General features: G+C 71.6%; 100 protein-coding genes and 4 pseudogenes (1 of these 104 cut by a window edge). 53 read left to right on the forward strand and 51 right to left on the reverse strand.

The window, feature by feature from the left end; all coding sequences use genetic code 11:
- The 5 genes from Sri02f_RS18585 to Sri02f_RS18605 all read right to left on the reverse strand — a co-directional run.
- Positions 1 to 388 (reverse strand): (R)-mandelonitrile lyase (locus tag Sri02f_RS18585; RefSeq protein WP_109002439.1); only part of this gene is annotated, 388 nt, incomplete at its 3' end.
- 41 nt (positions 389 to 429) lie between these two features.
- A complete protein-coding gene (locus Sri02f_RS18590) occupies positions 430 to 1,407 on the reverse strand; it encodes an aldo/keto reductase (RefSeq protein WP_109002440.1) in 978 nt (325 codons plus the stop codon).
- A gap of 69 nt (positions 1,408 to 1,476) precedes the next feature.
- Positions 1,477 to 2,316, reverse strand: a complete 840-nt coding sequence (locus Sri02f_RS18595; protein ID WP_109002441.1) for an SDR family oxidoreductase — start codon at positions 2,314 to 2,316, stop codon at positions 1,477 to 1,479.
- The gene (locus tag Sri02f_RS18600) at positions 2,313 to 3,110 is read right to left on the reverse strand and encodes a carboxymuconolactone decarboxylase family protein (protein WP_109002442.1); all 798 of its coding nucleotides are present in this window, start codon (positions 3,108 to 3,110) and stop codon (positions 2,313 to 2,315) included. Before Sri02f_RS18600 ends, Sri02f_RS18595 begins: the two co-directional genes overlap by 4 nt.
- 182 nt (positions 3,111 to 3,292) lie before the next feature.
- The gene (locus Sri02f_RS18605) at positions 3,293 to 3,664 is read right to left on the reverse strand and encodes a DUF2255 family protein (protein WP_109002443.1); all 372 of its coding nucleotides are present in this window, start codon (positions 3,662 to 3,664) and stop codon (positions 3,293 to 3,295) included.
- Between the two features lie 286 nt (positions 3,665 to 3,950).
- On the opposite strand from Sri02f_RS18605, the gene Sri02f_RS18610 reads away from it, so the two are divergent.
- Positions 3,951 to 4,838 (forward strand): helix-turn-helix transcriptional regulator, encoded by an 888-nt coding sequence (locus tag Sri02f_RS18610; RefSeq protein ID WP_109002444.1) that lies wholly within the window; start codon positions 3,951 to 3,953, stop codon positions 4,836 to 4,838.
- A 141-nt stretch (positions 4,839 to 4,979) separates the two neighbouring features.
- Here Sri02f_RS18610 and Sri02f_RS18615 read toward each other — a convergent pair whose 3' ends face one another.
- Positions 4,980 to 5,507: a hypothetical protein gene (locus Sri02f_RS18615; protein ID WP_159106736.1), complete on the reverse strand. Its 528-nt coding sequence runs from the start codon at positions 5,505 to 5,507 to the stop codon at positions 4,980 to 4,982.
- Between the two features lie 251 nt (positions 5,508 to 5,758).
- On the opposite strand from Sri02f_RS18615, the pseudogene Sri02f_RS44345 reads away from it, so the two are divergent.
- Positions 5,759 to 5,965 (forward strand): annotated as a pseudogene (locus Sri02f_RS44345) (IS701 family transposase); the annotation flags it as partial.
- A 1,132-nt stretch (positions 5,966 to 7,097) separates the two neighbouring features.
- Here the strand turns inward: Sri02f_RS44345 and Sri02f_RS18625 are convergent.
- On the reverse strand, positions 7,098 to 7,778 hold the full coding sequence (locus tag Sri02f_RS18625) for a hypothetical protein (RefSeq protein WP_245970679.1): 681 nt from the start codon (positions 7,776 to 7,778) through the stop codon (positions 7,098 to 7,100).
- Between the two features lie 505 nt (positions 7,779 to 8,283).
- On the opposite strand from Sri02f_RS18625, the gene Sri02f_RS18630 reads away from it, so the two are divergent.
- From Sri02f_RS18630 to Sri02f_RS18670, 10 genes are all read left to right on the forward strand, one after another.
- Entirely contained in the window at positions 8,284 to 8,547 is a 264-nt protein-coding gene (locus tag Sri02f_RS18630; RefSeq protein WP_109002446.1) for a helix-turn-helix transcriptional regulator, read from the forward strand.
- A 158-nt stretch (positions 8,548 to 8,705) separates the two neighbouring features.
- Positions 8,706 to 9,590 carry a DUF6083 domain-containing protein gene (locus tag Sri02f_RS42910; RefSeq protein ID WP_245970680.1) on the forward strand — a complete coding sequence of 295 codons (885 nt, stop codon included), beginning with the start codon at positions 8,706 to 8,708 and terminating at the stop codon, positions 9,588 to 9,590.
- Positions 9,587 to 10,078, forward strand: a complete 492-nt coding sequence (locus Sri02f_RS18640; RefSeq protein ID WP_109002447.1) for a hypothetical protein — start codon at positions 9,587 to 9,589, stop codon at positions 10,076 to 10,078. The genes Sri02f_RS42910 and Sri02f_RS18640 overlap by 4 nt, the downstream gene beginning before the upstream one ends.
- A gap of 9 nt (positions 10,079 to 10,087) precedes the next feature.
- On the forward strand, positions 10,088 to 11,548 hold the full coding sequence (locus tag Sri02f_RS18645) for a UvrD-helicase domain-containing protein (protein WP_109002448.1): 1,461 nt from the start codon (positions 10,088 to 10,090) through the stop codon (positions 11,546 to 11,548).
- A gap of 215 nt (positions 11,549 to 11,763) precedes the next feature.
- Positions 11,764 to 11,925, forward strand: coding sequence for a transposase (locus Sri02f_RS41250; RefSeq protein ID WP_159106737.1), 162 nt, complete (start codon positions 11,764 to 11,766; stop codon positions 11,923 to 11,925).
- A 169-nt stretch (positions 11,926 to 12,094) separates the two neighbouring features.
- Complete coding sequence (locus Sri02f_RS18650; RefSeq protein WP_245970681.1) at positions 12,095 to 12,982, forward strand: TnsA-like heteromeric transposase endonuclease subunit; 888 nt, start codon at positions 12,095 to 12,097, stop codon at positions 12,980 to 12,982.
- Complete coding sequence (locus Sri02f_RS18655; RefSeq protein WP_245970682.1) at positions 12,982 to 15,324, forward strand: transposase; 2,343 nt, start codon at positions 12,982 to 12,984, stop codon at positions 15,322 to 15,324. Before Sri02f_RS18650 ends, Sri02f_RS18655 begins: the two co-directional genes overlap by 1 nt.
- Positions 15,325 to 15,434: 110 nt before the next feature.
- On the forward strand, positions 15,435 to 16,574 hold the full coding sequence (locus tag Sri02f_RS18660; RefSeq protein WP_245970683.1) for an AAA family ATPase: 1,140 nt from the start codon (positions 15,435 to 15,437) through the stop codon (positions 16,572 to 16,574).
- A 355-nt stretch (positions 16,575 to 16,929) separates the two neighbouring features.
- Complete coding sequence (locus tag Sri02f_RS18665; RefSeq protein ID WP_159106738.1) at positions 16,930 to 18,930, forward strand: TniQ family protein; 2,001 nt, start codon at positions 16,930 to 16,932, stop codon at positions 18,928 to 18,930.
- Complete coding sequence (locus Sri02f_RS18670) at positions 18,927 to 20,822, forward strand: TniQ family protein (RefSeq protein ID WP_159106739.1); 1,896 nt, start codon at positions 18,927 to 18,929, stop codon at positions 20,820 to 20,822. Before Sri02f_RS18665 ends, Sri02f_RS18670 begins: the two co-directional genes overlap by 4 nt.
- A gap of 317 nt (positions 20,823 to 21,139) precedes the next feature.
- Here Sri02f_RS18670 and Sri02f_RS18675 read toward each other — a convergent pair whose 3' ends face one another.
- Both Sri02f_RS18675 and Sri02f_RS18680 read right to left on the reverse strand, forming a co-directional pair.
- Positions 21,140 to 22,318: an acyl-CoA dehydrogenase family protein gene (locus Sri02f_RS18675; RefSeq protein WP_109002452.1), complete on the reverse strand. Its 1,179-nt coding sequence runs from the start codon at positions 22,316 to 22,318 to the stop codon at positions 21,140 to 21,142.
- 172 nt (positions 22,319 to 22,490) lie between these two features.
- Positions 22,491 to 22,865, reverse strand: coding sequence for a four-helix bundle copper-binding protein (locus Sri02f_RS18680; protein ID WP_109002453.1), 375 nt, complete (start codon positions 22,863 to 22,865; stop codon positions 22,491 to 22,493).
- A 114-nt stretch (positions 22,866 to 22,979) separates the two neighbouring features.
- Between Sri02f_RS18680 and Sri02f_RS18685 the strand changes: the two genes are divergently transcribed.
- Entirely contained in the window at positions 22,980 to 23,345 is a 366-nt protein-coding gene (locus Sri02f_RS18685) for a DUF6479 family protein (protein WP_109002454.1), read from the forward strand.
- Between the two features lie 123 nt (positions 23,346 to 23,468).
- On the opposite strand, the gene Sri02f_RS18690 is transcribed toward Sri02f_RS18685, so the two are convergent.
- Complete coding sequence (locus Sri02f_RS18690) at positions 23,469 to 25,856, reverse strand: ATP-binding cassette domain-containing protein (RefSeq protein WP_109002455.1); 2,388 nt, start codon at positions 25,854 to 25,856, stop codon at positions 23,469 to 23,471.
- 225 nt (positions 25,857 to 26,081) lie between these two features.
- On the opposite strand from Sri02f_RS18690, the gene Sri02f_RS18695 reads away from it, so the two are divergent.
- Positions 26,082 to 28,163, forward strand: coding sequence for a PAS domain S-box protein (locus Sri02f_RS18695; RefSeq protein WP_245970684.1), 2,082 nt, complete (start codon positions 26,082 to 26,084; stop codon positions 28,161 to 28,163).
- On the opposite strand, the gene Sri02f_RS18700 is transcribed toward Sri02f_RS18695, so the two are convergent.
- Positions 28,147 to 29,124: an ATP-grasp domain-containing protein gene (locus Sri02f_RS18700; protein ID WP_109002456.1), complete on the reverse strand. Its 978-nt coding sequence runs from the start codon at positions 29,122 to 29,124 to the stop codon at positions 28,147 to 28,149. The genes Sri02f_RS18695 and Sri02f_RS18700 overlap by 17 nt on opposite strands.
- Before the next feature lie 615 nt (positions 29,125 to 29,739).
- Positions 29,740 to 30,201 (reverse strand): RpiB/LacA/LacB family sugar-phosphate isomerase, encoded by a 462-nt coding sequence (locus tag Sri02f_RS18705; protein WP_109002457.1) that lies wholly within the window; start codon positions 30,199 to 30,201, stop codon positions 29,740 to 29,742.
- On the opposite strand from Sri02f_RS18705, the gene Sri02f_RS41255 reads away from it, so the two are divergent.
- Positions 30,200 to 30,442: a hypothetical protein gene (locus Sri02f_RS41255; protein WP_159106740.1), complete on the forward strand. Its 243-nt coding sequence runs from the start codon at positions 30,200 to 30,202 to the stop codon at positions 30,440 to 30,442. The two genes, Sri02f_RS18705 and Sri02f_RS41255, sit on opposite strands and share 2 nt — an antisense overlap.
- Before the next feature lie 119 nt (positions 30,443 to 30,561).
- Here the strand turns inward: Sri02f_RS41255 and Sri02f_RS18710 are convergent, their stop codons facing one another.
- On the reverse strand, positions 30,562 to 31,341 hold the full coding sequence (locus tag Sri02f_RS18710) for a YqjF family protein (protein WP_109002458.1): 780 nt from the start codon (positions 31,339 to 31,341) through the stop codon (positions 30,562 to 30,564).
- Positions 31,342 to 31,530: 189 nt separating this feature from the next.
- On the opposite strand from Sri02f_RS18710, the gene Sri02f_RS18715 reads away from it, so the two are divergent.
- Positions 31,531 to 32,058, forward strand: a complete 528-nt coding sequence (locus tag Sri02f_RS18715) for a hypothetical protein (RefSeq protein WP_109002459.1) — start codon at positions 31,531 to 31,533, stop codon at positions 32,056 to 32,058.
- Positions 32,059 to 32,089: 31 nt separating this feature from the next.
- On the opposite strand, the gene Sri02f_RS18720 is transcribed toward Sri02f_RS18715, so the two are convergent.
- The 3 genes from Sri02f_RS18720 to Sri02f_RS18730 are packed head-to-tail and all read right to left on the reverse strand — an operon-like array spanning position 32,090 to position 35,291.
- Positions 32,090 to 33,112: a TolB-like translocation protein gene (locus tag Sri02f_RS18720; protein ID WP_109002460.1), complete on the reverse strand. Its 1,023-nt coding sequence runs from the start codon at positions 33,110 to 33,112 to the stop codon at positions 32,090 to 32,092.
- Positions 33,109 to 34,395 (reverse strand): MFS transporter, encoded by a 1,287-nt coding sequence (locus Sri02f_RS18725; RefSeq protein ID WP_109002461.1) that lies wholly within the window; start codon positions 34,393 to 34,395, stop codon positions 33,109 to 33,111. The genes Sri02f_RS18720 and Sri02f_RS18725 overlap by 4 nt, the downstream gene beginning before the upstream one ends.
- A 5-nt stretch (positions 34,396 to 34,400) precedes the next feature.
- Positions 34,401 to 35,291, reverse strand: coding sequence for an alkaline phosphatase family protein (locus Sri02f_RS18730; protein WP_109002462.1), 891 nt, complete (start codon positions 35,289 to 35,291; stop codon positions 34,401 to 34,403).
- Between the two features lie 380 nt (positions 35,292 to 35,671).
- Between Sri02f_RS18730 and dhaK the strand changes: the two genes are divergently transcribed.
- From dhaK to Sri02f_RS18745, 3 genes are read left to right on the forward strand one after another with little or no spacing between them, the layout of a single operon-like run.
- Positions 35,672 to 36,664 (forward strand): dihydroxyacetone kinase subunit DhaK, encoded by a 993-nt coding sequence (gene dhaK, locus Sri02f_RS18735; protein WP_109002463.1) that lies wholly within the window; start codon positions 35,672 to 35,674, stop codon positions 36,662 to 36,664.
- Positions 36,665 to 36,710: 46 nt separating this feature from the next.
- Entirely contained in the window at positions 36,711 to 37,310 is a 600-nt protein-coding gene (gene dhaL, locus Sri02f_RS18740) for a dihydroxyacetone kinase subunit DhaL (RefSeq protein ID WP_109002464.1), read from the forward strand.
- Between the two features lie 7 nt (positions 37,311 to 37,317).
- Positions 37,318 to 37,728 (forward strand): PTS-dependent dihydroxyacetone kinase phosphotransferase subunit DhaM, encoded by a 411-nt coding sequence (locus Sri02f_RS18745; RefSeq protein ID WP_109002465.1) that lies wholly within the window; start codon positions 37,318 to 37,320, stop codon positions 37,726 to 37,728.
- A 406-nt stretch (positions 37,729 to 38,134) separates the two neighbouring features.
- Here Sri02f_RS18745 and Sri02f_RS18750 read toward each other — a convergent pair.
- Positions 38,135 to 38,836 (reverse strand): annotated as a pseudogene (locus Sri02f_RS18750) (glycoside hydrolase family 75 protein); the annotation flags it as partial.
- A 198-nt stretch (positions 38,837 to 39,034) separates the two neighbouring features.
- On the opposite strand from Sri02f_RS18750, the pseudogene Sri02f_RS18755 reads away from it, so the two are divergent.
- From Sri02f_RS18755 to Sri02f_RS18765, 3 genes and pseudogenes are all read left to right on the forward strand, one after another.
- Positions 39,035 to 39,400, forward strand: a pseudogene (locus tag Sri02f_RS18755) (cupin domain-containing protein); the annotation flags it as partial.
- 318 nt (positions 39,401 to 39,718) lie between these two features.
- A complete protein-coding gene (locus Sri02f_RS18760) occupies positions 39,719 to 40,669 on the forward strand; it encodes a fibronectin type III domain-containing protein (RefSeq protein ID WP_109002466.1) in 951 nt (316 codons plus the stop codon).
- A gap of 184 nt (positions 40,670 to 40,853) precedes the next feature.
- On the forward strand, positions 40,854 to 41,393 hold the full coding sequence (locus Sri02f_RS18765) for a hypothetical protein (protein WP_109002467.1): 540 nt from the start codon (positions 40,854 to 40,856) through the stop codon (positions 41,391 to 41,393).
- Positions 41,394 to 41,437: 44 nt separating this feature from the next.
- Here the strand turns inward: Sri02f_RS18765 and Sri02f_RS18770 are convergent, their stop codons facing one another.
- The 4 genes from Sri02f_RS18770 to Sri02f_RS18785 all read right to left on the reverse strand — a co-directional run bounded on the left by Sri02f_RS18770 (position 41,438) and on the right by Sri02f_RS18785 (position 45,592).
- A complete protein-coding gene (locus Sri02f_RS18770) occupies positions 41,438 to 41,992 on the reverse strand; it encodes a PadR family transcriptional regulator (RefSeq protein ID WP_109002468.1) in 555 nt (184 codons plus the stop codon).
- Between the two features lie 30 nt (positions 41,993 to 42,022).
- Entirely contained in the window at positions 42,023 to 44,038 is a 2,016-nt protein-coding gene (locus Sri02f_RS18775; RefSeq protein ID WP_109002469.1) for an NADPH-dependent 2,4-dienoyl-CoA reductase, read from the reverse strand.
- A 149-nt stretch (positions 44,039 to 44,187) separates the two neighbouring features.
- A complete protein-coding gene (locus tag Sri02f_RS18780) occupies positions 44,188 to 44,556 on the reverse strand; it encodes a hypothetical protein (RefSeq protein ID WP_109002470.1) in 369 nt (122 codons plus the stop codon).
- A gap of 133 nt (positions 44,557 to 44,689) precedes the next feature.
- A complete protein-coding gene (locus tag Sri02f_RS18785; RefSeq protein ID WP_109002471.1) occupies positions 44,690 to 45,592 on the reverse strand; it encodes a hypothetical protein in 903 nt (300 codons plus the stop codon).
- Positions 45,593 to 45,832: 240 nt separating this feature from the next.
- Between Sri02f_RS18785 and Sri02f_RS18790 the strand changes: the two genes are divergently transcribed.
- Together Sri02f_RS18790 and Sri02f_RS18795 are read left to right on the forward strand one after the other, a co-directional pair.
- Positions 45,833 to 47,899, forward strand: a complete 2,067-nt coding sequence (locus Sri02f_RS18790) for a SpoIIE family protein phosphatase (protein ID WP_109002472.1) — start codon at positions 45,833 to 45,835, stop codon at positions 47,897 to 47,899.
- 128 nt (positions 47,900 to 48,027) lie between these two features.
- Positions 48,028 to 48,789: a hypothetical protein gene (locus Sri02f_RS18795; RefSeq protein ID WP_109002473.1), complete on the forward strand. Its 762-nt coding sequence runs from the start codon at positions 48,028 to 48,030 to the stop codon at positions 48,787 to 48,789.
- On the opposite strand, the gene Sri02f_RS18800 is transcribed toward Sri02f_RS18795, so the two are convergent.
- Positions 48,782 to 49,603, reverse strand: coding sequence for a putative protein N(5)-glutamine methyltransferase (locus Sri02f_RS18800; protein ID WP_109002474.1), 822 nt, complete (start codon positions 49,601 to 49,603; stop codon positions 48,782 to 48,784). The genes Sri02f_RS18795 and Sri02f_RS18800 overlap by 8 nt on opposite strands.
- 251 nt (positions 49,604 to 49,854) lie before the next feature.
- On the opposite strand from Sri02f_RS18800, the gene Sri02f_RS18805 reads away from it, so the two are divergent.
- Positions 49,855 to 50,295, forward strand: a complete 441-nt coding sequence (locus Sri02f_RS18805) for a MarR family winged helix-turn-helix transcriptional regulator (protein WP_245970685.1) — start codon at positions 49,855 to 49,857, stop codon at positions 50,293 to 50,295.
- 32 nt (positions 50,296 to 50,327) lie between these two features.
- On the opposite strand, the gene Sri02f_RS18810 is transcribed toward Sri02f_RS18805, so the two are convergent.
- Complete coding sequence (locus Sri02f_RS18810) at positions 50,328 to 51,095, reverse strand: GNAT family N-acetyltransferase (RefSeq protein WP_109002476.1); 768 nt, start codon at positions 51,093 to 51,095, stop codon at positions 50,328 to 50,330.
- Entirely contained in the window at positions 51,092 to 52,024 is a 933-nt protein-coding gene (locus Sri02f_RS18815) for an NADP-dependent oxidoreductase (RefSeq protein WP_109002477.1), read from the reverse strand. The genes Sri02f_RS18810 and Sri02f_RS18815 overlap by 4 nt, the downstream gene beginning before the upstream one ends.
- A 220-nt stretch (positions 52,025 to 52,244) precedes the next feature.
- Here Sri02f_RS18815 and Sri02f_RS18820 point away from each other — a divergent pair, with 220 nt between their 5' ends.
- From Sri02f_RS18820 to Sri02f_RS18845, 6 genes are all read left to right on the forward strand, one after another.
- Positions 52,245 to 52,850, forward strand: a complete 606-nt coding sequence (locus Sri02f_RS18820) for a sulfite oxidase-like oxidoreductase (protein WP_109002478.1) — start codon at positions 52,245 to 52,247, stop codon at positions 52,848 to 52,850.
- An 85-nt stretch (positions 52,851 to 52,935) separates the two neighbouring features.
- On the forward strand, positions 52,936 to 53,655 hold the full coding sequence (locus Sri02f_RS18825) for a ferredoxin reductase (RefSeq protein WP_174855668.1): 720 nt from the start codon (positions 52,936 to 52,938) through the stop codon (positions 53,653 to 53,655).
- 171 nt (positions 53,656 to 53,826) lie between these two features.
- A complete protein-coding gene (locus Sri02f_RS18830) occupies positions 53,827 to 54,414 on the forward strand; it encodes an Rv1733c family protein (protein ID WP_109002480.1) in 588 nt (195 codons plus the stop codon).
- An 85-nt stretch (positions 54,415 to 54,499) separates the two neighbouring features.
- Positions 54,500 to 55,468, forward strand: coding sequence for an acetylxylan esterase (locus Sri02f_RS18835; protein WP_109002481.1), 969 nt, complete (start codon positions 54,500 to 54,502; stop codon positions 55,466 to 55,468).
- A 116-nt stretch (positions 55,469 to 55,584) separates the two neighbouring features.
- The gene (locus Sri02f_RS18840) at positions 55,585 to 56,751 is read left to right on the forward strand and encodes a serine hydrolase domain-containing protein (protein ID WP_109002482.1); all 1,167 of its coding nucleotides are present in this window, start codon (positions 55,585 to 55,587) and stop codon (positions 56,749 to 56,751) included.
- Between the two features lie 156 nt (positions 56,752 to 56,907).
- Positions 56,908 to 57,663: a GntR family transcriptional regulator gene (locus Sri02f_RS18845; RefSeq protein ID WP_109002483.1), complete on the forward strand. Its 756-nt coding sequence runs from the start codon at positions 56,908 to 56,910 to the stop codon at positions 57,661 to 57,663.
- Here the strand turns inward: Sri02f_RS18845 and Sri02f_RS18850 are convergent.
- Complete coding sequence (locus Sri02f_RS18850; RefSeq protein WP_109002484.1) at positions 57,644 to 58,411, reverse strand: class I SAM-dependent methyltransferase; 768 nt, start codon at positions 58,409 to 58,411, stop codon at positions 57,644 to 57,646. The two genes, Sri02f_RS18845 and Sri02f_RS18850, sit on opposite strands and share 20 nt — an antisense overlap.
- 5 nt (positions 58,412 to 58,416) lie before the next feature.
- Positions 58,417 to 58,980: a PadR family transcriptional regulator gene (locus Sri02f_RS18855; protein ID WP_109002485.1), complete on the reverse strand. Its 564-nt coding sequence runs from the start codon at positions 58,978 to 58,980 to the stop codon at positions 58,417 to 58,419.
- Positions 58,981 to 59,058: 78 nt separating this feature from the next.
- Here Sri02f_RS18855 and Sri02f_RS18860 point away from each other — a divergent pair, with 78 nt between their 5' ends.
- Positions 59,059 to 59,466, forward strand: a complete 408-nt coding sequence (locus tag Sri02f_RS18860) for a nuclear transport factor 2 family protein (protein WP_109002486.1) — start codon at positions 59,059 to 59,061, stop codon at positions 59,464 to 59,466.
- Positions 59,467 to 59,511: 45 nt separating this feature from the next.
- Here the strand turns inward: Sri02f_RS18860 and Sri02f_RS18865 are convergent, their stop codons facing one another.
- Complete coding sequence (locus tag Sri02f_RS18865; RefSeq protein WP_174855666.1) at positions 59,512 to 60,393, reverse strand: hypothetical protein; 882 nt, start codon at positions 60,391 to 60,393, stop codon at positions 59,512 to 59,514.
- A gap of 442 nt (positions 60,394 to 60,835) precedes the next feature.
- On the opposite strand from Sri02f_RS18865, the gene rho reads away from it, so the two are divergent.
- Positions 60,836 to 61,975 (forward strand): transcription termination factor Rho, encoded by a 1,140-nt coding sequence (rho, locus tag Sri02f_RS18870; protein ID WP_109002487.1) that lies wholly within the window; start codon positions 60,836 to 60,838, stop codon positions 61,973 to 61,975.
- 48 nt (positions 61,976 to 62,023) lie between these two features.
- On the opposite strand, the gene Sri02f_RS18875 is transcribed toward rho, so the two are convergent.
- Positions 62,024 to 62,887, reverse strand: coding sequence for a nuclease (locus tag Sri02f_RS18875; protein WP_109002488.1), 864 nt, complete (start codon positions 62,885 to 62,887; stop codon positions 62,024 to 62,026).
- A 299-nt stretch (positions 62,888 to 63,186) separates the two neighbouring features.
- A complete protein-coding gene (locus Sri02f_RS41260; RefSeq protein ID WP_159106741.1) occupies positions 63,187 to 63,540 on the reverse strand; it encodes a hypothetical protein in 354 nt (117 codons plus the stop codon).
- On the opposite strand from Sri02f_RS41260, the gene Sri02f_RS18880 reads away from it, so the two are divergent.
- The 5 genes and pseudogenes from Sri02f_RS18880 to Sri02f_RS18905 form a co-directional block, all read left to right on the forward strand.
- Positions 63,493 to 66,387 carry a hypothetical protein gene (locus Sri02f_RS18880; RefSeq protein ID WP_159106742.1) on the forward strand — a complete coding sequence of 965 codons (2,895 nt, stop codon included), beginning with the start codon at positions 63,493 to 63,495 and terminating at the stop codon, positions 66,385 to 66,387. The two genes, Sri02f_RS41260 and Sri02f_RS18880, sit on opposite strands and share 48 nt — an antisense overlap.
- A gap of 17 nt (positions 66,388 to 66,404) precedes the next feature.
- Positions 66,405 to 71,198, forward strand: coding sequence for a peptidoglycan-binding protein (locus Sri02f_RS18885; protein ID WP_109002490.1), 4,794 nt, complete (start codon positions 66,405 to 66,407; stop codon positions 71,196 to 71,198).
- A 44-nt stretch (positions 71,199 to 71,242) separates the two neighbouring features.
- The gene (locus Sri02f_RS18890; protein ID WP_159106743.1) at positions 71,243 to 71,539 is read left to right on the forward strand and encodes a hypothetical protein; all 297 of its coding nucleotides are present in this window, start codon (positions 71,243 to 71,245) and stop codon (positions 71,537 to 71,539) included.
- A gap of 99 nt (positions 71,540 to 71,638) precedes the next feature.
- Complete coding sequence (locus Sri02f_RS18895) at positions 71,639 to 72,163, forward strand: peptidoglycan DD-metalloendopeptidase family protein (protein WP_109002492.1); 525 nt, start codon at positions 71,639 to 71,641, stop codon at positions 72,161 to 72,163.
- A 339-nt stretch (positions 72,164 to 72,502) separates the two neighbouring features.
- Positions 72,503 to 73,357 (forward strand): annotated as a pseudogene (locus Sri02f_RS18905) (D-alanyl-D-alanine carboxypeptidase family protein); the annotation flags it as partial.
- 83 nt (positions 73,358 to 73,440) lie between these two features.
- Here the strand turns inward: Sri02f_RS18905 and Sri02f_RS41755 are convergent.
- On the reverse strand, positions 73,441 to 75,033 hold the full coding sequence (locus Sri02f_RS41755) for a glycosyltransferase 87 family protein (RefSeq protein WP_167467576.1): 1,593 nt from the start codon (positions 75,031 to 75,033) through the stop codon (positions 73,441 to 73,443).
- A 20-nt stretch (positions 75,034 to 75,053) separates the two neighbouring features.
- Positions 75,054 to 76,460, reverse strand: coding sequence for a polyprenol phosphomannose-dependent alpha 1,6 mannosyltransferase MptB (gene mptB, locus Sri02f_RS18915; RefSeq protein WP_109002494.1), 1,407 nt, complete (start codon positions 76,458 to 76,460; stop codon positions 75,054 to 75,056).
- 206 nt (positions 76,461 to 76,666) lie between these two features.
- Between mptB and Sri02f_RS18920 the strand changes: the two genes are divergently transcribed.
- Positions 76,667 to 77,464, forward strand: coding sequence for an alpha/beta fold hydrolase (locus Sri02f_RS18920; protein WP_245970686.1), 798 nt, complete (start codon positions 76,667 to 76,669; stop codon positions 77,462 to 77,464).
- A gap of 5 nt (positions 77,465 to 77,469) precedes the next feature.
- On the opposite strand, the gene Sri02f_RS18925 is transcribed toward Sri02f_RS18920, so the two are convergent.
- From Sri02f_RS18925 to Sri02f_RS18985, 13 genes are all read right to left on the reverse strand, one after another.
- Positions 77,470 to 78,408: a glutaminase gene (locus tag Sri02f_RS18925; protein ID WP_109002495.1), complete on the reverse strand. Its 939-nt coding sequence runs from the start codon at positions 78,406 to 78,408 to the stop codon at positions 77,470 to 77,472.
- Between the two features lie 57 nt (positions 78,409 to 78,465).
- Positions 78,466 to 79,878, reverse strand: coding sequence for an aspartate ammonia-lyase (gene aspA, locus Sri02f_RS18930; RefSeq protein ID WP_109002496.1), 1,413 nt, complete (start codon positions 79,876 to 79,878; stop codon positions 78,466 to 78,468).
- Between the two features lie 246 nt (positions 79,879 to 80,124).
- Complete coding sequence (locus Sri02f_RS18935; RefSeq protein WP_109002497.1) at positions 80,125 to 81,141, reverse strand: asparaginase; 1,017 nt, start codon at positions 81,139 to 81,141, stop codon at positions 80,125 to 80,127.
- 43 nt (positions 81,142 to 81,184) lie between these two features.
- A complete protein-coding gene (locus Sri02f_RS18940; protein WP_109002498.1) occupies positions 81,185 to 82,624 on the reverse strand; it encodes an amino acid permease in 1,440 nt (479 codons plus the stop codon).
- Positions 82,621 to 83,298, reverse strand: a complete 678-nt coding sequence (locus Sri02f_RS18945) for a FadR/GntR family transcriptional regulator (RefSeq protein WP_109002499.1) — start codon at positions 83,296 to 83,298, stop codon at positions 82,621 to 82,623. The genes Sri02f_RS18940 and Sri02f_RS18945 overlap by 4 nt, the downstream gene beginning before the upstream one ends.
- A 165-nt stretch (positions 83,299 to 83,463) precedes the next feature.
- The gene (locus Sri02f_RS18950) at positions 83,464 to 84,300 is read right to left on the reverse strand and encodes an undecaprenyl-diphosphate phosphatase (protein WP_109002500.1); all 837 of its coding nucleotides are present in this window, start codon (positions 84,298 to 84,300) and stop codon (positions 83,464 to 83,466) included.
- 106 nt (positions 84,301 to 84,406) lie between these two features.
- Positions 84,407 to 84,772 carry a fluoride efflux transporter CrcB gene (gene crcB / locus Sri02f_RS18955; protein WP_109002501.1) on the reverse strand — a complete coding sequence of 122 codons (366 nt, stop codon included), beginning with the start codon at positions 84,770 to 84,772 and terminating at the stop codon, positions 84,407 to 84,409.
- Positions 84,769 to 85,149, reverse strand: a complete 381-nt coding sequence (locus Sri02f_RS18960) for a DUF190 domain-containing protein (RefSeq protein ID WP_109002502.1) — start codon at positions 85,147 to 85,149, stop codon at positions 84,769 to 84,771. The genes crcB (Sri02f_RS18955) and Sri02f_RS18960 overlap by 4 nt, the downstream gene beginning before the upstream one ends.
- A complete protein-coding gene (crcB, locus tag Sri02f_RS18965; protein WP_109002572.1) occupies positions 85,146 to 85,601 on the reverse strand; it encodes a fluoride efflux transporter CrcB in 456 nt (151 codons plus the stop codon). The genes Sri02f_RS18960 and crcB (Sri02f_RS18965) overlap by 4 nt, the downstream gene beginning before the upstream one ends.
- Positions 85,602 to 85,678: 77 nt before the next feature.
- Entirely contained in the window at positions 85,679 to 86,680 is a 1,002-nt protein-coding gene (locus Sri02f_RS18970) for an SMP-30/gluconolactonase/LRE family protein (RefSeq protein WP_109002503.1), read from the reverse strand.
- Between the two features lie 134 nt (positions 86,681 to 86,814).
- Positions 86,815 to 87,102, reverse strand: a complete 288-nt coding sequence (locus Sri02f_RS18975) for a helix-turn-helix domain-containing protein (RefSeq protein WP_109002504.1) — start codon at positions 87,100 to 87,102, stop codon at positions 86,815 to 86,817.
- Between the two features lie 210 nt (positions 87,103 to 87,312).
- Positions 87,313 to 88,881: a glycoside hydrolase family 53 protein gene (locus Sri02f_RS18980; protein ID WP_109002505.1), complete on the reverse strand. Its 1,569-nt coding sequence runs from the start codon at positions 88,879 to 88,881 to the stop codon at positions 87,313 to 87,315.
- 104 nt (positions 88,882 to 88,985) lie between these two features.
- Complete coding sequence (locus tag Sri02f_RS18985) at positions 88,986 to 91,007, reverse strand: beta-galactosidase (RefSeq protein WP_109002506.1); 2,022 nt, start codon at positions 91,005 to 91,007, stop codon at positions 88,986 to 88,988.
- Positions 91,008 to 91,234: 227 nt separating this feature from the next.
- Between Sri02f_RS18985 and Sri02f_RS18990 the strand changes: the two genes are divergently transcribed.
- The 6 genes from Sri02f_RS18990 to Sri02f_RS19015 all read left to right on the forward strand — a co-directional run bounded on the left by Sri02f_RS18990 (position 91,235) and on the right by Sri02f_RS19015 (position 96,412).
- Positions 91,235 to 92,566 carry an ABC transporter substrate-binding protein gene (locus tag Sri02f_RS18990; RefSeq protein WP_109002507.1) on the forward strand — a complete coding sequence of 444 codons (1,332 nt, stop codon included), beginning with the start codon at positions 91,235 to 91,237 and terminating at the stop codon, positions 92,564 to 92,566.
- Positions 92,563 to 93,489, forward strand: a complete 927-nt coding sequence (locus tag Sri02f_RS18995; protein ID WP_109002508.1) for a carbohydrate ABC transporter permease — start codon at positions 92,563 to 92,565, stop codon at positions 93,487 to 93,489. The genes Sri02f_RS18990 and Sri02f_RS18995 overlap by 4 nt, the downstream gene beginning before the upstream one ends.
- On the forward strand, positions 93,486 to 94,391 hold the full coding sequence (locus Sri02f_RS19000; protein WP_109002509.1) for a carbohydrate ABC transporter permease: 906 nt from the start codon (positions 93,486 to 93,488) through the stop codon (positions 94,389 to 94,391). The genes Sri02f_RS18995 and Sri02f_RS19000 overlap by 4 nt, the downstream gene beginning before the upstream one ends.
- A complete protein-coding gene (locus tag Sri02f_RS19005; protein ID WP_109002510.1) occupies positions 94,388 to 95,422 on the forward strand; it encodes a LacI family DNA-binding transcriptional regulator in 1,035 nt (344 codons plus the stop codon). Before Sri02f_RS19000 ends, Sri02f_RS19005 begins: the two co-directional genes overlap by 4 nt.
- 170 nt (positions 95,423 to 95,592) lie before the next feature.
- The gene (locus Sri02f_RS19010) at positions 95,593 to 95,943 is read left to right on the forward strand and encodes a VOC family protein (RefSeq protein WP_109002511.1); all 351 of its coding nucleotides are present in this window, start codon (positions 95,593 to 95,595) and stop codon (positions 95,941 to 95,943) included.
- 76 nt (positions 95,944 to 96,019) lie between these two features.
- The gene (locus Sri02f_RS19015; RefSeq protein WP_109002512.1) at positions 96,020 to 96,412 is read left to right on the forward strand and encodes a MarR family winged helix-turn-helix transcriptional regulator; all 393 of its coding nucleotides are present in this window, start codon (positions 96,020 to 96,022) and stop codon (positions 96,410 to 96,412) included.
- Positions 96,413 to 96,605: 193 nt separating this feature from the next.
- On the opposite strand, the gene Sri02f_RS19020 is transcribed toward Sri02f_RS19015, so the two are convergent.
- A complete protein-coding gene (locus Sri02f_RS19020) occupies positions 96,606 to 97,004 on the reverse strand; it encodes an SseB family protein (RefSeq protein ID WP_109002513.1) in 399 nt (132 codons plus the stop codon).
- A gap of 175 nt (positions 97,005 to 97,179) precedes the next feature.
- The gene (locus Sri02f_RS19025; RefSeq protein WP_109002514.1) at positions 97,180 to 97,797 is read right to left on the reverse strand and encodes a MerR family transcriptional regulator; all 618 of its coding nucleotides are present in this window, start codon (positions 97,795 to 97,797) and stop codon (positions 97,180 to 97,182) included.
- 118 nt (positions 97,798 to 97,915) lie between these two features.
- On the opposite strand from Sri02f_RS19025, the gene Sri02f_RS19030 reads away from it, so the two are divergent.
- A complete protein-coding gene (locus Sri02f_RS19030) occupies positions 97,916 to 99,358 on the forward strand; it encodes an MFS transporter (protein ID WP_109002515.1) in 1,443 nt (480 codons plus the stop codon).
- A gap of 184 nt (positions 99,359 to 99,542) precedes the next feature.
- The gene (locus Sri02f_RS19035) at positions 99,543 to 100,997 is read left to right on the forward strand and encodes a glyceraldehyde-3-phosphate dehydrogenase (RefSeq protein ID WP_109002516.1); all 1,455 of its coding nucleotides are present in this window, start codon (positions 99,543 to 99,545) and stop codon (positions 100,995 to 100,997) included.
- A 109-nt stretch (positions 100,998 to 101,106) separates the two neighbouring features.
- On the opposite strand, the gene gnd is transcribed toward Sri02f_RS19035, so the two are convergent.
- From gnd to Sri02f_RS19060, 5 genes are all read right to left on the reverse strand, one after another.
- Positions 101,107 to 102,546: an NADP-dependent phosphogluconate dehydrogenase gene (gene gnd / locus Sri02f_RS19040; protein WP_109002517.1), complete on the reverse strand. Its 1,440-nt coding sequence runs from the start codon at positions 102,544 to 102,546 to the stop codon at positions 101,107 to 101,109.
- 310 nt (positions 102,547 to 102,856) lie between these two features.
- Positions 102,857 to 103,363, reverse strand: coding sequence for a MarR family winged helix-turn-helix transcriptional regulator (locus tag Sri02f_RS19045; RefSeq protein WP_109002518.1), 507 nt, complete (start codon positions 103,361 to 103,363; stop codon positions 102,857 to 102,859).
- Between the two features lie 254 nt (positions 103,364 to 103,617).
- Positions 103,618 to 105,258: a cellulase family glycosylhydrolase gene (locus Sri02f_RS19050; RefSeq protein ID WP_435857139.1), complete on the reverse strand. Its 1,641-nt coding sequence runs from the start codon at positions 105,256 to 105,258 to the stop codon at positions 103,618 to 103,620.
- 296 nt (positions 105,259 to 105,554) lie between these two features.
- The gene (locus Sri02f_RS19055) at positions 105,555 to 106,097 is read right to left on the reverse strand and encodes a DinB family protein (RefSeq protein ID WP_109002520.1); all 543 of its coding nucleotides are present in this window, start codon (positions 106,095 to 106,097) and stop codon (positions 105,555 to 105,557) included.
- Between the two features lie 245 nt (positions 106,098 to 106,342).
- Positions 106,343 to 107,683, reverse strand: coding sequence for an enolase C-terminal domain-like protein (locus Sri02f_RS19060; protein WP_109002573.1), 1,341 nt, complete (start codon positions 107,681 to 107,683; stop codon positions 106,343 to 106,345).
- A gap of 294 nt (positions 107,684 to 107,977) precedes the next feature.
- Here Sri02f_RS19060 and Sri02f_RS19065 point away from each other — a divergent pair, with 294 nt between their 5' ends.
- The 6 genes from Sri02f_RS19065 to Sri02f_RS19090 all read left to right on the forward strand — a co-directional run.
- Positions 107,978 to 109,030, forward strand: a complete 1,053-nt coding sequence (locus tag Sri02f_RS19065; protein WP_109002521.1) for a sugar ABC transporter substrate-binding protein — start codon at positions 107,978 to 107,980, stop codon at positions 109,028 to 109,030.
- A gap of 50 nt (positions 109,031 to 109,080) precedes the next feature.
- Positions 109,081 to 110,727: a sugar ABC transporter ATP-binding protein gene (locus Sri02f_RS19070; protein WP_109002522.1), complete on the forward strand. Its 1,647-nt coding sequence runs from the start codon at positions 109,081 to 109,083 to the stop codon at positions 110,725 to 110,727.
- A 2-nt stretch (positions 110,728 to 110,729) separates the two neighbouring features.
- A complete protein-coding gene (locus Sri02f_RS19075) occupies positions 110,730 to 111,770 on the forward strand; it encodes an ABC transporter permease (RefSeq protein ID WP_109002523.1) in 1,041 nt (346 codons plus the stop codon).
- A 20-nt stretch (positions 111,771 to 111,790) separates the two neighbouring features.
- Positions 111,791 to 112,486: a FadR/GntR family transcriptional regulator gene (locus tag Sri02f_RS19080; protein WP_109002524.1), complete on the forward strand. Its 696-nt coding sequence runs from the start codon at positions 111,791 to 111,793 to the stop codon at positions 112,484 to 112,486.
- Positions 112,487 to 112,770: 284 nt separating this feature from the next.
- A complete protein-coding gene (locus Sri02f_RS19085) occupies positions 112,771 to 113,418 on the forward strand; it encodes a YceI family protein (protein WP_109002525.1) in 648 nt (215 codons plus the stop codon).
- Positions 113,419 to 113,546: 128 nt separating this feature from the next.
- A protein-coding gene (locus Sri02f_RS19090) for an Orn/Lys/Arg family decarboxylase (RefSeq protein WP_109002526.1) crosses the window boundary here: on the forward strand, positions 113,547 to 114,409 show its start. 1,555 nt of this gene lie beyond the right edge of the window; the window shows 863 of its 2,418 coding nt (coding positions 1-863); the start codon lies at positions 113,547 to 113,549; its stop codon lies off the right edge, out of view.

Raw genomic sequence — 114,409 nt, forward strand, 5'->3', positions numbered from 1 at the left:
AGTCGTCGGTGATGTGCTCGAGCCAGGTGGTCTCGGGCCGGTCGTCGTCGGGTGCGGTGCCGTCCCACAGGGCGAGGTGCTGCATGAAGCGGTCTTCGGTGGCGCCGTGCCAGTGTTCCTCTCCGGGTGGGCAGGTGACGGTCTCGCCGGGATGGGCCTCGTAGACGACGCCGTCGCGGGTGCCGATCAGGGCGGTGCCGGCGACGACGTGGAGGGTTTGGCCGACGGCGTGGTAATGCCAGGCGGTGCGGGCGCCCGGGGCGAAGCGGACCATGTTGGCGCGCAGGCGGGAGGGCTCCTGGCCGACGTGGATGACGTCGAACCAGACGTCTCCGTTGAACCAGTCCTCGGGGCCCTTCCCGGTGGGCTGCGGCTTGACGAACTCCATGGTGTGCTCGTTGCTCTCGTGCGGGCGGGGGTGGGGCGGGGTCAGCGTTCCAGCATGCGCAGGCCGGCTTCGTTGTGGGTGTCGCCGGCGGCCGGGGGGAGGCTGGAGAGCTTTGCCAGGACTTCGGAGCTGAGCCGGAGGCCGTCGGCGGCGGTGTTCTCCTCGACGCGGGTCACGCGCTTGGTGCCGGGGATGGGGGCGATGTCGTCGCCCTGGGCGAGGAGCCAGGCGATCGCGACCTGCGCGGGTGTGGCGCCGACCTGGGCCGCGATGGCTTGGACTTCGTCGGCGAGCGCGAGGTTGCGCTGGAAGTTCTCGCCGGTGAAGCGCGGGTTGCCGCGCCGGAAGTCGCCTTCTTCGAAGTCACTCTCGCTGCGGACGGTGCCGGTGAGGAAGCCGTGCCCGAGCGGGGAGAACGGCACCAGGCCGATGCCCAGCTCCCGCAGCACGGGCAGGACCCGGTCCTCGATGCCGCGGGTCCACAGCGAGTACTCGGACTGCACGGCGGTGACGGGGTGGACGGCGTGGGCGCGGCGGATCGTGTCCGGTCCGGCTTCGGACAGTCCGAAGTGGCGCACCTTGCCCTCCTGGACCAGCTCGGCGACGGCGCCGGCGGTCTCTTCGATAGGGGTGTCCCGGTCGACGCGATGCTGGTAGTACAGGTCGATATGGTCGGTGCCCAGCCGCTTCAGCGACCCCTCAACGGAAACACGGACGTTGGCGGGCTTGGAGTTGAGATTCCACGGGCCCGACCCGCCATGGTCGATCATGCCGAACTTCGTCGCCAGGACGACCTGGTCGCGTCGGCCCTTCAGTGCCCGGCCGAGGAGCTCCTCGTTGGTGTACGGGCCGTAGATCTCGGCGGTGTCGATGAGGGTGACGCCAAGTTCGATCGCCCGGTGCACGGTACGGATCGACTCCGCGTCGTCGCTTCCGGCGCCGGTCAGGCCGTGGGACATGCCCATCGCCCCGAGGCCGATCCGAGAGACCTCCAGGTCACCCAGCTTGATGTGCTTCACGGTTGCGTGTCTCCTCTGACGGATGTGGTTCGGGAAACGCCACAGCTGCGCTGTGGCCGAGTGGGGCGGTCATTCCTCTACGGGAAAGTCCGTGGAGGCCGCCAGGTCGCGCTGGGCTTCGAAGTCGTCGATCCGCCTGCGCAGCACACCGAGGGTGGAGTCCAGCGCCTGAGAGCCCAGCACTATCCGCAGTGGAGCCGGGTCGGTGTCGACGGACTCGATGATGCGAGCGGCCATGCGCTGCGGGTCTCCTGGCGCCAGTCCGTTCGCCGGGTCGAGCATGGCCTGGAATGCGTGGGCGGGGTTGCCGTCGTAGGCGTCGATCGGGTCCGCGACCTGAGCGCTGCCGTAGCGGAACTCCGTGCGGGCCCCACCGGGCTCGACGATCGTCACGCCGATACCGAACGGCGCGACCTCCTGCGCGACCGACTCGGCGAACCCCTCGATGCCCCACTTGGTGGCGTGGTACATGGAGTTGCCGGGGAAGGCGACCTGTCCGCCGTAGGTGGACATCTGCACGATGCGTCCCCCGCCTTGTGCGCGCAGGTGCGGAAGCGCGGCGCGGATCAGGGTGATGGAGCCGGTGAGGTTGGTGGCGATGATGTGGTCGACCTGGGTGTCGGTGATCTCCTCGGCGGCGCCGAACAGACCGTAGCCGGCGTTGGAGACGAGCACGTCCACTCGGCCGGCCGCGAACGCCGCGTCCACCGTCTTGCGTACGGCGGCGATGTCGGTGACGTCGAGGATCTCGGGGCGGAAGGTGTCGGGGTACTTCTCGGTCAGGTCGGCGACCTTGTCCAGGTTGCGGACGGTGCCGATGACCTTCTCGCCGCGCTCGAGGAGCTGGGTGGTCAGGGCGTGGCCGAAGCCGCTGCTGACGCCGGTGATGAGCCAGGTACGGGTGGTCATGCGTGCTCCTCTCGGGTCGGGGCGTCGTCGGCCGGGGCAAGGGCGTGAACGGCAGTCAGGGCGTTGAGGGTGCGGGGGTAGCCGATGAACGGCAGCAGCCCGGTCAGGACGGCGAGCAGGGCGGCCCGGTCGTTGCCCACGTTCAGGTTGGCCGCGATGTGTCCCTTCACCTGCGCGTCGGCGCCGCCGAGCGCGGCAAGCATCGCGAAGGTGAGCAGTTCACGTGTGGGCACGTCGATGCCGGTGCGGGTGTAGTGGTCGCCGAAGCAGTTGACGCTGAGGAACTGCTGGATGTGCTGCTCGTCGGCCGGGGCGTTCGCGTACATGGCGTCCACGGCCTTCTCGCCGACGATCCGCTTCTGCACCGCCAGGCCCTGCTCCATCCGGGTGTCCGGGCTGGTGGTGGACTGGCCCTCCAGGGGCAGTTCGACGCCGCGGTCGGTGAGGACGTCGTTGGTGGCGTGCAGGAAGTCGAAGACGCGGGCCATCCCGGCATAGGGCACGGCCTGGTAGACGATCTCCTTGGCCTCCACCGGCGTGACCCCGACGGTGAGTGCGGCGCCGAGCATCACCCGGTACTCGGTGACCGCGCCGACGGCGATCATCGCGGCGAGCTGCGTCATCAGCCGGGTGCGCTCGTCGACCTCGCCGGTGTGGCGCAGGACCTCGTCGAAGGCGAAGTTGTCGAAGTACTCGATCAGCTCCGGATCGGTGACCGCGAGCGTGGAGACGTGGCCGGGGAAGAGCCGCTCGTGCGCGGCGGTGGCAGCGGCGTTGGGCTTGCGGGCGGTCACGGGCGCACCAGCACCGTCAGCCGGCTGCGGTCGTCCATCGCCTTCTGCGGGGCGGGCACGTTCTCGACCCGGACGTCGCCGGGGCCGGACAGGAAAGTGGCACGCATAGAGGATCTTGCCCTTTCGTAACTGCTGTGGTGGCTCTGTGAACCGGAAGGGGGCGTCGGTGGGTTCTGGGCCGGTCAGCGGGGTTCGAGGCGCAGGGTGGAGGCGCGGGCCCGCTCGGTCAGGACGTGCTCGACGATGCTCGTGTAGTGCCCGTATTTCTCCCGGTAGGCGGCATCCACGCCCGGGTACTCGTCGGGTTCGGCTTGGTGGAAGGTGACGTCCTGCCGGACGCCGCCGGCTTCGATGCGTCCCTGGTGGCGGGACTGCGTTCCCCGGTACCAGGGGCCGCCGGGGCCCTTGACCGAGCGGACGTACAGCTGATCGCCGGAGCGGACCACCCACATCGTCACCGGGTCGCGCAGGGTGCCGTTGAGCCGTTCGGACGCCAGGTCCAGCTCCTGAGCCGCGGCGATCTTCTCGAGATCTGAGCCCTTCCAGTCCGTCATCGTCGTTCCCTTCCCATGTGCAGGGCCAAGAGCCGGGGCTCTGACCAGCCGTGTCGCCGTTCATCCCGTCCGCGGTTTCCCGCACGTGAGGGGCACGCCATCGAGAAGGAGCCACGTCTCGGGATACGGGACCTTGGACGCTCGGCCCCGGTGCGACGCATGGTCAACCCTGCCCTCTATTGCCCGCCGCGGGGAGGCCGAGACGTGCCGGGGAGTGGCCAGCGGGGGTGTAACAGGGCCCCCCTCGACGCGCATGTCGCGCCGGGAGCGGAGAGACACTGGCGAGATGGCACCCGAGCAGCACAGCGGCGGCAACGAGCTGGGGCGCTTCCTGCGCGCGCGCCGCACCCAGACCAGCCCTCAGGCAGCCGGCCTCACCCCCGGCCCCGGGGTGCGCCGCACCCCCGGCCTGCGCCGCGAGGAACTGGCCACGCTCGCCGGGGTCAGCATCGACTACTACATCCGCCTGGAGCGCGGCAAGGAGACCCGCCCCAGCCCGGCCGTGATCGACGCCCTCGCCCGCGCTCTGCAGCTCGACGACGCCGAGCACCAGCACCTGCACGACCTCGCCGTCCGGGCCGCCCGCTACGCGCCTCAGGCCGCCCCGGCGCCGAGCCGGACCGTGCGCCCCCACATGAAACTGCTGCTGGAGACGGTGCGACCGAGCCCGGCCTACGTCGTCAGCCGCAGCATGGACATCCTCGCCCACAACCCCGGCGGCCTCGCCCTGTACACCGGCATCGAGGACTGGCCCGCCACCCAGCGCAACCTCGGCCGATACCTCTTCCTCCACCCCGCCGCCCGCGAGATCTTCCCCGACTGGGACAACCAGATCCGCCACTGCGTCGCCCGCCTGCGTGCCCTGGCCGGCACCGACCCCGACGCCCCCGACCTCACGCAGCTCGTCGGCGAACTCCTCCTGAAGAGTCCGGCCTTCGCCGGGCTGTGGGAGCGCTACGACGTCACGGGCCGCAAGATCACCGCCAAGACCTTCCAGCACCCCCAGGTCGGCAAGATCACCCTCGCCTTCCAGGGCATGACCCTGGAAGGCACCCCCGGCCACCGCTTCGGCGTCTACACCGCCGAGCCCGGCACCCCCGACCACGACGCCATGCTCCTGCTCGACATGACCGCCACCCACACCGAGCCCACGCCGTCCCCACAGGAGCGATGAGCCCCCACGGTTCCAGCCTGGGCAAAGGCATGATCGGGGTAGCTTTGGCGGTGCGTTGGGGGTGGGCGGCGGCGACATAGCGCATGGCGGTCTGCTCGAATGCCGAACAGACGCAACCTGATAGCACCTGCATCGACCGCGTCAGAATGGTGATTCTCTGCCGTTCCTCGGCGGCCTTGCACCCGGCAGCGTTGCGCTTACGGGAAGCGGCAGGTTGGTCACGAACTGGTTCAGGATGTCGTCGCGATCCATGAACATGATCTGGCTCCGCTTCGCCGCGCCCAAGCGTTGCCCAGCCAGGCGGGCAGCCTTGGTCCGGGTACCCCTGCGGCGTAGGTACTGGCGGCATGGGCCATTGCTGTAGGCCTCGTCCGCGGCGAGACTGTTGGGCTTCTTGCGCGGCCTGCCCGCCCCGATGCGCGGGATGCGGATCTTGTCCATCGAGCAGGCTCTGCCATGACTTCCCGGCTTGGTGTTCTGCTGCTTCGCCCCCCCTTTTTGCGCCGGGACCGGCGGCGGATCGGTACGGGCGCCTGCCGCATGCTGATGGGCACGCACGATCGTGGAGTCAACCGAGATGTCCAAGTCGATCTCGCTCGCGGCGTCCGCCGCGTACTGCACCTGCTGCAGCAGGCGTGTTTCCAGGTGCCATCTGCTGACCACAGCCAATGGCGCTCATAGACCGTCTTCCACGGCCCGAACCGCTCAGGCAGATCCCGTCACTGCACCCCGGTCCGCACCCGGTGCAAAATCTCGTCGATCACCTGTCGGTGATCCCGCCACCGGCCACAACGCCCAAATGCATACCTGACAGATTAATGCAGGCCGATTGGGACGGTGGCGCGTCACACTTGCGCGGCCAGACGCACTCCGGTGTCCGGCGGCCTCGACCCGGTCTCCGGCCGCGGATGTCACATATTGACGACCGTCTCGGCAATTCGTGCCCAGTCGGCGAACGTCCAGTCCCAGCGGCGGCAGACGCACTCCTTGGGGAGGTCGCCCCTCGAGGGATGGCCACCAACCTTCCCCACCCTGGCGCGCCCCACGTCGCCGCCTGCCCGCATCCGCCAGCCGACTTGCCCGAGATCGTCCGTCTCTACGGACTGCGGCCGTGGATCGAGCAGAGCAAGGGGCCCAGTCGCACCTCACCAGCACCACCAGCCCTGCTGGCCCAGGGCCTTCCTCGGCACTCACACAGGAGAGCCGGCCCCCACCGTCACACCAAGTCCGGCCGCGCACAAGCGCCCACGTCCATTCACGGCAGCCTCCGCCGCCGCACCGGGGTTCAGTCCGGCGCGTCCAACGACACATGGCAGTTCCGGGGCGTACCGGCTGTTGCGAGAGTTCCGGCTGCCTCACGGCGGGGCAGCCGGCCACGCCGCCCGCCTACCACCCGTCTCCTGGATGGCCCTGCCACCAGGCAGGTCGGTCTTGGGCAGGAACCGCCATTCCCGGGCCGTCGCGCATCAGCCGTCCCGCCTGAAGACATGTCCGCAGGACATGATCACGAAAGGCGTGCACCACCACCAGCGAAGAATCCGCTGGTGAGCCCCCTGCGCCTGGCAGCCGGCCACAGCCACTCAGCGCCTCTTCAGCGGCTCATCGGTCCGACTGCTCGTCGCCCGCCCCCATACACGAGGCGAACCAGCACGTGACCTCACACCGCCCTGACCAGCGGCGACACGCCCAACACCCTAAAAGGGTGCGGATTCGACCCGGATTCGACCCGAGGGCCCCAGACTCCAAAACGATCAGCAGTTGACCTGCAGTGATGCTGATTCTTGCCGCTGTACCGAGCATCCATCAACAGTCTGGTATCACATTTGCAATTAAGTGGACATTTTGGGGCGATTAACGCTACGCAGTGAGTAGTCGCACTCGCCGTCGCCCTCTCCGGCCAACCCAAGCGCGAACCGGACAGCAGCACCACCCGGGCCACCTACTCCGGCGACTAGGGCTGACAGGACAGGTCTCTGACCAGCCTCTTTACAGAAGTCCTTCCGCCTGGCAGAAGCCGCCTTGCCGAGCCGACACAAGCCTCACGACCCTGATTCCAACCAAGGCACGCGGGGCGACGGCGCCCCGCCGACAGGGACGGGAACGCCATGCCTCACATGACCGCCTTCGCCAGGAACGAGTGGTTCGCGGTGTTAACGGTCAGCCAGAGCGGCTGGACGTACAGCCTCTGCCTCGAAGCGATTGGGGGAAACCACCCCGTACCGCCCCCGTCATCCAGCACCCCAGGGCAGACGAACAGCCTCAGACCAGCCCTGGCGGCAGCTCCCAGCGCAGATCTCCAGAGTCAAGAGCCACGCTCCAGGAGGCGAGGGATGTCGCCAGCCGGCCGAGCACGAGGGTCAAAGCCTCGGGAACGAACCCACACTCATGCGCAATCCGGTCCGCCTCGACACATCCATGGCCAACGGAGAAGTCCGTGTGCGCCGCAAGGCAAAGGGCAGTCAGCCGCAGAGCCGGGTCACCGGCACTCACGCCGCCGACTGTCGCCATGCGCAACGCCCAGTCAGCAGCCTTCCTGCGGTCCGGGCGTGCCGGATGCTGAGCAAACAGCCCGCCGTCGAGAATCTGGGCGATCGTCCCGCCACTCTCAGAGCCCGGGCAGGCTGGCGTTCTGCGGAGACATCGCGCCTGCTCCAACTCAGTCCACGGGAGCAGGTCGCGGCCCAGGCGGAGGCTGTGCAGGACCCCGATCGGCAACCGAACCTGCCCGTCGGCATTCATGCGCAGGGCACACTGCACGGCGAGCAGTCGGGTCGCAGCCCCGGTGTGGCCTGGCAGAGTGGCGGCCAAGTAGCTGAGCATCTCCCGCACCCGAACCTGATCGCCCGGCCCTTTGGGCTGTCGTTTGCGCCGCCGCGAGGCACCGTCCGCCGCCGCCACGGTCGTACGCAGGAAGGTTTCCGGAACCACGGCGGCCTGCATCGTGACCGACGCACAGGCCGTGCAGGCATCGGCAAGTCGCCAGAGCCGCCCACCCCGCTCACGGGCAAGGAGAAGCCGAACCGGGCCGGCGCAGCCGCGGTGCCGGGGGTGCCAGCGGCACCCCCGCTCGTGACACTGACAGGTACGCAAGTACGACGGTAGAGCGTCGCGCCGGGCATGCCCGGCCAGGTGTTCGAGTGCCGCGGAGCGTGCAGATACGGCAGCAAGCAGTACGCCCCGGTGGTCGCACTGCTGACAAACGAGCTGCGGTCCACCGGAGCCGGGCCGCAGCTCCACAGTCCAGGCACGCCGCGCTGTCGGGCATGTCGTGTGGAGCCTCATAGGGCGCGCGCTCCTCCCAGTCCTGTCTCGCGCCGTTGTTCGCTCAAGGGAGCGGCAGCACACGGTAGTGCAGACCTCTGCCCCCTTGCCCGGGCCGCCACCTGGGGAAATAGGGCAGAGGTCTGCACTGACAGGGCAGGGGTCTGCCCCGTCGGATGGTCAGGTGACGATCTTTCCGCCCGATCCGAACTTCGAGGCGCTCCGCCTGGAGCTCGCGCGCCTACGGGCGGCCCGAGGATGGAGCTATGACGAGCTCGCCGCCCGTAGCGGCCTCGCCAGACGGACTCTCATCGAAATTGAGCAGGGCCGCACGATCGGGACTCTGAAGACCTGGCACGCCCTCGCGCACGCTCTGAGCACTCCGCTCGACGAGTTCTTCTCCACGCTGTGCAACGGCCACGAACCGCCGACAAAGGCGGACGACTGACTAGCTCCAAGACGGCGTTCGCCAACCGCCCGAATTAGTGACGCGAAGCGAACACGCACTCGCACTCCCGAAAGCCAGTCTCAACAAATACGGCCGTCCAGGGGACACTGCGGGAGCGACACCGGCCGAGCGGCGTGTTGGCTGGCAGGTTCGCCCTCATGCGCTCCACACCCCCTTCCCCACACCGCCGGGACGGAAGCCCCGTCCACGTCCACGCCAGACGTTCCCTCCGCGTCAGCGCTGACAGTGCCAGCCGTCTGCTGCGGTGCGGCCAAAGCGACCGCTGCCGCGATTGCGGCAACCGCATCGAGTGGTACCACCGCATCAACGAGCAGCCGGTGCGGCTGCACCCTGACGAACTGCCTGCCGAGAAGGTGCCTTCGACCTGTCATTGGCACGTCAGCCGCGGTGTCGCTCATCCGGCGGGCGACGGCAGCGCCTGGTGCCGACTGCCGCACGCCCTGCTCTGCCCTGCCCGCGAAGCCCTCCCGGCTGCCCCCGAATTGGCAGGACTGCGCCGTGCTCTGGCGGTCAACACCCGCCGCCTGATCGACCGCGGTGCGTTCGTTCCCTCTTCAGCTCAGCCGAACGTCGAGACCTCGCCGACGACTACGTGCCGGCCAGCCCGACCTGTCGTGCAGCTCCTGTACATCCGCTATCTCGCCAACCGCCCGGTGGACGAAATCCAGTGCGTCGCTCAGACCCGCCGACGCCGCCGCTGCACCAGTCCACTGCTCACACCTCAGTCTCCGGCGGGGGTGTGGACCCTCGTATCCACCACTGCTGTCCGCGGCCAACTTCCTTTGCACGGGGAGGTCATGGCCGTCTACGCGCTCACACATCTGCACTACGCCGATCAATTGCGCTGGAGGGCCCAGCGCTGTCCCGAGCACGCCGCCACTCCCACAGCACCCGACGTGACGGTGGCCGAGTGGGAGCCCTTCGATCCGCTCCTCCACCACGAACACATCCGCAGCCGGCTCCCGACGATCACCCGACGTCCAGGGCCTGCAGACCGGAGCAGGAGGGCACCGCAGCCGTGACCGGACACCACGCGGTCGAGATCGCCCTGACCCGGCCCGCCACTGACGATGAGCTGTGCCGTGCCCGTCGTGTCGTGGCTCTGGCCAGCGACACCAGCCGCACCAGACTGCTGGCCCTGCAGCGTGCCAAGACTCCTGGCCGCGCACTGCGAGCGCTTCGCCACCGGCTCGATGCGGTGCTGCCCATCGACGTTCTCACCACCCACTACCCGGACCGGCAGGGCCGGGTCATGATGAACGTCGCCCTCAGCCCCGCCGCCCGCACCACCATCCGCCGGACCGCGGCAGCCTCGGGCCAACGGCCCCGGGACTTCCTACGCCAGGTCGTGACCGATGCCGTTGCCCGGCACAGCGAAGAGCGTGCCCGCCAGCTGGAAGAGCTTCTGGCCGAGCACACCCCCGAAGAACTGCTGCTCTGCGCAGTGAGCGCTCTCCTGCGTCACCCCCGCCGCCGGCCCAGATGCAAGAGTGCCCCCGCCCCTTCTTGAGGAGTATTTGTGTCCACCCCAACCGACGAGCAGGTTCACGCCCTCGACGCCTTCCGAGCAGGACACCACCTCGCCCTGCAAGCGGGAGCCGGTACCGGCAAGACCACCACCCTCCAGATGCTCGCGTCCAGCACCAAACGACGAGGCCGCTACGTCGCCTTCAACAAGGACATCGCCTGCCACGCCGCTACACGCTTCCCGCGCACGGTGACATGCAGGACCGCCCATGCGACCGCGTACGCCGCCCTCGGCCACCGCTATGCCGGTCGGCTCAACGGACCGCGCCAACCCGCCTGGAAAACCGGCCAAGCCCTCGGCATCACCCGACACGTCCGAATCGGCGATCACGAGATCAGCCACAGGACGCTCTCCAACACAGCGCTACGCGCCGTGAAGCACTTCTGCTACTCCGCTGACCAGACTCTCAGCCACCATCATGTACCGCGGCTTCGCCGCCTGCCGACGCCCGCCGAGCACACTCAACTCGCCGACTCGGTCTTTCCGTTCGCGGTGAAAGCGTGGGCCGACCTTCAGAACCCCGACCAGGGCGTCGTCCACTTCGAACACGACCACTATCTGAAGATGTGGGCCCTGACCCACCCGAAAATCGAAGCGGACTTCCTCTTCCTCGACGAGGCCCAGGACACCAACCCGGTCCTGGAACAGGTCTTCCATGCCCAACGCGACCATGCCCAGCTCGTCATGGTGGGCGACTCCGCACAGGCCATCTACGGCTGGCGCGGCGCCCGGGACGTGATGACCGGCTTCGACGACGCCACCGCACTCACTCTCACCCGCTCCTTCCGCTTCGGCCCCCTCCTCGCCCAACAGGCCAACCGCTGGCTCGAACTCGCCGACGCTCCCATCCGGTTGACCGGAAGCGAGACGGTGCCCACGGAAATTGGAGACATCGCAAACCCGGATGCAGTGCTGTGTCGCACCAACATCGGCGCTATGACCGAGGTCATGCGGCTCCTCGCCGAAGGCCGCCGCGTCGCCCTGGCCCGCGGCGGACACACACTCGCCGCACTGGCGTTGGCCGCACGCGGCCTCAAAGAAGGCCGCCGAACCAGCCATCCCGAACTCGTCCTCTTCGCCTCCTGGGGCGAAGTACAGGACTATGCGGCATACGACCCAGCTGGCGCCGACCTGCAGCCCTTCGTCGACCTCGTCGACGCACACGGCCCCGAGGCGATCCTCACTGCGGTCGACAAACTCACCGACGAGCACGGCGCCGAGGTGATCGTCTCCACCGCGCACAAGGCCAAGGGCCGCGAATGGCCAACGGTTCGGATCGGCGACGACTTCCCACCCCCCAAGGACACCGGCCAGCAGGACTCCGAGGGCAGTCCTATCCCTGAACCTGTCAGCGATACTGACGCCCGTCTCGCCTATGTCGCCGTCACCCGAGCGCGTCGCCATCTCGACCTTGGTGGACTGTCCTGGATCGACAGCCACCTTGGAAACTGACTGGACCACCACCCGGCCGGAGGGCCGATGCCCCCATCAGGCCCGTAGTTTTCAGCGAGTAAGAGGGTTGTTCAATTCACAGCTATTGCCGGTCCAGGGTGCCTGGTTACCCTCGATCGTTCATGAGTCTCCGTCAGCTCGCTAATGGAGTCTTTGCGTCTGTACGTGAATTCTTTTCGAGGCTGGGGCAGGGCGAGGGCCCAACGTCGCTCCTGTTGGCAGGGACACTCGACCGCGCCGCCGTCGACGCCGGCTTCACCCGCCCGTACCACAACGGCCGCACCGAGGGCGTCAACACCCGAACCAAACGGATCATGAGGCAGATGCACGGCCGGACCGGGTTCTCCCTGCTCCGCCACCGCATCCTCCTCCAGTGATCACTACACAGCGCTACCACCGATTACGGGACAGAGCCGAACGTTTTACAGTCCCGAGCCCGGCGTTCACTCGTGCGTGTGAAGGGCGCTGATGTGGTGGAGCCATGGGCGCTGCTCACCGTAGCGTCGTGGCTGATCTTGGCGTCCGTGTTCGATCTGCTGAGGAGCGGTGGACGTGCATATGAAGGATTCCGGGGCGAGTTCCGTCCTCCGAGTGCCGGAAGGATCACAGGAGGATACGTGGTCCGACTCCTGTCGCCTGGAGGACCTGGCATTCTTGCACCGGGGATTCACCGAATACGCGCACCAGCTGGACCTAGACGAACGATGGGCTCGGCGCTGGACGACGAGGTGGAAGTTCGGGCAGGACGCCGCCGCCACGTACTCGGTGCGCGACCTCAACGAGGTCGACGTCTCACGCACCATGCCGGTGCGTCGGTTCACTTGGCGGACCGACCAGTACCACCGGCCCGGGCTCGAGTACATGGTGTCCACGCGTCGGCATCACGGTTATGAGAGCTTCGAGGAGGAGTGTCTGCTCCTAGTCGCTGACTTCGCGGCCGGGCTGCGTGAGGCGCTTTCGCAGCCGTTCCTGCTGCGCTTCTACGCGGGCGGCAAGCGGGTAAATCACACGCCGGACTACCTGCTGCTGACCGATACCGGTCCATTCGTGATCGATGTACGGCCGGCCGGTCGGATTCACCCCGAGGACGAGCTGAAGTTCGCCGCGACGTTCGAGGCCGCATTGGCCGCCGGGTGGCGCTACGGCGTGGTGACCGGCTGGCGTCGGCACGTATGGGAAACGGTGGACGCGTTCTCCGCCGAACGGCGGCCGTTGTCCAATGTGCTCGACATGCACGGCCAGCTGCGCGCAGCTGCCTCCCAAGGTCCGCAGCCGCTACGTGACTTGGTCGAGCGGTGCTCCATCCCTGCAGTGGCCCGGGCCCATGCCCTGCACTTGCTGTGGCGTAGAGAGCTCGGTGCGGACCTCTCGGCACCGTACGGGGACGCGAGCCTGATCCGGCTCGCACTCGTAGAGCCTCGCGGTGTGCGGTAGTGAATACTGAAACGGCATCGACATGGGCGCTGGAGCCCGGCACCGAGCTGATCATCGATGGCAAGGCGTGGCGGGTCGAGACGTGTCTGCCGCACTTGGGCCGCGTGACACTCATCGGGGACGAGGGCGCGCCGTGGAAGGTCCAGCTGAGCGAGCTGATCCACCGCCCCGGTTGCCGACCGTCCACCCGGACCCGCAAGGATCTCCCGGCTGCCAGCCGGGGCCGCCAGCCGAAGTCGATGGCAGACCTCCTTCCGGTTCAACAAGAGCACGTGGTACGGCGGCTGGAGCACATCCGGGAGGTCGAGACCGGCTACCGCAGCGGCGATCCGGACGCCGCGCTGCCGCACGAACCACTCCAACAGTACGACCCGGAGACCACGACACTGACGCAGCGCCGAAAGGCGAAGGAGGCCGAGCTGCGCAAGGCGAAGGCCATGGATTTTACGCTGGCGAAGTCGCTGGCCCTGCACAAGGTGAGCGCGCGGACGCTGGTGCGCTGGGACACGGCACGGCGCAAGCTCGGGCCGATCGGTCTCTCGGACGACCGGTGGCTGCGAGAGGCGACCGGGCACCGGATCACCCCGGAGGTGCGCGAGGCGCTGTTCGCCGTACGTGACGAGAGCCTGCGGCGGGCGAAGCTGACCGCGCGCGACCGCGAACGCCTCATCCACCAGTACGTACGGGAGACCTTCGGCGAGAAGACCAAGGTCCCCAGCTACGACGTCTTGCGCAGGGTGTGGCGGGACTGGTTCGGCTCCAACGGCGGGCGGCAGCGCTACGCACGCTCGGCGGCCGTGGCGCAGAAGTACGCGACGGGGCGGCACGTGGTGGTGCACCGGCCTGGGCAGGTTGTGGCCCTGGACACCACTGTGCTGCCGGTGAAGGTCCTGGAGGACGTGTTCGGCGATCCGGTCTCCGTGCATCTCACGCTGGCACTCGACGTGTACACGCACTCGATCGTGGCGTTCCGGCTCAGCCTGGTCTCGGACTCCTCGATCGACGTGGCAATGGTGCTGCGGGACATGACGATGCCGCTGCCGATGCGCCCTGACTGGGGCGAGGACATGGAGTGGGCCTATCCCGGCGTCCCGGGCACGGTGGTGGCCGACTTCGCCGGGTACGAGGTGGCCGGGCTGCCGTTCTTCGCGCCAGAGACCGTCACCACCGACCACGGCTCCGTCTACCGCAACCACCACTTGGTCGAGGTTCAGCGGGTCCTCGGCGCGAACATCAAGCCGAGCCGGGTGCTGCGCCCCACTGACAAGAAGGCCGTGGAACGCGCCTTCGGGGCCATCCAGTCGCTGCTGTTCGCGATCCTGCTCGGTTACCAGGGCGTGGACACCGCCGACCGCGGCGTGGATCCGGAGGCCGACGCCTGCCTGACTGTGGCTGAGATGGAGCACATCATCGCCACCTGGATTGTGAAGATCTGGCAGAACCGCCGCTTCGACTCCTACGCCCCGAGCTGGGACCCGGGCGGTGACCACAGTCCCAACAGCCTGTTCGCTGCCTCCATAACTCAGGGCGGCTTCGCACTGCAGATTCCTTCTCCTGAGTTGTACTACCAGCTTCTCCCCACCCATCGAGTCATGATCCACGGCAAGCGAGGCGTGAAGATCAAGAACCTGTGGTACGACGGAGAGGCCCTGGACCCGTACCGCGGGGAGCTCTCCCGGCGCGGCGGCAAAGACGCGAACCGCTACGTCATCCACCGGGACCCGCGCGATCCCTGCTTCGTGTTCTTCCAGGATCCGCTCACGCACGACTGGCACACCCTGCGCTGGGTGGGCCTGCCCGAGGAAGGGCAATTCCCCGCTTTCAGCGACGCCCGTGTTCGCGAGGCCATGCGCGAACTACGCAAGCGCGGGCTGGCGCCGAAGTCGGACAAGGAACTCCTGCCGGTCCTCCTCGACGTGATCGGTGGGAAGATCCCCGTCGAGCAGTGGCCGACTCAACTGACGAAGAAGCAGCGCACCGAGCACGCCCGCGAAGTGACTCAGGCCGCGGCCGCCGCGGCCGACCGCCCCGCCGACGCCATTGCGGCCCAGTCGGCGCCCGCCGAGCCAGCGCCCGCCGCCGTGCCCGCGGCGCGCACCGGCTCAGACGACGGCAAGGTCATCCCGCTGCGCTGGCGCGAACGCGCCGAGCAGGGACAGAACGCGGTCACCAACGAACGTCGACGACGGCGTGAAGCCGCCGTCTCCGAACGCCCGACCCCGCCACCACAGGATCTGTCCGAGCGGCTGCGCGCCACCAGCCTGCTGGCCCTGCCCGACGACGACACAGACGAGCCCGGTGCGGCGACAGCGGCCGCAGCCGAGGAAGAGGTCAGCCGGTGAATCCCCCCTACAACGGTCCGTCGTTCCTCCCCGGCCCGCCGATCGACCGCACCACGTGGGAGGGCTGGCGGCGCTGGTGCGATACCCGCAGGGCGTTCATCCCCGCTCCCGTGCTGACGGCCGCCGAATTCGCCCTCAAGTCACCCCGCCAGCAACGCCTTTACAACCTGCACAGGCTCGCCACACACAGCAGCCTGCCCATCGACGTGACTCCGATGAGCGAGCGCGTCGCCCACGCTGTTCTGGCCCGCGTCGAGGACGGCGCGTTCAGCCACAAGGCCTGCACACGCGGCGGCATCATGGTCAACGGCGATGGCGCCCAGGGCAAGACCGAGACCGTGTGCGAGGCCTTGGCCGTCTTCGAAGAGACGTGGATGGCCCTGAACAACTACATGAACCCTGATGCCATGCCCGGCACCCGCGACCTGGTCGCCCCCGTCGCCTACGTACGCTGCCCGGTCAAGGCCACCCCCATCTCCACCTGCCAGCGCATCCTCGACTTCTACGGCGAGGACTACAAGGGCATGCGCCTGGAGGACCTGGTCCGTACCGTCAAGACCGCCATCGTCGAGCACGCCACCAGGGCACTCGTCATCGACGACATCACCCGCCTCAAACTCCACCGGGAAGCCGACCAGGACGTCCTCGACCTGATCCGCGAAATGATGAGCATGCCCGTCACGCTCATTCTCGTCGGCGTCGGCATCCCCACCTCCGGTCTGCTGCGCGAAGGCCGTCGCGACCCCAAGACCCTGGATTGGATCTACCAGCCGATCAAGGATCGCGGCCGCAGCCCGAACGATCACGCCGCCAGCCAGCACGAGCGGCGCTTCCAGATCGTCGACCTCGACCCGTTCCGCTACACCGCCGGACCGGAGATGGCCGCCTGGATGGATCATCTGGCCCGCATGGAAGGGCACTTGCGACTACTGAACGACACCAAAGGAATGCTGACCGGAGACGACATGCCCGAGTACCTGTTCGACCGCACCGGCGGCGTGGTCGGTGTACTGGAGAAGCTCATCCAGCACGGCTGTCGACGGGCCATCGACGAGCGGAGCGAGCGGCTGACGAAGGAGCTGTTCAACCAGTTCACCGTCACCCCCGGCGACATGCCCGACCTCGACGTGGAATCCGGCGAGCAGCCCAAGATCCCGCCGCACAAGCCCACCCCGGGGAAAAAGAAGCCGAAGGGCCGCAACGCCGTCTTCGACGATGACGGCCCCGCCGCAGCCGGCGAGACGGGCTGACGGAGGTGACACCCCGGCCGCTGCCCCGCAGCCTCGCGCCCCTACCCGAGGAGCCGCTCCCCGGCTACCTCGTCCACCTCACAGATCGCCTGAACCGCTCACCGGGCTGGATCGTGGAACCGTGCGGGAACAACAGAGGTGGACAGCAGCGCATCCCGGCCGCCACCGTGCACCGCTCCGCCAGCACGGCGCCTGCGCCGATCACCTGCGTCCCTGAACCAATCACCCGCCGCCGGAATACCTCGGATTCGGCGCTGTCCCAACGACTGGACCACTATGCGGACTTGATGGCACGAGCCTGTGATGAGGTCCGTGATGCCGATATTCCCGTCCCGTGTGAAACTCATGTCGGGTCGTGCATCACTCACCGGTTGGCCGCGGCTCGATGACCGTCCGCCCGCTGGCCCGCGCGCTCAGTCCGCTCCCTGAGGAATCACTGCCCGGCCTGCTCCTGCGGCTGGCCTACCGCATGGAGTGCTCTCCCGCCAGGGCTGCACGCCTGTGCGGACTGATCCACCGTCAAAATCGGCTCCCAGGCGAGTACCTGATCTCCCTGCCCGCCGAGCGGATCGGGCCATTCGCCGCGGCCGCCCGCTTGAACGTGGAGGAGGCCCACGCACTGACGCTGTCCTCCTTTGCTGCCGTCTACCCGCCCCTGGCATCCGTTCGGATCGACGGCAGCCGCAACACCACAGCCGCGCGGAAGTCGTGGGCTGCCAGCATTTCCAGTCGATACTGTGCCGCCTGTCTGTCCGGGGACGGAAGTCCCGTCCAGACTCTCTATGGCGGTCCCTGGAAACTGCGCTGGCATCTTCCCGTCGCGTACGCCTGCGTCAGACACCGCACCTTGCTCTCCCATACTTGCCCCAGTTGTGGGGGTACACCGAATCGGCCGACGAATACAGAGCGCCAAGGTCTGATCACGCACCGCACCACGAGCGGGTTGCACCCGGCCCAATGCCGGCGCCCTGTGCCTGATGTGCCCGGCGCTCCGGCCGTATCCTGCGCTGCCCGCCTGGACCACGACCGCCAGGCCGCGCGCGTGCCCGAAGCCGATCTGTCCGTTCTGCTTGCCCTGCAGCACCGCATTGATCAGCGTCTGATGTGCGATCAATCCACCGCTGATGCAGGCCAGTCTGCCCCAGACCGCTACTTCTTTCCCGACCTCATCGTCACTGCACATCTGATCCGGCTCAGCTGGCCAGACGGCGCGGGACACGCTTCCTCGACGTCGCTGGCTGACCTGATCGACCGCCACGTTTCCTCCGCTGCCGCTCGCCGCTACACCCCTGAGCCCGACGGACGCATGCCCATCGCCTGGGATGCCCCCGAGGACCCAGCGGAGTGCGCGGCGGTACTCGTTGCCGCCGACAGCCTCCTCGGTCACGAGCAACGCGATAACGCCCGGATGACCGATCACGTCCGGCCGCTCGCTACGTCCGCGTTCAGCCGTAATCCGGCCAACATCGGGGCCTCTTTGCGACGCATGGACGTCTCCCCTGCGATGGCACGTGCCCTGCTATGCCATACCCAGGGTTTCTACCGCGCCGGTGGCCACCGGCACGCGCGGCAGCTCCTTCCCTCACGCCAGAGCCGCTTCCGAATCGAGCACGTGCCTGCTCTCCTGCCGCAAGAGTGGCTCTCCGCCCACTTCGACGACCTGTTGTCCCACTGGGCGCACCACACAGACTGGAAGGTGCGGCACCTGCGGCGCGTTTCAGCGCTCAAGCTCGCGGAGATGAGTGGCGGTGGCACCTGGCCCGATTGCGCGAAGACTCTCCACATCCCGTGGAACACTGCGCAGCAGTCCCTCAAAGTCATCCGGCAGGAGTTGAATTCACACGACCTGTGGTCGGACTTTGAGCGGTCCGTCGAAAGTGTGGCCAGCCAATTGGACTGGGACACAGATCGTGTTCACTACGGGCGACGCCGGGAGCTTCTTTCGTACTGGCAAGTTCCGGCTGGTGACTGGGCCGAACTGTGCCGCGACTCCGAGCAGTTCGGCCAGGGGGCCACCTCCCCCACCCGTGACACCGCGACCGTGCTGATCTGGACTCATGTCACTCAGGGCGATCACCTTCACAGCCCCATGCTCTGCGCCCTGAGGGAATCGGGCTGCAGCACCCAGCGCCTGGTCGCGTCGATCAACCAGCTCCGCACCCCAGCCAACCGCAAGGGCAGCAAACGCGAGCTCCTGCGCCGCCTCGAAACGTACTCCGCCGTCCTCGCTACCGCCTGCGACCAGCGCACTGACACTGCTGCGATCACAACCACCTTTTCCACTCCCGCCGGTACCAACGAGGCGGGCCGGATGCTCGCTCCCGTCGCCCGAGCACTAACGGGAGCATCTCTGTGACCTTCCGTCCCTTGGCACGGAGCCTGGCCCCGTTGCCGGAAGAATCACTGCCTGGCTTCCTGCTACGGCTCTCCAGCCGACTCGAGATCCCTCCCCGTTGGCTCGCGGTCCGATGCGGCCTTATTGAACGCTCAGTACACAACGCCCGCATTCCAACCTTGCTCCTGCAGGATCTCCCAGGCGCTATGGCCCAGAACTTCGCCCTGGCCACGGGGCTGGACCTCGCCGAAGTCAGCGCGCTGACATTGAGACGGTTCCAGCCTCATTACTCGCCCCTACGGACCGCGTATCGCACCCCGCACCGTACGACCACCATGCTCAGCGCTCGCTGGGCCATGGAGTTCTCACCGCGCTATTGCCCCCCGTGCCTGCGCGGCAACGGGAGCGCGATCCAACAGGCATGGGGCGGACCCTGGAAACTGCAATGGCATCTACCCGTGGTCTTCGCCTGCCCCCAGCACCACCGTCTGCTGGAATCGGCCTGCCCAGGCTGCCAACGGCAGCTCAACACCTCCAGCTCGGGACGCTTCAACCTAGTCACCAGCCCCGGCACGCGACTGCACGCATTGCAATGCCGCAATCGCACCGAGGACGCGGCGCACAAGGCCCGAGGAAATCGCCGCTGCGGCACCCGGCTGGACCGCCTCGACCATGCCTCAGGCCCACCGCCTGGCCTGATCGCCTCCGACCTCGACCGGCTGCTCGCCCTCCAACACCGCATCGACCGGCGCCTCTTCGGAGACCAACAAGAGCCGGACGGCAACTCGTACTTCGAAGACCTGCTCCTTGCCGCACACCTGATCACTCTCAGCTGGCCGACCGCTGCCGATCTCATCCCCTCTCGCTCTCTGCAGGCACGTCTCGACGAGCACGCGGCACCGATCACCGAACTGATCCAGGCCAGCCAAGTCACGGGCCTACCCTCGCGGCGCTCCGGTACCCGTGCGGCCCCTGCGGACACCACGCAACGAGCAGCGCTGCTGCTGGCGGCCGACACTCTACTCGGCGAGCACGACCAGACATCCCTCCGCGAACAGGTCCGGCCGTTGGTCCAAACCGTCCGGTCCCATGCCCCGATGTTCTACGGCCAGATCGCCCGGTCGCTCAACATCTCCCCTCGTTTCGCCCAGGCCCTGGCCACCAAGAGCTACGGCACTCACGGGCACCGCAGCCTGCGGACACCGGCCCGCAAGCACCGGTTCTCGGTTGAGGAGGTCCCGGCCTACCTGCCGAAACCTTGGTTCGACACCTACTTCGATGGCTTCCTCGATCACATGCCAGAAGACCAACGCCCCAGGGTGCGCGCGCTGCGCCGCGCCGCCTCTATCCGGCTCGTGAGACTCATCACCGGCGCCTCCTGGCCCCGATGCGCCGAGGTCCTCGACCTGACTCCGAAGATGGCCGCCAAGCTCATATTCAGCCTCGCCAAGCGCTTCGATCCTATTAAGCTGTGGTCTGAGTTCGACCGACGAGTCGACCAAATCGCAGATCACCTCGATGTCACCCAGGACCGGATCAACTACGCGAACCGCCGCCAGCGCCTGGCCGAGTGGCGCATGGCGAGTGAAGAGTGGCACCTTCTGACTGCCGGCATCCCTCGCCTCCGCAGACTTCACGAGCAGGGCGACCCTGAGATTGGAGCCGCCCTCGCATGGAGCGGAGCCACTCAGGGCGAACCTGTCCACAGCCCAGTCATCCGTGAATCCGAGCGCAACGGCGGTGACGTCACCTTGCTCACCAGGGAACTCTCCGTTCTCCAGGGAGACGACTTGCGCGGTGCCCGGCTCCATCTCCGTAGACGTCTCGACGTCTACGCGGCGCATCTGGCGAACGCCTGCGACCGTGGGGCCAGCCTCCAGGTCCGCATAGACGACATCCTGATCCGGGGCTGACCTTAGCGTGAGGATCACAACAGGCCTCACCCTGGGGGACGAAGCAGCGAGCAGTTCTGCTGGCGCGGACGCCTGAGACTAGACACGACTCGGGACTCCCTGCGACCAGAATCTGCGCCTCCGTGTCTCAGTACGCACGATCATCTAGTAGGAGACACGAGCCCACAGCACGCCCGAACCTCACCAGCCCTGAGGAAGCAGCAGGTCAGCCGCCTCAGACAGTCTGCAAGCCAGGTCCGCTACCCTCCGGTCTGCACCTCGCTACGGTGCCAACTGTCCCGCTTTTGTGCCAACTAAAAAGCCTCGTCACAAGAAGGCTAGCGCCGCACCCGTGGCATTCCCAGGCCGATCCAGGAAATGATCTCCCGCTGGATCTCGTTGTTGCCGCCGCCGAAGGTGAAGATCACGGCGGAACGGTAGCCCCGTTCGAGCTCGCCGTGCAGAACGGCGCCCGCCGAGCCCTCCTGGAGTGCGCCGGGCGCTCCGACGACCTCCATGAGCCAGCCGTAGGCGTCCCGGCGGGCCTCGGAGCCGTACACCTTCACGGCCGAGGCATCCTGCGGGGTGAGGGTGCCGTTCTGGAGGGCGCCGACCATCTGCCAGTTCAGGAGCTTGAGCGCGTCGAGTTTCACATGGGTCTGCGCCAGCCTCCGGCGCACCCAGGGCAGGTCGACCACCCGGCGGCCGTCGGCGAGCTTGGTCTCGCCCGCCCAGCGCTGGACGTCGTGCAGCGCGCGGATCGCCATCGTGCCGTGCGCGGCGAGGGTCACGCGCTCGTGGTTGAGCTGGTTGGTGATCAGTCGCCAGCCCTGGTTCTCCGCGCCCACTCGCCGCGAGACGGGGACGCGGACGTTCTCGTAGTAGCTGGCGGTGGTGTCGTGCGAGGCGAGCGTGCGGATGACGGTGCAGGAGTAGCCGGGATCGCCGGTCGGCACCAGGAGCATGGTGATCCCCTTGTGCGGCGGGGCCTCGGGATCGGTGCGCACGGCGAGCCACACCCAGTCGGCGGTGTCGCCGTTGGTCGTCCAGATCTTCTGTCCGTGCACGACGTACTCGTCGCCCTCCCGCACCGCGCGCGTCTTGAGTGCGGCCAGGTCGGTCCCCGCGTCGGGCTCGCTGTAGCCGATGGCGAAGTCGATCTCGCCGGCGAGGATCTTCGGCAGGAAGTACGACTTCTGCTCGTCCGTGCCGTAGCGCATGATCGTCGGTCCGACGGTGTTCAGCGCCATGAGGGGCAGCGGCACGCCGGCCTGGGCGGCCTCGTCGAAGAAGACGAACTGCTCGATGGGCGTGAGACCGCGCCCGCCGTACTCCTTCGGCCAGCCGACGCCGAGCCAGCCGTCCTCGCCGAGGCGCCGGATGGTCCGGCGGTAGAAGCGCTTGGCGGCGGCGGGGTCGGCGTGCCGGGCGTAGGCGTTGTCGGGCACCAACTCGGCGAAGTAGGCCCGCAGTTCGGTGCGCAACCGCAGTTGCTCGGGCGTGTGGTCGAGGTGCACGGCGCCTCCTGGCTTCCCAAGGCCGGTGTCCTGACGGCGCACACCGTAGAACGTGTTCCAGAAATTGGGAATGGCGAGGGGCCGGTCGGCGCGAAAAGCGACCCGGCGGTCTTGGCGTCGCTGGGCAGTCTCAGCGTCCAGGCGTCCAGGCCTCTTGGCGTCGCCCGGAGAGTCAGTGCAGCGTGTCGATGAAATCGGTGCAGGCCTGGGCGCAGGCGCGGCACGCGGCCGCGCCCTCCTCGGCTCCCGGCTGCCGGTCGAAGACGTGCGCGCACTCCAGGCAGACGGTCCGGCACCACTCCAGCTGCGCCCGGATGCCGGCCTCGTCCGTCGCGCTCTCCTCGGACAGCACACGGCAGGTCGCGTCGCAGACCTCCGCGCACATGATGCCTTTGCGTCGCACCAGTTCCTGGTGTTCTCTTCCGTCCGGATCCACGAGGCTCGCCCGCAGCGCGCTGGCTCGCGCACACTCGGCGCACGCCTGGGCGCAGGCGAAGCGGTCCTCCAGGAACCGGAAGAGTTCCTGTTGGGATGTCGTCGTAGTCACACGGGGCGGGTAGCCGGGGAGCCCGACGCCAAACCCCCCGGAGGCGCCGCCGCCGACGAAGCCGACGGGGCCTTATGGGCGATTCGCGGCCTTTTATGTGGGTATTCACCTGATATGACTACCGCAAGCCAACAGCTGGCCGCCGCGAGCGGCCTGCTCAGTCTCGCGCTGTTCGTGGTCGGCATGGCCCTCCTCGCGGTGCTGGGCGGCGCCTTCTGGCTGGGCGCGCGCGTCAAGTCGCGCGAGTCGGCACGACCGCGCCCCGAGGATCAGCCGCACCTCCCGCCGGGCGGCGCCGTGCACGAGATCCGCGAGAACCGGGAGCCCGACGAGGTGCCCCGGATGGCGGAGGGCGGCCGTCCCCTCACCCCGTACGAGCTCACCAACATGCAGACCCGGTCGAGCACGGACAAGAAACGTCCGCGCTGGAGCCGGGGCAGCAGCGGCTCGTTCGGCGGAGGCGGTCTGGGCGCCCACTGAACCGTTCCCCGAACCGCTGCCCCGCGGCGCGGCTTCCTGGTACCTGCCCGGCCGGCACTCGTTCCGGATGCGGGGAGCCGTCGGTCCGGCGCTCCGGGCCGCCGACCACCGGTGGGCGCCCGGTCAGGTTCCGACGTAGGCCGCGAGGTGCTCGCCGGTGAGAGTGGAGCGGGCGGCGACGAGATCGGCGGGGGTGCCCTCGAAGACGATCCGGCCGCCGTCATGGCCCGCGCCCGGGCCGAGGTCGACGATCCAGTCGGCGTGCGCCATCACCGCCGGGTGGTGCTCGACGACGATGACCGACTTGCCCGAGTCGACGAGGCGGTCCAGCAGGCCGAGCAGCTGCTCGACGTCGGCGAGGTGCAGGCCGGTGGTCGGCTCGTCCAGGACGTACACGCCGCCCTTGTCCGCCATGTGGGTGGCCAGCTTGAGCCGCTGGCGCTCACCGCCGGACAGCGTGGTGAGCGGCTGTCCGAGGCTCAGGTAACCGAGCCCGACGTCGGAGAGACGGGTCAGGACGCGGTGCGCCGCCGGGGTGTTCGCCTCGCCCGCGCCGAAGAACTCCACGGCCTCGGCCACCGGCATCGCGAGCACCTCGCTGATGTCCCGCCCGCCGAGGCGGTACTCCAGGACCGACGCCTGGTACCGCTTGCCCTCGCACTCCTCGCAGGGGGTGGCGACGCCCGCCATCATCGCCAGGTCGGTGAAGACGACGCCGACGCCGTTGCAGGTGGGACAGGCGCCCTCCGAGTTGGCGCTGAACAGCGCGGGCTTCACGCCGTTGGCCTTCGCGAAGGCCTTGCGGATCGGGTCGAGCAGCCCGGTGTACGTGGCCGGGTTGCTCCGTCGCGAGCCGCGGATCGCACCCTGGTCGACCGAGACCACGCCCTCGCCGGGCGGCACCGAGCCGTGCACCAGCGAGCTCTTGCCCGAGCCGGCCACGCCGGTGACGACGACCAGCACCCCCAGCGGGATGTCGACGTCCACGTCGCGCAGGTTGTGCGCCGACGCGCCCCGGATCTCCAGCGCGCCGGTGGGCTTGCGCACCGTCTCCTTCACACGGGCCCGGTCGTCGAGATGGCGGCCCGTGATCGTGCCGCCGGCCCGCAGCCCTTCGACGGTGCCCTCGAAGCAGACGCTGCCGCCCGCCGTGCCGGCGCCGGGGCCGAGGTCCACGACGTGGTCGGCGATCGCGATCGTCTGCGGCTTGTGCTCCACGACCAGCACCGTGTTGCCCTTGTCCCGCAGCCGCAGCAGCAGGTCGTTCATCCGGCTGATGTCGTGCGGGTGCAGCCCGGTGGTGGGCTCGTCGAAGACGTAGGTGACGTCGGTGAGCGAGGAGCCGAGGTGGCGGATCATCTTGACGCGCTGGGCCTCGCCGCCCGAGAGCGTGCCCGAGGGGCGGTCGAGAGAGAGGTAGCCCAGGCCGATCTCACCGAACGAGTCGAGGGAGTGCTGCAGCGCGGTGAGAAGGGGTGCCACCGACGGATCGCCGAGTCCGCGGACCCACTCGGCAAGGTCGCTGATCTGCATCGCGCAGGCGTCGGCGATGCTGACGCCGTCGATCTTCGACGACCGGGCGCCCTCGCTCAGCCGGGTGCCCTCGCACTCCGGGCAGACGGAGAACGTCGTCGCCCGCTCGACGAAGGCGCGGACATGCGGCTGGAGGGCGTCGATGTCCTTGGAGAGCATGGACTTCTGGATCTTCGGGATCAGGCCCTCGTACGTCAGGTTGATGCCCTCGACCTTGATCTTCGTCGGCTCCTTGTGGAGCAGGTCGTGCAGTTCCCGCTTGGTGAACCTGCTGATCGGCTTGTCCGGGTCGAAGAAGCCGCAGCCGGAGAAGATACGGCCGTACCAGCCCTCCATGCTGTAGCCGGGGATCGTCAGCGCACCCTCGTTGAGGGACTTGCTCTCGTCGTAGAGCTGGGTGAGGTCGATGTCCGAGACCGAGCCGCGGCCCTCGCAGCGGGGGCACATGCCGCCGGTGCGGGTGTAGGTCGCCTTCACCGCCTTCTTGGCGCCGCGCTCCACGGTGATCGCGCCGCTCGCCCGCACGGAGGCGGTGTTGAAGGAGTAGGCGCTGGGCGGGCCGATGTGCGGCTGCGCGAGCCGGCTGAAGAGGATGCGCAGCATCGCGTTGGCGTCGGTGGCCGTCCCCACGGTGGAGCGCGGGTCGACGCCCAGTCTCTGCTGGTCGACGATGATCGCGGTCGTCAGCCCTTCGAGCACGTCGACCTCGGGACGCGCCAGGTTCGGCATGAAGCCCTGTACGAAGGCGCTGTAGGTCTCGTTGATCAGCCGTTGCGACTCCGCGGCGATCGTGTCGAACACCAGCGAGCTCTTGCCCGAACCGGAGACCCCGGTGAACACCGTCAGCCGGCGCTTCGGGATCTCGATGCTGACGTCCTTGAGATTGTTCTCGCGCGCCCCGTGCACCCGGATCAGGTCGTGCTCGTCGGCGACATGCGGCTCGGGCGCGGGCGCATACGTCCTGTCGACCTTGCTCATCGTCTCTCCATCCCTCGTGCGGGCCGCCCGGTCCGTGTCGGCGCCGCCCGGCTCTTCCCTCGGACGCCACGCTAGCCGGGGCACGGGACCCGGCGCTTCTCCCATCCTGACCGGTTCGGTGGCGTTCAGGTTCAGACAGGCCGCGGACAGTAAACGACAACGCGGTGCGAGGACGGCTCGAAGGCGCTGGGATGGCCTGATTCGTCGTGCAGGATGAGGTGGGACATGGCCGAGGTGATGCGGGCGGAACCGGCGCGGCGCACAGGAGCGGGGGCGGGGGAGGGCGCTGCGAAGCAGAACGTCGAGCAGGGCGTGAGGCAGGACCTGGGGCAGGACCCGAGGCAGGACGGCGAACAGGACGCCGAGCGGGACACGAGGACGGACGTCGAGCGGAACGCCGAGCAGAAACGGTGCGGCTGCCCGGCGCCCGCGTCGGACACCGCGCTCGGCGGGGCCGAGGAACGCTTCCGGGGACTCCTGGAGGCGGCGCCGGACGCGATGGTGATCGTCGACGACACGGGCGTCATCAAGCTCGTCAACGCCCAGACCGAGGCGCTGTTCGGGCACGGCCGCGAGGAACTGCTCGGCTGTCCGGTCGAGTTGCTGATCCCGCACCGCTTCCACGACCAGCACACCGCGCACCGGCGCGGGTACACGACCAACCGCCAGGTGCGTCCGATGGGCGCCGGCCTCGAACTGCACGGGCTGCGCAAGGACGGCACCGAGTTCCCCGTCGAGATCAGCCTGAGCCCGCTGGAGACCGCCGAGGGGCTGCTCGTGTCGGCGGCCGTGCGCGACGTGAGCGACCGCAAGGCGGCCGAGGCGCGCATCAACGAGCTGGCCGCGCTGGTGGAGTCGTCGCAGGACGCGATCCTCGCCAAGACCCTCGACGGGTACATCACCTACTGGAACGCGGCCGCGCAGCGCCTGTACGGCTACACCGCCGAGGAGGCCATCGGCCGGCACGTCTCGCTGCTGGCCCCGCCGGAGCTGCGGGGCGAGGTCCGCGAGCTGCTCAAACGGCTGCCGCACGCGGAGAAGGTGGAGCACTACGAGACGCTGCGGATGACCAAGTCCGGGGCGCTGCTGGACGTCGACGTCACGTTGTGGCCGACCCGGGACACGCACGGCAAGGTGGTCGGGGCCTGCGCGATCGTGCGCGACATCAGCGACCGCAAGCGCGCGGAGGCCGAGCTCACGGTGCTGTACGAACAGCAGCGGCACATCGCCCTGACGCTCCAGCGCAGCCTGATGGGCACGCCGCCCGCGCTGCCCGGCCTGGCCACCGCGAGCCGCTACCGGCCCGCCACCCAGGGCGCCGGGGTGGGCGGCGACTGGTTCGACCTGATTCCCCTGGGCGCCGACCGGGTGGGCGTGCTGATAGGCGATGTCATGGGCCGCGGGCTGGAAGCGGCCGCCGTGATGGGCCAGTTGAGGTCGGCCGCGCACGCGCTGGCCAAGACCGGGATGCAGCCGCGCCAGCTGATGCGGGCGCTGGACACCTGCGTCGCCGACCTCGACGTCCCCGACCAGCTCGTCACCTGCTGCTATCTGGTGATCGCACCGGACGCGGGCACGGTGACGGTCTGCTCGGCGGGGCACCTGCCGGTGCTGGTCGCCGGGGCCGGCGAAGGCATCAGCCGGCTGCCCAGTCCGGTCAACACGCCGCTGGGCGTGGGCGACGTGGTGTACGAGCAGTCCAGTTCGGAGATACCGCCGGGGGCCACGCTGGTGCTCTACACGGACGGCCTCATCGAGACGCCGGGCAGCGACATCGAAGTGCGCATCGACGAACTGACCCGTCTGCTGTGCCAGTTGTTCATCGGCACGCCGTGTCTGGAGGCCGCGGCGGACCATGTCCTCGCGGGTCTGCTGCCGGACGCCGACGGCCACAACGACGACGTCACCCTGCTGCTCGCGCAGTTGCCCGCCGCTCCGCTGGCCGCCGTCACGACGCACCTGCCGGCCGTCCCGGCCTCCGTGCCGCAGGGGCGTGCCTTTCTGCGCAAGGCGCTCATCGGGTGGAACTGCGCGGACAGCGCCGACGACGCGCTCCTGCTGCTGTCGGAGACGCTGACCAACGCCGTCCAGCACGCCGCGGGCCCGGTCGGCGTGCATCTGCGCCGCACGGCCACCGATCTCACGGTCGAGGTCAGCGACCGCAGCCCGCATCTGCCCCAGCCGCGCACGGCGGTCGAGGACGAGGAGTCGGGCCGCGGCCTGATCCTGGTCCGGGGCCTCGCCGCCGGCTGGGGGGTGCGGCCGACGGACGAGGGCAAGACGACCTGGTTCACGCTGAAGCTGTGAGCCCCCGGTGCGGACCGCCGTGGGCCGGCGCCAGGGCGTCGAGGTGCGCCTGGACGTAGGGCACGGCCACGGCGTGCAGTTCGCGCTCCCCGTCGACGAAGGCGGGCTGGACGTTGACCTCGAAGACGACCCCGCCGTTCTCCGCGGCGAGGTCGACGCCGGCGAAGGGCAGCCCCACGGACGCGGTGGCCGCGACGGCGAGTTCGGCGAGCCGGGGCGGGAGGTCCGCCGGGGCGAGGTGCACGGCGGTGGCCCCCTGGCAGGTGTTGCACGGGGTGTCGGTGGCGGGTTGCAGGTGCTCGCGGGCGTGCACGACCCGGTCGCCCAGGACGAACACGCGGAACTGGTGGCGCAGGCCGTCGGCGGTGACGTTGCCCGCGTCGCGGGACAGGAGCCAGTCGGTGCCGCGTTCCTCGTAGTAGGCGGCGGCGCGCTCCAGCCGAGCCGGGGTGTCGACATGGAAGGTGTCGTTGCCGCCGGTGCCGACGACGGGCCTGGCCCAGGTGTCGCCCCCGAGGCGCTCGAACACGTCGGCCGCCTCCCTGGGGGAGGGCCGCGACAGCACCGCGGTCTCCATCTGGGCGATGCCGTCCCGCAGGAAGCGTTCGACGGTGAGGTTCTTCTCGGTGGCGGTCCGCCAGGCGTCGGGACCGGCGGCGAGGGTCACCACACCGTGGCTCTGCAGGAGCCGCTGGAAGCCGGCGAGGGCACGCCGGTGGTGCGGCGGGATCTCGTAGAGCAGGACGACGTCCGGCACGAAGTCCAGCCGCTGCTCGGGGACCCGCAGGCGTAACCGGTTCCCGTGCCGGATGCCTCGGCCGGTTCCGCCGGTCGCGAAGTGCCGGGAGTCGACCCGGACGGGCGGTGCGCCGGTCAGCAGTTCCACGGCGTCGGCGAGGTACTCACGGCAGCCTTCGGGCGAGGTGGGGTCGGCGATCAGGGCGATGCACGGTCGGGACACAACGGCCTCCAGGGGCTCTCGACTGGCGCTCGAGCCGCGGGCGGCCCACGCGCGGCCCGAGCGGTGTCACGGATGGTGCCTGTCGCGTGGATGGTCGTCGCACCCGTCGCCCGGGGAGCCGCGCCGGTGTGCGGAGCCGCGCCGGGTCCGGACGGCGCCGGACGGGGACGGGTGACCACGAGAAGGGTGGGGCTCGCCCCGCCGATGCCGCGCGCGGGGCTGGCCGACCACTGTAGGCACCCGGCGGGACGCCGTGCCAGGGCGCACGGCGGTCCGCCTCCTGCCCCTCGTCCTGCGCCGTCCGCCCCGGTCCGTGCGCCCTGCCGGGCCGCGGGTGGACTGCGGGTGAGCAGCGGGTGGGCCGTCGCCTCAGCAGTCCCAGGCCCGGTCGGCGGCCTCGGGCGCATCGAGTGCGTCGGTGAGCCGGGCGGACGGCGCTCGCGGGTCGACGGGTACCTGGGGTTCCCTTCCCGGTCGGGTTGGCTCGCAGGCGTGTGCCGGGCCGTACCTGCCCGCCGTGCCGCGTCCGCCGGGTACCCGACAGGGCCCGGCGACCCATAGGGCGGCGCGGAGCCGTCCGTAAGGAGGGCGTCCGCCGCCCGGGGGGGGCGTCCGCTACCCGCGCGAGGCCGCCCTGCCGGCGTCGAGGCCGTCGACGTGGGCCACGTTCTGCCGGTCCTCGGCGTCCCCTCCGCCCTCAGCGGCGAACCATGCGTCCAGGATCTCCTTCAGCAGCGGCTCGGAGGTCAGGCGCAGACTGAGGGCGAGGACGTTGGCGTCGTTCCAGCGGCGGGCGCCGTCGGCGGTGTAGGCGTCGACGCACAGCGCGGCCCGGACGCCGGCCACCTTGTTCGCGGCGATCGACGCGCCGGTGCCGGTCCAGCAGCACACCACGGCCTGCTCGCAGGCGCCGTCGGCCACGTCCCGGGCCGCGGCCTCCGAGCACACCGCCCATCGCGGGTCGTCGCCGGTGCGCAGCGCGCCGTGCGGGACGACGTCGTGCCCGCGTCCGCGCAGTTCGGCGACGAGGGCCCGGGCCACTGGCTCGTCCATGTCCGAGGAGACGGAGATCCGCATGCCAGGGAGCCTACTGAGCGCGGGCCGGCGCTGTCGCCCCTGGCGGCGTAAGTCGGCCAGGCCGGCGCACGACGCACCGGCGGTCCGCAGCCGAGCAGGCGGCGACGGGATCACCGTGGACCGGATCGTCGTCGACACCGGCGGGCTGCCGGCGGCGTGTCCGGCGCCGCCGGAGAGCTGCCACCCGGCCGTCGACCCCGACCCGCGCACCGGGCCCGGTCCGGACGCGCCCGACCGGTGACATCGCGGGGCCCGCCCCGGGCTGCCGGGACGTCCCGGGGACGGCACGGCAGCGGCCGTCCGGACGGTGGGAGCGAGCCGGGCGGGACCGAGGCGGGGCGGGGCTCGCCGGAGGCCAGGTCAGGGCGTCGGGATGCCCGCCGGGCCGGTCCGGCGGGCGGGGCGGTCGAAGCGGACCGGGACGCCCGGCGAGTACAGGACGCTCACCGGGTCCCGCGTCGGCGCCGGCAGGCCCGCCGCCGCGATCAGGTCCTCCTCGCACTCCACCAGGTCGGCCCGGTGCAGCGGCCAGCGCGGATGGGCGTTGGGCAGGTACATCGGGCGGCCGAAGAAGGCGCTGTGCAGGCCCCAGCGCGCGGTCAGGAAGTGCTCCAGCGCGGTGGGTTCCGCGATCCGCGCGCCCACGCGCACGGTGATCCGGCTGCGGGCGCCGCGCGGAGCGGGCCACCGGCGGCGGCTGGTGTAGGCGACGGTGTCGCCGTCGGCGTGGATCGCCATGCGCGACCACGCGTAGGGCAGCCGGAAGCCAGCCCGCGCAACGGCCACCGGCACCAGCCGGGAGGCGTCCAGCGAGCGGAAGACCACGCCCCGGCGCCCATGCGCGTCCACCGAGTACAGACGGACGTTCGTCTCGGGGAAGGAACCGAGATAGGGCACGCCCGGCAGGCGGAACCAGCCCACGCGGTGCATCCGGAACGCCACCAGGCCCACGTAGGTGACGCCGTCGAGGGTGTCGGGGACGGTCCCGGGCGGCAGCAGCCCGGCCACGTCCGCCGGGTCGGCCGCCCAGTGCAGGAAGGTCAGGTCGAGCCAGGACTGCGTGAGCAGCGGGCGCGCTATCGCGCCAGGGGCGTCGGGCGTGACGGGGTGCGGGACCGGGGCCGGCGGTGTCTGCGGCACCGCTTCAGTATCACAGAGGGCCGGGCCGGACGGTCGGCCGCTGTGGCTGAGGACACATGTCGTTCCCCGGGGATCGCGGGCTACGGTTCTCCGCAGCCCCCACCTTCTCCGCAGCCCCTCCGCTGCCCTCCCCCGCTGATCTTCCGACCTTCGCCGCTCTTCGCTGGCGCACACCCCGGACGGCCCGCCTTGTTCGCTGACCTCTCCCCCCTCGTCGCCGCCACCACGCAGTGGCTGACCCGGGCCTACCCGCCGAGCGGCGGCGCGCTCGCCGGCGCCCTGTGCGAGGCGCAGGCCCGGCAGGCGGCGACGGTCGCGGCCCGGCTGCGCTATCCGACCGCCACGGACGCCGCCCTGGTCGGCCTGGCGGGTCCGGGCGGCTCGGGCCGCCTGGACTGGATCAGCGGCGCGGACACCGACGACGGCCTGTCCGCCGCCGACCATGCCTGGCGGACCTGGGTGGACGAGGTGGTGGCGAGCTGGGCGGCCTGTCTGCTCGGCGACGCGGTCCTGGCCGCCGAGGCGGTGGCCGCGCTCGCCGGAGGCGACCACGGAGCGGGGACTCCGCCCGGCTTCCGGCGCCTGGTCGCACCCGACGACCGCGACCTCGACGCGGCGGCGCTGCTGCGCCACCCCGATCTCCTCGCCCCCGTGGCCGGCCTCCACCGCGCGCGTCTCCTGGAGCGCCTCGGACGCGGCCGGGCGCTCGTCGCCTGAGGCCACGCCCGCCCGGGCCGGCCCGCTCGTCTCACTCCAGGTAGGCGGGGGCGACCGCGGAGGTCATCAGCGGGCGGGCCGCGCCGGTTCCGTCGGCGGGCACGCTCCACAGGTCCGAGCCGTAGTCGCCGGGGAGGGCGTAGACGAGGGTGGCGTCGTCGGCCCACAGGGCCTGGTCGTCGATGTTGCGCGCCTCGGCGGTCGCCGTCTCGCGCATCGTGCGCAGATCCAGGACGTACAGGCGCCAGGGCGCGTCCGGCGAGGCGCCCTCGACGCGTTTCTTGTAGGCGACGCGGGTGCCGTCCGGTGAGAGGGAGGGGCATTCCACGTTGCGGTGCACGGTGGTCAGGGTGCGCGCGGTGAGGTCGCCCCGGACGAGGTAGGTCCGGCCGCCGGTCGCCAGCGTGGCGTAGAAGCGGGTGTCGTCGGCGAAGGTGACGCCCCAGACGTTCATGTCGGCGGCCTCGTAGGAGCGGCCGTCCTTGACGACGCGGAAGGTCTCCAGGTTGTCGTCGATCTTCCAGGTGCGGGTGTCGACCACGGCCGTCCGGGTGGAGAAGTCCGTGCCGGCGTAGGAGTCGCCGCTGACGAAGACCGTCCAGGCCACCAGATGCCCGGAGGGCGAGACGCGGGCCCGGGTGGGGATGCCCGCCGCCGGGAAGCGGTGCCGTTCCCGCAGGTGCGCGTCGAGCACCACCGCCCGGTAGCGGTCCTGCAGCGCGCCGTGCACGGCCTGCAGGCAGATGCCCGTGCCGGCCGCCGCGTGGAAGCGCAGGCACTTGACGCCCGACGCGGTGCGCGGACCCTGCGGACGGTCGGCGGGCACCGTGGCGATCTCGTCGCGGTGCGGGCCCCAGGCCAGGTTGCGCACCAGCAGCCGGCGTCCGCCCGAAGGCAGCAGCGAGACGGTACCGGCCCGCACGGCCGGACCGTCCGCCTGCTGCTGGTCGCGCAGCCCCGACCGGTGGGCGGCGTGCAGCACGGCCCCGGCGCCGACGGTCCCCAGCAGCAGGACGGCGGCCAGCAGGATCACGAGGCGGGTCTTTTTGGTCATGCGGGCACCTCGTCGGGGCTGCGCAGGACGAACGCGGCGACGACGGCGCTGACCGCCAGCGCGGCCGCGGTCAGGGCGAGCGCCGTGTGCGGGCCCCACAGGTTCCAGGCCGCGCCGAAGGCGAGCGAGCAGGCGAAGCGGGCGAGCGCCTGTCCGGTGCCGACCAGCGCCTGTCCGGCGCCCTGGTGCCGCGCCGGGACGGCTCCGGCGGTGGCGGCCGCCAGGACGCCGTCCGTGGCCGCGTAGAAGGCCCCGTGCAGCACGAGGACGGCGATCACGGCCGGGATGCCGTGCCAGGGGCTCAGGACGAGGCCGTAGCCGGCGAGCAGCACGCCGTGACCGGCCAGGAACAGCCGTCGGCGGCTGACCCGGTCGGCGAGGACGCCGAGGGGGACGGCCAGCGTGAGGAAGACGGCGGCGGTGCCCAGCGGCAGCAGCGGGAACAGGTGGGCGGGCAGGTCCGCGTCGCGCTGCAGCAGCAGGTACAGGAAGGAGTCGCTGACGGTGGTCAGGCCGAGCAGGGTGGCGCACGCGGTGAGCCGGCGCAGTCGCGGACGGCGCAGCAGCCCGAGCGCGTCGCGCAGCGTCGGCCGCTCCGGCTCGCGCGGCCGTCCCGGCGCGGGCGGCCGTGCGGACGTCGCGGAGGTGACGTGCCGGGGCACGAAGAGCACGAGCACGAGGACGCCGAGGACGGCGACGCAGCCGCTGACGGCGAAGACCGCGTCATAACCGTCGACGGTGGCCCGGAGCACGGCGAAGGCGGCGAGCGGGCCGAGCAGCGCGCCGGTGGTGTCCATGGCGCGGTGCACCCCGAAGGCCCGCCCCCGGTGTTCGGGCGCGGTGGCCAGCGAGATCATGGCGTCCCTGGGGGCCGTGCGCAGCCCCTTGCCGGTGCGGTCGGCCGCGAGCACGGCGCTGATCACCGGGAGGCTGTGGGCGAGCAGCAGCAGGGGCTTGCACAGCGCCGACAGGCCGTAGCCGAGGCCCGCCACCGCCTTGTGACGGCGTCCTCCCCGGTCGGCGAGGTGACCGCCGGCCAGCCGCACCAGCGCGCCGACGCCGTTGTTGATGCCGTCGAGGAGCCCGAAGCCGAGCGGCGACAGACCGAGGCCCGTGATCACGTACAGCGGCAGGACGGCGGTGACCATCTCGGAGGAGACGTCGGTGATCAGGCTGACCGCCCCCAGGGCCAGCACGGTGGCGGGCACGGCGGCCCGCCGCCGTCCCGGACCGGAGTCCGGGACGACGGGGGCCGCGGCGCCGCGGGAGTCCGCGAGGTACACCGGCGTCAGTTCCAGATGCCGGTGATGTCCGACGCCGAGGCGGCGTTGCCCGCGTGCGCGCTCAGCCCGGCCAGATCCTCCAGCGTGCGCAGCACGTTGTAGTGGTTGTAGGTGGTGGAGCTGGAGCTGCCGGGCGTGACGTGCTGTCCGTAGAAGAGGGTCGGGATGCGGTTGCCGGACAGCTTGTTGTCCTCGTCGAAGGTGACGGCGAGGATGCTGTTGTGGGTCGCGGCCCAGGCGGCGTACGCGCCCAGGTTGTTCTTGATCCAGGTGTCGCCGGTGGAGACCGAGCAGTCGTGCATGTCGCTGCACAGGTTCGGCACGACGAAGGACACCTTCGGCAGGGTCGTGTAGTCGGTCGGGAACTGCGCGAACGTCTTGGCGGTGTTCGTCGGCACGTTGGAGAAGCCGAACCACGGGTTGTGCTTCTGGGCGTAGTTGCCGCTGCTGCAGGTCGTCGAACCCTGGCTGGGCAGCGACTCGTTGTAGCTCGCCCACGTGTTGCCCGCGGCGATCAGCTCGGAGGCCAGGTTCGGCTTGGATATGGAGCCGACGGAGACGCAACTGTCGTCGGTGCGGCCCTGGTTGGAGCCCGAGAACAGCATGTAGTAGTTCGGCTCACTGGGGTGGGTGAGACCGTAGGACTGGGTGAGGTCGGCTCCGCCGGCCTTGAGGGTGTTGTTGAGGTAGGGGGCGCTGGAGCTGCCGATCACCTGCGAGTAGGCGTGGTTCTCCATCACCACGACCACGACGTGGTCGGGGGTGGGGAGCGTGGCGGCCTGAGCGGTGGAGGCCGTGGCGGCCCACACCCCGATCGACGTGGCGGTGAGGGCGACGGCGCCGGCGAGAGCGGCGAGGGGGTGTCTGGTGCGCTTGGGAGCCTTGACGGCGGCCATGACTGTCCTCCGGACAGAAGCGACGGTGGTGGGGGCGGCGGCGGCCGTAACCCTACGAGTCCGAAGCCCACTCTGAGTGAAGAGCAGACGAACGGCAGACCCCGCTGGGCAAAGGTCCCGCCAGACACCAGTAACGCACAGCAAAACTCCCCCGGCATCCCGTCGGCACCGACCAACACAACGGTGTTCCCTTGCCCCGACTCGCCTCGAAGGCACGGCAGTTGGCTTCCGTCACCCGCGCAGGCCTCCGCTGCGCGCCGATTCGGCCGGGGTCCTGTCCCCGATCGCCGCGCGTCGGCGTGTCCGGCAAGTGACCCAGACCGACCTGACGCGCAGAATGGAGGTGGTGCCGCATCTACTAGTCCCACTGGGAGGTATCCATGAGGATGCTGATCAACGTTCCCGAGACCGTCGTCGCGGACGCGCTGCGCGGGATGGCCGCAGCTCATCCCGACCTGATCGTCGACGTCGAGAACCGGGTGATCGTACGGCGGGACGCTCCCGTGGCCGGAAAGGTGGCGCTGGTCTCCGGCGGCGGCTCGGGGCACGAGCCGTTGCATGGCGGTTTCGTCGGGCCCGGCATGCTCTCCGCCGCCTGCCCCGGCGAGGTGTTCACCTCTCCGGTGCCGGACCAGATGGCGCGCGCCGCCGCGGCCGTCGACAGCGGGGCCGGTGTGCTGTTCATCGTGAAGAACTACACCGGTGACGTGCTCAACTTCGACATGGCGGCCGAGCTCGCCGAGGACGAGGGCATCCAGATCGCGAAGGTCCTCGTCAACGACGACGTCGCCGTCACCGACAGTCTCTACACGGCCGGGCGGCGCGGAACGGGCGCGACGCTGTTCGTGGAGAAGATCGCGGGGGCCGCGGCCGAGGAGGGGCAGCCGCTGGAGCGGGTCCAGGCGCTCGCCCGGCAGGTCAACGAGAGCTCCCGCAGCTTCGGCGTGGCGCTCAGCGCCTGCACGACGCCGTCCAAGGGCAGCCCGACCTTCGATCTGCCGGCCGGCGAGCTGGAACTGGGCGTCGGCATCCACGGCGAGCCGGGCCGGGAGCGGCGGCCGATGATGACATCGGGCGAGATCGCCGACTTCGCCGTCCAGGCGATCCTCGACGACATCACGCCCCGCAACCCCGTCGTCGTCCTGGTCAACGGCATGGGCGCGACGCCGCTGTTGGAGCTGTACGGCTTCAACGCGGAGGTGCAGCGGGTGCTGGCGCAACGCGGAGTGGTCGTCGCGCACACGCTCGTCGGCAACTACGTGACCTCCCTCGACATGGCGGGCGCCTCGGTGACGCTCTGCGAGGTCGACGAGGAGCGGCTGCGGCTGTGGAACGCGCCGGTGAAGACCGCCGGCCTGCGCTGGGGCGTCTGAGGCAGGGACCCGAGCCCGGACCGTACCGACCATGCAAGGAGATCACGTGCTCGACGCCGACTTCTTCCGCCGTTGGATGACGGCGACCGCCGCGTCCGTGGACCGCGAGGCCGACCGCCTCACCGCCCTCGACTCGCCCATCGGGGACGCCGACCACGGCAGCAACCTCCGGCGCGGATTCACCGCGGTGACCGCGGCGCTGGAGAAGGAGTCGCCGCCGACTCCGGGCGCCGTCCTGACGCTCGCGGGACGTCAGCTGATCTCGACGGTCGGAGGGGCTTCGGGGCCGCTGTACGGCACGCTGCTGCGCAGGACCGGCAAAGCGCTGGGCGACGCGGCCGAGGTGGACGAGCAGCAGTTCGCCGAGGCGCTGCGCGCGGGCGTGGACGCCGTGATGCAGCTCGGCGGCGCCGCGCCCGGCGACAAGACCATGATCGACGCGCTGGCGCCGGCCGTCGACCGCCTCGCCGACGGCTTCGGCGCCGCACGCTCCGCCGCCGAGCAGGGCGCGGAGGCGACGACGCCGCTCCAGGCCCGCAAGGGCAGGGCCAGTTATCTCGGCGAGCGCAGCATCGGCCACCAGGACCCGGGCGCGACCTCGGCGGCGCTTCTGATCGCCGCCCTCGCCGAGACCGAGGGGAAGTGAGGCGCCCGTGAGCACGCAGAAGCCGGTCGGGGTGGTGCTGGTGTCGCACAGCGCGCAGGTGGCGGAGGCCGTGGCCGAGCTGGCCCGGGGTCTGGCGGGCGGCGACACGGCGGTTCCGGTCGCCGCGGCGGGCGGGACGGAGGGCGGTGGGCTGGGCACCAGCGCCGATCTGATCGCCGCCGCCGCCGCCTCGGTGGACCGGGGCGCGGGCGTCGCGGTCCTCGCCGATCTGGGCAGCGCCGTCCTCACGGTCAAGGCGCTGCTCGCGGAGGGCGACGAGCTGCCCGAGGCCGCGCGCCTGGTGGACGCCCCGTTCGTGGAGGGTGCGGTCGCCGCCGTGGTCACCTCGGCGGCGGGCGCCGACCTCGACGCGGTGGAGGCGGCGGCCAAGGAGGCGTACACCTACCGCAAGGTGTGACACGGACGGCCGGCCCGGGACACCACACCTGGGGCCCCGGACCGGCCGTTCCCACGCGAGCGGGAGCGGCCGGTCCGGCGCCGGGTCCGGGAGCGGCCGGCCGGGGCCACGGGCCGTCCGGTCGCCCTTCGTCCTCTCACCCGTCCCCGTCCCCGTCGCCCGGTCCGGGGCCTTCGTCCGTCTCGGCGTCCGGGTCCGCGGGCGTCCCGGCGCCGTCGGTCCGGCCCGCCCGGGTCCCGGCCGCGCCGTCCGTCGCGCCCGTGCCGTCCGGGTCTTCCAGGGGCTCCTGGGCGACCGGTCCCGCGGCGGGCGCCCAGTCGTCCTCGGCGGCCCCCTCCTGCGGCGCCGTGCCGGCGTCGGTCGCCGGCGGCACGGTGGGCGCGGGCGTCGGCGGCTCGGCGGCAGCCGTTCCCTTGACGAACGCCCGCGCCAGCTGCTCCCCCATCGCCACCGCGGACGCGTGGCTCTCGATGGGCGTCGCCCGGGCGTTCTTGAAGACGATGTACGTGACGCCGGAGGGCGTGCCGCCGCCGTGCGGGTCGGGGCGGATGCCGAGCGCCGTGGCGGTGGCGTAGGACGCCTCGCCGATGATCTCGCGCGGTCCGATGTCCCCGACGACGGCGTACTCGACCCGGTCCCCGTAGACGACCGCCGCGACCGATCCCCCGCCCACCCCGTGGGCACGGTAGTCCCACACGGCGCTGACGCCGGGCACCACGATGTAGGGCAGCGTCTCGGCGCTCAGATAGCGGCCGTCGGACTGCTGGTAGGCGGTGGCGTCGGAGAACAGCGGGTCGGTGCTGCTGTTGCATCGGGGGCTCGGGCGGCCGTCGCAGTCGATGTCCATGTCGGCCGTCCAGAAGACCGCCTCGTCGGTGCCGCAGACCGCGACCGTGGCGGGCGCGTCGTCGTCGGTGCGGTAGCGGCCGCGTGAGATCTGGGTGCAGTCGCGGACCCGGGCCAGCAGGTCGGCGGCGCGCACGGAGCCCTCCTGCCGGGACGGGGCGGCTCCGGGGGCGGCCGCGGACGGGCGCACCGCGACGGAGGGGGTGGCCGGGGCCAGCAGGGCCAGGCCGGCCGCGGCCAGCGTCAGCGACTTGACGCGCACGATGCGGGACCCTCTCGTGAGGACGTTGACGGACACTCAGAACAATCTGGTGTCGACCTCACCACGCGGCCACTTGGAGGGGGCCGTACGGTGCACGACGCGCGGTAGGCGGCCACCGGGAGGCCCAACACCGTGTCCTGCGCGGTGGGGCGGGCCGGGAGGCGGCGCCGGTACGGCCTGCTGCTACCTTGCCGAGCCATGAACGACAGTGTGTACGTGGGCAACGCGGGCCAGGACGCCGCGCTGGACCGCGGGTGGCTGCTGGGGCATTTCAAGGACGCCTCCGATCCTCGGCACAGCGAGGCCGTGGAGATCAAATGGGGCGTCCATCCACAGGGCGACGAGCGGGTCCGGTGGGTGACCGGTGAGGAGCGCACCGCCCTCCTGGTCCTCGTCAGCGGGCGCTTCCGGGTGGAACTGCCCGGACGCAGCGTGCTCCTGGCCCGGCAGGGGGACTACGTCGTGTGGGGCCACGGCGTCGACCACTCCTGGTGCGCGGAGGAGGAGTCCGTGGTGCTGACGGTTCGCTGGCCCTCCGTCGCCGGCTACCGGGTGAACGACGAGGACGATCGCGTCCAGGGGGCAGGGGGGCAGGAGGCCGGGGGCCCGGCGACCGTCTCGGCTCCGGGCCCCCGGGCGACTCCGCCGGCGCGGGATCAGCGACGACAGCGGTCCGCGCCACCGGCATGAACTTCCGAGCCCTCAGGGAGAGTTCAGCCGCGAGGAGCTTCAGCATACGTAACGTCCGGGTGCGGTCGCCAACGGCGGCCCCCGCAACCGTCCCGTCCCCTTGATGTGCTCGCGCGACCACGCCATATTGGTCCGGACCATTGCCGCGATGCCGGGCCGGGAGGCGAAGCCGTGCGACGTGTTGCGCTGGGGATGGCGGGGAGCGGGCTGGTGGCGGCCCTGTCGTGCGGCTGCGCCGCCGCAGGCGGCTCCGACGAGGGCCGGGCGCCCGGCCCGCCCACCGGCGTCAGCGCCCGGGCCGGGAGCGCGACGAGCGTGCACGTGATGTGGAACGCGGTCGCCGCCGACCCGGAGGTCAGCGGCTACGAGGTGTACCGGGACGGGAGGAAGGCCGACGACGTGCCCGCCTCCGCGCACATGCTGGACGTCGTCCGGCTCGCCCCGTCCACCGTGTACGTCTTCACCGTGCGGGCCCGCGGCGCCGACGGGCGGCTGGGCCCGCGCAGCCGGGAGGTGCGGGCCACCACGCCGGCCGCCGCCGCGGACCACTCGGCCCCCACCCCGCCGGGCGGGGTCACAGGGCGGGCCGCCGGGAGCCGAGCCGTCCAGCTGTCCTGGTCGCCGTCCACGGACGACCGCGCGGTCGTGTCGTACGACGTCTTCCAGGGCGGCGCGAAGATCCACAGCGTCGGGGGCGGCCAGACGGCGACGGTCGTCACGGGGCTGCGCCCGCACACCCGCTACGCGTTCACCGTCCGGGCCCGCGATGCGGCCGACAACGTCTCGTCCGCCGGTCCGCCCGTGCGCCTCACCACCGCGGCGGGCGCCGACGAGGGGCCGGACACCGCGCCGGGCGGCTTCCGAGCCGCCTGCCGTCTCGCCGACGGCGCCTACTACCTCGACCTCTCCTGGACGCCGCCGCAGGTGGACGGCGTCGTCACGGAGTACCAGGTCGAGCTCGACGGGCGGCCGGCCACCTCGCTGGTCTGGGGCGGCGCCCCGCCCCGGGGAAGGGCGGCGTACAGCTTCTACGCGGGGCGGGACGCGGGGGTCGGCCATCGGGTGCGGCTGCGGGCCCGGCTGCCGGACGGCACATGGGGCGCGTTCTCGGCGCAGCGGGAGGTGACGACGGGCGGGCGGTGACGACGGGCGGGCGCGGGTGAGCGCCGCATGGGCCGTCCGGAGGAATCCGTCACCTGCCCGGGGGCAGCCCGGGTGCGGGGCGGACGCACGGCGCTTTGGCTGACCCTGAGGCAGCACGGGCGTACCCGATCCTCGGCGGCGCAAGGGATGTACCGCCAACCGTGCCGCCGCCGGAGGACATCCGATGCGCACTTCCCGTCTCCTCGTCCGCTCAGGGCTGACCGTGGCAGCCGCCGCCGCACTGCCCCTCACCCTGACCTCCGGGCCGGCCGCCGCCCGGGCCTCGGGCATCTCCGTCAGCACGACCGGCTCCACGGTGTCGGTGGTGACCGGCTCCTGCACCCAGATCAACGGCAGCTGGGGCACGGCGGCGCTGCTCAGCGGCAGCCAGGCGAGCTTCTCGCAGGGTCGGCAGGTGGCCCTGTCGGGGACGACCGCCGGGCAGTCCGCGGCCTGGTCGGCCGTCTCCCCCGGCACGTACACCGTCGTCGTCATGTGCTCGCGGGGCGACACCGCGGGCACCCAGTCCGTGATCGTCTCCGCCCCGTCCAGCCCGACGATCTCCGCGACGGCCTCGCCCTCGCGGGGGGTGATGGGCGGCCTCGGCGGCGCGGCCCGCGACTACGGCACCGTCACCATGGCGGTGGGCGGCGCGCTGGTGGGCGCGGGCGCCATCGCGGCGGCCTGGTTCCTGCGCCGCCGCTCGAAGCCGTACCGGTTCTGAGGCCCGTCACCGCCCCTGAGACCGTTCACGGCTCCTGAGACCGTTCACGGCTCCTGAGGCCGGTCCTCCGCGGCGGGCAATCCCGCCAGGGCCTCGGTGAGCCACCGCGTCCAGAAGGTCTCCAGCTCGATGCCGGCGCGCAGGACCAGGTGCTGCAGCCTGGCCTGCGCGCTGTCCTCGCCGGGCGGGAAGTCGCGCTCCTCGATCTCCTCGTACTCGGCCAACTGCCGCCGGTGCAGCTCCAGATGGCGGCGCAGGTCGGCCTCCAGGCCCGCGGTGCCGACGACGGCCGCGGCGCGCAGCCGCAGCAGCATGGCGTCGCGGTGCGGCTTCGGGTCCTGGGCGGCCGCCGTCCAGCGCGCGAGTTCGGCGCGGCCCGCGGGCAGGACCTCGTAGGCCTTCTTCTGCCCGCGGGCCGGCTGCTCGGCGGGCAGGGCGCGGATGTGGCCCTCGGCCTCCAGTCGTCCCAGTTCGCGATAGATCTGCTGGTGCGTCGCCGACCAGAAGTAGCCGATCGACCTGTCGAACCGGCGGGTCAGATCCAGCCCCGACGAGGGCCGCTCGAGCAGGGCGGTGAGGATCGCGTGCGGGAGTGACATGACGTCATCCTAGGGACGGGTCCGAGGCCTCTACAGTGCCGCCGCCAGCTCCGTGCCCTGCTGGACGGCGCGCTTGGCGTCCAGTTCGGCGGCCACGTCCGCGCCGCCGATCAGGTGGACGGAGCCGCCGGCGGCGACCAGGGCCTCGTACAGGTCGCGGCGCGGGTCCTGGCCGGTGCACAGGACGATCGTGTCGACCTCCAGGACGGTGCTCTGCTCGCCGACGGTCACATGGAGCCCGGCGTCGTCGATGCGGTCGTAGCGCACGCCCGGGACCATGGTGACGCCCCGGTGCCTGAGCTCGGTGCGGTGGATCCAGCCGGTGGTCTTGCCGAGGCCCGCGCCGACCTTGCCGGGCTTGCGCTGCAGGAGGTGCACCGTGCGCGGCGGGACGGGGCGTTCGGGGGCGGCGAGACCGCCGGGGCCCCGGTAGTCCATGTCGACGCCCCACTGGCGGAAGTAGGCCGCCGGGTCCTCGCTCGTCTTGTCGCCGCCGTCGGTGAGGAACTCGGCCACGTCGAAGCCGATGCCGCCCGCGCCGAGGATCGCGACGCGGTCGCCGACGGGCGCGCCGTCGCGCAGGACGTCGAGGTAGCCGACGACGCTCGGGTGGTCGACGCCCGGGATGTCGGGGGTGCGGGGGCTGACGCCGGTGGCGACGACGACCTCGTCGTAGTCGGCGACGTCCTCGGCGGCGACGTGTGTGTCGAGCCGGACCTCCACGCCGTGCGCGGCGAGCTGGTGGCGGAAGTAGCGCAGCGTCTCGTCGAACTCCTGCTTGCCGGGCACCTTGCGGGCGACGTTGAGCTGCCCGCCGATCTCGCTCGCCGCGTCGAAGAGGGTGACGTGGTGGCCCCGTTCGGCCGCGCCGACCGCGCACGCCAGGCCCGCGGGCCCCGCGCCGACGACCGCGACCCGCTTGCGCAGCCGGGTCGGGGCGAGGATCAGCTCGGTCTCGTGACAGGCGCGCGGGTTGACCAGGCAGGAGGTGATCTTCCCGCTGAAGGTGTGGTCGAGGCAGGCCTGGTTGCAGCCGATGCAGGTGTTGATGGCCTCGGGCGTGCCGGCCGCGGCCTTGTTGACGAAGTCGGGGTCGGCGAGCATCGGGCGGGCCATGGACACCATGTCCGCACAGCCGTCGGCGAGCAACTCCTCGGCCACCTCGGGGGTGTTGATCCGGTTGGTGGTGACCAGGGGCACGGAGACCGCGCCCATGAGCTTCTTCGTCACCCAGGTGTAGGCGCCGCGCGGTACCGAGGTGGCGATGGTGGGGATCCGCGCCTCGTGCCAGCCGATGCCGGTGTTGATGATCGTCGCGCCGGCCGCCTCGACCGCCTGCGCGAGGGTGACGACCTCGTCGAGGGTCGAGCCGCCGGGCACCAGGTCCAGCATGGACAGCCGGTAGACGACGATGAAGTCCTCGCCGACCGCCTCGCGCACCCGCCGCACGATCTCGACCGGGAAGCGCATGCGGTTCTCGTACGAGCCGCCCCAGCGATCCGTGCGGTGGTTGGTCGCGGCCGCGACGAACTCGTTGACGAGGTACCCCTCGGAGCCCATGATCTCGACGCCGTCGTAGCCGGCCTGCCGGGCGAGGCGGGCGGCCCGGGCGTAGTCGTCGATGGTGCGCTCGACGTCGGCGTCGGTGAGTTCACGGGGCACGAAGGGACTGATCGGCGCCTGCAGGGGGCTCGGCGCGACCAGGTCCGGGTGGTAGGCGTACCGGCCGAAGTGCAGGATCTGCATCGCGATGCGGCCGCCCTCGCGGTGCACGGCGTCGGTGACGAGCCGGTGCTGCTCGGCCTCCGCGTCCGTGGTGAGCCTGGCGCCGCCCTCGCCGGGCCGGCCCTCGTCGTTGGGGGCGATGCCGCCGGTGACGATGAGGCCCACGCCGCCGCGTGCGCGGGCGGCGTAGAACTCGGCCATGCGCTCGAAGCCGCGCTCGGCCTCCTCCAGGCCGATGTGCATCGAGCCCATCAGGACGCGGTTGGGCAGGGTGGTGAAGCCCAGGTCGAGCGGGCTCAGCAGGTGGGGGTAGCGGCTCATGGCAGGCCTCCGTGCGCGGCGGTAGTCCCTCAGTTCTAGAGGACCGCGCACGGGTTGTGCAACTAGTTGCACAATAAGGCCCGGCTCATGTGCCGCAGGTCACCGCCTCACGGACTTCGCCGGACTTCCCCGGCTCGCCCGTCAGGCGCTCACCGGCTTTCGAGCAGCACGTGCAGCTCCCGCTCCTGGTCGCCGGAGGCGGAGGACAGGTCGCGCACCGAGAACACCGAGTCGAGCGTCGCGCGGAGCCGCTCGATCGCCCAGTAGCTGCCCTGCGCGTCGGCCTCGACGGACGACGAGAGGCGGGCCGGCTCGGCGCAGTCGCGCGTTTCGGTGACCTCGAAGGTCCCGAGCCACACCATCGGGCGCGACTCGTGGAGTTGCTGCGGCTCCTCGCCGCTGCCGCGGTCGGACTCGAAGCACGCGTTGAGCGCGTCGAACACGATCCGGGCGTCTTCCTTGCTGCATCCGCTGATCTCGACGGAGACGGACTCTTCGTGCGATCGCTCGCGATCCATCGTGATCGCTCCTCTCGTGGGGTGGCGCGGCTGTGCGGGTTCCCCGCGAACCGCTCCACATCCCAAGAAAAACATCCCTTTGCGATCGGGACCAGCGACGGGCCGGCGGCGTGAGCGGCCGCCGGCCCCGGGCTCAGCCGCGGGTGAACCGGTACGTCTTGCTGTCTGTCAGCACGCAGAATCCGGGCGAGACGACGATCACGCGCAGGGTGCCGCTGCGGCGGTCGTAGTCGACGCCCTCCGCCTCGAAGGAGCCCGAGCAGGAGCTGCGCAGCGGAAGCTGACGCAGGGCCGTGACATGGCCGGTGACGTCGGAGCCGCCGTTCGGCTGCGCGGACAGGTCGATCTGCAGAAGGGGCTTGGTGACGCCGAAGAGGGTGCCGGCCGGGTCGTCCGAGGCACACAGCAGGGTGGTCGGACCGGTGAAGTCACAGCCCTGCACGTCGCGTACGGCGTGGTCGAGGCGGACGGTCGACGCCTGCGGCAGATCCGCCGAGGGCGAGGTGCTCGCGTTCGCGCCGGGGGTGGGGAAGACGAGGAATCGGGTCATGGTGCCCCACTCGCCCGAGAGCATCCACTGGCTGTCCGGGGTGATCGCGACCCAGGAGTTGTTCAGGGCCTCGCCCGGGCCCAGCGCGTGGACGTACTCCGACCAGGCGCCGCCGGGCGCCTGCACCCGGTACATCTTCGAGCCCTTCGTGTCGCTCTGGTAGGGCTCGACGTAGTAGCCGCCGTAGGAGGCGTCCGGGTCGCCGACATGGTTCCAGCCCCGCACCGACACGGACAGGGGGATGGTGCCGATGCCGGTGTAGCGGTTGGGGCTGCCCGCCGGGAGCTCGACCGAGGCCAGCCCCTGGCTCTCGGTCAGCGGATCGGCCCGGTCGGAGCCGATCTCGGTCCAGGCGTCCGCGGCCGCGGCCTGCGGGGCCGCGGACAGGGCGGTGACGGTCGCGACGGCCAGTGCGAGGAAGGAGGCGCGGGCGGTGCGGGCGACGCCGGCCAGGGGGGCGCGGCGGCGGACGGGGCGCAGGGGCATGGGACTCCTCGTGAAGGGGGGTGAGGCGCGCTCGGCGCACAGTCTGGCCCGTGATCATGGTCATGTACAGGCCAATCAAATGGACGGTGGCGGACCCTGAGGAGAACGGCGCGCCGAGCCGTACTGGAGGACCATGGGCAGGGGTGTCCAGGCGTGGGAGAAATGGGTTGAGCGCGAGAGAACAGGGGAGTCGGCATGGGGGAAGGCGTGCCGCATCGAGGCGCGGAGGCGGTACGTGGCATGAGCGCAGGCGGATCGTCCGCGGCCGGCACCGGTGGCCCCAGCGGCCCCAGCGGCCTGCTGGACGTGCTGAACGTGGCCTCGGTGGTTCTCGACACCGAAGGCCGTATCGCGCTGTGGAGCCCCCAGGCGGAGGAGCTGTTCGGCTATTCGGCCCAGGAGGCGCTGGGCAGGTACGCGGCCCGGGTGATGGTGCACGAGCGGCACGTCGACCTGGTGGTGAAGCTGTTCGCGGACGTCATGGCCACCGGCCAGAGCTGGGCGGGGGCGTTCCCCGTACGGCGCAAGGACGGCACCACCGTGCTGGTGGAGTTCCGCAACATGCGGCTCATGGACGACCGGGGCGAGGTCTACGCCCTGGGGCTCGCCGCCGACCAGACGACGGTGCGCCGGCTGGAACGCGACGTGGCCATGGCCACCCGGATGGTCGCTCAGTCCCCCAACGGTCTCGCCGTGCTGGACACCGACCTGCGGTACGTGTCGGTCAACCCGGCGCTGGAGCGCATCAACGGCGTGCCGGCCGCGGACCACCTCGGACGCACGGTCCGCGAGGTGCTGCCGTCGCTGGACGCCGACGCCCTGGAGGACGCGGCACGCCAGGTGCTGCGGACGGGCGAACCGCTGGTCGACCGGCTCTCGGCCGGCCGCACGCCGGCCGACCCGCAGAAGGACCACGCCTGGTCGGTCTCCCTGTACCGCCTGGAGGACGCGCGCGGCACCGTGCTGGGCGTCGCCATCTCGGTCAGGGACGTCACCGACCGGCACCGGGCCGCCGTCGAGGCGGAGGCGGCGCGCCGCCGGCTGGCGCTGGTCGCCGACGCCTCGGCCCGCATCGGCACCACCCTGGACCTGGAGCGCACCGCCCGTGAACTGGCCGACGTGGCCGTGCCGGAACTGGCGGACGTGGCCGCCGTGGATCTGCTCGACGCGGTGGTGGCGGGCCGGCGCACCAGCCTCGGACCCGCCGAACCCGCCGTCATCCGCGCCCTCGCGGTGCGGGCCGCCGACGATCCGGACGTGCTGCGGGCGGCCGACCCGCCCGGAGAGGTGGCCCGCTACGCGTCCGACCGGCTCGTCACCGAGTGCGTGCGCTCGGGGCGGCCGGTCATGCTGGCACAGGTGGAGGAGGCCGACCTCGCCCGCATCGCCCGATCGCCGGAGGCGGCCGCCCTGCTGGCCCGGGCGGGCGTGCACTCCTACCTGGCGGTGCCGCTCATCGCGCGCGGCGAGGTGCTGGGCGCCCTCGACCTGAAGCGGACCCGCAACCGGCTGCCGTTCAGCCACGACGACCTGCTGCTCGCCCGCGAACTGGCGGCCCGCGCGGCCGTGCAGATCGACAACGCCCGCTGGTACCAGAACGCCCGCACCACCGCGCTCACCCTCCAGCGCAGCCTGCTGCCGAGCCATCCCCCGGTCACCGGCGGCCTGGAGGTCGCCTCCCGCTACCAGCCCGCCGGGGCCACCACGGAGGTCGGCGGCGACTGGTTCGACGTCATCCCGCTGCCGGACGGCAAGACGGCGCTCGTCGTCGGCGACGTCATGGGCAGCGGCATCGACGCCGCGGCCACCATGGGCCGGCTGCGCACGGCGACGACCACGCTGGCCTCGCTCGACCTCGACCCGGCGGTGCTTCTGGAGCACCTGGACCGCATCACCCAGGGCCTGGACCACTCCATCGCCACCTGCGTGTACGCCGTCCACGACCCTCGGCTCGGGAGGTGCCTGATCGCCAACGCCGGGCATCTGCCGCCGGTCCGGGTGCGCCCCGGCCGCCCGCCGGAGCTGTTGGAGCTGCCGACCGGCGTGCCGCTGGGCGTGGGCGGGGTGGCGTTCTCCACGACCGACGTCGACTTCGCCCCCGGCGACCAGCTGGTGCTGTACACGGACGGACTGGTCGAGACCCGCACCCATTCCCTGGACGAGCGGCTGGATGCGCTGCTGGCACTGCTGGACGATCCCGCCCGGCCGCTGGAGGAGCTGTGCGACCTGCTGCTGGAGGCGTTGCACCACCCGGACAACCAGGACGACGTCGCCCTGCTGGTGGCCCGGGCGCTGACCGCCGCATAGCCGGCGGCCCGAAGGGACGAGCGTCGGTTCACAGGTTCTCGTTACCGCTCCCTTATCCGGCTCCCCGGACAATCACAGGTAGGCGTGACAAGGGCGTCGCCGTTCGTCGCCGAGGAGAGTGAGGCGCCATGCAGGAGCCCCAGGAACCGCAGGGACCCCAGGAACCGCAGGAACCGCAAGGCCCGCAGCGGCCGCCCGAGGCCGAACTCCTCTCGGGTCCGGCCGACGGCGCCGGGGAACGTGAGGGCGGCCCGGTGCGCACGCCGTGGCGGCGGCGTTCGGCCCGCGCCCGTGCGCTGATCGCGGCCACGGCCGTCGCCGTCCTGGCACTGGGCGGCACCGTCGCGTACGCGGCCACGTCGAACGGCTCCGACGGCGGCTCGCCGTCCGCGGCGCCGTCCGCCTCCTCCTCCGAGGGACCCGGGGCACGGCACGGCCGGGGCGGGCCCTGGTTCGGCCCCGGCGGCGACGCGGCCCACGGCGAGGCGACCGTCAAGGACCCCGGCACCGGCCACTGGGTCGTCCGCGTCTGGCAGCGGGGCGCCGTCGAGAAGGCGGACCACACCCACCTGACCGTCAGGAGCGAGGACGGCGTCTCGTGGACGTGGACCCTGGGCCCGGACGCACGCGTCCTCGACGACGGTGCGTCCGGCTCCGGGGCCGCCGCGCCGACGAAGGGCGCCACCGTGTTCGTCGTCGGAACCCGTTCCGGGGACACGAACACCGCCGACCGCGTCCTGTCCGGCTCCTTCGGCGGCGACCGCGGCCGGGACGACCATGGTCATGACCACGACCATGACCACCGCGGCGGGTTCCCCGGGCACGGCCCGTGGGACCGCGGCGGCCAGCACCGCTCCCCCGCCCCCACGGGCAGCGGCGCCGCTACCTGAGCCCGGTCCCGAGGACCACGTGGGCGGACAGCTCCTCGTCCCGCGCCACCCGCACCGTGAGACCGCTGCGGGTGAACGCCTCGACGGCGGCCGGGGCCTGGCGCTCACTGGTCTCGACGAGGAGAAAGCCGCCGGGGGCGAGCCAGTGCGGAGCCCCGGCGGCGACCCGGCGCAGCACGTCCAGCCCGTCGCCGCCGCCGTCGAGGGCGGTGAGCGGCTCGTGGTCGCGGGCCTCGGCCGGCAGCAGGGGCACCTCGCCGGTCGGGACGTACGGCACGTTGGCGGCCAGGATGTCGACGCGGCCGCGCAGCCCGGCGGGCAGCGGCGCGAACAGATCGCCCGCGTAGGCGTGACCGCCGTACCCGGCGAGGTTGCGTCGCGCGCAGCCGACCGCGACCGGGTCGATGTCCGCGGCGTGCAGTTCGACCGGCCCGAGCGAGGCGGCCAGGGCGGCGCCGACCGCCCCGGAGCCGCAGCACAGGTCGACCACCACCGAGGCGTGGGGCGCCGCGGCGAGCGCCTCGTCGACGAGGAACTCGGTGCGGCGGCGGGGCACGAAGACGCCCGGCTCGACGCCGACGCGCAGACCGTGGAACTCGGCCCAGCCGACGACGTGTTCGAGGGGCAGGCCCGCCGCACGGCGCCGCGCCATGGCGGCGGCCTCGTCCGCGGTGGCGGCGGCGTCGAGGATCAGCTCGGCCTCCTCCTCGGCGAAGACGCACCCGGCGGCGCGCAGGGCGAGGACGAGGGCGTCACGGGAGGACGGAGGATGCGCGGCGGACGAGGAAGACGCGGAAGGGGTGAGGGCAGGCATGGAGCCGAGGAGCCTTTCGAGAAGCCGAAGAGCGCTCCCGCGATCGCCTAGGCGCGGCGGTGGTCCACGCCGTCACGAGAGGAGAGCACCCGACCTGACACAGCGGTAATGGGTCTCACCTCCCGGGCCTCGCGACGACCGGGAACCTCCGCGGCCGTCGGCCACCCTACCCCAGCCCCCGCCCGCTGTTCATGACATCCCGTCCGCTCCAGTTGTATTGTGCAACTGGGCGATCTGGGAGGAGAGGACCGGTGGAAGCAGCCGACGCCGTGGAGAAGATCCAGCGGGAGATGACGAGCTTCGCCCGGCGGGCCCGCGCCTCGGCGGGCCGGCTGCACCCCGAGCTGTCGCTGGTGTCGTACACGCTGCTCGGCCATCTGGAGGAGAGCGACGGCTGCCGGGCCACCGATCTCGCCGCGCACTACGCCCTGGACAAGTCCACGGTCAGCCGGCAGGTCGCCGCCCTGGAGCGCGCCGACCTGATCGGCCGGCGCCAGGACCCCGAGGACCACCGCGTCCAGGTCCTCCACCTCACCGACGCCGGACGGCGCATCCTCGCCCAGGTCACCGAGAGCCGTCGCGCCGCCTTCCACGAGCGCCTGGCCGAGTGGCCGCCCGGGGACCTGGAGCGGTTCGCGGAGTACCTGGTGCGGTACAACGCGTGGCCCGGCCCCGCCCCGGACGGCGACTGACGCCCAGCCCCGAAAGCCCCTGACGCTCGTGATCAGTACGCCTGGGACGCGGGGACCGCCGCCCGTCCCTCCGCCGGCCGCTCGGGCGTCCTGGCGGCCAGGAACGCCGTCCGCCGGCGCAGCCGGAAGCCCAGGGACTCGTAGAGGCGGACGGCGTTCGCGTTGTCGGCGGCGGTGTGCAGGAAGGGCGTGTCGCCGCGTTCGCGGATGCCGTGGGCGACGGCCAGGATCAACCGGGTCGCCAGCCCCTCGCCGCGGAAGGCCGGGTCGGTGCAGACCGCGCTGATCTCGGTCCAGCCCGGCGGTCGCAGCCGCTCGCCGGCGAGGGCGACCAGGGCGCCGTCCCGGCGGATGCCCAGGTAGTCGCCGAGCTCGATGGTGCGGGCCTCGAACGGGCCGGGCCGGGTGCGCGCCACCAGGTCGAGGATCTCGGGCACGTCGGCGGGGCCGAGCCGCACCGCCTCCGAGTCGGGGGCCGCCTCCAGCCCGTCGTCGACGAGCTGCACGCCCTCGATCCGGAAGGTGACCTCCCAGCCGGCCGGCACCTCGCCCCGGAAGCCGAGCAGCGGGACCTCCGCCCCGGGTCCGGCCAGCGCCGCGAGGTCCGCCCAGTCGTCGGCGTCCGGGTCGGCCGGCATCGCCAGCCAGGGCGACACGTCGACGGGGTAGCGCAGGACGCGTCCCCGGCGCTCGGCGAAGTGCGCGTGCGGGCCGGTGAGCGCGGCCCGCGCGGGATCGTCGAGGACGTGCCCGACTCCGCCGCCCGCTCCCCCGCCCGGCGCGGGTCCCGGGGCGCTCATGCGCCCGCCCCGATCTCCAGGACGACCTTGCCCAGGGCGTGACCGCTCTCGACCTCGCGCAGCGCCTCACCGGCCCGCTCCAGGGGGAACCTCCGGGTGACGTGCGGGTCCAGATCTCCGCGCACGACCAGGTCCGCCACCGCCCGCGGGACGGCCGCGTCGCGGGCGCGCGCCACCCGTGCGCCGCCCAGCCGCTCCACCTCCCCGGCCGGGGCCCCGGCGGTGACCAGCCTCGACCGGTCCCGCACCAGCCCGGCCGCCTCGTGCAGCACCTCGCCGCCGACGAGGTCGTAGACGCCGTCGACGCCCTCGGGGGCGGCCGTCCGCACGGCGTCCGTCCAGCCGGCGCCGGCGGGCACGTGGACGGCGCCCAGCGACTCCAGCAGCTCCTTCTTGCCCGCGCTCGCGACGCCCACGACGCGCACTCCCAGGGCCCGGGCGATCTGCACGACGGCGACGCCCACCCCGCCGCCTGCGCCCGTGACCAGCAGCGTCGCCCCGGCGGGCAGGCCGAGCCGGTGGACTCCGTCGTAGGCGGTCGCGGCGGCCACCGGGAGGGTCGCCGCGTCGGCGAACGAGAGCTCGGCGGGCTTGTGCGCGGTGACGTCCGCGGCCAGCCGGACGTACTGGGCGTAGCCGCCGGCGACGGCCGAGCCGAACACCTCGTCGCCGGGCGCGAACCCGGTGACGTCCGCGCCGGTCTGCGCCACGACGCCCGACGCCTCGTTGCCCAGAACCACGGGGAACGACAGCCCACCGCTCTCGCCGGGGCGCCGGAAACCGGTGCGCTGTTTCCGGTCGACGGGGTTCACGCCCGCCGCGCGCACCGCGACCAGCACCTGGCCCGGTCCGGGGCGGGGCCGCTCCAGATCGACGAGCGCCTCGGTCTCCGGGCCGCCGTACCGGGTGAAGACGTACGCCTTCGGCATTGCTCCCACTCTCCTTCGCCGGCATCTGCCGTCCCCGCGCCGCCGGACCCGCCGGACGTTCGGGGACGACACGTGCAAGGGCGCGCGTCCGGCCGCTATTCCCGCCCGCGGGACTGTTCACACGGCCTTGACGATCGAGGGGCGGACCCGGTGCAGAGCGCCCCTGACTTGCACGTACGGTGGACTGCGTAACCGACCGCCGACCTCACGCTGGAATCGCATGAACGTCACCCGAGGCTTCACCGGCCGCCCCCGCGTCGCCGATCCGGGACTGCCCCCCGGCCAGTACGACGCCGGCGACGACTGGCCCGTGCTGTCCGCCGAGGTCACCCCCGACCTGGCGCCCGCCGACTGGACCTTCCGCGTCGACGGGCTGGTGGCGGCGCCCCGGACCTGGGACTGGGACGAGGCGCACGCGCTCCCGGAGTCCGCCTACGAGGGCGACATCCACTGCGTCACGAGCTGGTCGAAGTTCGGGGTGCGGTTCGGGGGCGTCTCCCTGGACGCGTTCCTTGCTGCCGTGCGGCCCGAAGCGTCCGCGACCCACGCGGTGGCCTACTCCCACACCGGGTACACCACGAACCTGCCGCTGGCCGACCTGACCGGCGGGCGCGCCTGGATCGCCTGGGAGTACGACGGCGAGCCCCTCCCGGCCGAGCACGGCGGTCCGGCGCGACTGCTGGTGCCGCACCTGTATTTCTGGAAGAGCGCCAAGTGGATCGCGGGGCTGCGCCTCCTCGACCACGACGAGCCCGGCTTCTGGGAGCAGAACGGCTACCACGCGCGGGGCAACCCGTGGGAGGAACAGAGGTACTCCGGTGACTGAGACCTTCGCCGCCCCGTCCCCGGCCACCCCGTCCCCGGCCGCCGCTCCCCCGTCCGGGACCTTCACGCCCGCCACCCGGTTCGCCGTGCCCGGCCGGATCGCCGTCAGCGGCCGGGCCGCCTCCGAGTGGCAGACGGTGACGCTCACGGAGATCCGCCGCGAGACCCGGCTCGCGTCCACCTTCCGGTTCGCGGCGCCGGACTGGGCGGGTCATCTGCCCGGCCAGCACCTGATGCTCCGGCTGACGGCCGCCGACGGGTACACCGCCCAGCGCCACTACTCGATCGCGTCCCCGCCCGACGACGACGGGCACATCGAGCTGACGCTGGACCATGTGGACGGCGGCGAGGTCTCGGGCTGGTTCCACACGACGGCCGAGCCGGGCGACGCGGTCGAGGTGCGCGGCCCGCTCAGCGGCTTCTTCGCCTGGCCCGGCGACCGGCCGGCGCTGCTGATCGGCGCCGGGTCCGGGGTCGTCCCGCTGATGTCGATGCTGCGCCACCACCGGGCGCGCGGCCTCGACGTGCCGCTGCGGCTGGTGGTGTCCGCCCGCGGTCCCGAGGAACTGATCTACGCGCGCGAGCTCGGCGCGGAGACGACGCGCGTGTTCACCCGGAGCGCGCCCCGTGGCATGCCCGTGGGCCGCCTGGGGGCGGAGCACCTGGCGCCGCTGCTCGCCGAGGAGCCCGCGGGCGGCTGGGAGGCGTACGTGTGCGGCTCGAACGGGTTCGCCGAACACGCGTCACGGCTGCTGGTCGAGGCCGGACAGCCCGTGGACCGCATCAGGATCGAACGCTTCGGCTGACCCGGCCGGCCCTTCCCTCATGGCCTCGCCCGGGAAGCCGACGAGGGGTGTCGAGGGGCCGTCGTGAACCGCTGCCGAGGGGCCGTCGTGAACGATGCGTGAAACGATGTACTCCGAACGGGGTACCTCCCTGCGGTAGGCACTCGTCCGCGTGACGGCGAGGAGGTCGACATGCGAAGCGGGGTGCGTGAATGGCGTCGGCGGAACAATCCGCTGCGGCGCAGGTCGGATGTCGTCGAGGCGTGGACGGCGCTGGTCGTCGCCGTGCTGCTGCTGGTGGCCGCGCCCCTGGCCGGGGCGCTCGCGGGCCGCTGGGCCCATGACGACGCCCAGGCGGCCGCGCTCCGGCAACGGGCCGACCGGCACCAGGTGACCGCGCAGGTCGTCGGCCACCCGCCCGAGACCATGCCCGCCGTCGAGGGCGGCAGACAGCAGACGGTCGCCGTGAGCGTGCGGTGGACGCCGCCGGGCGAGCACGCGCGGACGGCCACCGCACGGGTGCCGGCGGGCACGCATCGCGGAGACGTGGTGGACGTGTGGTTCGACGACCACGGCCGCAGCGTCGCGCCGCCGCCCAACGACACGATGGTGTGGCAGCACACCCTCACCCTGGGCGTCTGCGTGGCCGGCGGCGCGGCGGCCTCGGTGCTCCTCGGGCACGCCGCCGTCCGCCGGGTGGCCATGCGTCACCGGCTGGCCGAGTGGGAACGGGAGTGGGCGCTCACCGAACCGCAGTGGACCCGGCACAGGCCCGCCTGAAGCTTGCGACGCAGTCTGGCGACGCCTCCCACCCCCACGTACGGTGTGATCATTCGTATGGGCAATTGACAAAAGGCGGTTTTCCATGGCCCTGTTCGACCTGTCCCGCGACGAGCTCCACGACTACCGCAGCGCCTCCACCGAGCCCGAGGATTTCGACGCGTTCTGGTCCAAGACGCTCCAGGAAGCCCGCGAACACGACCTGGACGCCCGCTTCGAGCCGGTCGACACGGGCCTGACCACGGTGCAGGTGTACGACGTGACGTTCGCCGGGTACGGCGGCCACCCGGTCAAGGGCTGGCTTACGCTGCCCGCCGGGGCCGACCGGCCGCTCCCCCTGGTCGTGGAGTTCGTCGGGTACGGCGGCGGGCGAGGGCTGCCGCACGAGCACCTGCTGTGGGCGTCCACGGGCCGCGCGCACTTCCTCATGGACACCCGCGGCCAGGGCAGCGCATGGGGCGGCGGGGGCGGCACCGCGGACCCGGTGGGCGGCGCGCCGTCGTACCCCGGTTTCATGACCCGGGGCATCGACGCCCCCGAGAACTACTACTACCGACGGGTGTACACGGACGCGGTCCGCGCGGTCGAGGCGGCCCGTTCGCATCCGCTGACCGACGCCTCGCGGACCGCGGCGGTCGGCGCGAGCCAGGGCGGCGGCATCACGATCGCCGTGGGCGGCCTGGTGCCCGACCTCGCGGCGGTCGCTCCCGACGTGCCGTTCCTGTGCGACTTCCCCCGAGCCGCGACGCTGACGGACCGTCACCCCTACCGTGAGATCGGCCTGTTCCTCAAGACGCACCGCGGCCGCGCCGGGGACGCGCTGCGCACCCTGTCCTACTTCGACGGCGTCCACTTCGCCTCCCGCGGCTCGGCCCCGGCCCTGTTCTCGGCGGCGCTGGAGGACCAGACCTGCCCGCCTTCGACCGTGTTCGCCGCCTTCAACGCGTGGTCGCACGAGGACAAGGCCATCGAGGTGTACGAGTTCAACGACCACGAGGGCGGCGGCCCCTACCAGGAGGCGGTCAAGCTGCGCTGGCTGCGCTCCTACACCTGAGCCGCGGCCCGGCGGTCCGTGCCGACCGCTTCCCTCCAGTCCGACCAGTCGGTACGTTCAGGAGGTCCGGGCCGCACCGTCGCGGTCCGGACGTCCCGGCGGACCACGGAGGGCCCATGTCCGAGCACGTGCCACAGGTTCACGGCCACTGCGACCCGCGGTTCGCCGCGGTGCGCACCGCCTTCGAGGAGAACTTCCGGGACCGGGGCGAGCTCGGCGCCGCCGTGAGCGTGACCGTCGACGGGGTGACCGTGGCCGACCTGTGGGGCGGCTGGGCCGACCCGGCGCGCACGCGCGCCTGGGAGCGGGACACGCTGGTCAACGTGTGGTCCACGTCGAAGGGGCCGACGGCCCTGTGCGCGCACATCCTCGCCGACCGGGGACTGCTGGACTTCGACGCCCCGGTGGCCGCCTACTGGCCGGAGTTCGCCGCCGCGGGCAAGGAGCGGGTGCTGGTGCGGCACCTGCTGTCCCACCGCGCGGGCCTGGCCGGACTGCGCGAGCCGCACTCGCTCGAACAGCTCTACGACTGGGAGCTGACCACCGCGCGCCTGGCGGCCACCGAGCCCTGGTGGGAGCCGGGCACCCGGTCGGGCTACCACGCCCTCACCTTCGGCTTCCTCGTCGGGGAGGTCGTGCGGCGGGTGTCGGGACTGCTGCCGGGGGCCTTTCTGGAGCGGGAGGCGACCGGCCCGCTGGGCCTCGACTTCACCATCGGGCTGGCGGAGAAGGAGGCCGCAAGGGCGGCGGAGCTGGTGCATCCCCCGGCCGCCTCGAGGAGCGAACAGGCCGCGGTGTTCAGCCAGTTGACGCCCGCGGCCATCGCCGCGCTGACCAACCCCCCGGCAGGCGCGGTCGAGGCCAACTCGCCCCGGTGGCGGGCCGCGGAGATCCCGGCGGCCAACGGTCACGGCACGGCGCGGGCCGTGGCCGCGCTCTACGGCGTCTTCGCCGGCCGGGGCGCGTACGGCGGCAGGCGCATCCTGTCCCCCGAGGCGGCCGAGCGGGTGCGCGAGGGACAGGGCGCCTGCCGGGACGTGGTCCTGGGGGCCGGGTTCGAGCATGAGACCGAGATCGGCCTCGGGTTGTGGCTCAGCGGACCGAACGGCTCGTACGGACCCAACCCGCGCGCTTTCGGTCACGACGGGTTCGGCGGCTCCTGCGGACTCGCCGACCCGGAGGCCGGGGTGTCGCTGGGTTACGTGATGAACCGGATGGGGCCGCGCATCGCCGACGACCCGCGCAAGATGGCGCTGATCGAGGCCCTGTACAGCGCGCTGTGAGCGCGGTCGCGGCGAGCTCGGGGGCGGGGGCGCGGGGCGGACCGGTTTCGGCCGATCCGCCGGTCCGCCCTTCCCTCATGGTTTAGACCAATGCTAGATCTGGTGGCGCACCGAGTCCGCACGAACACGGCACGTCACCCACAGGAGGCGCGCGGCATGGCCCGCAGCACCATCCCCACCACCGACCACGTCCACCCGTACTCCGAGGACCGGCCGCTGTACTGGCGGATCGCGAAGAGGTTGCTCGGCGATCTGCGTGACGGCACCCTCGCGCCCGGCGAACGACTGCCCAGCGAACGGCAGTTGGCCGCTCACTTCGGCGTCAGCCGGGAGACCGTGCGCCAGGCCCTGGAGGTCCTGCGCCGCGACGGACTCGTCGAGACCGACCGGCGGGGCAGCTACGCGGCCCTGCCGGACGGCCCGCTCGGCACGCCGTCGTTCCTCGCCTTCCCCGTCGGCGCGCGGCCCGCGGACGACCCGTCGGCGGTGGCCCGGGCCGCCGTCAGCTGGGAGGCGCCCCCGCCCGGGCACGCCGAGGCGCTGGGGCTCGCCCCCCTGCGGCCGACGCTGGTGCACCGCTACGAGTCCGCCCGCGCCGACGGGCGGGGGCTGCGCACGGCCGTCACGTCCTTCTCGGCGGTGGCGCTGACCGAGGTCGAGGAACTGGCCCGCTATCGCGACCGCGCCGACGCCGACGCCGCCCCGGAGCTGCGGCGGGCGTACGACTGGATGCGCCGGGCCGGGCTGACCCTGCACCACCGCGACCTCATCACCCCGCTCGGCGACGCCCCCTCGATGCGGGTGACCCGGCAGGTGCACGACCAGTACGCGCGCCCCCTGGAGATCACCGATCTGGTGGTGGACGCCCGGCGGGAGGCGCTGGTCTACGCGTTCACGCTCCCGGCGGCGTGACGTCCCCGCCCGCGCCGTCGCCGTCGGGCGCCCGCAGCGCCTCGACCATGCGCACCCGCGGGTTCCCGTCTCTTCTCGTGCCGAACTCGGGCAGGGCCCGAAGGGCCACGGAGAACCCGGCGCCCTCGAGGGCCCGCCGCACCTCGCCGAGCCGGAAGGCCCGGTAGTACATGACGAACGGAGGCCGCCACACGGCGTTGCGCACGCGCATCGCCGCATCGAAGCCGAGGAGCATCCAGAAGGCCGGGGAGGACGGCCGCGGCGGCGCGAGGACGGGGAACGCGAAGCGCCCCCCGGGTCGCAGCGCACCGTGCACCTGGGCGAACAGGCCCGGCAGCTCACGGGGCAGGAAGTGGCCGAACGCCCCGAAGCTCACGACGAGGTCGAACGCGGCCGTGAACGGCAGTGCGCGGGCGTCCGCCCGCACCCAGGACACCCGCGGGCCCGGCGGGGGCGTCCGCCCGCGTGCCACGTCGAGCATGCCCGCACTGAAGTCGACCCCGGTCACGCCGGTGCGGCACACCGTGGCCAGGACGTCGACCCCGGCGCCCGTGCCGCAGCACAGGTCGAGGCCGTCCTCGTAGGGGCCGGACTCCTTCAGAGCCGAGGCGACCGCATCCAGGACGGAGTCGGGGGTGCGGAAGGGAGTGCGGTCGAACTTCGGCGCCAGGAGGTCGTAGCCGTGCTCGACGGACGACAGGGCCTGGACGGCGAGTTCGCGCAGAGTGGGGCCTTCGGGGCTGAACATCGGTGTCAGCCTACGGCGGCACGCCGCCGCAGGAGCACCAGGGCTCGCTCGCACCAGCGCAGGTTGCCCTCCTCGAAGGCGATGCCGCCCATCAGGGTCAGATAGGGGCCGATCCGGTCGGCCCCGACCAGGTACTCGTCCTCGCTGCGCCCGTCGAGCAGGCGGTCGCGGAGCCGCTCGTAGCGCTCCAGCTTGCCGCGCGCCCAGGACATCCGCTCCTCGATCAGCGCACGCGTGACCTCGGGATCGCCGGCGTCCATGGCCTGGATCTTGACGAGGAGTTCGTCCCGGATCGCGGTGGGTCTGCGCGGCGGGGTCGCGGCGAAGGAGCTCAGATCCTCCCGGCCCGCCGCGGTGAGGGTGAACATCCGCTTGTTGGGACGGCGTTCCTGCTGCACCATCCGTGCTTCGATCAGGCCGTCCTGCGCGAGGCGTTCCAGTTCGCGGTAGAGCTGCTGCGGGGTGGCGGGCCAGAAGTTCGCGAGGGAGACGTCGAACACCTTCGACAGCTCATAGCCCGAGGCCTCGCCCTCCAGCAGGGCGGCCAGCACGGCGTACTTCAGGGACATGTGGACACGGTAGCAAGCGGATGATTATTCTCATCCGCACCTACTCAACAAATTTACTGTCTGCGATGGGGTGATCCGATGCGCGCGTTCCGCGAGGCGGTCGAGGCCGGCGATCTCGACGCCGTCGAGGCGCTGCTGGCCGACGACGTGGTGTTCACCAGTCCGGTCGTGTTCAAGCCCTACCCGGGCAAGGCGATCACCGCGTCCATCCTGCGCGCGGTGTCGCAGGTGTTCGAGGACTTCCGGTACGAGCGGGAGCTCGACGGGGACGACGGCCGCGACCACGCGCTGGTGTTCACGGCCCGGGTGGGCGCGCGGCAGCTGACCGGCTGCGACTTCATCCACCTCGACGAGAACGGCCTCATCGACGAACTGACCGTCATGGTGCGTCCGCTGTCGGGCGCGCAGGCCCTCGCGGCGGCGATGGGCGCGCGCTTCGACGAGATCGCGAAGGAGGCGGAGGCCCGCTCGGCCTCCGCCTCCTGACGCCGGCCCCGCAGGACTGCCCAGGACTGCTCGTGTCGCGGGACGTCACCCCCGCAGGTCGCGCAGGGTCGCCCGGGTGTCCGTCTTCAGCCAGTCCGAGACCTGGGCGAGCGTCGGCGGATGGGTGTCGGTGGCGTACGAGGTGTAGTAGGCGCTGTAGCTCATCGTGTAGGTGACCCAGCCGTCCCGGACGGCGAGCGTGGCGTAGAGCGAACCGCTCGTCGAACCGGAGGTGGTGTCGTCGCTGACGAGGTAGGCCTCGTCGCCGATGCCCGGGACGCTCTCCACGTCGTAACCCTTGTGGCTGTCGCCGTAGTTCTTCCACGCGGCGGTGAACTCGGGCCCCGGGTCCGTCTTCTTGTGCAGGTCGAGCTGGGTGTAGAGGTAGGCGTCCGAGTAGCTCGAACCCGACTTCTTCAGGCTGATGTTGCACAGGCCCTCGTCGAGGGCGTCGTCCTTGATGCCGTTGTGGCTCGGGGCGCTGTCCTCGGCCGTGTACTCCCCCTTGAACGACGAGTAGTCGGTGGAGGTGCACAGGTTCGTCGGCGCGGCGTAGCCGCGCAGGTCCGTGTCGGCGCCGGACGCGGTCAGGAAGACGCCGGCCGCCCACGCGGCCGACGCCACCACCGCGCCGACCACGGCCCACAGAACCGCCCGTCCGGCGCCGCCGCCCCCCGTGGGCGGCGGACCGACGACGGGGTACGGGGCCGGCTGGGCGTAGGGGTTGCCCGGCTGGGGCTGTACGGGGTGGCCGACCAGCGTGGGCTGCGCGTAGACGCTCTGCGGACCGGCCTGGGCCGCCGGCGGGAAGCCCATCGGGCCGCCGGGGGCCGGCGACTGCGGATTCGGATAGGGGTACGCGCTCGGCTGGGCCGGCGCCCCGGACGGCTGCTCCGGCTGCTGCGGAGGCTGAGGCGGCGTGGACATGACGTGAAGATAATGCAGATATGGCGGTCAAGTCCGCTGCCGTCATGGATCGTTACTCTCTGGGGACATCTGCGACGAACCTCGCACAGGCCCGGCCCCTCACCCCTGGTCCCGGACGCCCCCGCCGCCGTTGACACCCCCGCGCGTCCATCCCTCCTCGCGACCGAGGTCGCCGTCGCGGCCGATCCCTGTGCTACAGTGCGAGTGGCACTTGTGTACGCCCCGTGCCGGGCGCCGGTGTCCAGCTCTTCCGAATCGCCGCCTCGCCACCCGCCGTCTCCGGCCGGTGCAGCGGCTTTCCCGCACCACCGCCCACGGCGCGACGTCGCCGTACCGCGGTGCCGTTCCCGCCGCCCGAGGCGCGCCCCGCGCCCTCCCTCCGCGGCTGCTCCCCCCTCTTCGCATGTCTCATGCCTTCCGTCCGTGAAAGGACCGACCACCCATGACCACCACTCTCGAACACCCCCCGGTGCAGCAGTCCCCGGCCCGGATCGCCGCCGGCGTCCTCGACGTCGACGCGAGCGGCAAGGGACGCCTGCGCCCCGCCGACTGTCTGCCCACGCCGAACGACCCCCAGGTCCCGGCGGCGCTGATCCGCCGGCACGGTCTGCGCAAGGGCGACCTCGTCGAAGGGCTGCGCGGCGCCCAGCGCACTCTGACCGAGATCACCCTCGTCGACGGCCGTACGCCCGACGCACTGCACGGCCGCCGGAACTTCCGCGACCTCACCCCCGTGCACCCCCACGAACGGCTCCGCCTCGAACACCGCGCGTCGGGTCTCGCCGGACGGGTGGCGGATCTCCTCGCGCCCGTAGGCAAGGGGCAGCGCGGACTGATCGTCGCGCCGCCCAAGACGGGCAAGACCGTGCTGCTCCAGCAGATCGCCGCCGCCGTGGCCGGCAACCATCCCGGGGCGCGGCTGATGGTCGTCCTGCTCGACGAGCGGCCCGAGGAAGTCACCGACATGCGGCGCTCCGTGCGCGGCGAGGTGTACGCCTCGACGTTCGACCGGGCGCCGGGACAGCACGTCGCCCTGGCCGAACTCGTCGTCGAACGGGCCAAGCGGCTCGTCGAGGCGGGCGAGGACGTCGTGATCCTGCTCGACTCCCTCACCCGGCTGTGCCGGGCCCACAACAACACGGCGGCCGCCGGTGGCCGCACCCTCAGCGGCGGCGTCGACGCGACCGCGCTGATCGGCCCCAAGCGGTTCTTCGGCGCCGCGCGCGCCGCCGAGGAGGGCGGTTCCCTCACCATCCTCGCGACCGCCCTGGTCGAAACGGGCTCGCGCGCCGACGACTTCTACTTCGAGGAACTGAAGAGCACCGGCAACATGGAGCTCCGCCTCGACCGCGAACCGGCCTCCCGACGCGTCTTCCCGGCCGTCGACGTCGACGGCTCCGGCACCCGCCGGGAGGAACTCCTCTACTCCCCCGCCGAGTTGACCGCCGTACGCGGTCTGCGCCGGGCCCTGCGGACCCGGGACGGCCAGGCGAACCTGGAGACCCTCCTGGAGCGGATGCGCGAGACCCCCGACAACGCGTCCTTCCTGCGCCGCATCCAGCCCACGCTGCCCGCCGCCTAGTGCTTCGACCGGGATGGTTCGCCGGGCCGGTGCTTGTGGCGGCTGGATTCAGGACTCGTCGAAGACGAGGTCCTCGGGCGGCAGCGTCATCCGCACGGTGGCGCCGTTGGTGACCTCGACGACGTGGTGCAGGCCCACGAGGCGCTTGCCGGTGGACAGGACCGTGAAGCGGTCCTGCACTCCGGCCAGATAGGCGGGGAAGCAGGCGATGCTCGGGCTGTCGAGCTGGAAGAAGTCGACAAGACGCCGGAACAGCTTGGGAAGGATGACGACGTCGTCGGTGATCGAGGACAGCGCCGTGACCTTCGCCCCGGTCGTCGTCACGTCGCTCGGCCACAGGCCTCGGCCCGGCGCCGTCCGCGCCTGCTGGGTGGCGGAGGTCAACTCCGCGCGCAGGCTGGGGAACAGGCTGCGGTAGAAGGTGGGATAGACCAGGCCCACGGTGAGCAGGTGATGGTTGACCGTCGCCCGGAGCATGGTGACGTCGACGTCGACGTCCGTACCGCTGGCACCGCCGGAGGCGCCGCGCCCGGCCAGGGCGACACACCTGCCATGGATGTCGGCGCCACTGGTGTAGATGAAGCCGGGGACGGTGTCGGGTGTCGCGGCGGTGACGGTCTCGTTCGACCCCTGCTGCACGTCCGTGAACCCCAGCCAGCTCAGCAGTTCGTCGCGTGCGGCATGGGCGAACTGCAGGGGCTGGTGAACGCGGTTGGCACCGTAATGGGTCTCCAGCGCGTCGATCGCGTCCAGTCGCAGCGTCGCGCGTCCCAACGCGTCGCGCTTGACCGCACGGCCTCCGCTGCCCACGAGACCCCAGTCGTTCGGGTCGGCGGGGGTGAAGTGGATGGTGTCGCCATCCGGCTGGGTTCCCTTGATCTGGAACGACCCGTTGATGAGAAGCATCGTCATGGCAGCCTCCGACGACGTGAACGGACGATGGCGAGAGGCGAAGTGCTGACATCTCCACGTTATTCCCGGGCCGATCGGCGTGCAATGGCGAAAAACAGCACGTCAACATGGTTGAAGGGTCACCGAACTGATGGTGCGTCCCACGGCTGGAGGATGCTCCCGTGCACCCTGTCACCGCTTGGGACTCCAGTGGCGAGAATCCGCCGACGGAGTGAACATGAAAGGAGGTGTGAGCGGCTCCGCCGCACGTCACGACTCCCACGATCGACTCCCACGACCTCGGACGAGGCGTTCTCATGTCATTCCACACTGGTCGCCCTGAAGCCCTGAGACCCTGGGAAGAGCTGCGGAACCATCCCGGCGGCGGACACGGCGACGGTGGCGGCGGCTTCGGTGGTCACGGCGGTCACGGTGGCGGCTTCGACGGCCACGGCGGGGGCTTCGGTGGGCATCCTCCGTTCGGCGGCGGGCACCCGTTCGGCCATGACGGCCATGACGGCCCGGACCCCGGTGGCCCGCAGGACGGTCCCGGCGGGCCACCGCACGACGGTCCGGCGGGCGAGGACGTCGCCGAGGGCCCGTTCCGGGTGGTGCGACCCGCCGACATGCTCGTCGTCGACATCGCCCTGGTCAATCTGCGGTTCGACGGCCACCGTCTGGTGCGGCGGGATCCGGGTGCACCGGCGTTCGTCGTCGCCGGCCTGGCACCGCAGCACGTGCTGGAAGCGGTTCCGGATTCGCTGGGCCCCGCCTCCGGCGCGCTGAAAGCCGTCACCGCCGGCTCGACCCGGCTGGCCTTCTCGGTCCCGGGCGACATGGATGGCCTGGACCTCTCCCTGGCCGCGCTGCTCGACTGGGAGCGACTCGTTCCGCTGACCGTGCCGGTGGGCATGCGTGATCCCGACACCCCGGGGTCGACGATCTTCCAGGGCATCCCCAGAAGCGTCATCGAATTCCCGGCCCGGCTGCTGATCACCTACGATGAGCCGGTTCACTGGCTGGGTCCGCCCGCGCCCCAACAGGGCGGCGGACGGCTCGCGTTGTGGCACGCGCGGCTGCACGGCGGGCAGAACGGCGAGGTGCTGCTCCGGGCCTTCGCGACGGCCGGCGACGGGGGCGCGCCGCCCCCGGGCAGTCCGCTCGACGCCGGGAACCTTCAGGACCTCGTCACCCTCACCAGCCGGGCCGAACTCATCGTCCCGGGCAGCGGCGTGCCCATCGCCGTCCCGAGCGCGCCGTTGCACTCGGAACAGTTCATCCTCACCCCGCTGGGCGCCTCGGCCCACCTGCACGGTGCATGGGAAAGTGCCCCGGACTCCGACAGGTCCGCGTACGAGAAGGCAGGTCGGCCGTTCCCGACCCTGACGGTGTATGACCAGATCACGGGTCTGGGACGTGATCAGTACGTCCGCGCCGTGACACACGGCCGCCTGAGCACGGGTCATGAGGCCCTGCACGTGAAGGAGTTCAAGCGGATCTTCGTGGCACGCCCGAACGACGGCATCGTCGCCTACCTGCAACGGGAGGATCACGTCGTACCCAAGCAGCCGGAAGTGCAGTACGGAACGGCCGGGTTCACCTACGGAGGGCGCGAAATGCCCTTCCGTGCACTGCGGATCACCGATCGGACCACCCCGGTCGTCGAGGCGGAGGACGATTCCTCGTCCTTCTGGGTGAGGCTCAAAAGCTCCGGCGACGACCACGAGTTCACCGTCATCGGAACGGACTGTGAAGGCCGGAAAGTCAGCTTCACCATGCCTTTGGTGTTCGTGCCGGACGGCGTGGCGGATCCGCAGCTGCAAGCCCGGTACGCCGAGAAGCCGAAGAGTCCGGACCCGGCGAAGGACCGTTCGACACGCCAGATGGGCGGCCAGCAGATGGCCATGGCTCAGCCGCCCGCCGACGCTCCCGGCAGCACCTGCCACGCGGTCGGCTCCCTGACCTTCGGGTTCGGGACCATCGGCAGCAAGCCGGAAGCCGACCGCATGGCGGTCGGTCTGCCCTACGTGGGGGCCGCCACCGTTCGTGTCCCCGCTGTCGAGCAGTTCGCCCCGACCGCCGGGGATCTCGCGGTCACCTTCAACGACACCTATCTCAAGCAGGCCATGGAGAAGCATCCGGCGGGCGCCTACCTGGACCTTGTCGCGCCGATCGGCCTCGCGCTCGGGGCGGAGAAGGCCGGCGGGGTCGCAAGTCCGAAGACCGCGCTCAGACTCATCACGGCCCAGGCGGGAGTCGTCCCCGACGTCTTCAAGACCGACGCCACGGGTGCCGTCATCGACGCGATTGCGCCGTCCGACATGCTGAAGACCTTCGACGGAGCCAAGCTGCTGGGCCTCATCGACCTCGGACGGGTCCTGAAGGCCCTGGTCAAGGACGATGTCACCGCCGTCACGAACTACACCGACAACCAGATCCAGGCCGTCCTGGACGCCGCGGACGGCATCCTGCCGGTGCCGGTAATGCGTATCCGCGACCTGGCGGACGGGCAGGGCAAGGAACTGCGCTACGTGTGGAAGACCCGGCTGGCGAACCCGGACTCCCCACCGGAGAAGGGCGAACTGCCGGATGTCATCGACGCGAAGGATGCCACGCTGACCCTGGACGCGCACACCGTCCGCTCGAAGGGCGCACTTGATCAGGTCACCGTGGACGGCAGGCTGAGCAACTTCGCGCTGGAGTTCGCCGATTGCGCCCGGGTGGAAATCGCCGAGCTGAGGTTCCGGACCGGCTCGGCGAAGAAGCCCGAGGTGACGGCGAGCGGTGTGGAGCTGAAGTTCGAAGGCGCCCTGGAATTCATCAACACCCTCCGCAGCGCCCTGCCCGCCGACGTCTTCGGGGCGGGCGCGTATGTCGACGTCCAGCCCAGCGGCGTCACCGCGGGCTACAAGTTCACGGTGCCGACCATCGGCATCGGCGTCTTCACCCTGTCGAACCTCGCGCTGGCGGCCGAGCTGAAGATCCCCTTCGACGACGGGACCGGTGTCACGTTCCGTTTCTCGGTCTCCGAGCGACAGCACCCCTTCATCGTCACCGTGTCCCTGTTCGGCGGCGGTGGCTACTTCTCCCTGCTGGTCGACGCCGCCAGAGGAGTGCGGCAACTCGAGGGCGCCCTGGAGTTCGGCGGCGCGGCGGCGCTCGATCTCGGTGTCGCGAGCGGCGGGGTCTCGGTGATGGCGGGCATCCGCTTCTCGCTCTCGGACACCGGGGCCTCCCTGTCCGGCTACCTGCGGTGCAGCGGTTTTCTGTCCGTGCTGGGCATCGTCACGGTGTCCGTCGAGTTCTCTCTCCAACTGGCCTACGACAAGAGGAAGGACATCCACCAGTCGGTGATCACTGGCAGGGGCACCCTCACGGTCAGCGTACGGATCGCGTTCTTCAGCAAGTCCGTCAAGCTCAGTCTCGAGCGCAGCTTCTCCGGGGCCCCGGGCGACCCTTCCTTCGCCGACTGCGTGCTGGAACCGCACTGGCGGGAGTACTGCGAGGCGTACGCTCCTTGATCGCATGGGAGACGACCATGCCGCTCGAACAGCACATCAACTTGACCGTTCTCCCTGCCGGGCTGTCGGACGACGGCACCCAGGCCCGGGTGTCGGTGTTCTTCGCCCCCCGGTTGCAGCCCGAGCACGAGGGCGGCACGCTGTCCGGCTTCGGAGATCTCGTCAGCTGGCCGGACAAACTCAAGGACGCCACCTTCGAGTTCGCCACCGAGGAGGACGGCACCGGGGCGCCGGCTGTGGCGCACGGACCGTTCGCCGGCCCCCTCAGGCCGCAAGGTCCGCCCCCCGACGCGGACTTGTGGAGAAAGCTCTTCCACGAGAACACCCCTCTGGAGCCCTACGTCTTCGAATCGTCGAGCGAGCGGGGGCAGCGCACCTACTCGGCCGCGCAGGTCAGCGACTACACCAAACGGGTGTACGTCGGAGCGGCCATGGGCCACCCCGAGGCACCGCCCTCGACGAGGCACGCGCTGAGCGTTCAGAGCTCCGCCCACGTGAACGAACCCAAGGACATCCCGCAGCCCGGCAGCAGCCCGCACACGATCAAGACGGAGCTCAGGACCGATGTGCCGCAGGACGGTGCGGTGCCCCCGGACCTGGCGGCCCTGAACGCGTTCCACAGCGTCCCGCAGCCGAGTACCACCGTCAGCGAGGGGCTGGCCGGCGACGGACAGCAGCCCCCGCCCGACCCGCCACCACCGCCTTCGTTGCCCCCTGCCGACTTCCATACGATGCTCACCTCGCTCGGCGACCACCCGGTCCTGTTGCGGCGCCTCGGACTCGTCCTGGACTTCCTCCTGCCGGTCGAGCAGCTCCCCGCCTCCTCGGGCGAGCGGTTGCTGACGGTCGTCCCGCACTGGGCGTCCGCTCTGGAACAGGGCGCGTTCGACGTGTCCTGCCGGACCCGCTACGTCTTTTCCGCCGACCCTCTCGACCCCGCCCGCCGTGTCTTCGTTCCCGCGGCGCAGTCCCCTGCTCACGGCGACCCGCTGGCATCGCCGGCCCGCGGCCTGGTGGTGCTTTCCGAGAATTTCGCTCTGGAGCAGGCCGACATCGACGGTGCCGCGTTCAAGTTGCTGTCGGTCCCCGCGGACGCCACGGGCCTGTCCCCCGTGCGAACCCGCGGATTCTCCCTGATCAGGCACGACCGCGCGGACAGCCTGAAGAACGAGTTCCAACGGGCCGCCGTTCACGAGAACGCCTTCTCCCAGGTCGTCTCGGCACAACGAGCCGGCAACGGCGTACCGGCCGGGGAGACACCGGGGGCGGCCCCGGGCACTCCGCAGAACGCGAACGCCTCCCCACAGCCCGCCCCGGACGGTGTGAGCGCCCCCGAGCTGCTGGCCCAGGACGTGGTCCGCGGCCACCGGCTGGACGTCTGGGACGAGACACGCGGGGCGTGGTTCTCGCTGCACGAGCGCGACGTGGAGTACCGGCAGCCCGGTGCCGGACCGGTCCTGCTCACCGCGTCCGACGAAGGCTTCTGCCAGGCACACCTCGCCTCACCGCCGCACGAGAGCGTCCCGTCGGCGACGGCTCCGCCCCTGTACGTACCCGAGCAGTTGGTCTCCTGGCACGGCTGGTCGCTGTCGGCGCCCCGTCCGGGCCTGGTGCTGGACACCGACCCGGGCTCGCCCGACGATCACCTGCCGCCCAACAAGCCGATGCCGCCCAGGAACGACGCGCCGCCGGGGGTGCCGCTGGAGATCACGGTGAAGGTCCGGCCCGGTTCACTCCCCCGTCTGCGCTTCGGCCAGCAGTACCGGGTACGGCTGCGCACCGTCGACCTGGCGGGCAACGGCCTCGACGTCACGCAGGCCACGGCGCTGAAGGCCCTGCCCGGTACTGCGCTTCCCGGTCCAGGGCCGGAGCCGTTCCGGCGGTTCGAGGCGGTCCCGGCGCCGGCCGTGGTGCCCCGGCTTCCGTTCGGCGAGGGCGCCTCGGCCGTGCGGATGGTGATCCGGAGCAGCCCGGGTGCCGAGCCGCCCCCGGCCGGTCCTGCGGGCCCCGATGGGCAGACGACGGCGGTGGCCCTGGCCGATGTCCGGTCCGGCCTGACCAATGACGCCGTCCGCACCGTCCAGAAGGCTCTCATCGCCGCCGGCCACCCCCTGCTGGGCGGCGCGGACGGCGTCTTCGGCGATGAGACCAGGAAGGCCTACGCCGCGGAGCAGCTCGCGCAGGGCTTCGCGGGGGCGGACGCCGACGGTGACCCAGGCTGCGAGTCCCTGACCGCGCTGGGGCACAAGAGCGGGTTCACCGTCGACTGCGGCCACGGCTTCACGCCCGCGGACGGCAGCACCGCGGAGCAGTTCGCCGCGGAGTTCAACAAGTCGGCACTGGTCACCTCGCGAGGGCACGTGGCGTACCAGGGGATCGACGAACGTCACCTTGTGGCGCCGAAGGCGTCCCTTCAATGCGTGGAATGGCACGGACTGCTGGACGCGGCGATCGGCTCCACCGACCCCGGCGCCCAGGACACGGTCTACGCGCTGGCGACCAGGGAGAACGGCTCCCTCGGCGACACGCAGCCGGGTGTGCAGCTGAAGCCCGTCGACTCACCCGCGGCGGACCCCGGCCACCCGGCGTCGATCGCCCTGCACACCGGCGAGCAGGTCGAACTGCCCTACCTTCCCGATCCGCTGTCCATGGGAGCCGTTCTGCTGGACCTCCCGGGCATGCCCGCCGGTCAGCCCTTCACCGTCCCCTGGGAAGGCGATGTCTGGCACCGTCCCAGGTCCCTGCGGGTGAGGCTGGCCGAAGGGACGGCGCCGCCCCGGTTCGACGACGCCTCCCGGGTACTGACCGTGTCACTGCCCAAGGGCGCCGTGGCGACGGTCCGGGTGTGTTCCGGGATCGACTTCGACGCGGACCTCATGGGCTTGGCCCGGTGGTGCCGGCGGCCCCCGGACGGGACACCCACCCCCGCACCCGCACCCGCACCCGCCACGGGGACGGACGACGCGGCCGTCACGACGGCGGAGTCGCCGGACCCCGAAGCGGTCCTTGAACTGGCCGCGGCCGGCCGGCACTGGATGTTCACCCCCTGGCACGAACTGACCCTCGTGCACGCGGTCCAACGGCCGCTGCGGACACCCGTGCTGGACCTCTCCGGGTCGGGGCCCCCGCGCGCCCCCGGCGCCACGGCCGAGCACCTCGCCGGCACCATCGCGCTGGACGAGGCCAGTACGGGCCGGATCGAACTCGTCGCCGAGTGGACCGAGGTGACGGACGCCGGACCCACCGGCCGCGACGCCCGGCCGATGGCCGCCCCGGTGTTCGGACTCCTGACCGGCAGGGCGGACCCGCCCGGTACCCACGGCCCCCAGGTCGCCGTCCTCGACAACGGCGTCCTGACCTTCAGCACGCAGGCGTCCGAGGACCGGGCGAAGACTGCCGCGGACGCGGCCAAGACGGCCGACGACCAGGCCAAGGCGGCCAAGGCGGCGGCCAAGGAAGCCGCTGACACCGCCAAGGCGGCCAAGGACGCGGGCGATGTGGCCGCTGCCGCCGCCAAGAGCGACGAAGCGGCCCGGTCCAGGGCTGCCGGCGTCGAGAGCGCGGCCAAGGCCGCCGTCGCTCCGGCCGTCCTCCAGAACCACGAGTTCGGCGACACCCGACACCGCACGGTGCGCTACCGCCCCGTGGCCGGAAGCAGGTTCGCCGACTGCTTCCCCGCGCAGTTCGCCGATCCCGGCGAGAGCACGCTGACCGTGACAGGGGCGCCGCGGGAACACTCGGTGCCCAGCAGCGCGGCGCCCACGTCCCCGCGCGTGCTCTACTGCATGCCCACCCTCGCGCTGGAGCGGGACAAGGGACCCGACGGCGCCGTCGTCCAGCGCCGGCTCGGTGGCGGTATCCGGGTGTACGTGGACCGTCCCTGGTACTCCTCGGGTGACGGCGAACTGCTCGGTGTGGTCCTCGGCGAGCCGCCGGGGGGCGACCCCGCCTCGGTACGGGATTCCTGGGTCACGCTGATGGGCCGCGATCCCCTTCACCGTTCCGCCCCGGTCGTCGCCCCGACCGCGGACATGTTCACCAACGCGGTGCGGCGTTCCGGGCCGCTCTCGGTGCCCACGCCCTCCGGCCCGCTTCCCGTCACGGTGGTGGGCTTCGCCCCGCAGTTCGACGCCGACGAGAAGGGCGGCCGCTGGTACTTCGACCTGGAGATCGACACAGGGGACGCCTGTCTGCCGTTCGTCCGGCTCGCTCTGGTCCGGTACCAGCCGGAGTCGATCCCGGGTTTCGAGATCTCCCGGGTCGTCCTCGCCGACCTGGTCCGCACCCTGCCCGACCGCGAGTTGACCGTCAGGCCCGGCCCGGTGCTCTCGGTCAGCGTCACCGGCCCCTCCTGGGACCCCACGGACTCCCCGCCACCGCTGATCACCGCCGTGCTGCAACGACGACATGACGTCGTCGGCGACGACGACCTCGGCTGGGTGACCCTGGACGACACATCGACCCCCCTGACCTCGGTCGACGCGGACTCCTCCCACCGGCCCTCCTACATGGGCCAGGTCACGGTGCCACCCGTCGGGCCAGGGGTGCCACTGCGCCTGACGGTCGTCGAGACCGAGAACATCCCCGCCGTCGCTCCCCCGCCCGCCGCGCTCCCCACGCCCCCGGGGCCGGTGCTGTACTGCGACACCGTCGATCTCTTCCCGGGATCCGGCGGCCAGGACGACAACGACGACGGGCCGCAGCGTGACGACGGGCCGCACGGCTTCGGCGGGCCGCACGGCGACGGCGACCACGGTGACCACCAGGGCCATGGCGGCCACGGTGGCCATGGCGGATTCTCCCCTCACTGACCTCGCGCAGGCCCGTGAACCCACGAGTGGACGGAGACCTCACCATGTTCGACAGCGTCCGCAACTACTGGATCGGCTTCAACGATCCGCTCGAAGGCCGCGTGAACTGCATGCACTTGGACCAGAAGAGCTGGGTGAGCACGGGCATCGGCAACAAACTGGACGAGACGGCGCAGGCCGACTCGGCGCCGACGGACGCGGAACGAGAGCGTTCGCTGGCCGAGGCCCAGGAGCTTCGCTGGCTGGTCAACGACGACGGCGCGGAGGCGACCGCCGACCAGGTCGCCGCCGACCGGGACGCCCTGAGGCGCCAGTTCCAGGCGCCCTTTGACGGACGATGAGATCGATCGCGCCGTCTTCGCCGAACTCGGTTTCCACGTGCTTTCGGCGTGAGTGACAAGAACGTTCACCAACCATGTGAAGACGAAAGGACGGACGTCATGTCTTCCTTCGACATCGACTTCTCCAACCCGTTCCCGTCAGGGTTCTCCGGCGGTCTGGGCGGCCCGAACCAGGGTGGTCATCAACCACCCCAGTGGTACATCCAGTTCGGAATGGACCTGGGCGCCGACGAAGGCACAGAGATTTTCGCCGCCTTCGACGCCCACATCACCAAGTACGCGCCGCACGACCCCGCCGCCGATACCCAGAAGGTCTACGGCGCGCAGTTGTTCATGCGCGCCCCGAACGACATGATGGGCGGCTTCTACACCCATCTGACCGATGTTCCGGACGGACTGGGCGTCGGCTCGACCGTCAGCAGGGGCGACCTCCTGGGTACCGTGCTCCGGTTCGATCCGACGGCGACCCATCTCCATCTGGCACTGGTCGAGATCATCGGCGGCGCCCCGGACGGCACGTACACGGGTGTCGATCTTTACAAGCTCTTCCTGGACACGGCCAACACGGACGCCGTCACCACCGTGACCTTCATGCAGGACGGCTCTCCGCCGACCGTCAACTGAAGATCGAGCGCTTCCCACTCCATCAAGCGGTACGACCGTGACGGACGCTTGGCAGACTCAGCTCTCCCCGGCCCATCCGGAGCACGCGGCCGTGGACTTCGCGCAGGTAGGCGGCGAGTTTGCGGATGGACCAGCAGGTGAAGGGCCGGCCGACCACCGTGGGACGGCCGCCGCACGACCGCGGGGCGGCCGCCGGACCGCGACCGGAGCGGCGCCGGAAGGCAGCAGTGTGCGGCCGGAGGGCAACGGGCCGCTGAACGTGCGGCATCCGGGTGCTCGCGCGGGCCCGTCCGGCACGGGTACCGCGGGGAAGCCGCCATCGGTTCCTACGTTGATCATATGACGATCGGATTCTCTTCCCGGGCCGCATCGGCGGCCTGCGCGTTCTGCGTGGCCGGCGTCCTCGCCCTCGGGCCCGCCGCGGCCGCCGCCCCGGCCGGCACGGACCCCGGGCATCCCGGCGCACCGGGCGCAGCCGGCGGACCGGGCGGGACGCTCCCTCGGCCGTCGCTGCTGTACCGCTCCGGCACGCAGGTCAGGCCGCACCCCGGCGCCCCCGAGGTCCCGGACGTCTCCGCCCTGTCGTGGCTGGTGTCCGACGCCGGGACCGGCGAGGTGCTCGCCGCGTCGAACGCGCACCGGGCACTTCCTCCCGCCAGCACGCTGAAGACCCTCTTCGCCCTGACGGTGCTGCCCGTGCTGCCCGGCGAGCTCCGGCACCGGGTGAGCGCGGAGGAACTCATGGGCATCGGCCCCGGCAGCAGCCTCGTCGGCGTCGCCGAGGGCCACACCTACCGGATCGCCGACCTGTGGCGAGGCGTGTTCCTCAACTCCGGCAACGACGCCGTGCACGTCCTGGCCTCGCTCAGCGGGGGCTGGCACACCACCGCCACCCGGATGCAGGCCAAGGCGCGGTCCCTGGGCGCGCTGGACACCCACGTGCGGTCGCCCGACGGCTACGACACCCCCGGCCAGGTGTCCTCCGCCTACGACCTGGCGGTGTTCGGACGGGAGGGGCTGCGCAACCCCGACTTCGCGCGGTACTGCGCGACAGCGGAGGCGGAGTTCCCCGGGGACGGAGACGAGTCCTACGGCATCGCCAACACCAACCGGCTGCTCACGGGGGCGAACGGCGTCGAGCCGTACCCGGGGCTGATCGGGATCAAGAACGGCTACACCAGCAACGCCGGCAACACCCTGGTCGCCGCGGCCCGCCGGGGCGGCCGCACCCTCGTCGTGACGGTGATGAACCCTCAGGCGGGCGGCGGGTTCGCCGTCTACGAGGAGGCGCGGGAGCTGCTGGACTGGGGCTTCGCGGCAGCGGGACGGGTCGATCCGGTGGGCTCGCTGGACGCGCTGCGGGCGCCCCCGCTCCCCGATCCCCGATACGGGCCGGGGGCGGCGCCGTCCACGCCCTCCGCACCGGGGCTCCGGCCGCCCGCGCGGTCGGCGCCGTCCGCCGCCCCGTCGACGCGGTCCGCGCCGACCCCCACCGTGGCGACCGCGGCGACGGTCAGGGCCGGCGGCGGGGACGGGGCCGGCGGCTGGTCCGAGGCGGCGCTCGTCGTGGGGGCCGCCGCGCTGGGCGGGGCCGCCGTGGCGCTGGTGCTGCGGTTCGCGGGCCGCGGGTCCCGGGGAAGGTGACCGACGGGCAGCCAGACCAGCAGGCCGAGCGTGACCCAGGTGTAGGCGTTGGCGCCGAGGAAGCCGCCGACGCCGGACGCGTCGTCGAACCACAGCCACACCACGCTGGTGCACAGCACGGCGTACAGGGCGCCGGCGACGCGCGGGCGCCCCACGCGGATCAGCACGGCGAACGACGGCAGCAGCCAGACCAGGTGGTGGACCCAGGTGACGGGACTGACCAGGCAGGCGGTGAGGCCGGTGAGGGCGAACGCCCCCTGCACGTCTCCCGAGGCCGCCGCGCGCCGGGCCCGCCACGCCCACCCGCACAGCACCAGCACGACCAGCACCGCCCAGACGGCCCGGCTCTCCACCCCCAGCCGGGCCAGCACGCCCTGAAGGGACTGGTTCGAGACGTAGTCGAGCCGGCCCACACGGTTCGTGTCCCACAGGGCCTGCGTCCAGTAGAAGCGCGACGCGTCGGGGGCGACCAGCGCGGCGAACGCCGTCGCGCCGGCCGCCACGGCGGTGGCCACGGCGGCCGCCCGTCGCCGGCGGGCGATGAGCAGCAGGCCGATGAAGAGCGCGGGCGTGAGCTTGACCGCCGCCGCCAGCCCGATGCCGATTCCGGCCCACCGCGACCAACCGGACCGGCGCGGCCACCGGAACCGCTCGAGCCCTCGGACCTGACGGGCCCGGCCGTGCCGGTGGGGCGGGCCGGACGGCGGGAGCGAGCCGGACGGCGGGAGCGAGCCGGAGGGCGGGAGTGGGCCGGACGCCAGCAGCCGGGCGTCGGCCAGGACGAGGGCCAGCAGCAGCAGGTTGACCTGGCCGAAGCTGATGGTGTCGCGCAGCGGCTCGAACAGGGCGAGCGCGCAGGCCGCGAGGCCGGCGCCGTACCAGCCGTGCCGCCGCCACCCGGGCCCGGACAGCACCCGCACGACGAGGGCCAGCGCCGCCAGGTTGAGCAGCAGGGCGGTCACGATCGCGGTGCGCAGGCCGATCAGGGCCATGGGCGACATCACGACGGCCGCGAACGGGGGGTAGGTGAAGCCGTACGGCGTGCCCGGCACCCGGTAGTCGTAGACGCGGCCGTCGCCGTGGATCCAGGTGTCGACGGTGCCGTAGTAGACGCGCAGGTCGAACCAGTCCCGCAGCAGCGGCACGGTCGCGGTGAAGACCGTGACGGCGAGGGCCAGGGCGAGCACCAGCAGCAGCCGGCCGCGGTCGGTGCGGGGCGCCCGCACGGCGGGGACGTCCTTCGGGGTCATGCGGTACGCCCCAGGGCGGCCGGCGCCTGTGCCGCGAGCCGGGCCTGCCACAGGACGACCGCGGCGAGCGCGCCGCCGCACAGGGCCAGCAGCAGGCGGCCCGGGTCGGGCGGGCCGCCGTCGGGGAGCACGGCCAGCGCGAGGACGCCGGCCACGACCGCCGTCCGATGCCGTGTCGGGGTGTCGGGGGCCGCGGCGGCGATGAGGAAGAGGCCCCACAACGCGTACCAGGGACGGATCGCCGGGCCGAACGCGGCCACCGCGGCGAGGCTCAGTCCGAGCGCGTACACCGGACGCGGACGCAGCCGCCACCAGATGACCACGAGGGCGACGGCGGTGATCGCGAGCCCGAGACCGTGCCAGACGGGGACGGCCAGCGGCGCCAGGTCGCTGCCGAGGTCCTCCAGGAGGGCGCGGGTGGCCCGCCCGAGCAGGCTGGTCAGCGCCCAGTTGTGTGCGGAGACCGGAGTGTCCAGGGCCGCTATCCAGCCGTATCCGGTGCCCGCGACGGCGGTCGCCGCGACCGTGGTGACGGCCGACGCGCCCAAGGTCGTCAGCAGGACCGGTGCCGGACGCCGGCCCGCGCGCAGTTGCAGGACCACGACCGCCACGAGGCCCAGCGCGGCCGGGGCCTTGACCAGGGCGGCGAGGGTGACGAGGACGGCCCCGAGCACCGGACGGCGGCCGAGCGCGGCGACCAGGCCGACGCCGAGCAGTCCCAGCATGATCGCGTCGTTGTGGGCGCCCGCCACCAGGTGCAGCAGCACCAGCGGGTTGAGGACGCCGAGCCAGAGCGCGGCCGAGGGGTCGGCGCCGCTGTGCCGGGCGAGCCGGGGCAGGGCGGCCGTCATCAGCGCCACCCCGAACAGCGCCACGCACCGCATGCCGAGCAGCCCAGCGGAGAGCGCGCCGCGGGTCAGGGCGGACAGGGCCGCGGCCAGCGCGAGGAAGACCGGCCCGTAAGGGGCTGCGGTCTGCCGCCACAGCGGGGCGACCTCCTCGGCGAGCGGCCCGCCGAGCCGGGCCGGACCGTGCGTGTACACGTCCAGGTGCGCGTCGACCATGGCGCCCTGGGCCAGGTAGCTGTACACGTCGCGGCTGAACAGCGGCGGTGCGATCAGCAGCGGCGCGGCCCACACGGCGAGGACGAGCACGAGGGCGCGCGGCGTCGGCGGCCGCGCGCCGCGCACCAGTCGGCCCAGCAGGATCCAGGCGGCGGTCAGCAGCACCAGGCCGAAGTAGACGCCGACCAGTCCGAGGACGGCGTGCGCCGAGGACGGGGCGAGGAGCTCGCGGGCGGGCAGGGCGCCGGCCGTCTCGCCGCCGAGCGCGAGACTCGCCGTGCCGGCCAGGCCCAGCACCTGACAGCGACGGAGATCGAGGGGGGAAGCATTGGCCGACACCCCGTCATGCTGTCGACGCCGGATGGCCGCGGGGCGACCTCCCGCCTTCGGGGCGGCGGCCTGCGCGTGACCGGCTCGTGTGTTCGGGCGGCGGCGATGAGTTCCGTCGGCCCGGGCGGTCTCTCCTGTGACCGCCTCCACCGAACCACCGATCTACCGAACTACCGAGCTACCGAGCTACCGAGCTACCGAGCTACCGAACGGACGTGACGAACGTGGCGAACAGTTCCGGCTACGCCAAGGTCAATGGCCTGGAGATGTACTACGAGAGCCATGGCTGCGACGACGGGGCCGAGCGTCCGCTGGTGCTGCTGCACGGGGGCGTGCTCACCGTGGGACTGTCCTTCGGGGCCGTGCTGCCCGCGCTGGCCGTGGGCCGGCGCGTCGTGGCTCCCGAGTTCCAGGGACACGGGCACACCGCCGACATCGACCGTGCCATGACGCCGGCGAACCTGGCCTCCGACGTGGTGGCGCTGCTCGACGGACTGGGCATCGAGCAGGCCGACCTGCTCGGATTCAGCCTGGGCGGCGTGACCGCGCTGCACCTCGCGCTCGAACACCCCGAGCGGGTCGGACGGCTCGTGCTCGCCGCCACGCAGTACTCCCAGGAGGGCTACCACGAGGAGGTCGTCGCCCCCGACTACACCTCCGCGCGGCTCCCGAGCCAGGCCGACTTCCAGGAGATGACCGACGCGTACACGGCCGTCGCACCGCATCCGGAGCGCTTCCAGGACCTCATCGCCAAGTGCACCGCCGCGGCCCACGCCCCGCTCCCCTGGACGGCGGACGACCTGCGCGGACTGCGCGCGCCCACGCTGCTGGTGATCGGCGACACCGACTTCGTGCGGATCGAGCACGCGGCCGAGATGCAGCGGCTGATCCCCCGGGCGGAGCTGGCCGTCCTGCCGGCCACCACGCACATGGCGCTGATGCGGCGCACGACCCTGCTGCTCCCGCTGCTGACCGAGTTCCTGGCGGCACCGGACCGGCCCGGCCGCGACTGACTGACTCAGAACACCGACAACCCCGTCAGCGTCGTGAACCGGTCCAGGGCGGCCACTCCCGCCACCGAGTTGCCGCGTTCGTCCAGGCCCGGGCTCCACACGCACAGGGTGCAGCGGCCGGGGACGACGGCGATGACGCCGCCGCCGACGCCGCTCTTGCCGGGCAGGCCGACCCGGTAGGCGAATTCACCGGCCGCGTCGTAGGTGCCGCAGGTCAGCATCACCGCGTTGACCTGCTTGGCCTGGCTGCGGGTGAGCAACCGGCTGCCGTCGGCGCGGACGCCGTGCCGGGCGAGGAACCCGGTCGCCAGGGCGAGATCGGCGCACGAGGCGGTCAGGGAGCACTGACGGAAGTACTGGTCGAGCAGGACCGGCACGTCGTTGTCGACGTTGCCGTAGGACGCCATGAAATGGGCGAGGGCGGCGTTGCGGTCGCCGTGCGCGGCCTCGGAGGCGGCGACGTCCTCGTCGAAGCCCAGCGCGGGGTTGCCGCTCTCGGCGCGCAGGAAGCCGAGGAGTTCGCCGGCCGCGTCCCCGGTACGGGTGTGGAGCCGGTCGGTGACGACCAGCGCGCCCGCGTTGATGAAGGGGTTGCGCGGGATGCCCTGCTCGTACTCCAGCTGCACCAGGGAGTTGAACGGGTTGCCCGAGGGTTCGCGGCCCACGTGCTCCCAGAGTTCGTCGCCCTCGCGGGCCAGATCGAGGGCGAGGGTGAACACCTTGGTGATCGACTGTGTGGAGAACGGCTCCCGCCAGTCCCCCACGCCGTACACCGTGCCGTCGGGCTCCGCGACGGCCATGCCGAAACGACGCGGGTCGCAGGCGGCGAGCGCCGGAATGTAGTCGGCGGGCCGGCCGCGCCCGGGGGTGCGCTCGATCTCCTCGGCGATGCGTTCCAGGACCGGCCGGAAGGCCGGGGACGACGTCGTTGTCATGATCACCATTGTGCCTCCGTGCCGGTCCTGACGCGTTCGCCGCTGGTCAGCGGTGTGGAGGCAGGTTCACGCCAGGGGCGAGCCGCTGCCGGCGAGGACCTCGGGGCGCAGCAGGCGTGCCAGCTGCTCGGCGGGCAACAGCCCCTTCTCCAGAACGAGTTCGGCGACGCCCCGGCCCGTGGCGAGGGCCTCCTTGGCGATGTCGGTGGCCGCCGTGTACCCGATGTGCGGGTTGAGGGCGGTGACCAGGCCGATGGAGTTCTCGACGCTCGCGCGCAGTGCCTCGGTGTTGGCGGTGATGCCGTCCACACAGCGTTCGGCGAGGGTGAGGCAGGCGGCGCGCAGGTGGGTGATCGACTCCGACAGGGAGTGCAGGATGATCGGCTCGAAGGCGTTGAGCTGGAGCTGTCCGGCCTCGGCGGCCATGGTGATCGTGACGTCGTTGCCGATCACCTCGAAGGCGACCTGGTTGACGACCTCGGGGATCACCGGGTTGACCTTGCCGGGCATGATGGACGAACCGGCCTGGACCGGCGGCAGGTTGATCTCGCCGAGGCCGGCCCGCGGTCCCGACGACAGCAGCCGAAGGTCGTTGCAGCTCTTGGAGAGCTTGACGGCGACCCGCTTCAGCACGCCGGACATCTGGACGAACGCGCCGCAGTCCTGGGTGGCCTCGACCAGGTTGGCCGCGGTGACGAGCGGCAGGCCGGTGATCTCCGCGAGATGGCGGCGAGCCGACTCGGCGTATCCGGCAGGGGCGTTGAGGCCGGTGCCGATGGCCGTGGCGCCCAGGTTGATCTCGTAGATCAACTGGACCGCCTCGTCAAGACGGTTGCGGTCCTCGTCAATCATGACGGCATAGGCCGAGAATTCTTGACCGAGCGTCATGGGGACCGCATCCTGCAACTGTGTACGGCCCATCTTGAGCACATTGCGGAACTCGACGGCCTTGCGGGCGAAGGAGTCCTGCAAAACGGACATCGCCTTGAGCAGTCCACGCACCGCGAAGACCGTCGCTATCTTGACGGCGGTCGGGTAGACGTCGTTGGTGGACTGTCCGAGGTTGACGTCCTCGTTGGGGTGCAGGTGACCGTACTGCCCCTTGCGGTGTCCGAGCAGCTCCAGCGCCCGGTTGGCGACGACCTCGTTGGCGTTCATGTTGGTCGAGGTGCCGGCGCCCCCCTGGACGACGTCCACGACGAACTGGTCGTGCAGCTTCCCGGCGCGGATCTCCCGGCAGGCGGCGACGATGGCGGCGGCCTTCTCGGGGGCCAGCAGGCCGAGCTCCTCGTTGGCGAGGGCGGCGGCCTCCTTGACCGCGGCGAGCGCGTCGATGAGGTGCGGGTAGGCGGAGATCGGCATCCCGGTGATGGGGAAGTTCTCCGTGGCGCGCAGGGTGTGGACGCCCCAGTACGCGTCGGCGGGGACGTCCCGGTCTCCGAGCAGGTCGTGTTCGCTGCGGGTGACTGCGGCGGTCATGAGGGTGCGGCCTCTTTCTGAGGGGCGGGCAGACGGCGGTTTCGGCGAAGGAGGAGCGGCCGGCTCGGGCGGTACGGGATGGCGTCCGCCCGAGCCGGTCGGGCGCCGGCCCGGTGGTGACCGGGACGGCGGTTCATGGGGCCGGCCGTGAGAGCGCGGCCGGGTGAGGCTGTCCGGCACGACGCCGGTTCATCGCCTCGCCCTGGGGAGGCGGCGCGCCGCCCCCGGGCCGTGCGGCCGGACGCGTCAGGCGCAGGCCTGCACGGTGACTGGGTCCAGCGCGCGCACCGGGCGGACACAGCCGACCGGGACACCGCCGCCGAGCAGCGGCTCGCCCGCGAACCCGGTGAGGAGCGCGGGGTCGACGCCGGCCCGGGTCAGGGCGGCGGCGGTGACCGGCACCCGGGCCCGGTTCGCGCCGTCGGAGATCTTGACGGCGACGGACCGGCCGTCCGGGAGGGCGGCGACCTGCACGCCCTCGAAGCCGTCCTTGGTCAGCAGGCCCGGCACGGCCCGCATCAGGGCGGCCACGTCCCGGCCGGAGCCGGAGGCCATCTCGGCGTGGTCGCGCATGGCGTCGGCCACGCGCGCCTCCGGGGTGCCGGGCGCCGCCGCGGTGATGCGGGCGGCGGCCCGGGCGAGGCCGTGCAAGGAGACGGAGAACAGCGGGGCGCCGCACCCGTCGACGGTGACCCGGGCGATCCGCTGTCCCGTGAGGTCCTCGACGATCTCGGCGATCGCCTGCTGCAGCGGGTGCGCCGGGTCGAGATAGCCGTCGAGGGACCAGCCGTTGAGCGCGCAGGTGTACAGCATGGCCGCGTGCTTGCCGGAGCAGTTCTGGGCCAGGCGCGAGGGCCCACGTCCCTCGCGTGTCCACGCGTCGCGGACGGTCGGGTCGTACGGCATGTCCTCGACGTTGCGCAGGTCGTCCTCGCCGACGCCGGCGAGCTCCAGGATCCGCCGGGCTCCGGCGAGGTGGCGTTCCTCGCCGGAGTGGCTGGCGGCGGCGAGCGAGAGCAGCTCCCCGTCGAGCGGCAGCCCGGCGCGGACCATGGCGACCGCCTGCACGGGCTTGAGCGCCGAGCGCGGATACATGGCGGCCTCGATGTCGCCGAGCTGGAGCTCGACCTCACCGTCCGCGCCGAGGACGACGACGGAGCCGTAGTGGATGCCCTCGGTCACCCCGCCCCGGACGAGATGGGCGACGGGTGCGTGGAGGGGTTCGCGGATCGTGGGGGCCTCGGCGAGGGAACTGCTGAACATCACTGCCTGATCGCTTGTGGGTGGGCGTGGGCCGGCGCAGGGGTCACGCGTCGGCCTTGGACGAGGTGCGCGCCAGGTTGCGGCGGAGGGCGTACCAGCCCGCCACGAGCGCGGCGACGATCAGCGGCAGGCACAGCACGGTGGTGCGTCCGGCGCCGCCGTCGGCGTACATGAGGACCAGGACCGAGGCGAGGAACGCCAGCGTCACCAGTTCGGTCCAGGGGGAGCCCGGGAGTCGGTAGCCCGGGCGGGTCAGCTCGCCCTTCTGGGTCTTCCGCCAGAAGAGGAGGTGACAGATCATGATCATGCCCCAGGTGGAGAGGATGCCGATCGCCGCGAAGTTCAGGACGATCTCGAAGGCGTCCGCCGGGACGACGAAGTTCAGGGCGACGCCGAGGACGCAGATGCCGCTGGTGAGCAGGATGCCGCCGTACGGGACCTGGCTGCGGCTCATGACCGAGGTGAACTTCGGGGCGGAGCCGGACATCGCCATGGAGCGAAGGATGCGGCCGGTGGAGTACAGGCCGGAGTTGAGCGAGGACATGGCCGCGGTGAGGACGACGAGGTTCATGACGCCGCCCGCCGCCGGAATGCCGACGTTGGACAGGACCGTCACGAAGGGACTCTCGCCCGACGTGTACTTGTTCCACGGCAGCAGCATCGACAGCAGGACCACCGAGCCGACGTAGAACAGGCCCACGCGCCACATGATCGAGTTGATCGCCTTCGGCAGGATCTTCTCGGGGTTCGCGGTCTCGCCGGCGGCGACGCCGACCAGCTCGACGGAGGCGTACGCGAAGACGACGCCCTGGATGATCAGCAGCATGGGCAGCAGGCCGTTGGGGAAGACGCCGCCGTTGTCGGTGATCAGCGCCGGGCCGGGGGTGGCGCCGTCCACCGGGTGCTGGGTGACCAGCAGGAAGATCCCGATGCACATGAAGATCACCAGCGCGCTGACCTTGACGATGGCGAACCAGAACTCCAGTTCGCCGAAGATCCGCACCGAGATGAGGTTCACGGTGAGGACCACCGCCAGGGCGATCAGGGCGATCACCCACTGGGGGATGTCGGAGAACATGCCCCAGTAGTGGGTGTAGGTCGCCACCGCCGTGATGTCGGCGATGCCGGTGGTGGCCCAGTTCAGGAAGTACATCCACCCGGCCGTGTAAGCGCCCTTCTCGCCCATGAACTCGCGGGCGTAGGAGACGAAAGCGCCGGAGGACGGGCGGTACAGCACGAGTTCGCCGAGGGCGCGCACCACGAGGAAGGCGAATATTCCGCAGACCGCGTAGGCGATGAAGAGGGAGGGGCCGGCGTCGGCGAGGCGGCCGCCCGCGCCGAGGAAGAGGCCGGTGCCGATGGCGCCGCCGATGGCGATCATGTTGACGTGCCGGGACTTCAGCGACTTGCTGTAGCCCGCGTCTCCGGCGTCGACGTGACGGGTCGAGGGGCGCGTCTCGTCTTTGAGGTGCTGTTCGCTCACGCCTCGGGTCCGCCTTCCAGGGGAGAGTGCGCGCGCGGGGCGCGCACGATGTCGGTGAGGGTGGTCTCGACGCGGTCGAGGTGATGGCTCATCGCCTCCACCGCATCGGGTTCGGAACCGTCGATCAGGGCCTCGACGATCGCCCGGTGCTCGCGGTTGGACTGCTCGCGCCGGCCGCCCAGCTCGTTGAGGAAGGCCGACTGACGCGCCAGTGCGTCCCGGATCTCCTCGATGACCCGGCGGAAGACCGGGTTCTGGGCGGCTTCGGCGACAGCCAGGTGGAAAAGGGTGTCCATCGCGACCCAGGCGGTGGTGTCCGTCTCGCGCTCCATGCGGTCCAGCAGGTGGGCGAGGTGGTCCAGGTTCTCCGGGGTGCGGCGCAGGGCCGCGTACCCGGCGACCGGGATCTCGACGTGACGGCGCACTTCGAGCAGGTCGCTCGCGGCGTAGTCGCCGAAGGTGGGGTCCTCGACGGTGTTCGCGATCACGAAGGTGCCCTTGCCCGTCTTGGCGACGGTCAGCCCCATCGTCTGCAGCGCCCGCAGGGCCTCCCGCAGAACGGGCCGGGACACCTCCAGGGTGCGGCAGAGCTCCGCCTCGGAGGGGAGCTTGTCGCCGATGGGGTACTCGCCGCGCTCGATGGCGCCGCGGAGGTGGGTGAGGACCGCTTCCATGGCGCTGACGCGTCGCGGGGTCCGACCACCTGTCTGGCTGTCTGACAGGTTCACGGGAGTGATACTCCGGGTGGCCCGAGGCCCCTGTCAAGACGGCCGAAAACAAAAATTCAGGGGGCGGGGCGCCTGAATGGCGACATCCCGCCCCCTGAGGGGTTCCACCGGTCAGCTGTCGAGGACCCCGGCGGCCAGCAGACCGAACAGCGCCAGACCGACGACGAGGCGGTAGATGACGAACGCGTTGAACGAGTGCTTGGCGACGAACTTCAGCAGCCAGGCGATGGAGGCGTAGGCGACGACGAAGGACACGGCCGTGCCGACGGCCAGCGGCGCGGCGCCGGCGCCGGTGCCCAAGGCGTCCTTCAGCTCGTAGATGCCGGCGCCGGTCAGGGCGGGGATGCCGAGGAAGAACGACAGCCGGGTGGCGGCGACGCGGTCGAGGTCGAGGATGAGGGCGGTGGACATCGTGGCGCCGGAGCGGGAGAAGCCGGGGAAGAGCAGCGCGAGGATCTGCGAGCTGCCGACCAGCATCGCGTCCTTCAGCGAGGTGTCGTCCTCGCCGCGCTTGTGCCGGCCCATCTGGTCGGCCGCCCACATCACGCCGCTGCCGACGATCAGCGAGCCCGCCACCACCCACAGCGAGGCCAGCGGCCCCTCGATGAGCGGTTTGGCGGCGAGGCCCACGACGACGATCGGGATCGTCGCGTAGATCACCCACCAGGCGAACTTGTAGTCGTGGTGGTGGCGCTCCTCACGGTTGCGCAGCCCCCGGAACCAGGCCGACACGATCCGCACGATGTCCTTGCGGAAGTACACGAGCACCGCGGCGATCGCGCCGACCTGGATGACGGCGGAGAAGCCGACGACTGCGTCGTCGTCGACCGGGATGTGCATCAGGCCTTCGGTGATCTTCAGATGTCCGGTCGAGGAGACGGGGAGGAACTCGGTCACTCCCTCGACGGCTCCGAGGACGACGGCTTGGCCGACGGAGATGGCGCTCATGGAATCCAGTTCTGAGAAGACGATTCGGTCGACAGCGTTGTAGACGGTCCGGTGTCGTGCACAGTCCTACCAGGCCCGCAGCGGGCCGGAAGCAGGCCCGATTCTCCTACGGCCACGCCCACCGGCCCAGCGCCACCCCCGCGGAGGCCGCTCCCAGCCCCGCAGCCACGCTCGCGACGGCGTTGACGGCGGCGTAGAGGCCCGCACCGGTCTCGGTCAGTCGCAGTGTCTCGTAGGAGAACGTGGAGTACGTCGTCAGCGCCCCACACAGGCCCGTTCCCAGGAACAACCGCAGGTCGGGGGCGACGCCGGCGGCCCCGGTCAGTGTGCCGAGGACCAGGCAGCCGGTGACGTTGACGACGAAGGTGCCCCAGGGGAAGACCGAGTCGTGCCGGGACTGCACCGTGCGGTCGGTGAGGTACCGCAGGGGGGCGCCGATCATCCCGCCGACGACGACCACCAGCCAGTTCACAACCAGTTCTTACCCTTCATGCCCGAATCGCCCCGGTTCTCGCCGCGGCCGACGTACCTGATCACTTCGCAGGGATCGAGGGTGACCATCCCCTCGGTGACCAGTTCGTCGAGCTGCGGCAGGAAGGCCCGCACCCGCTCCTCGGTGTCCACGACGACCACCGCCACCGGCAGGTCCTCGCTGAGCGAGAGCAGCCGGGAGGTGTGGATGCGCGAGGACGCGCCGAAGCCCTCGATGCCGCGGAAGACGCTGGCGCCCGCGAGACCCGCGGCATGGGCGCGGTGCACGATCTCCGTGTACAGGGGCTTGCGGTGCCAGGTGTCGTTCTCGCCGATGAGGACGGTCAGCCGCAGGGCACTGCCGGTCAGCCTGGTCATCGCTGCCTCCACAGGAGAACGCGGCGGGTCGCCGTGGCCGCGAGCCACACCGCGAGAAGGGCCGCGAACAGGGTCGCGGCGAGGTAGGCCAGGGCCGGGCCGGGCCGGCCCGCGCCGAGCAGCGCGCGGACGTCGACGGCGTACGTCGAGAAGGTCGTGAAACCGCCGAGCACACCGGTGCCGAAGAAGGGACGCACCAGCCGGTGGGCGGTCACCGCCTCGGTGACCAGCACCAGGAACACGCCGATCACCGCGCAGCCGACGACGTTCACCCAGAACGTGGTCCAGGGGAATTCGCCCGGCCGCGCGGGCCACCACAGCGAGGCCGCGTAGCGGGCGGCGGCGCCGATGCCGCCGCCGACGGCCACGGCGGCGACCACCGGGAGCTGCCCCGTGGGGGTGGTCGCGCGTGGGGCGCCGGTACGGAGACTCCCGGCCTCCGGAGCTGTCATGTCGTACGTCTCCCGCCCGGTCCGGACCACCCCACGTCTTCGGAGTGATCACGGCCGGGCACCAGCGTAACCCCGTCTCACGTGGTCACGGGCGCCTCGCAGAGCGCGAGGCCGCGCTCGACCAGGCTGCCCAGAACCAGCAGCCCGCCGGTCTCGCAGACGCTGGTGACCATGCGGAACCCCGAGCGGCGCCGGGTGAGGGCGGGCGCACCCGCGCCGGAACGCAGCGGGGAGTACGGCACGACCGTGCGGCCGTCGTCGTCGATCGCGAGCACCCCGGTCCCGCCCCAGGGGCGGTAGGGGGCGTGGAGGGCGAGGCGGGCGACCCGGCGGCGCACGGCGGGTCCGGCGCGGTGCAGCAGGTCGAGCGGGGGCACGCGCGGGCCGGCCAGCGCCACCCAGACCGGGCCGTCGGGCGCTCCGCGCCACATGTTGTCCGGGAACCCCGGCAGCCGCTCGACCAGGGGCTCGGCCCGGCCGGCCCGGGGTCCCGTGAGGTGGAAGCGGGTGAGGCGGCGGGCACCGGTCTCGGCGACGATCAGGAAGGCGTCGTCGGCGCTGCGGGCCAGGCCGTTGGCGAACTGCAGTCCCTCCAGCACGACTTCGGCCTCGCGGGCACCGGGTTCGAGCCGCAGCAGCCGTCCGGTGCCGGTGTGCTCGACGATGTCGCCCATCCAGTCCTCCAGGGGATGGACCCGGCTGGAGACGGTGAAGTAGACCGTGCCGTCGGGCAGGGCGACGACGTTGCTGCAGAAGCGCAGCCGCTCCCCCGCCGCCGACCCGGTCAGGACCCGGACGCTGCCGGTGCCGTCGGGGTCGACGCGCAGCAGTGCGCCGTCGGCGCTGCACACCAGCAGGTCGCCGTCCGGGAGGAGTTCGAGACCGAGCGGGCGGCCGCCGATCTCTGCGACGTGCTCGACACGGGCCGTCGGCGGGTCGTCCAGACCGTCCACGCGCAGGATGCGCCCGTCCGACACTCCGGTCAGCACCCGCCCTCCGGGGTCGGCGACGACGTCCTCGGGGCCCTGACCGGGGAGGGAGAGGTACCTGAGGGGGACGAGAGCCGCCCGACGGTCCATGTGGTCCGCCCTTCCTTGGGGAGGCGGCCATCCTCGCAGGAGGGCGGAACACCGGCGGAGCACGGCCGTGGTCCTTTGCCGGGGCTTTTGGCGGGGTGGTCTGCCCGGCTTCTGCCGGCCCTTCGCGACGTCGGCTACCACCCTTTGTCGAACATGCGCGCCACTTCCGCGATGCGCATCTCGTCGCGCCGGTAGTAGGTGCGGCGCCTGATCCGCTTGGCGCGCAGCAGGCCGAGGTCCGCGAGCAGCGCGAGGTGGGTGTCGGCCACCTGCCGGCGCACGCCGAGTTTCGTCGCGATCACGTCGGCGGGGACGCCGTCCTCGACGGGGTCCCCGTGACGCTGCGTCGGGAAGTGCCGGGCCGGCTCCTTCAGCCACTCCAGGATGTCCAGTCGCCTCTCGCTCACCGGAGTCCTCAGCATCCTCGGTCCCCCTCCGCCCCCGTTTCGGGGCTCCGTCCTACCGCGCCCTCCCCACTCTCGCGCAGGCGAGGCCGCCGTGTCCGGCACTCCGGGAGCCTTGGCCGGGATCCAACACCCTTGCCACACAGGGCTGTTCGCTGTGGTGCGAGAGAGACGGGCAGGGGCACGGCCGCGCGGTGCGGACGGACCCCTGCCCGTCGGGCGGGCGTCTCAGCGGTGGCTGAACCACGCCATGGAGGACAGCGCCCTGTCGTCGTAGCCGAACAGCGCCTGGTTCTCCCAGCCGTTGCCGGAGGAGGCGTCGGCCGGGTCCCAGCCGTTGCCCGCGACGGCCGTCCAGGTCGCCTCCCAGTAGAAGACGCCCAGACCGCGGCCGTCGGGAACGGCCTCCACGATGTTCGCCACGGTGTTCATCCAGGCGAGCTGCCCCGCGGCGGTCGCCGGGTAGCCGGTGACCAGCTCGCCCGTGGTGTCGATCTGGTTGACGAGGGAGTCGTCACTGTCGAGACGGAAGGGGTAGGCCGTCTCGGCGATGAAGACCGGCTTGCCGTAGCGGGAGGCCACGTCGTCCAGGGTGGTCTGGGCGGCGGCCGCCGAGCCGTGCCAGTAGCCGTAGTACGACAGGCCGATCACGTCGTACTTGACGCCGTACGTCCTGGCGTTGTCGAACCACCAGCGCACGGTGGCGTCGTCACCGGCGTTCGCCAGGTGCAGGGCGACCCGGGTGCCGGAGGAGACCGCCTTGACGGCGCTGTAGCCGGAGTTGACGAGGCCGGCGAGCTGAGACCAGTTGTCGGTGGAGCCCTCGGACCACAGCATGCCGCCGTTGATCTCGTTGCCGACCTGGACCATGTCCGCCGTGGTGCCCTGGGACTTGAGGGCGTTGAGGACGTCGTAGGTGTGCTGGTAGACGTCCGTCTTGAGCTGACTGTACGAGTGGCCGGTCCAGGCGGCGGGCTTGGTCTGCTTGCCCGGGTCGGCCCAGGTGTCGGAGTAGTGGAAGTCGACCAGCAGCTTCATGCCGGCGGCCTTGATCCGCTTGGCCATGGCCAGCACGCGCGTCTTGTCGTTGTAGCCGTCGGCGGGGTTCACCCACACTTTGAGGCGGGCGTAGTTCATCCCGGCGTTCTTCAGGATGGCGACCGCGTCGCCCGTGGAACCGGAAGCGGTCTTGTAGACACCGCCCTTGGCCTCGCTCTTGGCGAGGGAGGAGATGTCCGCGCCCTTGACGGACAGACCGGTCGAGCCCGAGGTGAAGGTCAGGTCGTCAACATTGATCCAGTTACCCGCATTGGCATCACTGTTGATGCTGATGGTGCACTGGTTGTTGGTCACGTTGATCGACGTGACGATCCGGACCCAACTGCTGGACGACACCGGCAGGTCGGTGCGCTGCTCCGCGCTGCCGCAGTTCTTCAGGGCCAGGTACGCGGCCTTCTGGCCACCGCCGGAGCGCACCCAGGCGGTGAGCTTGTAGGCGCCGTTGGCGAGCCCGGACAGGTACTGGTACGTCTCGACCTTGTAGGCGGAGGCCGAGTAGTGCGAGAGGCGGTAACTCCCGCCGTGGCCGCCGGACTCGGTGAAGGAGGCGGAGTTCTGCCCGGCGGCCGAGTACGTCGACCAGCCGGCCGGGGTCGCGGTGCCGGTCGCGTCGCTCTCGAAGCCGCCGTTGGCGAGGGTGGTCGCGGCCTGCGCGGTCTGCGCGGGCAGGGCGGTGAGGGCGAGCCCCGCGGCGAGCGGCAGCAGCAGGGCCCTGAGGGTGCGTCTGGGATGGAACATCGTCGTCCGTCGTCCCTTCGACGTGATGGGGATGGGTTTCCCTCGTGGGCGAGGGACCCCCTCCGCCCGCGGCTCGCGGCTCCACGGGCGGAGGGGGAGTCGGCTCAGCCGTCGAGTCGCACGACCCGGACGGCTCCGGCCGGGACCGCCAGGCGGCCCGCGGCGCGTTCGCCCGTCAGCAGCTCGGCGCCGGAGGTCTCCAGCGGCACCTTGGCGTCGACGGCGGTGTGGTTGATCGCGAAGAGGTAGCGGCCCGTCTCTCCGGAGCGGCGTACGACCTCGACGTCGCGGGGCAGGCCGGCGCGCGGGGCGATCCCCGCGTCCTCGGCGGCCCGGCCGAGCAGGGCGTCCAGGCCTTCCTGCCCCAGCCGGGTGGAGACGTACCAGGCGGAGCCCTCGCCGAGGCGGTGCCGGGTGACGGCGGGGCGGCCGGCCGCGAGACCGTCGGTGTACGTCCAGACGGTCTCGGCGCCGCGCGGCACCACGAACTCCGTCCAGACGTCACCGCCGAGTTCGCAGCCGTCGGGGCCCGTCAGCCGCACGCTCTCGCCCCGGAGCAGCGGGGAGAACTCCTCGACGGTCAGGCCGAGGACGTCCCTCAGCGCCCCCGGGCAGGCCCCCTCGTGGACGGCGTCGTGCTCGTCGACGATGCCCGAGAAGTACGACACCACCAGGGTGCCGCCGTTCTCCACGTACGCCCGGAGGTTGGCCCCGGCCGCCTCGGTCATCAGGTAGAGGGCGGGCACGACGACCAGGGGGTACGCCGACAGGTCGGCCTCGGGACGGGCGAAGTCCACGGTGAGGTGGCGGTCGTAGAGGGCCTCGTAGAAGGCGTCGGCGCGCTCGCGCGGGTCGGCGTCCTCGCTGGGGCGCCAGGCGAGGTTCTGCGCCCACCAGGACTGCCAGTCCCACAGCACGGCCACGTCGGCCTCGGTGCGGGTGCCGCGCAGGGCGGCGAGGGAGTCGAGCGAGGCGCCGAGTTCGACGACCTCGCGCCACACGCGGGTGTCGGCGCCGCCGTGCGGAACCATCGCCGAGTGGAACTTCTCGGCGCCGCGCCGGGACTGCCGCCACTGGAAGAACATGGCACCCTCGGAGCCGCGGGCCACGTGCGCCAGGGAGTTGCGGGCCATCTGGCCGGGGGCCTTGGCGGGGTTGCGCGGCTGCCAGTTGACGCCCGAGGTGGAGTGCTCCAGCAGGATCCAGGGCGCGCCGGCGCCCACGGAGCGGGTGAGGTCGGCGGCCATCGCGAGATTGACGTGGGTGCGGCGGCCGTCGGTGATCAGGTAGTGGTCGTTGGTGACGATGTCGACCTCGCGGCCCCAGGCCCAGTAGTCGACGGAGTCGCACTGGCTCAGGGCGGTCATGAAGTTGGTCGTCACCGGGACGCCGGGGGCGAGGCGGTGCAGGATGTCCCGCTCCGCGCAGAAGTTCTCGCGCATGGTGGCGTCGGCGAACCGCCTGTAGTCCAGGGCCTGGCCCGGGTTGCCGACGGTCGGGGTGGCGCGCGGCGGGTTGACGTCCTCCAGGCGCGCGTAGCGCTGGCCCCAGAAGGCCGTTCCCCAGGCCTCGTTGACCGCGTCGACCGTGCCGTAGGCGGCCGCCAGCCAGCGGCGGAAGTGGGCGGCGCAGGAGTCGCAGTAGCAGGCGGAGACGGGGACGCCGTACTCGTTGTGCACGTGCCACATCGCCAGCGCCGGGTGGTCGGCGTACCTCTCGGCGAGGCGCGTGGTGATGTTCGCCGCGGCGGCGCGGTAGTCCGCGTTGCTGTGGCATATCGCGCCGCGCGAACCGAACTCGTAGCGCACGCCCTCGGGGGTGACGGGCAGCGCCTCGGGATGGTCGCGGTAGAACCACACGGGCGGGGCGACCGTGGGCGTGCCCAGGTCGACGCGGATGCCGTTCTCGTGCAGGAGGCCGAGGACGCGGTCGAGCCAGCCGAAGTCGTACTCGCCCGGCGCGGGCTCCAGGAGCGCCCAGGAGAAGATCCCGACGCTGACCATGGTGACGCCGGCCTCCCGCATCAGCCGGACGTCGTCCTGCCAGACGGTTTCCGGCCACTGCTCGGGGTTGTAGTCCCCCCCGAAGGCGAGCCTGGTGAGGCCCCTGGGGCTGGTCTCCGGCATGGATGTCTCCCGTTTAATCGATCATTTGGGAACGTGCACACACAGCGGCGGCGTTCGGAGCCCAACATAACCGCACAGCAACAACCATTGACAAGTGTCCGGGATGTTTCTCTACTGTGAACGCTCACAGACAGCATGACAGGGCCTCGCCACGGCGGGGCCCCCGGTCGTGCGATCGCATGGCAGGTTTCCGCATCGGGCGGAAACCCAGGTCAGGGGAGAGATCCATGCCCAACACGAAGCGTCGGCGGCTCCTTGTCAGAGGCGCGGCCTCCGCCCTCGCCGTCACCCTCGGCGCCACCGCACTCGCCGCCTGCGGCTCCTCCGACGACGACGGCGGCACCGCGTCCGGCCCGGTCTCGCTCACGTACTGGACGTGGACGCCCGGCATGGACAAGGTCGTGGACCTGTGGAACAAGGGCCAGGGCAAGAAGGACCGGATCACCGTCACCGTGAAGAAGCAGGCCTCCGGCGACACACTGATCACCAAGATCCTCACCGCGCACAAGGCCGGCAAGGCCCCGGACCTGGTGCAGGCCGAGTACCAGGCGTTGCCGACGCTGGTCAGCAACGACGCGCTGGCGGACATAGCGAAGAACGTCGGGGACGCGAAGGCCAAGTTCGCCGACGGGGTCTGGCAGCAGACCACGCTCGGCACCGACGCCGTCTACGCGGTGCCGCAGGACATCGGCCCCATGATGTTCTACTACCGCGCGGACCTCTTCAAGAAGTACGGCCTGACGGTCCCCGCGACGTGGGAGCAGTTCGCCGAGACCGCGCGCGCACTGAAGAAGAAGTCCCCCGGCACGGACCTCACCACCTTCTCCGCCAACGACTCCGGCCTCTTCGCGGGCCTCGCCCAGCAGGCCGGCGCCAAGTGGTGGACCACCTCCGGGGACAAGTGGAAGGTCGCCATCGACGACGCGGCCACCAAGAAGGTCGCCGACTTCTGGGGCGGCCTCGTCAAGGAGGGCGCCGTCGACAACCAGCCGATGTACACGCCGGCCTGGAACAAGGCGCTCGACACCGGCAAGCAGATCGCCTGGGTCTCCGCCGTGTGGGCCCCCGGCACCCTGACCACCGCCGCGCCCGACACCAAGGGCAAGTGGGCCATGGCCCCGCTCCCCCAGTGGTCGAACGGCGAGAACGTGACCGGCAGCTGGGGCGGGTCCTCCACGGCCGTGACGACGGACTCGAAGCACCAGGAGGCCGCCGCGAAGTTCGCCGCCTGGCTGAACACCGACGGCGACGCCCTGAGCGCGCTGGCCAAGGAGGGCGGCATCTACCCCGCCTCCACCTCCGCCCAGCTCAGCGGAGCCTTCACCACTCCGCCGGACTACTTCTCGAACCAGGCGGACTTCTACACCCTGGCCGCCAAGATCGCCAGGACGACGGCGCCCTCGGCCTGGGGCCCGAACGTGAACGTGGCCTACACGACCTTCAACGACGCCTTCGGCGCCGCCGCCAAGGACAGGTCGGACTTCTCCGCCGCCCTGGCGAAGATGCAGTCGGCCACCGTCGCCGACATGAAGAAGCAGGGCTTCGAGGTCTCCGAGTGACCACCGCACACCGCCGGAGGTCGTACGGGGTCAAGGGTGCCCCGTACGGCTTCCTCCTCCCCGCGACGATCCTGTTCGCCCTGTTCTTCGCGCTGCCCATCGGGTACGCGGTGTGGCTCAGCTTCCACAAGGTGCACGTCTCCGGGCTCGGCCTGGGCTCGGGTGCCCGGAAGGAGGTGTGGGCCGGCGTCGAGAACTACACCGACGCATTCACCGACAGCGAGCTGCTCGACGGCGCGCTGCACGTCCTCGGCTACGGCTGCATCGTCGTCCCGGTGATGCTCGGCCTGGCGCTGCTGTTCGCGTTGATGCTCGACTCCGACCGGGTGCGCCTCGCCCCGTTCACCCGGCTCGCGATCTTCCTGCCGTACGCCGTCCCGGGCGTCGTCGCGGCGCTGCTCTGGGGTTTCCTGTACCTGCCGGACGTCAGTCCCTTCTACTACGTCCTCGAGAAGCTGGGCCTGCCGCAGCCGGACCTGCTGGACGGCGGCCCGCTGTACCTCGCCCTGTCGAACATCGCGATCTGGGGCGGCACCGGCTTCAACATGATCGTCATCTACACCTCGCTGCAGGCCGTCCCGGCCGAGGTGTACGAGGCGGCGAAGCTGGACGGCGCCACCCCGCTGCAGATCGCCCTCAGGATCAAGATCCCGATGGTGGCGCCTTCGCTGGTGCTGACCTTCTTCTTCTCGATCATCGCCACGCTCCAGGTGTTCAGCGAACCGACCACCCTCAAGCCCCTCACCAACTCCGTCTCCACGACCTGGAGTCCGCTGATGAAGGTGTACCGGGACGCGTTCGGCGCCGGGGACGTCTACCAGGCGGCCGCCGAGGCCGTGATCATCGCGCTCGCCACGCTGGTGCTGTCCTTCGGCTTCCTGCGGGGCGCGAACCGTCGCAACAGGCAGGAGGCAGCGCGATGAGTTCTCTTGCCGTCCACAAGGCCCCGTCGGCGGCCGGCGCCGCGGGCACGGCCCGCAGCGGTCCGCCGCTGCGCCGCCGGATCGCGCTGGTCCCCACCCTCACGCTGCTCCTGGGGGCGCTCTACTGCCTGCTGCCGGTGGCGTGGGTGGTGATCGCGTCCACCAAGTCCGGGCGCGAGCTGTTCACCACGTTCACGTTCCTGCCGGGCACGGGCTTCACCGACAACCTGAGGGACCTCACCGCCTACCGCGACGGCGTCTACTGGCAGTGGATGGGCAACTCCGCCCTGTACGCAGGTCTCGGCGCGCTGCTGTCGACGTGCGTGTCGGCGTTCAGCGGCTACGCGCTGGCGACGTACCGCTTCCGCGGCCGCGAGACGATGTTCAACATCCTGCTGGCGGGCGTGCTGATGCCGCCGATCATCCTCGCCGTTCCACAGTACCTGCTGCTGGCCAAGACCGGCCTCACCGACTCGTACTGGTCGGTGCTGCTGCCGCAGATCCTCTCCCCCTACGGCGTCTACCTCGCGCGCATCTACGCCGCCGCGGCCGTTCCGGACGACGTGGTGGAGGCCGGCCGCATGGACGGGGCGAGCGAGTGGCGGATCTTCACCCGGATCGCGCTGCCGATGATGGTCCCGGGCCTGGTCACGGTGTTCCTGTTCCAGTTCGTCGCGGTGTGGAACAACTTCCTGCTGCCGTACATCATGCTGAGCGACGACGAGAAGTTCCCGATCACCCTCGGCCTGTTCACCCTCCTGGAACAGGGCGCCAACACTCCGGCGCTCTACACACTGGTGATCACCGGCGCGTTCCTCGCGGTGGTCCCGCTCGTGGCGCTCTTCCTGGTGGTCCAGCGGTTCTGGAGCCTGGATCTGCTCTCCGGAGCCGTAAAGTCATGACCATGAACAATGGGGCCGGGGGCCGGCGCAGACCGCCGACCATCCACGACGTGGCGCGGGAGGCGGGCGTCTCGCGCGGCACCGTCTCGCGCGTCCTCAACGGCGGGCACTACGTCAGCCCGGCCGCGGCCGAGGCGGTCAACGCCGCCATCCGCAGGACGGGTTACGTCGTGAACCGGCACGCCCGCTCGCTGATCACCGGCCGTTCCGACTCCGTGGGCTTCCTGCTGACGGAACCTCAGGAACGGTTCTTCGAGGACCCCAACTTCAATGTCCTGCTGCGCGGCTGCACCCAGGCGCTGGCCGCGCACGACGTCCCCCTGCTGCTGATGCTGGCGGGAACCGAGGACGAGCGGCGACGCATCACGCGGTACATCACCGCCGGGCACGTCGACGGGGTGCTGCTGGTCTCCAGTCACTCCGGCGACCCGATCGCGACCGAGCTGCGCGAGGCGGGCGTGCCGCTGGTCGCGTGCGGCAAGCCGATCGGGATCGGCTCCAAGGTGAGCTACGTGGCCGCCGACGACCGCGACGGCGCCCGGGACATGGTGCGCCATCTGCTCGCGCAGGGCCGTCGGCGCATCGGCGTGGTCACCGGGCCGCTGGACACCCCCGGCGGTGTGGAGCGGCTGGCGGGGTACCGGGAGGTGCTCGCCGAGGCGGGCGTCCAGTACGACGAGGGGATCGTGGTCTCCGGCGACTACAGCCGGGCCAGCGGCGAGGCGGGGGCCGAGCGGCTGCTGGACCGGGCCCCGGACCTGGACGCGGTGTTCGTCGCGTCCGACCTGATGGCGCAGGGTGTGCTCACGGCACTGCGCCGGGCGGGCCGGCGGGTGCCGCAGGACGTCGCGGTGGGCGGCTTCGACGACTCCCCAGCGGCGACCGCGGCCTCTCCCTCCCTCACCACCATCCGCCAGCCCTGGGACCGCATCAGCAGCGAGATGGTCCGCGTGCTGCTCGCCCAGATCGGGGGCGAGGAACCGGCGGCGGTGATCCTGCCGACGGAACTGGTCAAGCGCGAGTCGACCTGACGTCACCGGAGCCGGGCCGAGGGGCGGGCGGGCGGGCGGGCGGGCGGTTCGTGCGTCAGGTCGGGCCAACGGGTCAGGATCGGAGAAGCCGTCCGGCCCTTCCCCGGCCTAGCGTGAGGAGTGCGAGAACACGGACGTGTTCGCACGGACCGCACACCGAGGAGGACGCCATGGCCGCCGGCCTGCAGACCGTCATCTATCCCGTCAAGGACCTCGTCCGGGCCAAGGCCCTGTTCAGCGCGCTGCTGGAGGTCGAGCCGTATGCCGACGAGCCGTACTACGTCGGCTTCAAGGCCGCCGGCCAGGACGTCGGCCTGGACCCCAACGGGCACGCCAAGGGCATGACCGGACCGGTTCCGTACTGGCACGTCACGGACCTGCGCGAGCGGCTCGCGGCGCTGCTGGCGGCGGGCGCGGAGCTGCTGCAGGACGCCCAGGACGTCGGCGGCGGCAGGCTGATCGCCTTCGTGAAGGACGCGGACGGCAACCTCGTGGGGCTGCTCCAGGATCCGACCGCCTGAGCACGCCCCGCCGACCGCATGCACCCGCACTAGTTGCACTGTCAATGAATTGGCGGATCGGTGTTACCGTGCGGGTATGGCAGCGAAAACGGCCGGGGCGGGCCTGGAGGAGCGGTGGCGCGACATCCTGTCGGTCCACGCGCGCACGATGTGCGAGATCGATCGGGCGCTCCACCCGCACGGCCTCGGCGCCAGCGACTTCGAGGTGCTCGACATCCTCGCCTCCGAGGCGCCCCGGGAAGGCGACCAGTGCCGGGTGCAGAACCTCGTCGGACGCGTGCATCTCAGCCAGAGCGCACTGTCCCGGCTCATCGGCCGCCTGGAGAAGGAGGGCCTGGTGGAACGGTCCGTCTGCCTGGAGGACCGGCGTGGGGTGTATGTCGCCCTGACCCACCGGGGCCGTGACCTGCACACCGAGGTGCTGCCACTGCAGCGGCAGGTGCTGGAACGGATGCTGACCGGGTCCTGATCCCGGCGGCCGCCCGCCCGCGGCCGACTGTGGGCGCTGTGGGCCGGAGTCTGCCGGCGCCCGCTGCCCGCACCGCGCGGCCCCGGCGGCGACGGCCGTCGGGACGACGTGCTTGCCCGCCGAGGCGCCGGCGCCGCCTGCTCCGAGCGGGACGGGCGGGCCGGAGTCGCACAGGCCCCCGCCTTCCCGTGCCTCAGCGGACGAGCAGCGTGCGCACCCCTTCGGAGGTCAGCGTCAGCGGGTGATCGCCGGCCCCGTCGATCGAGAGCGACAGTTCTCCGCTCGGCCACTGCGCGGCGAGCGCGGCGAGCGGCACCAGCCGATAGCGGTCGATCTCCGGCAGCAGGTCGGCCATCTCCGGCTCCGAGGTGAACACCGGGACCACGTGCGCGCCCCCGGGCTGTTCGAGAACGGGCAGGGCGACCGTGGTCGGGTTGGTGACGTCCTCGTCGGTGGCGTCGTCGGGCACCGGGACGAGCACGTCGCTGTGCGCGAGCGTGTCCAGTGCGTCGGTGTTCCCGGTGTCCCGGGCCAGCGCGTCCAGCGCGCGCGCAGCGGGATTGTTCGAGCGGTCGTGCGCGGGTGTCTCCATGGAAGCTCCCTGGTAGCGGCGGTCCGGCCTCGCGTACCCGACCGTGCAGGGCTCAATCACCCCGGCGAGGGCGGTTCGCCACGTCGGCAGCGCGCCATGCGCCCCTCGGCCGCAGGAGGCGGCTCGTGGCCGCACTCCGAGCAGCTGGGCCTCGGTCACGTCCCGGCGCGGGCGGTCACGGCAGGTGACGGCGGGCCGACTCGTTCTCCTGGGCCATGCGCCTGAGCGCCATCAGTGCGGGCTCCAGGAGGACCGTCAGCAGGAGGGCGCGCTCGGCGGTCTCCAACGGGTCGTCGAGCCCGTCGAGTTGGTCGAGATCGAGGACCGCCGTGCGCTCGGCGAGCCGCGCGTACGGCAGGAGCGTGCGCCAGTCGAGCGGGACACCGAGGGCGCGCAGGGAGCTCAGGGTCTCGGCGAGGACGGCACGCGCGGGCGCCGCCGCGTGGACCCGCCAGTCCAACTCCTCGACGAGTTCGGCCACTTCGGCCGCCTCCGGAGCGTCCTGCCCGGCCTTCTCGCCCACCCGGACGGACCCCAGCGCCACTCCCAGCAGACGGTGGGTGTCGTCCGCGTGCTCCGCGAGGGCGTCGAGCACCTCCCGGACGGTGCTGACCGACAGACCTCGTACGCCGGTCAGCGCACGGATCAGCCGGAGCCGGTGCAGGTGCTGGTCGTCGTACTCGGCCTGGGTGGCGGCCGTCTGACGGCCCGGCGGGAGGAGCCCCTCGCGGAGGTAGTACTTGATCGTCGTCACGGAGACGCCGCTACGACGGCTCAGTTCGGAGATGCGCATGCGATCGGCTCCGGTTCGCTGGTCGGCCTTGCCCCGAGTGTTGGATACCTCTACTGTCTAACACGGATAGTAGAGGTATCCAATATTCTTGCGCACCGCCGGAGAGAAGGCATCAGTCATGACGCTGTCCGAGAACATCCCGATCCTCGGCCGACCGGCCGCCCCCGCCCCGCCGCCCGAGCGCCGCCGCATACCCCTGTGGCTCGCGATCGTCGCCGCGAGCGTGCCCATGTTCATGGTCGCGCTCGACAACCTCGTCGTATCGACGGCCCTGCACACCCTGGCCGTCGACCTGCGGGCGGACACCCAGGAACTGCAGTGGTTCGTCAACGCGTACGTGCTGAGCTTCGCCTGTCTGCTCATGACCGGCGCCGCGCTCGGCGACCGGTTCGGACGTCGCAGGATCTTCGTCGCCGGCATCGCCGTGTTCACCCTGGCCTCCGTCGGCTGCGGTCTCGCCGACACCAGCGCCCAGCTGATCGCCTTCCGCGCGGTCCAGGGCTTCGGGGCGGCGGCCGTGATGCCGCTGTCGCTGACCCTGCTGTCCCAGGCCGTGCCGGACCGGCTGCGCGGAATGGCGCTGGGCGTGTGGTCCGGCGTGAGCGGTCTGGCCGTGGCCATGGGCCCGGTGGTCGGCGGCGCGGTCGTCGACGGTCTGGACTGGCGGTGGATCTTCTGGATCAACGTGCCGGTGTGCGTGATCGCGATCCCGCTGGTGCTGTTCGCCCTGCGGGAGAGCTCGCTGCCCGCCGTCCGGCTCGACCTCGTCGGCATGGCGCTCGCCGCGGCCGGCCTGTGCGCGGTGGTGTGGGCGATCGTGCACGGCGAGCCGGACGGCTGGACGTCGGCGAAGGTGCTGGGCACGTTCACGGCGGGCGCGGCGCTGCTCGTCGCCTTCGTCGCCTGGGAGGCGCGGACGGAGGCGCCGATGCTGCCGCTGTCGTTCTACCGGGCGCGGTCCTTCACCCTCACCAACATCGTCTCGGCGACCATGTACTTCGGTGTCTTCGGCTCCCTGTTCCTGCTGGCCCAGTACCTCCAGATCGTGCCCGCGCGCACCCCGCTGGAGGCCGGCGTGCGCACCCTGGCCTGGACGCTGATGCCGATGTTCGTCGCCCCGGCGGCCGGTCTGCTCACCGACCGGGTGGGCGGCGGACGGTTGATGGCGCTCGGTCTCTTCCTCCAGGGGGTCGGGCTGGGCTGGATCAATCTGGTCGCGGACGTCGACACGGCGTACCCGTCGCTGGTGGGGCCGATGATCGTGGCCGGTGTCGGCATGGGCTTCGTGTTCGCGCCGACGGCGGCGGTCGTGCTCGGCTCGGTCGCCAAGCACCACGCGGGCAAGGCGTCCGGCGCCAACGCGACCGTGCGCGAGATCGGCGGCGCCCTCGGCATCGCCGTACTGAGCACCGTCTTCACGGCGCACGGCAGCACCCGCGGGCAGCGCGAGTTCGTGGACGGACTGCACCCCGCGGTGTGGGTCGGCGTCGCGGTGGTGTTCGCCGGCGCGCTGTGCGCCCTGGCCGTCCCGCGCCGGCAGCACGTCCCCGAAGAGGCGTGACAGCCCTGGCCGACGGTCGGGGCGGACGCCTCCGCCCCGCCCCCTTCAACGGCCGAGGCACCGTCCTTCTCCCCCGCGTCCGGCCGTCCCGGCCAGGCCCGCACACCTGAGCGCAGGCCCGCTTGAATGATCGAACGACCTCGGGGTTAGCATATGAGCGCCACCTAGCTCGAAAGATAGGCCCGTGACGCTCAACGACGATTCGTTCACTGACTGGAAGAACCGCGAGGAGATCGCGGAGTCGATGATCCCGATGATCGGGAAGCTGCACCGCGAGCGGGACGTGACCGTCCTGCTGCACAGCCGCTCCCTGGTGAACAAGTCGGTGGTCAGCATCCTCAAGACCCACCGGTTCGCCCGGCAGATCGCGGGCGAGGAGCTCTCGGTCACCGAGACGCTGCCGTTCCTGGAGGCCCTGACCACCCTCGACCTCGGTCCGGCCCAGATCGACATCGGCATCCTCGCCGAGAGCCACCGTGCCGACGACCGCGGTCTGTCGGTGCTGGACTTCACCGCCGAGGCCGTCGCCGGGGCCACGGGCGCCAACAAGATCGACCGCCGCGAGCCGCGCGACGTCGTCCTGTACGGCTTCGGCCGCATCGGCCGGCTCGTCGCCCGGCTGCTGATCGAGAAGTCCGGCTCCGGCAACGGTCTGCGACTGCGCGCCATCGTGGTGCGCGGCGGCGGAACCCGGGCCGCCGACGACCTCGTCAAGCGGGCCTCGCTGCTGCGCCGCGACTCCGTGCACGGCCAGTTCCAGGGCACGATCACGGTCGACGAGGCCAACAACCGCATCATCGCCAACGGCAACGAGATCACGGTCATCTACGCCGACGACCCGTCCGAGGTCGACTACACGGCGTACGGCATCGACAACGCCATCCTGATCGACAACACAGGCAAGTGGCGCGACCGCGAGGGCCTCTCCAAGCACCTGCGGCCCGGCGTCGACAAGGTGGTGCTGACCGCGCCCGGCAAGGGCGACGTCCCGAACATCGTGCACGGCGTCAACCACGACACGATCAAGCCGGAGGAGCAGATCCTGTCCTGCGCCTCCTGCACCACCAACGCGATCGTCCCGCCCCTGAAGGCGATGAACGACGAGTACGGCGTGCTGCGCGGCCACGTGGAGACCGTCCACTCGTTCACCAACGACCAGAACCTGCTGGACAACTACCACAAGGCCGACCGGCGCGGGCGCTCGGCGCCGCTCAACATGGTCATCACCGAGACCGGCGCCGCGTCCGCGGTCGCCAAGGCGCTGCCCGACCTCCAGGCGCCGATCACCGGCAGCTCGATCCGCGTCCCGGTGCCGGACGTCTCGATCGCGATCCTGAGCCTGCGGCTGGGCCGCGAGACGGACCGTGAGACGGTCCTCGAGTACCTGCGCGGCGTCTCGCTGACCTCGCCGCTGCGTCGACAGATCGACTTCACCACGGCGCCGGACGCGGTCTCGATGGACTTCATCGGCTCGCGCCACGCCTCGATCATCGATGCCGGCGCCACCAAGGTCGACGGCGACAACGCGATCCTCTACCTCTGGTACGACAACGAGTTCGGCTACTCCTGCCAGGTCGTCCGCGTCGTCCAGCACGTCTCGGGCGTGGAGTACCCGACGTACCCGGCGACGAGCGTCTGACCGGCCCTCGCCGATACCGCACGGCGGGGGCGGGGCACCTCATGGGTGCCCCGCCCCCGCCGTTCGCGGCTTCCGCCGTTCGCGGCTTCCGCCGAGTCGGAGGCTTCCGTCAGGCGGACGTCTCCGGACGGCCGGACTCGGCCCAGTGGGTGTGGAACGCGCCCGGGCGGTCGGTGCGGCCGTAGGTGTGGGCGCCGAAGTAGTCGCGCTGCCCCTGGAGCAGCGCGGCGGGCAGCCGCTCGGCGCGCAGGGTGTCGTAGTGGGCGAGCGCGGCGGAGAAGGCGGGCACCGGGATGCCGCGGCGGGCGGCGGAGGCCACGGTCTCGCGCCAGGGCACCTGCGCGTCGGTGATCTCCATGGCGAACTCCATCTCGCCGAGCAGGCTGACCAGCTTCGGGTCGGCCGCGTACGCGGCGCGGATGCGGTCGAGGAACGAGGCGCGGATGATGCAGCCGCCACGCCAGATCCGGGCGACCGCGCCCAGGTCGATCTTCCAGCCGAACTCTTCGGCCGCGTCCTGGATCATCTTCCAGCCCTGGTCGTAGGCGATGACCTTCGAGGCGTACAGGGCGTGCTCGACCTGTGAGGTGAAGCGCGAGGCCTCGGTGCGGCTGAGCGGGGGCGTGGTGCCGCCGGGGAGTCCGGCGTAGGCGGCGCGCAGTGCGCGCTGGCCGGAGGCGGCCCGGGCGAAGGTGGCCTGGGCGATGGCCGTGACCGGGGAGCCGAGGTCCAGGGCGGTCTGCACGGTCCAGCGGCCGGTGCCCTTCTGACCGGCGGCGTCGACGACGACGTCGACGAACGCCCGCCCGGTGTCGGCGTCGGTGTGGGCGAGCACCTCGGCGGTGATCTCGATCAGGTAGGAGCCGAGGCGGCCCTGGTTCCAGGTGCGGAAGATGCCGGCGATCTCGGCCGGGGTGTAGCCGGCGACCTGGCGCAGCAGGTCGTAGGCCTCGGCGATGAGCTGCATGTCGGCGTACTCGATGCCGTTGTGCACCATCTTGACGAAGTGCCCGGCGCCGTCGGTGCCGATGTGCGTGGCACAGGGCTCGCCGTCGACCTTCGCGCTGATGGACTCGAACATCGGGCCGAGGACGTCGTACGACTCCGGAGAGCCGCCGACCATGACGGCCGGCCCGTTCAGCGCGCCCTCCTCGCCGCCGGATACGCCGGCGCCGACGAAGTGCAGGCCGCGCTCGCGCAGGGCCTCCTCGCGGCGGCGGGTGTCGGCGTAGTGGGCGTTGCCGCCGTCGATGATCATGTCGCCGGGCTCCAGGAGCGGGGCGAACTCCTCGATGACCGCGTCGGTGACCTCGCCCGCCTGCACCATGATCATCAGCCGTCGGGGGCGTTCGAGCGCCGCCACGAAGTCGGCGGCCGACTCGGCGGGGACGAAGGCGCCCTCGTGGCCGAACTCCTCGACCAGCGCACGGGTGCGACCGGCGCTGCGGTTGTGGACGGCGACGGTGTAGCCGTTGCGGGCGAAGTTGCGCGCGAGGTTGCGGCCCATCACGCCGAGGCCGGTGACGCCGATGGCGGCGGTTGCGTTCACGAGGTATGTCCCTTGGATCGGTGGCGCGGTCGGAGGGGCGGGCGGCCCCCGGTACCCCCAGGTACGGACCGCCGGCCGGTTCTTCTCGATTCCCCGCCGATTCCTTCACCCGGGCCGGCCCCGGACCCGCCGCCGACCCCGACCGCAACACCACCACCGCTCCGCCCCGACCGACCTCGCCTCGACCGGCCAGACCAGGCCAGACCAGGCCCGGCCCGGAGCGGACCGGAGCGGGCCGGACCGGAGCGGGCCGGAGCGGGCCGGAGCGGGCCGGACCGGAGCGGGCCGGACCGCCGGGCTTCCCGTACGGCTAGCGGCGACGCCAGGGCAGCGCCGCGGGGTCGGCCTCGGCGCTCTCGGCCCGGTGCAGGGCCTGGCTGATCGCCTCACCGATGTCCCCGAACTGACGCACCTGTTCGGGGGTGAGAACGTCGAACACCGCCCGGCGCACGGCCTCGACGTGACCGGGAGCCACCACCTCCAGCAGCGCCCTGCCCTCGTCGGTGAGGAAGGCGAGCTGGCCACGGCCGTCGGCGGGATCCTCCCGGCGGTCGACGAGACCGACCTCGCGCAGCCGGCTCACCGCGTGGGTGAGCCGGCTGCGCGTGATCTTCAGACGCTCGGCGAGGTCCGACATGCCGAGGGTGCCGTCGGGGGCCATGGAGAGGTAGGCCAGCAGGCTGTAGTCGGCGTGCGTCATCCCGGCGTCGCGCCGCAGCTGGCGGTTGAGGTGGTCGGCGAGCAGCGTGGAGAACTCGACGTAGGCCAGCCAGGCTCGGCGTTCGTCGGCGTTGAGCCAGCGGGGCGTCGTGGACATGGGCACACATTACGGGGTGCCCGACAGGCGGGCCGCGGTCCGTGAGTCTGGTGGACGAGAGGTCGCGCCGCGGTCGCGCCAAGGTCCCTCCGAGCGTGCTCGGCGCCTTCGGGCGGCCGCGCCGGCAGGGGGACGACCGGTGCGGGCCGCCTGCTCACCGGGCGGCCCGTCTGCCGACCGGCGACCGGCGGAGGCGGCGAGCGCCTCACGCCGGCCGGTGACGCGGCCCGACGGTCCACTGTTCCGACGGTCCGTCAGACGGTGCTGCAGGCACCGCCGTTCAGGGTGAACGCGGTCGGTGCGGTGTTGGTCGCGCCCTTGTTGCCGATGAAGCCGACGCCGACCGAGCCGCCGGCGGGGACGGTGGAGGTGTAGGCGGCGGGGGTCACGGTCACCGAGCCGCCGCTCTGGGCGGCGGTTCCGCCCCACATGCTGGTGACGGCCTGTCCGTCCGCGAAGGCGAAGGCCAGCCGCCAGCCGCTGATCGGGGTGGAGCCGGTGTTGCGCAGGGTGATCTCACCCTGGAAGCCGCCCGGCCACTCCCCCACCACGCGGTAGCCGACGGAGCACGCCACGGCGGGAGCCCCGGCGGTGGTGACGTTCACGGCGGTCGAGCGGGCGGAGCGGTTCCCGGCGGCGTCACGGGCGTAGACGGCGAAGGTGTACGCCGTGTTCGCCGTCAGCCCGGTCACGGTGGCGGTGGTGGCGGTCGACGCGGCGACACCGGTCTCGGTGGTCCCGTTGATCCGGACGACGTCGTATCCGGCGACGCCGACGTCGTCGGTGGCGGCCGCCCAGGAGAGGGTGGCCGAGGTCGCCGTCACCGCCGAGGCGGTCGGGGCGCCGGGGGCGGTGGGGGCCTGCGTGTCGCCGGGGGTCCCGCCGCCGAAGACGGTGGCCTCCTTCGCGGTCTGGGCGATCCCGTTGACGCCGTTGAAGATGCGCTTGCCCCAGGAACTGAGCCGGGCGGGATCGAAGTCGAGCGCCAGGTCGAGGATCGGGTCGGTGTTGCCGCTCCAGGACCAGGCCAGGTACCCGAGCCTGAGCTGCTGGGCGGCGGCCATCATGGTGTCCTCGTCGGGGTCCCCGTACTGGTCGGCGGGGCCGCCGAACTCCCCGATCAGCAGGGGCAGTCCGGCGTCGACGAAGGTGTGCAGATAGTCGGTGACCTCCGCCGCCGTGTCGAAGACGCTGTACATGTGGATCGAGAAGATCAGGTTGCCGGTGGTGTCGGCGTCGTACACGGACCGGGCGTTGGCCTTCATCACGCCCTGCCAGTCCTGGCCCCAGTTGGGGGCGTCCACCATGATCGTGTGCCGGAGACCGGCGGCGCGCAGCTTCTTGACCGCGGCGATCGTGGGCGCCGTCCAGCCCGCCGGGTCGGTGTTGCCCCACGGTTCGTTGCCGATGTTGACGATGATGTAGTCCTCCTGGCCGGCCAGGACGTCCTTCAGGCCGATCCAGTAGTCGGCCGCCTGGTCGAGCGTGCCGGCCGCGCTGTCCTCGCCGTAGCCGGTGGTGTCGTGCACCTCCAGCACGCAGATGAGCCGGTTGGCCTTGCACTGGGCGATGACGTTCGCGACGTCGGAGGGGCTGTTGGCGCTCCAGCGGTGGCCGTCGGCGAGGACGACGCGCACGGCGTTGGCGCCCATCGCCTTGATGTCGGCGAGCGACTGCTGCGTCCGGCCCGGATACCAGGTGTGGGCGTGGTTGACGCCCCGCATGACGAAGTCGTTCCCGTTGCCCTCCACCAGGCGGCCGCCGCTGATGTGGAGACCCGTGGCGAGGGCCCCGGGCGAGCGGGCCTGGTCCTGGGCGAGTGCGACGGCCGGGCTCAGCGCGCCGACGAGGACCAGGCCGAGGAGGGCCGCCAGCCTGGTCAGCAGCGTGCCCAGGGGATTGCCCGGGCGGTGCGTTGGCGGCGTGCTCGTTGTCGTGCTCGTCCTGCTTGTCGTGCTTCTTGTCGTGCTTCTTGTCGTGCTTCTTGTCGTTCTCACTGCGACTCCAGGAGTGAGGCCAAGAAACTCAGGCGGCAGAAGGGAGGAAGTTTCCATGCACGTGGGAGCGCTCCCATGAAGCCATTACGGCGAGTACACGTCAAGACATCGCGCACCCCTTCGGGCGAGCGGGCGTCGAAACGGGCCCGCCCGCCCTCACCTGAACGGGCCCGCTCGCCCTCGCCTTCTCCGGCTCACCGTTGAGCTGTGCTGTTGGCCCCGTCCAGCGCTTCCCGGACGATGTCCGCGTGCCCGGCGTGCTGGGCGGTCTCCCGGATCAGGTGCAGCAGGATCCGTCGCACCGGCCAGTGCACCGTCTCCGGAGGAGACCAGGGAGTCCGGGGCAGCGGCACCGTCGCGTCCATGCTGTCCGCGCCGCGAAGCCCGGTCACGGCCGCGTCGAGCTCGCGGGCCGCGGCCGCGTACCGGTTCAGCAGCTCAGGAAGGCTCTCCCCCTCGGCCATGCGGTACTGCTCCATGTCGAGCATGCCGTCGGGAAGTTCACCGTCCCGCTCGACGAGGATGTGCCGCCACACCTGCTCGCCGCGCGCCATGTGCTTGACGATGCCGCCCAGCGTCAGCTCGCTCGCCGTGGTGCGTCGCGCCGCCTGGGCGTCGGTGAGGCCGCGCACCGTGATGAGCAGCAGCTCCCGCTGCTCGGCGAGCGCCCGCAGCAGTTCACCGCGCTCGCCGGGAGGGAAGGTGACATCGTCCGCGTTCTTCGAAGAGGTGGTCATGCGAGGACCGTAGGAGCCATATAGGTCAGGTCCTGTCCTCGTCTGCGGGCCCGGAATGCGGCCGCCGGTCGTGCGCCTGCGTGCCTCTTCGCCTCCGCCCGTTCGCCTCCGCCCGCGCGACGCTCTGCTGCGGCCCACGACGCGGGACGTCGAGCTCTTCGTCGAGCGGATCCCGGCCGGCTGAGGGCCCCGGCGGCCCGCGACCCCGGCGGTGCGACGGTCCCGGCCCGTCGGCAGCGGCCCCGTCAGGCCTCCTGCGCCCCTCCCCCGGCGAGGTCGGCGGCCCAGAACGCGCCGTCCGGGTAACGGTATTCGGCGATCGAGGCCGGGTGCATGGCCGCGGAGAAGCCCGGGGTCAGCGGGGCCGTGTAGCGGCCGTCGCGGATCACGACCGGCGCGGTGAAGTGCTCGTGCAGGTGGTCGACGTACTCGATGACCCGGTCCTCGGTCGTGCCGGACACGGCCAGGTAGTCGAACATGGCGAGGTGCTGGACGAGTTCGCACAGCCCCACGCCCCCGGCGTGCGGGCACACCGGCACCCCGAACTTGGCGGCGAGCAGCAGGATCGCGAGGTTCTCGTTGACGCCGCCGACCCGCGCCGCGTCGATCTGCAGCACGTCGAGGGCGCCGGCCTGGAGCAGTTGCTTGAAGACGACGCGGTTCTGCACGTGTTCGCCGGTGGCGACCTTCACCGGCGCGACCGCCTCGCGGATGGCGGCGTGACCGAGGATGTCGTCGGGGCTGGTGGGTTCCTCGATCCAGTACGGGTCCAGCGCCGCCAGGGCGCGGGTCCATTCGATCGCCTCTGCGACGTTCCAGCGCTGGTTGGCGTCGACGGCGATGCGCACGCCGTCCCCGACGGCGGCGCGGGCCGTGCGCAGCCGCCGCAGGTCGTCGGCGCGATCGGCGCCCACCTTGAGCTTGATCTGGGTGAACCCGTCGGAGACGGCCTGCTTGGCCAGCCGGGTGAGTTTCTCGTCGGAGTAGCCGAGCCAGCCCGGCGAGGTGGTGTAGGCAGGGTATCCGCGCTCCAGCAGCATCCGCTCGCGCTCGGCCAGCCCGGTGCGCGCGTCCCTGAGCAGGGCCAGGGCGTCCGCGGGCGTGAGCACGTCGGCGATGTAGCGGAAGTCGACCTGGGAGACCAGCCATTCGGGGTCGGCGTGGGCCAGCAGACGCCACAGCGGCTGCCCGGCACGCTTGGCGGCGAGGTCCCAGACGGCGTTCATGACCGCGCCGATCGCCATGTGCATCACGCCCTTCTCGGGCCCGAGCCAGCGCAGTTGGCTGTCGCCGATGAGATCGCGGTCGAGAGAGCCCGGGTCGGCGCACAGCTCGTCCACGGGCCGCCCCAGCACATGCGGGCGCAGGGCCGCGATGGCGGCGACCTGGACATCGTTGCCGCGTCCGATGGTGAAGCTGAAGCCGTGACCCTCCAGCCCGTCGCCGGCGTCGGTCCGCAGCACCACGTAGGCGGCGGAGTAGTCGGGATCCGGGTTCATCGCGTCGGAGCCGTCCAGCTCCCGCGAGGTCGGGAAGCGGATGTCGTGGGTGTCCACCGCCACGATCCGGGCCGGGGTTGCGGTCAAGGGGGCGCCCTTCATGCTTGACGAGACTGATACATCGGAGGAATTCCAGAACCGCGACTTTAAGGGCATCGGACCGAGGTGACAACACCCCAGGGAATCCGCTCGATTGTTTAAGGACAACCCCTTGTCAGCGCTGGCGACGCCGTCGTAACGTCCTCGGCGTTCGAGATACATCGGAGGAATTTCCCGCCTCCTCGACCGCGCTCGCGCTCTCCCCCCGCGGACCGACGCGCCCTGCCCCTTCCGTCCCTCACCTCGCGCGACTCCCATCCCTGGCAAGGAGAGAACCCGGCCATGAATCTCGCCCGCACCCGTTCCACCGCCGCAGCAGCCGGCGCCGTCGTCGCAGCCCTCGCCCTCCTGACCGCGTGCAACCGCGACAGCGCCGGGTCGGACAGCGCGGGCGGCGACAGTCCCGCCGTCGGGATCGACCTGCCGCGTTCCGACTCCGACTTCTGGAACTCCTACGCCCAGTACCTGAAGAAGGACATCAAGACCGACGGCGTGAACGCCCTGCCGCTGAGCAACTCGCAGAACGACGTCACCAAGCTGGTGGCCAACGTGCAGGTGTTCCAGAACACCGGCGCCAAGGCCGTGGTCATGGCGCCCCAGGACACCGGCGCCGTCGCCTCCACCCTGGACGCGCTCGCCGCGAAGAAGATCCCGGTGGTCAGCGTCGACACCCGGCCCGACAAGGGCGACGTCTACATGGTGGTCCGGGCGGACAACCGGGCGTACGGCACCAAGGCCTGCGAGTTCCTCGGCAAGCAGCTCGGCGGCAAGGGCAAGGTCGCCGAACTGCAGGGCGCGCTGGACTCCATCAACGGGCGCGACCGCTCCGAGGCCTTCGCCGGCTGCATGAAGCAGAAGTTCCCCGGTATCCAGGTGTTCGAGCTGCCCACCGACTGGAAGGGCGACGTGGCCTCCGCCAAGCTGCAGTCCCTGCTCGCCCAGCACCCCGACCTGGGCGGCATCTACATGCAGGCCGGCGGAGTCTTCCTGCAGCCGACCCTGGCCCTGCTGGAGCAGAAGAAGCTGCTCAGGCCGGCGGGGCAGAAGGGGCACATCGCGATCGTCTCCAACGACGGCATCCCCCAGGAGTTCGACGCCATCCGCAAGGGCCAGATCGACGCGACCGTCTCCCAGCCCGCCGACCTCTACGCCAAGTACGCGCTGTACTACGCCAAGGCCGCGGCCGAGGGCAAGACCTTCCAGCCGGGCGCGACCGACCACGGCTCCACGATCATCAAGATCCCCAACGGTCTGGAGGACCAGCTGCCCGCGCCGCTGGTGACCAAGGACAACGTCGAGGACAAGGCCCTGTGGGGCAACAACGTGAGCCGGTGACCCACCGGACCGGCGACAGCGCCCGCACCCCTGGAAGGACGGTACCCGTCATGGCGCACACCCCGACCGCGCCGGCGCACGCCGCCGGCCCGACGCCGGTCGCCGAGGCCGTCGGGATCGGCAAGCGGTTCGGCGCCACCGTCGCGCTGCGCGACGCCCGGATCGCCGTCGCGCCCGGCGAGTCGCACGCGCTGGTGGGCCGCAACGGGGCCGGCAAGTCGACCCTTGTGTCCCTGCTCACCGGACTGCGCCGACCCGACGCCGGCGTCCTGCGGTTCTCCGGCGAACCCGCCCCGCCCGTGGGGGACATCGACGCCTGGCGCGCCCGGGTGGCCTGCGTCTATCAGCGTTCCACGATCATCCCGGACCTGACCGTCGCGGAGAACCTCTTCCTGAACCGGCAGAGTTCCGGCTCGCTGCAGCCCATCCGCTGGCGGCAGTTGCGGCACCGGGCCGAGGAACTGCTCGGCGAGTACGGGGTGGACGTCGACGCCGCCGCGCGGGCCAGGGACCTCACCGTGGAACAGCGGCAGTTCGTGGAGATCGCGCGCGCCCTGTCGTTCGGCGCCCGCTTCATCGTCCTCGACGAGCCGACCGCGAAGCTCGACGCCCGGGGCATCGGCCGCCTCTTCGACAAGCTGCGCGACCTCCAGCGCCAAGGCGTCGCCTTCCTCTACATCTCCCATCATCTGCAGGAGGTGTACGACCTGTGCACCACGGTCACCGTCTACCGGGACGCCACCCACATCCTCACCGCGCCGGTGACCGAGGTCGGCCACCGGGCCCTGGTGGAGGCGATGACGGGCGACACGGCAGCCACCACTGCCGATGCCACCGCCGTCGATCCGGCCGCCGGACACCGTGCCGCCGGACCGGACGAACGCCCCGAGCTCCTGACCGTCGACGGGCTCACGCTCCCCGGCGTCTGTCACGGGCTGTCCCTGTCGGTGCGCTCGGGCGAGGTCGTCGGACTGGCCGGGGCGGCGGCCAGCGGCAACGTGCGGGTCGGGGAGGCGGTCGCCGGTCTGCACCGCGCCGAGGAGGGCCGGATCTCGGTCGGCGGCCGGGCCGTGCGCCCCGGCAGCGTGCCCTCGGCGCTGGCCGCGGGCGTCGGCCTGGTCCCGGAGGACCGTCACCTCCAGGGTCTGGTCGGCAACCGCAGCGTGGCGGAGAACGCGACGCTCACCGTCACCGACCAGCTCGGCCCCTTCGGCACCGTGCTGCCCTCGCGGACCAGGGTCTTCGCCCGGCGCATGATCCGCGACCTCGACATCAAGACCCCGGGGCCGGCCACCCCGGTGTCCGCGCTCTCCGGCGGAAACCAGCAGAAGGTGGTCGTCGCCCGCGCCCTGGCCACCGACCCCCGGGTGCTGGTCGCCGTCCGCCCGACCAACGGGGTGGACGTCAAGTCCAAGGAGTTCCTCCTGCGTCGTGTCCGCGAGGTCGCGGACGGCGGGAAGGCCGCGCTGATCGTCTCCGACGAGCTGGACGACCTCAGGGTGTGCGACCGGGTCGTCGTGATGTTCCACGGCCGCGTGGTCGCCGAGTTCGCCCCCGGCTGGCGGGACGAGCAGGTGGTCGCCGCCATGGAGGGCGTGGGCGTGACCGATCACGCGGCGCCCGGCACGGACACCGACACGGACGCCGACACAGATGCCGACGCAGACGCGCCCGGCACAGATCAGGACGAGAGGTAGTCATGTCCGCCACCACCGATGTCACCGAACCCGCGGCCGGCGTGGCGCGGACGACCGCCGAGGACTCCCGGCGCGGGCTCGATCTCGGCCGGTTCCGTGAACTGTCCCTGATCCCGGCCATCCTGGTCCTCGGGCTGATCGGCTTCATCGTCTCACCGGCCTTCCTGACCTCGGACAACCTCATAGGCGTGGCACAGCAGTCCACCGAGCTGAGCCTGCTGGTGCTCGCCACCGCCCTCATCCTGATCAGCGGGCGGATGGACCTGTCCCTGGAGTCCACCATCGGGGTGGCCCCGGTCATCGCGGTCTGGCTCGTGCTGCCCACCAGCGGCGCCCGGTTCACCGGGCTGGGGCTGCTGCCCGAGTGGACGGCGATTCCGCTCTGTCTGCTGACGGGCGCGGTGATCGGTGCCGTCAACGGGTTCCTGATCCTGAAGCTGCGGCTCAACGGCTTCATCGTCACCCTCGGCATGCTCACGATGCTGCGGGGACTGCAGGTCGCCCTCTCCGAGGGTCAGTCCATCGTCGAACTGCCGTCCTCCTTCACCTACTTGGGCAAAGCGTCCTGGTGGGGCGCGCCCGCGGCGATCTGGATCTGCGTGGTGCTGTTCGCCCTGGGCAGCGCGGCCCTGGCCTGGCTGCGGCACGGCCGGGCGCTGTACGCGATCGGCGGCAACGCGGAGGCCGCCCGCACCGCCGGCATCCGGGTCGACCGGATCGTGTGGCTCGTCCTGATCATCGGCAGCGTGCTGGCCGCGTTCGCCGGCATCCTCTACAGCGGCCACTACGGTTCCCTCTCCGCCACCCAGGGCAGCGGCTGGATCTTCCAGGTCTTCGCCGCGACCGTCATCGGCGGGGTGAGCCTCAACGGCGGCAAGGGGTCCGTCTTCGGCGCGCTGACCGGCGTGCTCACCCTCCAGCTCGTCGTCAACGTCATGACGCTGGCCGGTGTGCCGCCGCTGTGGAACCAGTTCCTCAACGGCGCGATCATCATCGTCGCCCTGATCATCTCCCGCTTCGCCTCCGGCGAGAAGCAGGAGTAGGCGCACAGGAGGGCACGCTCGTGGCACTGACCGACGAGGCCATGGACAAGATCAAGGCGATGATCGTGGCGGGCGAGCTCGCGCCGGGCTCCCGGTTGCCCAGGGAGGAGGTCCTCGCCGGACAGCTCGGCCTGTCCCGCAGTTCGCTGCGCGAGGCGGTGCGGGCGCTGACCGCGATGCGGATCCTCGTCACCCGGCAGGGCGACGGCACCTACGTGTCGAGCCTGGAGCCCCAGCTGCTGTTCGAGTCGCTCGCGTTCGCCTCGGACGTCTCCCAGGGCCGCGCGGCCCTGCACCTGCTGGAGGTGCGCCGGCTGCTCGAACCGCAGGCGACCGGTCTGGCCTCCGCGCTGCTCACCGCCGCCGACCTCGACGAGCTGGCCGCCCTCCTGCGGCGGTGCCGGTCCGCCGCTACGGTCGAGGAGTTCGTCGGTCACGACATCGCGTTCCACCTGCGGATCGTCGAGACCGTCGGCAATCCGGTGCTGTCCATGCTGCTGCGCGTGCTGTCCACGCGCACCCAGCGGGTTCGCATCGTCCGGGGCACCCGGACCGAACGGGCCGTGGAACACGCCCACCGGGAGCACGACGAGATCCTCCGTGCGCTGCGGGCACGCGACGCCCCGCTGGCGGTCTCGACCGCCACGGTCCACATCGCGGCCGTGGAGCAGTGGCTGGCGGCCGGCCTCGTGCAGGACCCCGCGGGCGCGCTGTGACGGCGCCCGCTGCCGACGAGTCGGGAATTTCCCGCCCGCCGTCCGGCCACTGACCGAAATTCACCGACCCACCGCGTGAACGACTTCCCGGACGGCGCCGGGAGTCGCTTCGGAGGGCTCTGCGCGAACCCCCTCCCCTTGGCCTTTCGGTGACGGGAATGTGTGGATGTTGTACCCGCCCGTCGTGCGGTGCCTGCGTATAGGCCTTTCGGTACGGATTCGGTCCGCCGCCGCCCGCCGGCGCGGCTTGCGACGCATTCTGCGGTGGAGTAACCAGGTGAACCATGAACCTGTTCACCCGCGGCGCGTCCGCCCGACGTTCGGCGCCCCCCGTCGCTGCGCACCTCGCCGTCGACACGTCCGGCGTCCGGCCGGATCCCGCCCTGGCGGCGCTGTCCGGAGATTGGATGATCGACCCCGCGCACAGCCGCATCGGATTCTCCGTGCGCCATGCCCTGGTCACGACGGTGCGTGGAGCTTTCACCGAGTACCGCAGCCGCCTCTGGTTCGACGGGCGCGACCCCTCCCGCTCGCGCGCCGAGATCCTGCTGTCCACGGCCAGCGTCGACACCGGCGTGGAGCAGCGCGACGCCCACCTGATCGGCCGTGACTTCCTGGACTCGGCGAGTTATCCGCATATGCGTTTCACGAGCACCGCCGTGGAACTCGCCGGCTCGGACGTCTACCGCATGACCGGCGATCTCACCATCAAGGACGCCACGCGTCCCGTGGTTCTCGAACTCACCTACATAGGGCATGTCACCGACCCGTTCGGATATGAACGCGTCGGTTTCGACGGCACCACCACGATCGACCGTTCCGAATGGGGCCTCACCTACAATGCCCGGCTGGCCGAGGGCGGCGCGATGGTCAGCGAGAAGGTGCGTCTGCAATTCGACATCGCGGCGATCCGCACTCCCGCCGCCGACTGACCGACGTCAGCCGCAGCCGCCGTCGTTTCCGTCCTCGGAGTGGTTTGCGGCCCTGTGGCCGCGGGCCCGGCCCCGTCCCGCCGGAAACTGGTCGGGGCGGCACGCGGCCGCCGGGACGAGGGGGGCCCATGACGGACAGCAGGCTTCTGGTCGCGGTACCGGAGCATCCCCGGGACGAGGGCGCGGTCGCCCAGCAGCTGGTGCGCATCCGGCAGGCCGTCGAGGAGAAGGGGTTCGACGTCCGGTGGGCGGTCGACGCCGCCGACGCGGAGGCGGTGCTGCGCACGGAGGCCGGCCTGACCGCCGCACTGGTCGCCTGGGAACTGCCGGACCGCGGGGCCGGCCGGAACGGCGGGGACGAGCCCGGCGGGGCCAGGGTGCTGCGCTCCCTCGCCCGGCGCTTCCGTGACCTGCCGGTCTTCCTGGTCATGACCGACGACGGCGTCACGGACCTGCCGCTGTGGGTGTCGGAGTCGGTCGTGGGGTACGTGTGGCCGCTGGAGGACACACCCGCCTTCCTCGCGGGCCGCATCACCACCGCCGCCCGCGCCTACCGGGAAGCCGTCCTGCCGCCCTTCTTCCGGGCGCTGCGCCGCTTCGACGACGCGCACGAGTACTCGTGGCACACCCCGGCCCACTCCGGCGGCGTCGCCCTGCTGAAGTCGCCCGCGGGACGGGCCTTCCACGACTACTTCGGGGAGCGGCTGCTGCGCAGCGACCTGTCGATCTCGGTCGGCGAACTCGGCTCGCTGTTCGAGCACACCGGCCCGATCGGCGAGGCGGAGCGCAACGCCGCGCGCGTCTTCGGCGCCGACCTCACGTACTTCGTGCTGCACGGGGACTCCACCTGCAACCGCGTGGTGGGCCACTTCAGCGTCACCCGCGACGAGATCGCGCTCGTGGACCGCAACTGCCACAAGTCGGTGCTGCACGGGCTGGTCGTGTCGGGCGCACGGCCGGTCTATCTCGTCCCCACCCGCAACGGCTACGG

Source organism: Streptomyces rishiriensis (assembly GCF_003112535.1).
Classification (GTDB): Bacteria; Actinomycetota; Actinomycetes; order Streptomycetales; family Streptomycetaceae; genus Streptomyces; species Streptomyces rishiriensis.

Bases quoted from the DNA above. Each gene is read 5' to 3' on its own strand.
- Sri02f_RS18820 (WP_109002478.1), top strand. From the start codon at position 52,245: ATGAACGTCACCCGAGGCTTCACCGGCCGCCCCCGCGTCGCCGATCCG.
- Sri02f_RS18875 (WP_109002488.1), bottom strand. From the start codon at position 62,887: ATGACGATGCTTCTCATCAACGGGTCGTTCCAGATCAAGGGAACCCAG.
- Sri02f_RS19075 (WP_109002523.1), top strand. From the start codon at position 110,730: ATGTCCGCCACCACCGATGTCACCGAACCCGCGGCCGGCGTGGCGCGG.
- Sri02f_RS18785 (WP_109002471.1), bottom strand. From the start codon at position 45,592: ATGCCCCTGCGCCCCGTCCGCCGCCGCGCCCCCCTGGCCGGCGTCGCC.
- rho (WP_109002487.1), top strand. From the start codon at position 60,836: ATGACCACCACTCTCGAACACCCCCCGGTGCAGCAGTCCCCGGCCCGG.
- Sri02f_RS18840 (WP_109002482.1), top strand. From the start codon at position 55,585: ATGTCCGAGCACGTGCCACAGGTTCACGGCCACTGCGACCCGCGGTTC.
- Sri02f_RS18790 (WP_109002472.1), top strand. From the start codon at position 45,833: ATGAGCGCAGGCGGATCGTCCGCGGCCGGCACCGGTGGCCCCAGCGGC.
- Sri02f_RS18730 (WP_109002462.1), bottom strand. From the start codon at position 35,291: ATGGCCGCCGTCAAGGCTCCCAAGCGCACCAGACACCCCCTCGCCGCT.
- Sri02f_RS18595 (WP_109002441.1), bottom strand. From the start codon at position 2,316: ATGACCACCCGTACCTGGCTCATCACCGGCGTCAGCAGCGGCTTCGGC.
- Sri02f_RS18800 (WP_109002474.1), bottom strand. From the start codon at position 49,603: ATGCCTGCCCTCACCCCTTCCGCGTCTTCCTCGTCCGCCGCGCATCCT.
- Sri02f_RS19025 (WP_109002514.1), bottom strand. From the start codon at position 97,797: ATGCGCATCTCCGAACTGAGCCGTCGTAGCGGCGTCTCCGTGACGACG.
- Sri02f_RS18705 (WP_109002457.1), bottom strand. From the start codon at position 30,201: ATGCGGATCTCCGTCTCCTCGGACATGGACGAGCCAGTGGCCCGGGCC.
- Sri02f_RS18895 (WP_109002492.1), top strand. From the start codon at position 71,639: ATGTCTTCCTTCGACATCGACTTCTCCAACCCGTTCCCGTCAGGGTTC.
- Sri02f_RS18890 (WP_159106743.1), top strand. From the start codon at position 71,243: ATGTTCGACAGCGTCCGCAACTACTGGATCGGCTTCAACGATCCGCTC.
- Sri02f_RS18835 (WP_109002481.1), top strand. From the start codon at position 54,500: ATGGCCCTGTTCGACCTGTCCCGCGACGAGCTCCACGACTACCGCAGC.
- Sri02f_RS19005 (WP_109002510.1), top strand. From the start codon at position 94,388: ATGACCATGAACAATGGGGCCGGGGGCCGGCGCAGACCGCCGACCATC.
- Sri02f_RS42910 (WP_245970680.1), top strand. From the start codon at position 8,706: ATGCGCTCCACACCCCCTTCCCCACACCGCCGGGACGGAAGCCCCGTC.
- Sri02f_RS18885 (WP_109002490.1), top strand. From the start codon at position 66,405: ATGCCGCTCGAACAGCACATCAACTTGACCGTTCTCCCTGCCGGGCTG.
- Sri02f_RS18685 (WP_109002454.1), top strand. From the start codon at position 22,980: ATGACTACCGCAAGCCAACAGCTGGCCGCCGCGAGCGGCCTGCTCAGT.
- Sri02f_RS18985 (WP_109002506.1), bottom strand. From the start codon at position 91,007: ATGCCGGAGACCAGCCCCAGGGGCCTCACCAGGCTCGCCTTCGGGGGG.
- Sri02f_RS18690 (WP_109002455.1), bottom strand. From the start codon at position 25,856: ATGAGCAAGGTCGACAGGACGTATGCGCCCGCGCCCGAGCCGCATGTC.
- Sri02f_RS19070 (WP_109002522.1), top strand. From the start codon at position 109,081: ATGGCGCACACCCCGACCGCGCCGGCGCACGCCGCCGGCCCGACGCCG.
- Sri02f_RS41255 (WP_159106740.1), top strand. From the start codon at position 30,200: ATGCCAGGGAGCCTACTGAGCGCGGGCCGGCGCTGTCGCCCCTGGCGG.
- Sri02f_RS18610 (WP_109002444.1), top strand. From the start codon at position 3,951: ATGGCACCCGAGCAGCACAGCGGCGGCAACGAGCTGGGGCGCTTCCTG.
- Sri02f_RS18865 (WP_174855666.1), bottom strand. From the start codon at position 60,393: ATGTCCACGCCGCCTCAGCCTCCGCAGCAGCCGGAGCAGCCGTCCGGG.
- Sri02f_RS19045 (WP_109002518.1), bottom strand. From the start codon at position 103,363: ATGTCCACGACGCCCCGCTGGCTCAACGCCGACGAACGCCGAGCCTGG.
- Sri02f_RS18935 (WP_109002497.1), bottom strand. From the start codon at position 81,141: ATGTTCAGCAGTTCCCTCGCCGAGGCCCCCACGATCCGCGAACCCCTC.
- Sri02f_RS18960 (WP_109002502.1), bottom strand. From the start codon at position 85,149: ATGACCAGGCTGACCGGCAGTGCCCTGCGGCTGACCGTCCTCATCGGC.
- Sri02f_RS18980 (WP_109002505.1), bottom strand. From the start codon at position 88,881: ATGTTCCATCCCAGACGCACCCTCAGGGCCCTGCTGCTGCCGCTCGCC.
- Sri02f_RS19055 (WP_109002520.1), bottom strand. From the start codon at position 106,097: ATGACCACCTCTTCGAAGAACGCGGACGATGTCACCTTCCCTCCCGGC.
- Sri02f_RS18760 (WP_109002466.1), top strand. From the start codon at position 39,719: ATGGCGGGGAGCGGGCTGGTGGCGGCCCTGTCGTGCGGCTGCGCCGCC.
- Sri02f_RS18625 (WP_245970679.1), bottom strand. From the start codon at position 7,778: ATGCAGGCCGCCGTGGTTCCGGAAACCTTCCTGCGTACGACCGTGGCG.
- Sri02f_RS18845 (WP_109002483.1), top strand. From the start codon at position 56,908: ATGGCCCGCAGCACCATCCCCACCACCGACCACGTCCACCCGTACTCC.
- Sri02f_RS18780 (WP_109002470.1), bottom strand. From the start codon at position 44,556: ATGGATCGCGAGCGATCGCACGAAGAGTCCGTCTCCGTCGAGATCAGC.
- Sri02f_RS18695 (WP_245970684.1), top strand. From the start codon at position 26,082: ATGGCCGAGGTGATGCGGGCGGAACCGGCGCGGCGCACAGGAGCGGGG.
- Sri02f_RS19030 (WP_109002515.1), top strand. From the start codon at position 97,916: ATGACGCTGTCCGAGAACATCCCGATCCTCGGCCGACCGGCCGCCCCC.
- Sri02f_RS19000 (WP_109002509.1), top strand. From the start codon at position 93,486: ATGAGTTCTCTTGCCGTCCACAAGGCCCCGTCGGCGGCCGGCGCCGCG.
- Sri02f_RS18970 (WP_109002503.1), bottom strand. From the start codon at position 86,680: ATGGACCGTCGGGCGGCTCTCGTCCCCCTCAGGTACCTCTCCCTCCCC.
- Sri02f_RS18770 (WP_109002468.1), bottom strand. From the start codon at position 41,992: ATGTCACTCCCGCACGCGATCCTCACCGCCCTGCTCGAGCGGCCCTCG.
- Sri02f_RS18815 (WP_109002477.1), bottom strand. From the start codon at position 52,024: ATGCCGAAGGCGTACGTCTTCACCCGGTACGGCGGCCCGGAGACCGAG.
- Sri02f_RS18605 (WP_109002443.1), bottom strand. From the start codon at position 3,664: ATGACGGACTGGAAGGGCTCAGATCTCGAGAAGATCGCCGCGGCTCAG.
- Sri02f_RS18850 (WP_109002484.1), bottom strand. From the start codon at position 58,411: ATGTTCAGCCCCGAAGGCCCCACTCTGCGCGAACTCGCCGTCCAGGCC.
- Sri02f_RS18975 (WP_109002504.1), bottom strand. From the start codon at position 87,102: ATGCTGAGGACTCCGGTGAGCGAGAGGCGACTGGACATCCTGGAGTGG.
- Sri02f_RS19020 (WP_109002513.1), bottom strand. From the start codon at position 97,004: ATGGAGACACCCGCGCACGACCGCTCGAACAATCCCGCTGCGCGCGCG.
- Sri02f_RS18945 (WP_109002499.1), bottom strand. From the start codon at position 83,298: ATGGAAGCGGTCCTCACCCACCTCCGCGGCGCCATCGAGCGCGGCGAG.
- Sri02f_RS18720 (WP_109002460.1), bottom strand. From the start codon at position 33,112: ATGACCAAAAAGACCCGCCTCGTGATCCTGCTGGCCGCCGTCCTGCTG.
- Sri02f_RS19065 (WP_109002521.1), top strand. From the start codon at position 107,978: ATGAATCTCGCCCGCACCCGTTCCACCGCCGCAGCAGCCGGCGCCGTC.
- Sri02f_RS19010 (WP_109002511.1), top strand. From the start codon at position 95,593: ATGGCCGCCGGCCTGCAGACCGTCATCTATCCCGTCAAGGACCTCGTC.
- Sri02f_RS18775 (WP_109002469.1), bottom strand. From the start codon at position 44,038: ATGAGCCGCTACCCCCACCTGCTGAGCCCGCTCGACCTGGGCTTCACC.
- Sri02f_RS18830 (WP_109002480.1), top strand. From the start codon at position 53,827: ATGCGAAGCGGGGTGCGTGAATGGCGTCGGCGGAACAATCCGCTGCGG.
- aspA (WP_109002496.1), bottom strand. From the start codon at position 79,878: ATGACCGCCGCAGTCACCCGCAGCGAACACGACCTGCTCGGAGACCGG.
- Sri02f_RS18765 (WP_109002467.1), top strand. From the start codon at position 40,854: ATGCGCACTTCCCGTCTCCTCGTCCGCTCAGGGCTGACCGTGGCAGCC.
- Sri02f_RS18795 (WP_109002473.1), top strand. From the start codon at position 48,028: ATGCAGGAGCCCCAGGAACCGCAGGGACCCCAGGAACCGCAGGAACCG.
- crcB (WP_109002572.1), bottom strand. From the start codon at position 85,601: ATGACAGCTCCGGAGGCCGGGAGTCTCCGTACCGGCGCCCCACGCGCG.
- Sri02f_RS18855 (WP_109002485.1), bottom strand. From the start codon at position 58,980: ATGTCCCTGAAGTACGCCGTGCTGGCCGCCCTGCTGGAGGGCGAGGCC.
- Sri02f_RS18925 (WP_109002495.1), bottom strand. From the start codon at position 78,408: ATGGTGATCATGACAACGACGTCGTCCCCGGCCTTCCGGCCGGTCCTG.
- dhaK (WP_109002463.1), top strand. From the start codon at position 35,672: ATGAGGATGCTGATCAACGTTCCCGAGACCGTCGTCGCGGACGCGCTG.
- Sri02f_RS18990 (WP_109002507.1), top strand. From the start codon at position 91,235: ATGCCCAACACGAAGCGTCGGCGGCTCCTTGTCAGAGGCGCGGCCTCC.
- Sri02f_RS19015 (WP_109002512.1), top strand. From the start codon at position 96,020: ATGGCAGCGAAAACGGCCGGGGCGGGCCTGGAGGAGCGGTGGCGCGAC.
- Sri02f_RS18810 (WP_109002476.1), bottom strand. From the start codon at position 51,095: ATGAGCGCCCCGGGACCCGCGCCGGGCGGGGGAGCGGGCGGCGGAGTC.
- Sri02f_RS18880 (WP_159106742.1), top strand. From the start codon at position 63,493: ATGCTCGTCGTCGACATCGCCCTGGTCAATCTGCGGTTCGACGGCCAC.
- Sri02f_RS18950 (WP_109002500.1), bottom strand. From the start codon at position 84,300: ATGAGCGCCATCTCCGTCGGCCAAGCCGTCGTCCTCGGAGCCGTCGAG.
- Sri02f_RS18860 (WP_109002486.1), top strand. From the start codon at position 59,059: ATGCGCGCGTTCCGCGAGGCGGTCGAGGCCGGCGATCTCGACGCCGTC.
- Sri02f_RS19085 (WP_109002525.1), top strand. From the start codon at position 112,771: ATGAACCTGTTCACCCGCGGCGCGTCCGCCCGACGTTCGGCGCCCCCC.